A 114160-nucleotide genomic window follows, 5' to 3' on the forward strand; every position below is an offset into this window, starting at 1 on the left:
CGTGAAGCTGACCGTCTCGGGCCACAAGCACAGCGACCCGAAAAAGAAGGTCTTCAAGGCCGAGCGCCTGGTGATCGACGGCAAGACCTACGACCTTTACCCGGACCGCAACTGATGCTGGAGCCCCTGGCCGCCGCACTGCAGGCCACTGGCCTGTCGGAGGTGCTGCGCGCTTCGGTCTGGCTCTACCCGCTGGTCAACACCGGTCATGTGGTCGGCATCGCGCTGCTGTTCGGCGCCATCGTGCCGATGGACCTGCGGCTGATCGGAGCGTTCCGGTCTGTACCGCTGGAACCGCTCGCCGCGGCCCTGGTGCCCACGGCCGTTGCCGGACTGCTGCTGGCGCTGGCCACCGGCGCGCTGCTCTTCGCCACGCGCCCGCTCGACTATGTGGTCGAGCCACTGTTCGGCATCAAGCTGGCGCTGCTGGCCGCGGCGGTGCTCAACGCGCTGTGGCTGCGGCTCGATCCGCACTGGCGGCGGCTGGGCGCCGCGGTCGGCGTGCCGCCGCGCCCGGGCTGGCGCTGGCACGGTGCGCTGTCGGCCCTGCTCTGGCTGGGGGTGATCACCGCCGGGCGGTTGATCGGTTACCGGTAGGCGCCGGCCCATCGGCACGAGCGCGCAGCAAGGCCTGCTCACGCTCATTGCCGGCGGATGCCGCCGCTTGCAGGAACGCCGCCCTGGCCTCGTCGTGCCGTCCGAGTTTCTCCAGCAGGTCACCTTGCACCGCGGGCAGCCAGTGGTAGCGCGCCAGCGCCTTGTCCTGCAGCAGGGTCTCGACGATGGCCAGGCCCGCGGCCGGCCCCTCGGCCATGCCCACCGCCACCGCGCGGTTGAGCTCCACCACCGGAGAGGGCGCGACGCGCATCAGTTCGGCGTAGATCGCGGCGATCTGCTTCCAGTCGGTGTCAACGGCGCGCGGCGCACGCGCGTGGCAGGCCGCGATCTGCGCCTGCAGGCGGTAGCGGCCGACCGGCTGACCGAGCGCCTGCGCACGGTCCAGCGCGGTCAGGCCGCGGCGGATCAGCAGCCGGTCCCAGCGCCGGCGGTCCTGGTCGGCCAGCAGGATGGGCTGGCCCTCGCGGTCGGTGCGCGCCGCGGTGCGGGAGGCCTGGATCTCCATCAGCGCGAGCAGGCCCAGCACCTCGGCCTCCTGCGACGCGAGTTCGGCCAGCATGCGCCCCAGGCGCAGGGCCTCGTCACACAGCGCGGGGCGCATCCAGTCGGCGCCGCTGGTGGCGGTGTAGCCCTCGTTGAAGACGAGGTAGACCACTTCGAGCACCGAGGCCAGGCGCTCGCCCAGCAGCTCGGGCGGCGGCAGCTCGAACGGAACGTTGGCATCGGCCAGCGTGCGCTTGGCGCGCACCAGGCGCTGCGCGAGCGTGGCCTCGGGCACCAGGTAGGCGCGGGCGATTTCGGCGGTGGAGAGGCCGCCCAGCAGCTTGAGCGTGAGGGCCACGCGCGCCTCGGGCGGCAGCACCGGGTGGCAGGCGGTGAAGATCAGCCGCAGCAGGTCGTCGCCCAGCACGGCCTCTTCGCGCTGGCGGTCGAGGCTGTCGCTGAAATCAGGCACCACGTGGGCCTCCATCGCTTCGAGGTCGCTGGCGATGTCGCCATGCCGGGCGTCGGCCATCTGGCGGTGGCGCAGGTGGTCGAGCGCGCGGTGGATCGCCGTGGTCATCAGCCAGGCCGCAGGCCGGTCGGGCATGCCATCGAGCGGCCAGCGCTCCAGGGCCGCGACCAGGGCGTCCTGCGCCAGCTCCTCGGCCACGCCCACGTCGCGCACGCGCCGCGCCACGGCCGCCACGATGCGGGCGGACTCGAGGCGCCAGACGGTGGCGATGGTGTCGTGGACCGCGGAGTGCACGCGCGCAGATTACATCTGCGCGGGCGCGGCCGCTTCGTCCATCCAGAACACCTCCCACTGGTGGCCATCGAGGTCGGCGAAACCGTCCTGGAACATGAAGCCGTAGTCCTTGGGCTCCGGTATGCGGGTCGCCCCGGCGGCCACGGCCTTGCGCACCACCTCCTCCACCTCGGCGCGGCTGTCCACCGACAGGGCCAGGATGACTTCGGTGCTCTGGTGGGCGTCGCTGATCGGCTTCTGGACAAAGCCCTGGAAGAAGGGCTTGACCAGCAGCATGGCGTAGAAGTTCTCGCCGATCTCCAGGCAGGCGCCCTGCTCGTTGGTGAAGCGCGGATTGAACGTGAGGCCCAGGGCCTTGAAGAAGGCCTGGGAGCGGGCCATGTCCTGGATGGGCAGGTTGACAAAGATCTGGCGAAACATGGGGGTTCTCCTTCAGGGTTGTGGGGCGATGCCGTCGATGGCTTTCATCTGGTCGAGCGCGGCGCTCGGCGGAAACTCGTCGAGCTCGATCAGCTGGCGCAGCTCGATCACCGCGGGCCTGCCCTTGCCGGCGGGGTTCGGAAAGCGCCGGCTCCACTCCATCGCCTCTTCGCGCGAGCGCACCTGGATCAGGGTGTAGCCGGCGATCAGCTCCTTGGCCTCGGCGAACGGGCCATCCACCACGCGGCGGCCACCGGCTTCGTCGTAGTGGATGCGCCAGCCGGTGCGGCTGGGGTGCAGGCCGCTGCCGTCGAGCAGCACGCCGGCGCGTGCCAGTTCCTCGTGGTAGGCGGCCATCTCGGCCATGAGTTCCTCGGGCGCCTCGGGCATGAGCTCGGCCTCGAACTCGGGGCAGCTTTTGACAATGATCATGAATCGCATGGTGGGTCTCCGGTGGTCAGGTCTTGCAGGCCGGTGGCTCCATGTTCGGCTGGAGCATGCTGTTGTGGTTGCCCTCGGTGTCGCGGAACGCCACGTACTCGCCCACGCCGGGAATGGTCATGGGCTCGCCGATCACCTCGCCGCCCGCGTCGCGCACCCGCTGCATGGCGGCGCGGATGTCGGGCACGCCGATCACCACCGAAGGATGCTGCATCGGCCAGTCGGCGTTGAAGGGAAACAGGCCGCCGTTGATCGAGCCCAGTGCGGCCTCGGGCGGCACAGGCGGGCGGGCGCCGGCCGGCGCGGTGTTGACCAGCATGTAGTCGCCCATCTCCGGACCGAGGAACTGGTGGGTCCAGCCGAAGGCGGCGGCGTAGAAGCGCGCGGCGCGCTCGCGGTCCTTGTAGGGCATTTCAAAGTGCACGACGGCGCACATGGGCACGGTGGTGGTGGTCATGGGACTCTCCTCAGGTGGGGGTTTCACAGATGTTCTTGAGCGCATGCAGCGCCTTGGGCCAGGTCTGGTTCATCCAGTCCTCGTAGCTGCCGAACACGTCGCAGTCGACGCGCAGGCGCGTGCCGCCGGCCTCGTCGGTGAAGCTGTAGTTCTCGAAGCACGGCGCCCAGGCGCGCACCGCCTCGCTGGTGGTGTCTTCCACGCCGTTGCTGATCGTGCCGAGGTGGCGGATGGAGACAAAGTCGGCCGGCCGGTGTTCGGCGATCTCCGCCACCATGCCGTCTCCGTTGGGGCCCAGGAAGCGGATGGGCGTTCCGGCCTCCCAGCTGCCGTCGTAGCGCGAGCCTTCACAGAAGGTCGCGGTCCAGCGCTCGTAGGTGGGCGTGTACAGCATGGTGCGCCAGACGCGTTCGCGCGGCGCGGCGATGTGGATGTCGAAATGCAGGGTGGGCATGGCAGGACTCCTTGGTGGCGACAACACCACGACGAAGCAGCCTGCGCGATTTCGACAGGCCCGATCTACGGGATTACCCGGATCAGGCGTGGCTTTCGTCGAAACAGGGCGCCAGCGCCCGCACCTCCACCGTGCACCACTGCGCGGCCGGGCATTCGTGGGCCAGCGCGATGGCCTGCTCGCGATTCACGTTCTGCAGCAGGAAGAAGCCGCCGATCATTTCCTTGGCCTCGGCGAAGGGCCCGTCCAGGGCCCGGGCCTGCCCGCTGGCGTGGCTCACGCGCACCGCTCCGTCCAGACCCGCCAGCGACTCCACCGCCTTGAGCCGCCCCTCGGCCGCCAGCCGCTCGCCGAATGCGACCATGGCGGCGTAGGCGGCGCGGCCTTCGGCCTCGGTGCGGGTGGCGCGCTGGCCGACGGGTTCGTGGATCAGGAGCATGTAGGACATGGCGGGCCTTTCGGATGTCGGGACGCAGGACCGACGATGCTACACAGACCCGGTGGGCGGCAAACCCCTACCCCCGCAAGGCCCACACGGCCGTGCTGCAATGGTGAGCAGCGCGCAGACAGGAGAACGCCATGCCCAAGACCTTTGAAACATTCAAGAGCGTCGCCCTGGCCGAAGGCTTCGACGAGGTGCTGGAGCGGGTGTGGGCACCGGACACGGTGCTGGAAGAACACACGCACCCCTTCGCGGTGAAGGCCCTGGTGGTGCAGGGCGAGATGTGGCTCACCGTGGGCGGCGAGACCCGGCACCTGGTGCCGGGCGAGTTGTTCGAACTGGAACACGGGGCGCCGCACTCGGAGCGCTACGGCGCCGAAGGCGCGACCTACTGGGTGGCGCGACTGAACTGAAGCCCCCGCGCTCCACCGCTGCGCGGGTCACTGCCCCCCGAGGGCTGATTCGCCTTGGGGCTGCCCGGCGGCGAACCGCCTGATCAGAGCTTCGAGAAGTCCGGCTTGCGGCGTTCCATGAACGCGCCGAAAGCCTCTTTCGCGGCCGGCTCGCCGAGCATGCGGCCGAAGCTCGCGCCCTCTTCGGCCATGGTGGCCATCACCAGCGCGGCGTTGCCCTTCTTCATCAGGCGCTTGGTCTCGACCAGCGAGGCCAGCGGCTTGGCGGCCAGCTTGCGCGCCACCGACTGCGCGTAGCCGGTGACCTCGCTCGGCGGCAGCACGCGGTTGACCAGACCCACGTCCAGCGCGGCCTCGGCCATGAAGGGTTCGCCCAGCAGCAGCGCCTCGGCGGCGCGGTGGTAGCCCAGCATCTGCGGCACCAGCAGGCTGGACGCGGCCTCGGGGCACAGGCCCAGGTTCACGAAGGGCATGGAGAACGCGGCGTTGTCGCCTGCGTAGACCAGGTCGCAGTGGAACAGCAGCGTGGTGCCGATGCCGACGGCCGGGCCACACACCGCGGCCAGCAGCGGCTTGGGAAATTGGGCGATGCCGCGCAGGAAACGGAACACCGGCGAGTCTTCGGTCGCGGGCGGGTTGTTGAGGAAGTCGCCGATGTCGTTGCCGGCGCTGAAGGTGGTTTCGTTGCCCTGGAACACCACCACGCGCACGGCCGGGTCGGCGGCTGCGGCGGCGATCGCGTCGGCCAGCGCGCCGTACATGGCGGCGGTGATGGAGTTCTTCTTGTCGGGGCGGTTGAAGGTCAGCGTGGTGATGCCGGCTTCGGTGTGGACGAGGATGTCGGACATGGTGGGGTGCTCGCTCTGGGGTGGCAAAAAGTCGGCGCAAGGTAACACGAAAGCGCCGCGCGGCGTGGGGTGGCCTGCCCAATCGGCGACAACCCGGCACCACGCTTCTACACTCGGCCGCATCCCGCTGTCCGAGAGCACACCGATGCCCCACATGTCCCCGTTTCCCTGGCTGCGCGCCCTGCTGGCCGCGCTGTGGCTGCTGTCGGCCACTGCCGCGAACGCGCAGACCCCGGCACCGACCGCGCCTCCGCCCGCCGTGCAGAAACCCAAGGTCGCCCTGGTGCTCTCGGGCGGTGGCGCGCGCGGGCTCACGCACGTGGGCGTGCTCAAGGTGCTGGAAGAAATGAAGGTGCCGGTGGACATGATCGTCGGCACCTCGATGGGCGCGATCATCGGCGGCCTGTACGCCGCCGGCATGAGCGCCGACGACCTCGAACGCGAGCTGCTCAAGGTCGACTGGGGCGACATGTTCGAGCGCCGCGTGCCGCGCCAGCTGCTCTCGCAGCGCCGCAAGGAAGAGGACTTCGAGCTCTCGCCGGTGCTGGAGATCGGCTTCCGCGACGGCGAGTTCCGCCTGCCCACGGGCGCGGTGTCGACGCGTTCGCTGGAGCTGCTGCTGCGCCGCTACACGCTGTCCACGCGCCTGCTGGCCACCTTCGACGGGCTGCCCACCCCGTTCCGTGCCGTGGCCACCGACATGGAGACCGGCAAGGCCGTGGTGCTGGACCACGGCGACCTGGCCGCGGCCATGCGCGCGAGCATGTCGGTGCCCGGCGTGTTCGCGCCGCTGGAGATGGACGGCCAGATCCTGGGCGATGGCGGCCTGGTGAACAACCTGCCGGTGGACGTGGCGCGCCGCATGGGCGCGGACGTGATCATCGCGGTCAACATCGGCACGCCGCTGGCCGGGCGCGAGACCCTGGGCAGCCTGCTGGGCATCACCACGCAGATGGTCAACATCCTGACCGAGCAGAACGTGCAGGCCAGCATCGCCACGCTCACGCCCGCCGACCTGCTGATCCAGCCCTCGCTGGGCAAGCTGACCTCGGCCGACTTCGAGAAGGCGCCCGAGCTTGTGAAGATCGGCCTGGACCACGCGCGCAGCGTGGCCGAGGCGCTCAGGCGCTTCTCAGCGGACCCGGCCGGCTACGCGCAGTGGCAGGCCAGCCGCGGCATGAACGCACAGGCCTACGCCGAGCGCATGGGCCAGATCAAGGCGGTGCGCTTCGAGGGCGTGCCCGGGAGCCGGGTCGAGCCGCTGGCGCTGGCGCTGGACACCGCGCCCGGGCAGCGGGTCAACGTGCCGCAGATCGAGGCCGACCTGCAGAAGCTCTCGGCCACGGGCGACTACGACCGCGTCGACTACCGGCTGGAGCGGGTGCGCGACAACACCGACGAGACGCTGGTGATCGGCCTGCGCGAGAACGACTGGGGCCCCAACTACCTGCGCCTGGGCCTGGACCTGCGCACCGACTTCGACGGGCGTGGCGACTTCAACCTGCTGATCGGCCACAACCGCCACTGGTTCAACGACAGCGGCGCCGAATGGCGCAACCGGCTGCAGATCGGCGCCTCGCTGGCCGCCTTCTCGGAGCTCTACCAGCCGCTGGGCCGGGCCAACGACAGCTTCGTCGCGGGCTATGTCGACGCCAGCCTCAAACGGCTGGAGGTCTACGGCGCCGACGGTCAGGCGCTGGGCACCGGCACGCGGCAGGGTCTGAAGCTGGGCGCCGACTACGGCTGGCCGATCGGCCTGCTGGGACGCTACGGCGACCTGCGCCTGGGCGTGCAGCTGGGTCTGCACAAGGCCACGCCCGAGCTGGTCTCGCGCGAGGTCGACGACAGCGAACTCATCGCCACACAGAAATGGCGCGACGTCGGTGTGCGCGCCGCGCTGATCTCCGACCAGCTGGACTACGCCAACTTCCCGTCGTCCGGCTACCGCTTCCAGAGCGAGCTGGCGGCGGGCCGGCGGCGCCTGGTCTCGGGGGGCAATGACGTCTCGTTCAACCGGCTGGAAATGAACGGCAGCACGGTGCACTCCTGGGGCGCACACACGCTGAACGTCGGCGCCCGCTTCGCCCGCGCCACGCGGGTGCCGGTGGGCGCCATCGACGAGTTCTCTCTGGGTGGCTTCCAGCAGCTCTCGGGCTACCGCGTGGGCCAGGTCGCGGGCAACTACCTGCTGTTCGGCCGCCTCACCTATTACCAACGCCTGCCCTGGAACGTGGGCGTGGCGCGCGCGCTGTTTGCGGGCGGTTCACTGGAGGCCGGCAACGCCTGGGCCAGCCGGCGCGACATCAGCATCCACGGCCTGCGCTGGGGCACCAGCCTGTTCATCGGCGCGGACACGGGCATGGGTCCGCTGTACCTGAGCGTGGTGAGCGCGCCCAAAGGCTACACGGGGCTGTACCTGTTCCTGGGCCGCCCCTGAACAGAACGCACCCCACGCCCCTCCGCTACTCCTTGTAGTAGACGACCTGGTGGCTGGAGCACAGCAGGTGCCCGACCTCGCTCCAGAGCAGCGCCGTCTGGTCGAAGAAACCGTTGCGGAAGGCCTGCGCGCGGGCCTGGCCCAGCACCCAGCCGTGGCCGACCTCGGCCAGCTGAGCCGCGCCGGCGTGAAAGTACACCGTCATCGACACCGTGCCGGCCGGCACATAGGTCGCACGGCGCAGCCAGATGCGCGGGAAAAACACATCGGCCAGCGCGGCCAGGCCGCACAGGTCCAACGCACGCGGCACGGCCTCGCGCATCCACAGGCGCGAGCGGCTGTCGCTGCCAGTGCCGTCCCAGGTGCGCGGGATGGCGCCCTCGATGGGTCGCATCTCGTAGCGCCGGATCCATTCCACCGGCGAGGGCACGGTATAGGGCTTGACCTCGTCGGGCCTGCGCACCGCGGGCATGGGCTCGTCGTCCACGCTCCAGGTCTCGCGCCGGGCCGCGGTGACCACCGTCGCGGTGGCCACGGTCTCGGCCTCGCCCGAAGCACCGGCCTGGGTGACCAACACCACCCAGTGCTGGGTGGAGCGGTTGGTGCGCACCGGCTGAGCTGAGACCTCGAATGCCCCGTCGGCCAGCGCCGCGCAGTAGTTCACCGTCAGCGACAGCGGCTCGCCCAGCAGGGACGGGTGCAACATCACGGCGTTGAGCATCGTCGCGGCCGTGATGCCACCGAACGGCCCCACCATGTTGGCGTAGGCGGGTGAGGTGGCGCCGGTGTAGAGCCCGTTACCCGTGGAGGTCAGCGCAATCGCTTGATCAAATACGTGAGCGCTCATACAGACGTGTCTCCTTCAAGGGCACCGCGGAACCGGCTTTGCCGGGTCGCCAGTGCCGCCCCCCTCTGGGGGGTGACGCGAAGCGGCGCGGGGGGCGCGTGGTCACACGCGTTCAAATACTCCGGCGGCGCCCTGCCCCATGCCCACGCACATCGTCACCATGCCGTACTTCTTGTTGTGTCGCTTGAGCGCGTGCACCACGGTGGCGGAACGGATGGCACCGGTCGCGCCCAGCGGGTGGCCCAGCGCGATGGCGCCGCCCATGGGGTTGACCTTGGCCGGGTCCAGGCCCAGTGTGTTCATCACGGCCAGCGACTGCGCAGCGAAGGCTTCGTTGAGTTCGAACCAGTCGATGTCGTCCTGCTTCAGGCCGGCGTACTTCAGCGCAGCGGGGATCGCCTCGACCGGGCCGATGCCCATGATGTGCGGCGGCACACCGCGGCTGGCGTAGCTGACAAAGCGCGCCAGCGGCGTGAGGTTGTAGCGCTTGAGAGCGGCCTCACTCACCAGGATCAGCGCGCCCGCGCCATCGCTGGTCTGCGAGCTGTTGCCGGCGGTGACGGAGCCACGCGCGGCGAACACGGTGCGCAGCTTGGCCAGGCCTTCGAGCGAGGTATCGGGGCGCGCACCTTCATCCAGGCTCACCACACGTTCGGTGACCGACACCTCGGCCGACTCGAGGTCCACGCTGCGCTCCTGCACCGTCACCGGGGTGATCTCGTCCGTGAACTCGCCGTTGTTCATGGCGATCACGGCGCGCTGGTGCGACTGCACGGCGAAGGCATCCTGCGCGTCGCGGCTCACCTTCCACTGCTGCGCCACCTTCTCGGCCGTCAGGCCCATGCCGTAGGCGATGCCGTAGCTCTCGATGTCGTCGGTGTTGCGGAAGATGGTCGGCGAGAGGCTGGGGCTGTTGCCCATCATGGGCACCATGCTCATGCTCTCGGTGCCGGCGGCGATCATCACGTCGGCTTCACCGACGCGGATGCGGTCGGCCGCCATGGCCACGGCCGACAGGCCGGAGGCGCAGAAGCGGTTGACCGTGATGCCGCCCACCGAGTTGGGCAGGCCGGCCAGGATGGCGCCGATGCGCGCCACGTTCAGGCCCTGCTGGGCTTCGGGGATCGCGCAACCGGCGATCACGTCTTCCACCGCCTTCGGGTCCAGGCTGGGCACCTGGGCCATGGCGGCGCGCAGCGCGTGGGCCAGCAGGTCGTCCGGCCGCAGGTGCTTGAAGGAGCCCTTGTGTGAACGGCCGATGGGCGTACGGGTGGCGGCGACGATGTAGGCGTCTTGAACTTGTTTCATGTCGCTTCCTCAGTTGCGGACGGGCTTGCCGGTGTTGAGCATGCCCAGAATGCGCTCTTGCGTTTTTGGGTGGACGATCAGCGAGCAGAAGGCCTGGCGCTCCAGCGTCATCAGGTATTCCTCGCTCACCAGCGTGCCGGCTTCGACGTCGCCGCCGGTGACCACGTTCGCAATCAGCGAGGCGATGTGGAAGTCGTGCTGGCTGATGAAGCCGCCGTCGCGCATGTTGACCAGGCTGCCCAGGATGGTGGCCTTGCCGTCGCGGCCGGCGACCGGGAACAGGCGCTTGTGCGGCGCGCGATAGCCGCCCGCGAACAGGGCCTTGGCTTCGTTGATGGCGACAAACAGCAGCTCGTCCTTGTGGGGCACGATCAGGTCGGAGTGCAGCACGTAGCCGAGCTTGCGCGACTCGATGGCGCTGGTGCCGACCTTGGCCATGGCCGCGGCAGTGAAGCCTTCGGTCAGGAAGGGCAGCAGATCTTTGCCCGTCGAGGTCTCGGCGTTCTCGGCCGCACGGCGTGCGATGTAGGTCAGGCCGCCGGCGCCCGGCACCAGGCCCACGCCCACCTCGACCAGACCGACGTAGCTTTCCATGTGCAGCACGCGGCGCGCGCTGTGCACCGCCAGTTCGCATCCTCCCCCCAGGGCCAGGCCGCGCACGGCGCTGACCACCGGCACGTTGGCGTAGCGCAGGCGCAGCATCATCTGCTGCATGAAGCCTTCGGCGTCTTCGATGGCGGCCACGCCCACGGCCATGAAGGCGGGCAGCATGGCCTGCAGGTCGGCGCCAGCGCTGAAGGGCTCGTCACCCGACCAGATCACCAGGCCCTGGTATTCCTGTTCGGCCAGGTCGATGGCGGCCATCAGGCCTTCGCACACCTCGGGACTGATGGCGTGCATCTTGGTCTTGATGCTGGCGATCAGCACCTCGCCGTCCAGCGTCCAGACGCGGATCGAATCATTTTCTTCGATGGTGGTGCCGGCCGTCTCGAACTTCGGCCCGGCTTCGCCCAGCAGCAGCTCGGGGAAGTGCTGACGCTCATACACCGGCAGGCTGCGGCGGGCTTCGAAAACGCCCCTGGACGGGTTCCACGACCCCTGGGCGGTGTGCACGCCACCGGCCTCGGCCACGGGGCCTTTGAAGACCCAGTCGGGCAGCGGCGTCTTGCACAGTGCCTTGCCGGCGTCGATGTCCTCCTGGACCATCTTCGCGACTTCGAGCCAGCCGGCTTCCTGCCACAGCTCGAAGGGGCCCTGCTTCATGCCGAAGCCCCAGCGCATGGCCTGGTCCACGTCGCGTGCGGTCTCGGCAATGGCCGCCAGGTGCACGGCGGCGTAGTGGAAGCCGTTGCGCAGGATGGCCCAGAGGAACTGGCCCTGCGGTCCTTCGGCATTGCGCAGCAGCTTCAGGCGCTCGGCGGCCGGGCGCTTGAGCATGCGGCCATACACCTCGTCGGCCTTCTCGCCGGCGGGCACGTAGTCCTCGCTGTCCAGGTCGAAGCGCAGGATGTCGCGGCCCACCTTCTTGAAGAAGCCGGCCTTGGCCTTCTGGCCCAGGTTGCCGAGCTCAATCAGCTTGGCCAGCACGGGCGGCGTGCCGAAGCTGCCGTAGAACGGGTCGGTCTGCTCGTTCAGGTTGTCCTGCAGCGTCTTGATGACGTGCGCCATGGTGTCCAGGCCCACCACGTCGGCGGTGCGGAAGGTGCCGCTGCTGGCGCGCCCCAGGCGCTTGCCGGTCAGGTCGTCGACCACGTCATACGTCAGGCCGAAGTTCTCCACCTCTTTCATCGTCGCCAGCATGCCGGCGATGCCGATGCGGTTGGCCACGAAGTTGGGTGTGTCCTTGGCGCGCACCACACCCTTGCCCAGACCGCTGGTGACGAAGGCTTCGAGGTCGTCGAGAATCTTCGCTTCGGTGGTCGGGGTGTTGATCAGTTCCACCAGCGTCATGTAGCGCGGAGGGTTGAAGAAGTGGATGCCGCAGAAGCGCGGCTTGATCGCCTCGGGCAGGCCTTCGCTCAGTTTCGTGATCGACAGGCCCGAGGTGTTGGAAGCGACGATGGCGTGTTCGGCGACGAAGGGCGCGATCTTCTTGTACAGATCGAGCTTCCAGTCCATGCGCTCGGCGATCGCCTCGATGATGAGGTCGCAGCCACGCAGCTGCTCCATGTGCTCCTCGTAGTTGGCCTGGCCGATCAGGTCGGCGTCCGCGGCCACGCCCAGCGGCGAGGGCTTGAGCTTCTTGAGGTTCTCGATGGCGCGCGTGACGATGCCGTTCTTGGCGCCCTCCTTGGCCGGCAGGTCGAACAGGACGACCGGCACTTTGACGTTGACCAGGTGCGCCGCAATCTGCGCGCCCATCACGCCCGCGCCGAGTACGGCGACTTTTTTCACTTGGAATCGTTTCATGTTGGGTCCTGTTGGGAAGACAGATCGTTTCACTCGACGCGGTGCCACACCTGGGTCCGGTAGAACGGCCCGATGTAGCCGCGCATCTCCAGCTTCTTGCCACCATCCACCGGCTTGAGGCGGGCGCGGTAGACCTTGCCGTTGTTCGGGTCGGTGATGTCACCGCCGTCGTACACGGCCTTGTCGTCGGCGTTCTGCTTGAGGTTGCGCAGGATGGTCATGCCCAGCACCGGCTTGTCCTTTCGTTCGTCGGTGCACTTTTCGCAGACCGCATCGGGCTTGGTGTCGGGGTCGAGCAGCTTCTCGATCCGACCGGAGAAGACGCCATTGCTCTCTGTGATCCGCACCAGCGACTTCTCTTTTTTGGAGTCGTCGTCGATGGTTTTCCACAGACCGGCCGGCGTTGCCTGCGCGAAGGCAGACACGGCGGCGAGGCCCAGCAAGGTGGCAACGGCGGTCTTCTTCATGTCTGTCTCCGGTGTTGTTGAATGGCGTGAATCAGGCCAATGCTTCTTCGGTGTCCATCAGCACCTTGCTGCCCGCGCGCGCGGTGCGCATCAGCGTCGCGGTCTCCGGGAACAGCTTGGCGAAGTAGAAGCGAGCGGTCTGCAGCTTGGCGGTGTAGAACGGGTCGGTGCTGCCTTCGGCGATCTTCTGCAGCGACACCTGCGCCATGCGGGCCCAGAAGTAGCCGAACACCAGGTGGCCAGCGACGCGCAGGTAGTCCACCGCGGCGGCACCCACCTCGTCAGGGTTCTGCAGGCCCTTGAAGCCGATCTCCATGGTGAACTTGGTGATCTGCTCGCCCAGCACCGCCAGCGGGTTGATGAACTCGGCCATCTTCTCGTTGACGCCCTCTTCCATCACCAGCGCGGTCACCAGCTTGCCGAACTTCTTGAGCGTCGCGCCGTTGTTGCCCAGCACCTTGCGGCCCAGCAGGTCCAGCGACTGGATGGTGTTGGTGCCTTCGTAGATCATGTTGATGCGGGCGTCGCGCACGAACTGCTCCATGCCCCATTCCTTGATGTAGCCGTGGCCGCCGAAGACCTGCTGGCACATGGTGGCGGCCTGGTAGCCGTTGTCGGTCAGGAAGGCCTTCACGATGGGCGTGAGCAGCGACAGCATTTCGTCGCTGTCCTTGCGCACCTTCTCGTCGGGGTGGTGGTGCACCTTCTCCAGCAGCACCGAGCTGAACATAGCCAGCGCGCGGCCGCCTTCGGCGTAGGCCTTGGCGGTCAGCAGCATCTTGCGCACGTCGGGGTGCACGATGATCGGGTCGGCCGGCTTGTCCTTGGCCTTGGCGCCGGAGAGGCTGCGCATCTGGATGCGGTCCTTGGCGTAGGCCAGGGCGTTCTGGTAGGCCACCTCGGTCAGACCCAGCGACTGGTTGCCCACGCCCAGGCGCGCGGCGTTCATCATCACGAACATGGCCTGCATGCCCTTGTGCGGCTGGCCCACCAGGGTGCCGATGGCGCCGTCGATGACGATCTGCGCCGTGGCGTTGCCGTGGATGCCCATCTTGTGCTCCAGGCCACCACAGTAGATGCCATTGCGCGCGCCGAGCGTGCCGTCGGCGCTGGCCAGGAACTTGGGCACCACGAACAGGCTGATGCCCTTGATGCCCGGAGGCGCGTCGGGCAGGCGGGCCAGCACCAGGTGCACGATGTTGGCGGCCATGTCGTGTTCACCGGCGCTGATGAAGATCTTGTTGCCGGTGATCTTGTAGGTGCCGTCGGCCTGCGGTTCGGCCTTGGTGCGCATCAGGCCCAGGTCGGTGCCGCAATGGGGTTCGGTCAGGCACATGGTGCCGGTCCACTCGCCGCTGACCAGCTTGGGCAGGTACAGGGCCTTCTGCTCAGGCGTGCCGTGCTCGTGCAGCGCGGCGTAGGCGCCGTGGCTCAGGCCGGGGTACATGGTCCAGGCCTGGTTGGCCGAGTTCATCATCTCGTACAGGCACTGGTTCACCACCAGGGGCAGGCCCTGGCCGCCGTACTCGGGGTCGCACGACAGCGCCGACCAGCCACCGTCGGTGTAGGTCTTGTAGGCTTCCTTGAAGCCGGCGGGCGTCTTGACCTCGTGTGTGGCCTTGTCCAGCGTGCAGCCCTCGGTGTCGCCGCTGATGTTCAGCGGGAAGATCACCTGCGAGGCGAACTTTCCGGCCTCTTCGAGCACGGCGTTGATGGTGTCGGCATCCATCTCGGCGTGCTGGGGCATGGACTGGAAGTCGGCGCTGACGTTCAGCACCTCGTGCATCACAAACTGCATGTCGCGCAGGGGCGGGTTGTAGACGGGCATGTGTGAACTCCTGTGGAGGGTTTGTGAAGAAAGGGAAGGTCAGGCGACGCGCGGTTTGCGAGCCGTCTTGCGAGCGGGGACGAGTTCGGTGGCATCGCCCGCGCTGTAGCGCTGCACGATGCCCTCGAAGGCCGTCACCGCGCGCTGCAGCGAGTCGGGCGCGCGCAGGAAGCGGGCCTCGTAATGCAGCGCGAGGATGAGTGAATGGATCTCGAAGCGCATCTGGTCGGCGTCGGTGTCGGCGCGCAGGTGGCCCTCTTCGATGGAAAGCTCAATGGCGCGTTTCATGGCCGCCAGCCAGGTGCTGACCGAGCTGGCCAGCGCGTCGCGCACCGGCCCTGGCCGGTCGTCGAACTCCACTGCGCCACTGATGTAGAGGCAGCCCGAGTCGATTTCCACCGAGGTGCGCTTCATCCAGTTGTCGAACAGCGCGCGCAGGCGTGGAAGGCCGCGCGGCACCGACATGGCCGGGTAGAAGACCTCTTCCTCGAAACGGTGGTGGTACTCGCGCACCACCGAAATCTGCAGCTCCTCGCGCGAACCGAAGTGCGCAAACACGCCCGACTTGCTCATCTGCATGACCTCGGCCAGCGCGCCAATGGACAGGCCTTCCAGGCCGATCTGCGTCGCCAGACCGAGCGCCGCATCGACGATGGCGGCCTTGGTCTGCTGGCCTTTTTGCAGCGACCGCGTGAGGGCGGCGTCGCTGCGCGGGCGTTTGGAGGAAGTGGTGGCGCTCATGCGGTGATAAAAAAAGAAGACCGCCCACAAATCGAACGGTCGTGCTATTTTTACCGCAAAAGAATGACCCCAGGCGCAACCTGCGGCGTGCAACGGGAATTTTGTCTAGGGGCTGCGCCCTAATGCGCGGCGCCCAGCGCCGGCATCTGCGGGTTTACCCGCACACTCGGACCCGGGAGGTCACAGGCGCCCGTCGGGCAGCAGCAGGCGCAGGCCGTGGTCAAGGTTCTCGCTGGGCGGGCGCTTGAAGCCGCTGCGGGCAAAACGCTGCAGCCGCCCCATGCAGAAGGCCGTGATGACCGAGGCATCGGCCTGGGCATCGACGGTGGGGGTGGTCGCCGACGAGAGCACGGCGATCTCGCGCAGGTTCTGGCGCAGCGCCGACTCGATCTTGTCGAAGAACAGGTTCATGCGCTGCTGCAGGCGCTCGTTCTCGTACACCAGGGCATCGCCCACCATGACGCGCGCCATGCCGGGGTTCTTCTCGCCAAACTGCAGCAGCAGCGTGACCAGCTTGCGCGAACGCAGCACCGGATCGGGCTCGCGCTCGCCCAGCTGGTTGACCAGACCGAACACGGACTGTTCGATGAACTCGATGAGGCCCTCGAACATCTGGGCCTTGCTGGCGAAATGGCGGTAGAGAGCAGCTTCACTCACATCCAGCCGGGCGGCCAGCGCGGCGGTGGTCACGCGCTCGGCGCCGGGCTGTTCCAGCATGGTCGCCAGCGCCTGCAGGATCTGCACCCGGCGCTCACCGGGCTTGGGCCGCTTGCGGCCACCGGACTCGGTGCTCTCAGCGCCTTCACTGGCGGCATCGGGAGAGGCGGCGGCCGTGGACGAGGAAGCGCTGGAGCTCATGGGTGGTCGGGTCCGTTGGTGTTCAGCAGTCGGGCTGGCCATGCGTCCGGCCCGTGGTGTGTCATCCCTCCGGTGATTCTCGCACAGGCCTCCCGCCGGCCCGGACCGCCTCGAACACCACGCGCACGCGCAATCCCCGCCCGTTTCCGCCGGTCAGCAGCTGCAGCTGGGTGTGGTGGGATCGGGCGATTTCGTCGGCAATGGCCAGCCCCAGCCCGTTGCCATCGGTCTGGGTGCCGGGCAGGCGGTAGAAGCGCTCCAGCACCCGCTGCCGCTCGTCCTCCGCAATGCCGGGCCCATCGTCCTCCACCTCGATCCACGCTTGTGGCGGTTCGGCCGCGAGGTCCTGCCCGCAGCGCAGCGTGATGCGCCCGCCCGGCGGGGTGTACTTGACCGCGTTGTCCACGATGTTGATCAGCAGCTCGCGCAGCAGCCATGTGTGGCCGCGGGTCTGGGCCGGCGCGGCCTCCAGCCCAAGGTCCATCTGCTTGTCGGCCGCGGCATCCAGATGGAGTGCCAGGATGTTCTCGCACAGCTCCTGCAGGTCGACCTGCTCCATCGGGTGGGTGCTGGCGCTCACGCTGTCGGCGCGCGAGAGCGCCAGCAGCTGGTTGGCCAGCTGCGAGGTCCGGCGCGTCGCGTCGCGCAGGCGGTGCACCTGCTCCACCCGAAGGCTGAGCGTTTCTGCGCCCCCCATCGAGCGTGCCGCCTGCGACCAGGCCTCGACCTGCGCCTGCAGGCCGGCCAGCGGCGTGCGCAGCTGGTGCGCAGCGTCGGCCACGAAGCGGCGCTGCGCCTGCGTCTGGTCGTTCACCAGCGAGAACAGGCGGTTGAGCGAGGACACCAGCGGCCGCACCTCGGCCGGGGCGCTCTCGGCGTCGATGGGGCTGAGATCGCGGGGCGAGCGGCGTTCGACCGCTTCCTTTAGGTCGATCAGCGGGCGCAGGGCCCGCGCCACCGCCCAGGTCACCGCCACCGCGGCCACCACCATGAGCAGCAGGTTGGGCAGCAACACCCGCAGCAGCACCGTGTCCAGCCACTGCTGGCGCCCATCGGAACCGTCGGCCAGCATGATGATGAGCTCGCCCGCCGCGGTCGGGCTGCGCTGCGCCACCACCCGGTAGGTGATGCCGCCGTCGACCACGCTGAGGAACTCGGCGTCTTCGGTGGAAGGCAACACGGTCGGCAGCCAGTGGTCCCCGAGCAGCAGACGGCCGTTGGCATCCATCACCCCGTAGCCGGCATAGCCCTCGCGCTCCTTGAGGAACACGTCCACCGGCGGCGCCAGCAGCAGGGCCAGCCCAGGGTCGGCGTCGATGTCGATCGGTCGGGGGGCGTCGCGGGGCAAGGTCACCACCACCGAGTCGGCCAGCATCGGCACCAGCCGCAGCAGTTGCTGGTCCTGCTGCAAGGCCGCGGTGCCTGCGCTCTGGTAGTGGAAATAGACACTCACCAGCCCGACCAGCCCCAATGGGAGAAACAGCAGCACCAGCAGGCGCCGCTGCAGCCCCCAGATCAGGCCTTCGGCCGACCGGTGTTCAGGGCTCGCGCGCATGGGCGGACGGCGGCAGCAGTTCGAGCCGGTAGCCGAAGCCGCGGATCGAGCGCAGCGCCACCCCGGCCGGCTCCAGCTTGGCGCGCAGGCGCGAGACGTAGACCTCGATGGCGTTGGGCGTGATTTCCTTGTCCCAGCCGGTCAGCGCCGCCAGCAGCTTGTCCTTGGCGGCCGGCTTCGGGGCCTGCAGCAGCAGGTACTCGAGCACGGTCCACTCGCGCGGCCCCAGCTCCATGGTCTGACCGGCCAGGTTGACGCGGCGCAGTGCGGTGTCCATCTCCAGCGGTCCCAGGCTGAGCACCGCGGTGGTCGCGGCCTGCGAGCGCCGCAGCAGCGCACGCAGGCGTGCCAGCAGCTCGGGCAGCTCGAAGGGCTTGAGCATGTAGTCGTCGGCGCCGAGGTCCAGCCCCTGCACCCGGTCGTGCAGCGCGTCGCGCGCGGTCAGGATCAGCACCGGCATGGCCCAGCCCCGCGCGCGCAGCCGCTGGGTCAGCTCCAGACCGTTGATGCCGGGCAGTCCGATGTCGACGATGGCCAGGTCGAAGCTGTCGTTCTCCACCGCCTGCTCGGCCCGCTCGGCGCTGCCGACCCAGTCCACCGTGTAGCCGGCGTTGCTCAGCCCCAGCTTGATGCCGCTGGCGACCATCACGTCGTCTTCAACCAGCAGCAGCCTCATGGTCAGTGGCTTTTGATCATCGTGCCGAACGGCTGGTCACCCAGAACCTCCAGCAGCAGCGCATGCGGCACGCGGCCGTCGATGATGTGCACCGCGTTCACGCCGCTCTTGGACGCGTCCAGCGCGCCGGCGATCTTGGGGATCATGCCGCCGCTGATGGTGCCGTCCTCGCACAGTTCGTCGATGCGGCGCGGCGTCAGCTCGGTCATCAGGTTGCCGGCCTTGTCCAGCACGCCGCGGATGTTGGTGAGCATCAGCAGCTTCTCGGCCTGCAGCACGGTGGCGAGCTTGGCGGCCACCACGTCGGCGTTGATGTTGTAGCTCTCGTTCTTCTCGCCGAAGCCGATCGGGCTGACCACGGGAATGAACTGGTCATCCTGCAGTGCCTTCACCACCGAGGGATCAATGGACACGATGTCGCCGACCTGGCCCACGTCGTGTTCGCGGCTCGGATCCTGCGTGTCGGCCAGGCGCAGCTTCTGGGCGCGGATCATGGCGCCGTCGCGGCCCGTCAGACCCACGGCCTTGCCGCCAGCGGCGTTGATCAGGCCCACGATGTCCTGCTGCACCTCGCCGCCCAGCACCCACTCGACCACCTCCATGGTCTCGGCGTCGGTCACGCGCATGCCCTGGATGAACTCGCCCTTCTTGCCCAGGCGCTGCAGCAGGGTCTCGATCTGCGGGCCGCCGCCGTGCACCACCACCGGGTTGATGCCGACCAGCTTGAGCAACACCACGTCTTCGGCAAAGTCCTGCTGCAGGGCCGGGTCGGTCATGGCGTTGCCGCCGTACTTGATGACCATGGTCTTGCCGTGGTACTTGCGGATGTACGGCAGGGCCTGCGCGAGCAGCTCGGCCTTCTCGCGCGGCTGGATGTGGGACAGATCGACGGGGGTGTGGTTGGGGCTGGTCATGGCGGGTGGGTGGAGAGAACGGGAACCCCGAAATTCTAGGTCCCCACCCGCCCGATCCCCAAGGTCAGAAATGAATGCCGCGCATCATCTGCTGCATCGCGATGGCTTCCGGCGACAGCTGGGGCTTCGCCCCCTTCTCTCCCTTGGCGGCCGAGGAGTCGGGGAACATGCGGAAGCTGGTGTTCATCACGATCTGCGCGATGCGCGGCACGAAGGCGTGCAGCACCTGACCGGTCACCCCCAGGCGCGTGGCGATGCGCACCGGCTTGAAGATGCAGGCCTGCGCGATCATGTCGGCCGCCTCTTCGGGCGAGAGCGTGGGCACGTTCTTGTAGATCTGCGTCGGTGCGATCATGGGCGTGCGCACCAGCGGCATGTTGATGGTCGTGAACGAGATGCCCTGGTCGGCGAACTCGGACGATGCGCAGCGGGTCCACGCATCCAGCGCCGCCTTGCTGGCCACATAGGCCGAGAAGCGCGGCGCGTTGGTCAGCACGCCGATGGAGCTGATGTTCACGATGTGACCCTTGCGCTTGGCCACCATGCCCGGCAGCAGGCCCATGGTCACGCGCAGGCAACCGAAGTAATTGAGCTGCATCGTGCGCTCGAAATCGTGGAAGCGGTCGTAGCTGCTTTCGATGGCGCGGCGGATCGAACGGCCGGCGTTGTTGATCAGGAAGTCCACGCCCCCGTGGTTCTGGATCAGCAGCTGCACGAAACGGTCGCAGTCGGCCATGTCGGCGATGTCGGCCGGGTAGGCGATGAACTGGTAGCCCTTGGCCGTGGCTTCGGCGCAGGCCTCGTCGAGCTTGTCCTGGTCGCGGCCGCAGATGATGGTCACCGCCCCTGCCTCGGCGAACTTGTGCGCCGCCGCCAGGCCGATGCCGGAGCTGCCGCCAGTGACCAGCACCACCTTGCCCGCCACGGTGCCACGCAGGCTGCGGTCGATGTGCAGGTCGGGGTCTAGATGGCGTTCCCAGTAATCCCACAGGCGCCAGGCGTAGTCCTTGAGGTCCGGGCAGGCGATGCCGCTGCCCTTGAGCGCGGCCGTGGTCTCGCGGCAATCGAAGCGCGTGGGGTAGTTGACGAAGGTCATCATGTCCTCGGGCAGCCCGAGGTCCTGCATCACCGCACGGTAGACGCGGCGCACCGGTGCCAGCGCCATCAGCCCCTTCTTCACGCTCTTGGGAATGAAGCCCAGCAGCGCCGCGTTGACGAACAGGTTCATCTTGGGTGCGTGCGCCGCCTTGCTCAGGATGTCGAGAACGTCACCGACGCGGTAGCCCATCGGGTCGACCAGGTGGAAGCAGCCACCGCTGCCGCGCTTCTGGTGGCTGATGTGGTCCAGCGCGTTGACCACGAAGTCCACCGGCACGATGTTGATGCGCCCGCCTTCGAGGCCGACGCTGGGCATCCAGGGCGGCAGGATCTGGCGCATGCGCTGGATCAGCTTGAAGAAGTAGTAGGGGCCGTCGATCTTGTCCATCTCGCCGGTGCGGCTGTCGCCCACCACAGCCGCCGGCCGGTACACCGTCCAGGGCACCTTGCATTCCTGGCGCACGATCTTCTCGCTCTCGTGCTTGGTCATGAAGTACGGGTGGTCCAGGCCCTCGGCCTCGTCGAACATGTCCTCGCGGAACACGCCTTCGTAGAGGCCCGCCGCGGCGATCGACGACACATGGTGGAAGTGCCCGGCACCGATCGCCTTGGCGAACTCGACGGTGTTGCGCGTGCCGTCCACATTGACGGCGATCTGGCTCTCGGCGTCGGCCTCCAGGTCGTACACCGCGGCCAGGTGGTGGAAGTGGTCGATCTGGCCCTTGAGCGCCTTGATGTCCTCGGCGCTCACGCCCAGCTTTTTCGCCGTCAGGTCACCGAACACCGGGATGGCCCGGGTCGCGCCCACGCCCCAGAACTCGCGCAACCCTGCCACCTTGCCCGCACTTTCCTTGCGCAGCAGGAAGTGCACCACCGCGCCCTTGCGCTCCAGCAGTTTCTTGACGAGCCGTTTGCCGATGAAGCCGGTGGCGCCGGTGACGAAATAGTGCATCGAGGTACTCCTGGATTTGTGGGTATCGGGAACAACCGTTCATTGTTCACCACTAGCCGATGGCGCCGGTTCAGCACAAACCCGTGGCGCGCACCCCAGTTTTTAGTCGCTGGCCCCTACACAGGCATGGCGCCACAGCCGTACAGTTCCCATCACCCTGAGGCATTGCCACGCCTCCATCCCGATCCACCCCGTTCACGGAGCTTCCATGGTCACCAAGACTCGCAAATCCGGCACCGCCAGCACCGGTGCATCCGCCGCCGCCTCGCCGCTGTCCGGCGCGATCAAGGATTCCGCCCAGCAGATCTGGCTGGCCGGCCTCGGCGCTTTCTCCAAGGCCCAGGCCGAAGGCGGCAAGGCCTTCGAGACCCTGGTCAAGGAAGGCCTGTCGATCCAGCGCAAGACCCAGGCTGTCGCCGAAGAACGCCTCAACGAGGCCACGCAGCGCATGACCAACATGGCCAGCGATATCGGCAGCAAGGCCGCGGGCCAGTGGGACAAGCTGGAGAACATCTTTGAAGACCGCGTGGCCAAGGCCCTGAACAAGCTGGGCGTGCCCTCGGCGCGCGACATCGAGGCGCTGATCGAGCGCATCGACGCCCTCAGCGCCGCCGTGGCCGGCGAGGGCGGCAAGACCGTGAAGGCCGCCGCACCGCGCAAGGCCGCCGCACCGAAGGCCGCGGCCAAAGCTGCCACGAAGACCAGTCCGAAAACCGCCAGCGCCAAGCCCGCCCGCAAGGCACCTGCGCGCGCCAAGAAGGCGGCCTGAGCGGCCGGGGCCATGCGCCGCTCGGCTGAGCAGGAAGGGGCGCCCGGCGCCCCTTTTTTTCGTCCGCGCGGACTGCTGCAACGCAACACCTGCCGCCTTCGTGGCGGTCTACACTCGACCGCATGACGCCTTCCCGCCCCCGTTCGACACGGCGTTCCCGCCCCACCCCCCGCATCGCGCTGGCCTTTGCCGGCGGCGGGCCTCTGGGTGCGATCTACGAGATCGGTGCCCTGTGCGCCCTGGAAGACAGCCTGCACGGACTGGACTTCAACGGTTGCGACCACTACATCGGCGTGTCGGCCGGCGGCTTCATCGCCGCGGGACTGGTCAACGGCATCACACCGCGCCAGCTGTGCGATTCCTTCATCGAGGACCGGCTGGGCGACGACCACTTCGATCCCGCCTGGCTGATGCGCCCGGCCTGGCGCGAGTTCATCGAACGGGCGCAGCGGGTTCCGGCGCTGATGGGCGGTGCGCTGTGGGCCTGGGCCGCCCAGGGCAAGCGCTTCACCAACGCCTTCGAGCGCATGGGCGCCGCGCTGCCCACCGGCGTGCTGGACAACGAAGGCATCCACGAACAGATCCAGCGCCTGTTCAGCAAACCCGGCCGCAGCAACGACTTCCGCCAGCTGCGCGCCCGCCTGACCCTGGTGGCCACCGAGCTCGACACCGGCGAGGCCACACCCTTCGGACGCCCGGGCTGGGACCATGTGCCGATTTCGCGCGCCATCCAGGCCAGCGCCGCCCTGCCCGGCCTGTTCCCGCCGGTGGTCATCGACGGCCGGCACTACGTGGACGGCGCGCTGAAAAAGACCGTGCACGCCACGGTGGCTCTGGACGAGGGAGTGGACCTGCTGCTGTGCCTGAACCCGCTGGTGCCGTTCCACGCCGGCGCCGCCAGCGAACACATTCCGTCCCTGGTCGAAGGCGGGCTGCCCGCGGTAATGAGTCAGACCTTCCGCTCAATGATCCATTCCCGCCTGGCGCTGGGCTTCAGACACTACGAGCGCAGCTACCCGGGCACCGACATCGTGCTGATCGAACCCGACCAGCGCGACGCCGAGCTGTTCTTCGCCAACACCTTCAGCTACCGCCAGCGCCGCGAACTGGCCGAGCACGCCTTCCAGCAGACCCGGCAACTGCTGCGCGACCGGGCCGGTCACCTGGGCCCCGTGCTGGCGCGGCACGGCATCGCGCTGGACGAGGCCATCCTGCACGACCCGCAGCGGCGCCTGCTGCCCGCAGAACCGGTGCGGCGCGACACGGCCCTGGAGCGGCTGGGCAGCGCCCTCGACACCCTCGAACAACGGCTGCAGACGCAGCGCGCCTGACATGACCCGCAAAGCCCCCCGACGCACGGCCGAACGCATCCTGGAAGTCACCCTCGCGCTGTTCAACCGCTTCGGCGAGCCCAATGTCTCCACCACGCTGATCTCCTCCGAGCTGGGCATCAGCCCGGGCAACCTGTACTACCACTACCCGGCCAAGGACGAGCTGATCAACTCGCTGTTCGAGCGCTACGAGAAGGCGCTCAACGAACTGCTGCAGGCCAGCGACGGCGTGCGCAATGTGGAGGACGCCTGGTTCTTCCTGCACTCGCTGTTCGAAATCGTCTGGGAATACCGCTTCCTCTACCGCGACCTCAACGACCTGCTGTCCAAGAACCGGCTGCTGGAGACGCGCTTCCAGGCCGTGCTCAAGAACAAGATCCGTTCGGTGCGCAGCCTGCTCAGCGGCATGTCGCGCGCCGGCGCCATCGACCTCGATGCGCGGGAACTCGAACCCACGGCGAACTGCATGGTGGTGCTGCTGACCTACTGGCTCAGCTTCGAATACGTGCGCGACCCGCGCCATGCGCTGGAACCGGACAACGCGCAGGCTGCGCTGCTGCGCGGTGCGCAGCACGTGCTCAATGTGCTGGCGCCGTACCTCGAATCCGGCCAGCGCCAGCACCTGCTGCAACTCACGGGCGCCTACCGCACGGCGCCCTGAGCCCGGGGCCGCCGCCTGGGCCTATTGGGGCGGGCTGCGGCGCAGCCCGTCCACCGCCTGGAACAGGGCCTGGCGGGCCTGGGACACCACCTGGGCGCGCCAGTCGTCGGTGTCGACATAGAACGCGTCCCGCGTCCGCTTCTGGATCACGGTCCGCAGGCCGGCCGGCGCGTCCGGGTGCAGGCGCATCCACTGGTCGCCGCGCAGGGCGTTGAGGACATCCAGCAGCGGCAGGGTGCCGTATTCCAGCGCGATCCCGGTGTATTGGGCCTGCGGGCACTCTTCGTAGACCGCGTTCCACATCAGGCCGGTCAGGCGGGCCGAGGCAGAGCTGCCGTCGTAGATCGAGGTCACGGGCGTCTGGCCGTCGCCACCCCACCAGGCGCGGGCGCGCTGCAGGGCCGCGTCGTCGTCGCGGCAGGCGAAGATGCGCTCGCCCAGGCCGCTCGGGCCCAGCCCGGTGTGCAGGTCGATCCAGGCGATGTGGCGCGCGCTGCGCCCATGTTCGCGCAACACCTCGCGCAGCGTGCGGTGGCTCCAGGTCGGCGCCGTGCCGCCGAAGAACAGACCATCGGGGTGGCTGTGCTGGCCCTGGGAGACCGCGCTCTGGTACGCGCCCAGCCCCTTGCGCCCGATGAAGTGGGCGATGACCGCCTCGTTCTCGGCCACGGGCGGCCAGACCGTCGGCAGCAGGAACGGGTGCAGTTCGTCATAGGCCGGGTTCGCCGGCAGGGGTTGAGAGAAGTCCTGGAAGTTGCGGTTGAGATCGACGTTGTCCTCGGTCACCCGGCGCAGGTGCGAGAACCCGTAGGGATTGAGCGCGTGGATGTACAGCACCGCCACACCGGCGGCGCGGGCGTGCGCGCGCCAGTCGGCGTCGTGGGTGGCAAACACCTGGATGCCCGAGCCACAGAACCCTTCCACGCCGTGGCAGGCGCTGCTGACGATCAGGAGTCGCTCGGCATCCGGCGGTCCGTCCAGGGCCACGTCCATGGCCAGGGTTTCCTGGTCGCGCCCGGGCAGCGGGTGGTTGTGGCTGCGAATGGCCATGCCGGCGGCGGCCGCCCCCTCCAGGAACTGCACGCGCGCCCGGGCGTAGGACTGCGCGAAGGCAGACTGGGGATTGATCATGCGGCGTCCTTGCGCGGTTGCGACAGCCACTGCTCGGCCAACCGCACCCAGTAGGTCGCGCCCAGCGGGATCAGGTCGTCGTTGAAGTCGTAGCTCGGGTTGTGCAGTGTGCAGGGCCCGCCGCCGTGGCCGATCTCGCGGTGCGCGCCCTCGCCGTTGGCGATGAAGATGTAGCAGCCTGGCCGCGCCTGCAGCATGTAGGCGAAGTCTTCGGCCCCCATGGTCGGCTCCTGCACCAGCACCTGGTCGGCGCCGACGATGCCGGCCAGCACCTCGCGCACGAACGCGGTCTCGGCCGGGTGGTTGACGGTCGGCGGGTAGTTGCGGCGGAACTGGAACTCGCAGCTGGCGCCGAAGGCGGCGCAGGTGTGCTCGGCGATCTCCTGCATGCGCCGCTCGATCAGGTCCAGCACCTCGTAGGTGAAGGTGCGCACCGTGCCCTGGATCTCGCAGCTGTCGGGCACCACATTGGTCGCTTCGCCGGTGTGGATCATGGTCACGCTGATCACGCCGGCGTCCACCGGCTTCTTGTTGCGCGAGATGATGGTCTGGAAGGCCTGCACCATCTGGCAGGCCACGGGCACCGGGTCGATGCCGTTGTGCGGCAGCGCGGCGTGCGAGCCCTTGCCGCGGATGACGATGTGGAACTCGTTGCTCGACGCCATCACCGGGCCGGCGCTGGCGGCAAAACTGCCCACCGGCAGGCCCGGCCAGTTGTGCATGCCGAACACGGCCTCGACCGGAAACTGTTCGAACAGGCCGTCCTTGATCATCTCGCGGGCACCGCCGCCGCCCTCTTCGGCCGGCTGGAAGATCAGGTAGACCGTGCCGTCGAAGTTCCGGTGTTTCGAGAAGTGCTGCGCCGCCGCCAGCAGCATGGCGGTGTGGCCGTCGTGGCCGCAGGCGTGCATCTTGCCGGCGTGCTGGCTGGCGTGCGCGAAGTGGTTGTGCTCCTGCATGGGCAGCGCGTCCATGTCGGCGCGCAGGCCGATGGCCCGGCCGCTGGCGCCACCGTCGCGCCCGTGCACGATGCCCACCACGCCGGTCGTGCCCATGCCCCGGTGCACCGGGATGCCCCACTCGGTCAGTTTGGCGGCGACCACCTCGGCGGTGCGCACCTCTTCAAAACAGAGCTCGGGATGGGCGTGGATGTCGCGGCGCACGGCGGCGATGGCCGCGGACTGGGTCAGGATGGAGTCGATCAGCTGCATGGTGTCCTCATCTGCAAACGGCCATGGTAGCCATGCACGGCCCTGGAGACAGGTCCGTTCGCGACAACCCGGACCGGACCGGGGATGTCGGCCCTGACTGCGTCAGCGGCGCACCCGGCCGTCTTCGGTCAGCAGGGTCAGTTCGACGAAGCGGGAGCCGGCGTGCTTCTGCGGCCCGAAGTCCAGCGGAAATCCACCGATGCTCACATCCTTCATGCCCCCGATGGCATCGATGAAGGCCTCCCGGCCGGCGCCTCGGGCGCGCTTGAGCCCCTCCACCAGCACCTTCGCGGCCACAAAGCCTTCGATGCCGGAGTAGTTGGGCGCCACACCGCGCTGGTCCTTGAGCGCGGCCAGGTACTCACCCGAGATAGGCGTTGCAGGCGAATAGGGAAAAGGCATCACCTGGCTGACCGCCACACCCTTGGCCACCGCCCCCAGTTCGTCCAGCAGCGCCTGCGTGCCGACGAAGGAGACGTTGTAGAAGTTGCCAGGGTAGCCCTGCTGGCGCGCCAGCCGGATGAAGGTGGCACAGGCCTTGTACGAACCGATCTGCACGATGGCCTCGGGCTTGACGGCCATGATGTCCTTGAGCGCCGGCGCCACCTCGTTGCTGTTGCGCTCCACCGTTCCCACCGCCGCCGGCTCCATGTTGAGCGCCTTCAGGGCGCGCTCGACACCTTCGAGCCCGGCCTTTCCGTAGGCGTCGTTCTGGTAGAACACCGCCACCCGCTTGACGCCGATCGAGGTGACCTGCTTGACGATGGCGGCGGTTTCGTCAAAGTACGAGGCCCGCACATGAATGGCGTAGCGGTTGAACGGCTCGCGCAGGGCCTGCGCCCCGGTGAAGGGCGCAAAGAAGGGCAGCTTGGCTTCAGTGGCCAGCGGCAGGGCGGCGAGGCTGGTGGGGGTACCGACGTAGCCGAACAGGGCGAATACGCCGTCGGCGATGAACTGCCTGGTGTTGGCCACGCAGCGCTCCGGATCGTAGCCATCGTCCAGCCGCTTGAGTTCGATGCGGCGCCCGTTGACGCCCCCGGAGGCATTGACCTGGTCAAAGTACAGCTGGGCCCCCAGGTTGAACTGCAGCCCCAGCTGCGCGGACGGCCCGGTGAACGGCGCCGACTGTCCCAGCACGATGGCCCCCGATCCGCCAGCCGCCTGGGCCCACGCGGAACCGGCCACGCCGGCCAGGGTAGAAGCGCCCAGACAGGCACCCAAGGAAGAAAGAACCCGACGACGTTGCATCCAGTGACTCCTGATATGCTTTTTTGAGCTGGTCGGATGTCACCTCGTTCGTTACAGGGCGTCACCAGACTTGCGAAGCCTACTACATAGGCCCCGCCCCGCCTATACGCCATTCACCGCATTTCATGGCCCACAACCCCAACGAATTCACGGTCCGGGGCGCTTGCCCCCACGACTGCCCCGACACCTGTGCCCTGGTCACCACCGTGGTGGACGGCAAAGCCGTGCGCGTGGCCGGCAACCCGGCACACCGCCACACCGACGGCGCGCTGTGCACCAAGGTATCGCGCTACCCCGAACGCACCCACCACCCCGAACGCATCCTCGCGCCGCTGCGCCGCACCGGCCCCAAGGGCAGCGGGCGGTTCGAGCCCATCGGATGGGACGAGGCACTGGATGACATCGCCGCGAGGCTGAAAGACATCGCCGCGCGCAACCCGCAGGCCATCGTGCCCTACAGCTACGCCGGCACCATGGGTCAGGTGCAGAGCGAGGGCATGGCGGCGCGCTTCTTCAACAGGCTCGGCGCCTCCTTCCTGGACCGCACGATCTGCGCGGCCGCCGGCGGCGAGGCCCTGGTGCACACCCTGGGCGGCAAGCTGGGCATGAAGGTCGAGCACTTCGCCGAGGCCAAGCTGATCCTGATCTGGGGCAGCAACTCCATTGCCAGCAATCTGCATTTCTGGCGCCTGGCGCAGCAGGCCAAGCGTGACGGCGCGCGCCTGGTATGCATCGACCCGCGCCGCAGCGAAACCGCCGACAAGTGCCACGAGCACATCGCGCTGCGCCCCGGCACCGACGCTGCACTGGCGCTGGCGCTGATGCACGAACTCATCAGGAACGACTGGCTGGATCACGACTACATCGCCCGCCACACCCTGGGGTGGGAGCAGCTGCGCGAACGCGCCCTGCAGTGGCCGCCCGAGCGTGCGGCCGAGGTTTGCGGCATCCCGGTCGAACAGATCGAACGGCTGGCGCGCGACTACGGCACCACGAAGCCGGCCGCCATCCGCCTGAACTACGGCATGCAGCGCGTGCGCGGCGGCGGCAACGCGGTGCGCGCCATCGCCTGCCTGCCGGCGCTGACCGGCGCCTGGCGCCACCGCGCGGGCGGTCTGCTGCTCTCGGCCTCGGGCCACTTTCCTGTCGACCGCGCCGCGCTGCACCGCCCCGACCTGCTGGCCGGCCGCACGCCACGCACCATCAACATGGTCACCATCGGCGACGATCTGCTGCGCGAATCCTCGCCCTCATTCGGTCCGAAGATCGAGGCCCTGATCGTCTACAACAGCAACCCGGTGGCGGTCGCGCCCGAGTCGCCCAAGGTGGTGGCGGGCTTCGCGCGCGAGGACCTGTTCACCGTGGTGCTCGAACACTTCATGACCGACACCGCGGACCACGCCGACATCGTGCTGCCCGCCACCACCCAGCTCGAGCACTGGGACATCCACACCAGCTACGGCCACACCGACGTGTTGCTCAACCGGCCCGCCATCGCGCCGCTCGGGCAGGCGCGACCCAACACCGAGGTGTTCCGCCAGCTGGCTCAGCGCATGGGCTTCGACGACCCCTGCTTCGCCGACGACGATGAAACCTTGTGCCGCCAGACCTTCGGCGACCGGGTGGACTTCCAGCAACTGCTCGACCAGGGCTTTGCCACGCTGCCGGTGCCCGAGGCCCCGTTCGCCGAGGGTGGCTTCCCGACGCCCTCCGGCAAATGCGAGTTCTTCAGCGCACGCCTGGCGGCGCAGGGGCTGGACGGCCTGCCCGACCACGTGCCCAACCACGAGCTGGCCGGCAGCGACCCGCGCCACCCGCTGGCCATGATCTCGCCGCCCGCGCGCAACTTCCTCAACTCCAGCTTCGTGAACGTGAAGAGCCTGCGCGACATCGAAGGCGAACCACTGCTGGAGATCAGCGCGGCCGACGCCGCCCCGCGCGGCATCGCCGACGGTGACCTGGTGCGGGTGTTCAACCAGCGCGGCAGCTACCGCTGCACCGCGCGCCTCTCGACCCGGGCACGCCAGGGCGTGGTCAATGGCCTGGGCATCTGGTGGCGCAAGCTCGGCCTGGACGGCAGCAACGTGAACGAGCTGACCAGCCAGAAGCTCACCGACCTGGGCCGCGCACCGGTGTTCTACGACTGCCTGGTAGAGGTGGAAAAGGGATGACCCCCCCTGCGCCGCTTCGCGTCTTCCCCCCCGGAGGGAGGGACCGCGCCAGAGGCCCGGCGAAGCCGGTTCCTCGGCGCGTGCTGGTGGTGTGTTGCCTGGCGGGTTTGCTGTCCGGCTGCGCCTCGTCCGACGCCGGCCCCGGCTACTACTGGCAATCGGTCACCGGCCACCTGAAGCTGATGCACGCGGCGCGGCCGGTGCAGGACTGGCTGGACGACCCGGCCACACCACCCGCGCTGCAGCACAAGCTGCAGCTCACGCAGCGCATCCGCACCTTTGCGGTCACCGAACTGGGTCTGCCCGACAACGCCAGCTACCGGCGCTATGCCGACCTGCAGCGCAAGGCGGCGGTCTACAACGTGGTCGCCGCGCCCGCGCTGTCGCTGCGGCTGCAGCAGTGGTGCTTCCCGGTGGCCGGCTGCGTCGGCTACCGGGGCTACTACGACGAGGCCGAAGCCCGGGCGTTTGCGGCCGGGATCGGCAGCGACCTGGACGTGGCGGTCTATCCCGTGCCCGCCTACTCCACGCTGGGCTGGATGAACTGGGCCGGTGGCGACCCCCTGCTCAACACCTTCATCGGCTACCCCGAGGGTGAGCTGGCACGGCTGATCTTTCACGAGCTGGCCCACCAGGTGGCCTACGCCTCCGGTGACACCGTGTTCAACGAGTCCTTCGCGACGGCGGTCGAGCGCATCGGCGGCGCGCGCTGGCTGGCCCAGGCCGACGAGACAGCGCGCCAGACCTACGCCGGCTTCGATGAGCGCCGCAAAACCTTTCGTGCGCTGACGCGCGAGACCAGGGAACGGCTGCAGGCACTCTACGACGACGCCACGCTCGACGACACCGCCAAACTGGCCCGCAAGGCCCAGGTGCTGCACGACTTCCGCCAGCGCTACGCCGGCCTGCGCCGAGGCTGGGGCGGCTACAAGGGCTACGACGCCTGGGTCGCCCGGGCCAACAACGCCAGCTTCGGTGCCCAGGCCGCCTACGACCAGTGGGTGCCGGCATTCGAGGCGCTGTTCGAGCGCGAGGGCCGCGACTTTGCGCGGTTCTATGATGCGGTGCGCGCGCTGGCCCGCCAGACCGCGGCCGAGCGCCAGGCCGCCCTCCAGGCCCTCGACCCCGCCGCCCGGCCACCGTCCACCCTCTGAACAACGCGAACACCATGGCGAACATCCACATCCGGCGCAACCACCACCTGGGCATGTCCGGCGCACGCAAGGTGGCCTGGCAATGGGCCGAACAGGCCGAGGCCGAGTTCGACATGCAGTGCGCCTACGAAGAGGGTGCGGATTGCGACGAGGTGCATTTCTCGCGCACCGGTGCCAAGGGCACGCTGCGGGTCACGGCGGATCACTTCGAGCTGGACGCCCAGCTTGGCTTCCTGCTCGGCGCCTTCAGGGACCGCATCGAGAGCGAGATCGTCAAAAACCTGGACGAGCTGCTGGCGGCCAAGAAAAAGCCGGCGGCCAAAACGGCCACCGGCTCGAAGAAAAAGTAAGACAGGCCCCGCGCAGCAGCGGAGCGTGGGAGCTCAGCTCAGCGACGCGATCAGGTCGATGTACTGCTGCTGCGCATCGTCCTGAGACGTGCCCTTCAGGCCGTTCCAGGCGTCCCACTTGGCGCGGCCGACCATGTCACCGAAGCCGGGCTTCTTCTCGGTGTTGTCGCCCACCGTGCCCTGCTTGTACAGGCCGTAGATCTTGAGCAGCGTGGCGTTGTCGGGGCGCTCGCTGAGGTTCTTGGACTGGGCAACGGCGGCATCGAAGCGGGACTTGAGGTCGGACATGAAGGTCTCCGTGAGTGAGGGGGTGGCCCGGACCCGGGCTAGGGGAGGCCCGGTATCTTACGGTTGCGACTGCCCCCAGAATAGACGCCGCCACCCAATCACAACCAGCCCCCAACCCCGGGGCCTCGCAGGAGACACCATGGTCACGCGCATCCGCAAAGGCACGCCGAAATCCCCACCCGAGGGCCGCAGCACCCTGCAGTCGGTGGCCGGCGTCCTGGGCCTGGAGGGCGAGCGCATGAGCAAGGTGGACACCGCCTGGCTGCGCATGGACTCGGACACCAACCTGATGATGATCGTGGGCGTCTGGATCCTGCGACCCGGCATCACGCGCGAGGCGCTGGCTCAGCGGGTGCAGGACAAGCTGCTGGGCTACCGGCGCTTCCGGCAGACCGCCCAGCAGGACGCCGCCGGCGCCCACTGGCGCGACGACCCCGACTTCTCGCTCGACCGCCATGTGGTCACGCACACGCTGACCCGCCGCCGCGGTCAGGAAGCCCAGGCGGCGCTGCAGGCGCGCGCCGGCGCGCTGGCCATGGTGCCGCTGGACCCGGCGCACCCGCTGTGGCAGTTCGAGCTGATCGAGGACTACGAGGGTGGTTCGGCGCTGATCGCGCGCATCCACCACTGCATCGCCGACGGGATCGCGCTGATCAGCGTGATGATGAGCCTGGTCGATGGCGGCACCGAACCGCCCAAGCGAAAGCCCCGGTCGCACAAACAGGGGCTGGAGGCGGCCGAGGACTGGGTGGCCGACACGCTGATCCGCCCCTTCGGTGACATCGCCGCACGGGCGCTGGACGCCGCCGGTGGCGGGGCGGCGAAGTCGCTGTCGATGCTGGCGGCGCCGCAGCAAGGGCTCGGGGAAACACTGGACCAGGCCCTGGAGGTGGCGCGCCTCGGAGGCCAGCTCGCCAGCGATCTGGCGGCACTGGCCCTCATGCCCGACGACTCACCCACGCGGCTCAAGGGCGCACCCAAGGGTGAAAAGCGAGTGGCCTGGTGCCAGCCCATCCCGCTGACCGAGGTCAAGGCCATCGGCAAGGCGCTCAACTGCTCGGTCAACGACGTGCTGCTCAGCTGCGTGGCGGGCGCGATCGCCGGCTACCTGCGCCACCATGGCGACGACCCGGCAGGCAAGGAGATCCGCGCCATGGTGCCGATCAACCTGCGGCCGATGGAGGACGCCTGGAAGCTGGGCAACCGCTTCGGCCTGATCCCGCTGGTGCTGCCCGTGGGCATCGCCAACCCGATCGAGCGCGTGTACGCGGTGCGCGCGCGCATGAACGCGCTCAAGGGCAGTCTGCAGCCGCTGCTGACCTTCGGCCTGCTGTCGGTAGCGGGCCTGCTGATCAAGCCGGCGCAGGACGCGATGCTCAGCCTGTTCGGCCGCAAGACCACCGCCGTGATGACCAATGTGCCCGGTCCCGGCGAGAAGCTGAAGTTCTGCGGCGCAACCCTGGAGCAGACCATGTTCTGGGTGCCGCAGACCGGCACGGTGGGCCTGGGCGTCTCCATCCTGAGCTACGGCGGCGGCGTGCAGTTCGGCGTGATCGCCGACAGCGCGCTCTGCCCCGACCCGCAGCGCATCATCGACGCCTTCGAACCGGAATTTGCGCAACTGCTCGCCGTCACACTCATGCTCCCCTGGGGAGAGGTGGAGTGACCCCCATTCCCTCTGCCGTGCATTCCGGAGAGCGTGCCCCTGTCCAGTGGCCCCGTGGAACGGGCTTTGCCCGGCCACAGGGGCCGTCCCCCCGCGCCGCAGGGGGAAAGCGCCGTCAGGCGCGCAGGGGGGAAAATCGCCTGTCTGCGATTTCGAGCAGGCCGTCGAAAATGAGGCTGTCCACCAGCTCGCAGGGCGTGGACATGCTGGGCGCCATCTTCCAGCCCGCGCCGCCGGTCATGTAGCAGACCGGGTCTTCGCCGCAATGGCCGCGCAGGTTGTCCCACATGCGCTGCACCGCACCGGCAATGGCGAAGGTGCCGCCGCTGGTGAGGGCGTCGCTGGTGTTGGTCGGGAAGTCGCGCACCTCGCCGGTGGGCACGTGCAGCCCGGCGGTGCCGGACTCCAGCGCGCGCAGCATGATGCCGTGGCCGGGCAGGATGATGCCGCCCAGGAAGCGGCCGGCCGAATCGATCGCCTCGACCGTCACCGCGGTACCGACCATGACCACGATGCAAGGCCTGGCCGGCCCCTTCTGCAGCAGGCGCTGGCGCGCGCCGATCATCGCAACCCAGCGGTCGGAACCGAGGCGGGCCGGGTGGTCGTAGCCGTTGCTCAGACCCGCCTCCGACGCGCTGGACACCACCCACTGGGGCGTCACGTCCCACTGTTCGAGCTGTTCCTCGACCCGCCGCTTCACAGCGTCGCCCGCCACGATGCAGCCCAGCACCCGGGTGGGTGCGGACAGGCTGCTCCAGTCGCCCTCGGCCAGTTTCTCGATGTTCTCCAGGAACTGTGCACCATGCGCCAGCAGGCGCCCTCCCACACGGGGGGCGTCGTACAGCGCCCATTTCAATCGCGTGTTGCCAACATCCAGCGCCAGTAAAGTCATGCGGAAGATTATGAACAAGGCCTGGCAGGCACTTTGCGGCGATGCAGCATCCTCATCGCGACCTCACCGGCGTCAGATCAACCCGATCCAGCAGGCCCGTTGCACCGCAGAGAGCTTGTTGTCGGTCTTGAGTTTGGCCATGGCATTGGCCAGGTGGTAGTTGACGGTGCGCTCCGAGCAGTCCATGCGCTGCGCGGTTTCGCGCGCGGTCAGGCCTTCGAAGGCGTAGTTCAGGCTCTCCTGCTCGCGGGGGCTGAGCGTGACCCGCTGCTCGGCGATGGCGCGGCGCAGCATCGGCCAGATGTTGTAGGCCGACCAGGCCAGGGCCGCGGCCTCGGAGCGGTCCGCGAAGGCCCGGGGGCTGAACATGAAGCACTCGAACGCGCGCCCCGCCGGCAGGCTGAAGGCCACCCGCACCAGGGTCTGGTGCCCGTGGGCCAGCCAGAGCCTGCGCCAGCGGCTGGACGGCTCGGCATAGGCCGCCTTGGAAATGTCCTGCCAGGCCACCAGGGGTGCATCGCTGTCGCGCCAGCTGGCGCCAAAGTCGGTGCTGGCGGCCAGGGCCTCCGCGGCACCGAGCAGGCGCGGCGGATGCACGGCCAGCACCTCGCGCTCGTCCCGCCCCCCCATCGGATTGGGCCCCATCACCAGCACCGCCTCGACCCCGGAGTCGCGCAAGGCGCGAACCCAATCGGCCAAAATGGCGTCCACGCCCACGCTGTCAAAGTTGACAGGAAGGGTCATGACGGGCAACGCCCCGTTGCCGGGACAATGGACCCGCCCGCCACAAGACCACGGGCTGGCAACGTCGGTCGACGCTGGAAGGAATACATGTTGCAGTGGGACCGTCTCAGGGTTCACAACGCCAGGCTGAGGTTCTGGCGCTGGGTGGTGGACGAAATTGTCCATGCACCTCTGGAGCCTATTTTGCATCCTTCGACGGCCCGCCTCCAGTGGCTGGGCGTCTTCACCTTCGGCGGCCACTTCATCTTCGGGTGGCTGTGGGGCCAGGCCCTGCCGCAGCCCTACGAGCTGTTTGCGGTGCGCGTGGTGCTGGCCCTGACGGGGCTGCTGCTGCTGCATCCGCGCGTGAACCGGGACCTGCAGTCCAAGACCAGCGTCTGGGTGTACGGGCTGATCTTCTGGCTGCAGCTGCCGCTGTTCTTCGGATGGATGTTCCTGATGAACGAGGGCAACAAGGTCTGGCTGGCCAGTGTGTGCAGCATGATCCTGATCTATTTCCACATCACCGACTGGCGCCTGGCCTCGCTGGGCTGCATCACCGGGTTCGCAGTCGCCGCGGGCCTGTTCCTGCTCACCGGCACGCAGCAGACCTGGGTCGGCATCGAGCCCGAGAACCTCACCCTGATCGGCTTTGCCCTGGGCATGAGCCTGATGCTGGGCATGTCGGGCGCCAACCTGCGCCGGGTCCGGCTGATCAACACGCTCAGCACCATGGGCGTGATGGCGCACGAACTGCGCACGCCACTGGCCACGGTGAACCTGGTCGGCGACGTGCTGCGTGGCCTGGCCCAGCACGACGTGCCCGAACCCAAGCGCAAGAAGCTGGAGGAGCTGGCGCAGCGGCTGCAGAACCTGGTGCGCAGCATGAACCGGCAGATCGACACCCAGATCTCCAACGCGCAGCTGCTGAGGCTGCCCCGGCCCACCGCCCATCTCACCGCGTTCGAACTGGTGCAGGACGTGCTCGGCCAGTACCCGTTCCGCTCACCGCGCGAGCGCGAATGCGTGCAGCTGGCGCTGGAAGAGGACTTCGGCTTCCTGGGGTCTCGTGCCCAGTTTTCACAGGTTCTGGTCAACCTGATCAAAAATGCCATGCATGCGCTGGCCGCATCCGGAGACGCCCCCAAGCCGGGCGACCTGCGCGTGGAGGTGACGGTCAAGGACGGGCTGGGCAGGATCGTGGTGACCGACAAGGGCACCGGCATTCCGCTGCAGAAACAACACCGCATCTTCGAACCCTTTTTCTCACTGCAGAGCAGTGTCGGCAACGGACTGGGGCTGACGTTCTGCAAAAACGTGGTGGAGGCGTCGGACGGTCGGCTGCTCCTCCAGTCCCAACCCGGTCACGGTGCCTCGTTCACGATCGTGCTGCCCCTGCGGGACGAGCGTGCCCCCTTCATACCGCCCACGAGCACACACTGAGCCATGGCCTTCAACTTTCCGCTGTACCACCGTTCGGGAAGCCTGATCTTTCTGGACGACGACATCGACTATCTGGAGATGCTGGGCATGGTCGTGCCCAGCTTTCTGCAGGTCGAACTGTTTTCACGACCGGCGGCCTTCATCGCCCGGATGAACGACGAGCCGGCGCGCTGGGAGGCCGACGCGGGGCACCACCTGCAGATGATCGACCGCTGGCGCCACGGCCACCATCTGCTTCCGCAGGTGCTGCGCTACTGGGGCTCCAACCCGGCGCGCTACCAGCTGGCACAAACCTGTGTGGTGGACTTCGCCATGCCAGGCATCGATGGCCTGAAGGTGCTCGAAACCCTGGTGGACTGGCCGGGCTCGCGCATCCTGCTGACCGGGCAGGCCGATGAGCAGATCGCGATCAAGGCCTTCAACAACGGCCTGATCGACCAGTTCATCCCCAAGCAGACGGCCGACATCGCCGGGCGCCTGATGACCACCCTTATCAAGCTGGCCCGGCGCGCCCATCCGCGGCTGAACACCGTCTGGCGCACGGCCATGCAGTCCCACCACCAGGCCCTGCTGGAAGTGCCATCCATCATGGAGGCGCTGCTGACCCGGGCCCGCTCGCACTGGATCGAGTACGTCGTGCTCGATGAACCCTTTGGCATGCTGGGCCTGACGCCGGAAGGCCTTTGCGAATGGCTGCAGCTGGAGCCCGCCTCCGGCCTGAAGGACGTGGCCGATCTGGCCCGGTCGGCGGGACTGGGGTTCGACGTCGTGCAGGCCATCCAGAAGGGGCTGCTGCTTCCGGCGGTCGAGCTGCACCAGCAGCTGGGCCTGCGCGGGCCGATCCGGACCGAAAAGGCCTTTGCGGTGGGCGACGACGGACAGCTCATCGGCGCCCTGTTCCCGCTGGCGGAGACCGACCTGCCGCTGCCGATCTACCCGTACCGCAACTTCCTGGACATGCAGGGCGTGCGGACCATTCAGGACAGCTGAGCACCACCGCGCTGGCGGCGGGCGGCCGCCCATTCCCAGGGCCGGACCCGGTCGGCGACCAGGCGCGCAGCCGACTCGACGTGTTCGAGCTCCGCCTCGGTCAGCGCCGAGTGCAGGGTCATCCGTGCCAGGGACCGGTTGCGGCTGGTGGCCGGTGCACCAAAGAACGCGGTGTGCACCCCCAGCGCATCCAGCTCGTCGCGCACCTGGATGGTGGCGGGCTCCGGCCCCGCTTCGAGCGCGATGATCTGCTCGGTGCCCTGGTCGATCGGATACCCCATACCGGTCAGCGCGCTGCGGATGCGCCGGGTCACCAGCCGCAGGTTCTCGCGCGCGGCGTCGGCCTGCTGCAGCACGTCCACCGTGGCCGCCAGGCCGGCCGCTTCGTGCGGCAACACGCAGGAGCTGAAGATGTTGGGGAAGCTGGAGGTGAGGATGTGGTAGCGCAGGCGGTCCGGCGCGGTGAAGAAGCCGGCCCGCCCCGCCATGGCCTTGGCCAGGCTCGCGGAGATGAAATGCACCCGGTCCGTCACCCCCAGCTGGGCGCACAGGCCGGCGCCCGATGGACCGTGGGTGCCCAGCGAGTGCGACTCGTCGACCAGGATCATCGAGCCGTGCCGCTCCACCACGTCGAGCATCTCCAGCAGCGGGCACACCGCGCCGGTGGTGCTGTAGACCGAGTCCACCGCCACCAGTCCCGGGCCGTGCCGGCTCATGAGCTTGTCCAGGTGCTGGGGGTCGTTGTGCCGGAACACCTGCGAGGGTGCGCGGGCCGCGTGGGCACCTTCCCACAGCGAGGCGTGGGCCTGCCCGTCCAGGTACACCGGCGTCTCCGGATTGGCCACCGACTGGATCAGGCCGACATTGGCCGCGTAGCCGGACTGGCACACGAACCCGTCCTCCTTGCCCACCCAGCGCGCGAGCTTCAGTTCGAGGTTGCGGGTCGGGTGTTCGTCGTGCATGAACACCCCGGACTGCACGGCGAAACTGCCGCTGCGGGTCAGCGCCTCCACCTGGGCCCGCACGATGTCCGGATGGCCAGACACCGACAGGTAGTCGTTGCCGTCCAGGCGCACCGAGTTGGGGCCGGGGCGTGCGCCCTGCACCGCAAATCGACCCTGCCACAGGTCGTTCCAGCGGGGCACGAAATCCTTCTGGATCCGCGCCTCCAGCGCGGCCGTCAGGCGGGGAGAAGGACGTTGCGCTTCAAGGGTGTGGTCCAGCAGTTCCATGGGGTGCTCCTGTTAAAGAAGAACCCATTGAAAAAACTTGTAGGATGAAAATCGCCCCCTCCCTGTCAGCATTAGCAGGGGTGGTTACGCTTTCTTCTCAAGTCTGACGCTGTTTATCCGATAAGCGGCGCGCCAGCGGATGGCAGCGGTCTCTCTGCTCTCAGTTCTGGCGCCAGGGCAGCCCGTGGTACCGCCAGCCGCCCTTGCGCCCGCGCTGGCCGTGGCCATCGGGATCACCCTCGAAGCCTTCGAGGATGTTGTAGGCCTCCAGGCCCAGTTCCGTGGCACGCCGCGCGGCCGCGACCGAGCGCACACCGCTGCGGCACAGCAGCACCAGCTTGCGTCCGCCGTCGGCGGCGGCGCGCACCGCCTCGTCGAACCCGGTGTTCATGGCCATGCCCGGCCACTGCTTCCAGGCCACCGGCAGCGCGCCGGGCACAAAGCCCACCCATTCGCGCTCGGCGTCGGTGCGCACATCCACCAGCACCGCCTCGCCCTGCTGCACCCACTGCCAGGCCAGCTGGGGCGACACATCGCCCGCGTAGCCGCCCTGCCCGGTGCGCGGCTGCATCAGCTGCACCCCGTCGGCGTCGTGGCGCAGCCCGGACGTGAGGTTGGCCGGCACGGCTTCGTCGATGCGGCGCGGCCGGGGCAGGTTCAGGCTGTCCATGATGGCCACGAATTCGGCCTCGGTCTTGCCGGCCACGCGCGGGTTGCTGGTCTTCTCGTCGCCGATGGTGGACGAGGTGCGGCCCTGGTAGTCGTGCCCGGGCCATACGGTGGTGTCATCGGGCAGCGCAAACAGCACTTGTGTGAGGCTGCGGTAGAGGTCGACCGCGCTGCCCGACTGGAAATCGGTGCGGCCACAGCCGCCGATCAGCAGCGCGTCGCCGGTGAACACATGGTCGCGCCAGAGGTAGCTCATGCTGCCGGCCGTGTGGCCCGGCGTGTGCAGGGCGCGCAGGCGCTCGGCACCGAACTCAAGCTCGTCGCCATCCTGCAGCTGCCGGCCCGCCGTGCCGATGCCGCAGCCCGCCGGCGCCGCCGTCCTGGCGCCCGCCAGCTCGGCCAGCTTGCCGGCGCTGGTGATGTGGTCGGCATGGGCATGGGTCTCCAGGGTCCAGACCAGGCGCAACCCGTATTCGCGCAGCACCGCCAGGTCGCGCTCGATCTGCTCGTCCACCGGGTCGATGATCACCGCCTCGCGCGTGGCCTGGTCGAACAGCAGGTAGGTGTAGGTGCTAGACGCCGGGTCGAACAGCTGGATGGGTTTCATGGCAGGACCTGAAGGGCGGTGGGTCAGGAAAAACGGGCCAGCATGTCGGCCACGTCGTCGGGCGGCACGTCGCCCTGGGCGATCACGCAGCCGACCATGGCAAAGAAGCTCTTGTCCAGGGCCTTGCGGGCGGCGGACAGCTGCTGGGCCACCGTCTCGCAGTCGGCGTCGGACTCCAGCAGCTTCTGGATGCCGCGCAACTGCCCTTCGACGCGCTTGAGGCGCAGCACCAGGGCACGTTTGCGTTCGGGGTCGTGGACGGTGGGCATCGGTTTCTTTCTCTCTGGGCGACGGCCGAAAGATTCTAGGCTTCCAGGCCTGGGCGGGCTTCCCCCATGGTGCATCCGGGCGGCCTGCGTTAACATTCGAATTTACGTTTACGTAAACGTCAATCAACCATACGGACACCTTCATGAACACCCGGAACGGCAAAGACCAGGCGCTTTTTCAGGCGCTGCGCGCACCGGTGGACAGCCCCTGGGCCCGGTGGCAGGTCGGGCCGGGCCGGCGCCAGGTTCGGCTGAAGGACTTTGACCCTGGGGACAAGCCCTTCTCGAAGGGCAGCAAGGCCGAGGACCAGGCACGGGTGCTGGCCCTGGCGCGCGAGATCGACGAGCTGCAGAACCTGTTCTACGCCGATGGCCGGCACAAGCTGCTGGTGATCCTGCAGGGCACCGACACCTCGGGCAAGGACGGCACCATCCGCGGCGTGTTCGGCCAGACCAGCCCGCTGGGCGTGCACACCGTGGGCTGGAAAGCGCCCACCGAGCCCGAGCGCGCGCACGACTACCTCTGGCGCATCCACCAGCAGGTGCCGGCCGCGGGCCACATCACCGTGTTCAACCGCAGCCACTACGAGGACGTGCTGGTGCCGGTGGTCAACGGCTGGATCACGCCGGAGCAGACCAAGCAGCGCTACCAGCACATCAACGACTTCGAGCGCCTGCTGGCCGAGACCGGCACCGTGGTGCTGAAGTTCATGCTGCACATCGGCTTCGACGAACAGCGCGAGCGCCTGCAGGAGCGGGTGGACGACGTCACCAAACACTGGAAATTCAGCCTGGGTGATCTGGAGGTCCGCAAGCAGTGGACCGACTACCAGAAGGCCTACGAGGACCTGCTCGAAGCCACCTCGACCGCTTGGGCGCCCTGGACCGTGGTGCCCGCCAACAGCAAGACGCACCGCAACCTGATGATCGCGACCATCGTGCGCGACACGCTGCAGGCGCTGGACCTGCGCTTTCCTCCCGAAGACCCGGCCCTCAAGGGGCTGCGGGTCGAATGACCGCTCATCCCGACAAGACCACCCGAGAGAGACCCCACCATGACCGACCTGTCCGCCGACTTCAAGGCCCTGGCCAGCTACCGCCCCACGAACAAGGTGCGCTTTGTCACCGCCGCGAGCCTGTTCGATGGCCACGACGCCGCCATCAACATCATGCGGCGCATCCTGCAGGGCATGGGCGCCGAGGTGATCCACCTGGGCCACAACCGCTCGGTGGACGACGTGGTCACGGCCGCGCTGCAGGAAGACGTGCAGGGCATCGCCATCAGTTCGTACCAGGGCGGCCACGTCGAGTACTTCAAGTACATGGTGGACCTGCTCAAGCAGCGCGGCGGTGAGCACATCCAGGTGTTCGGTGGCGGTGGCGGCGTGATCGTGCCGGCCGAGATCCGCGAGCTGCACGCCTACGGCGTGGGCCGGATCTACAGCCCCGAAGACGGCCAGCGCATGGGCCTGCAGGGAATGATCGGCGAGATGGTGATGCGCTGCGACCGCGACATCAGCGCCTACGCACCCAAGGCCATCGACGCGATCCAGGGCCACGGCGAGATGAACTGGCGCGCCCTGGCGCAGCTGATCACGGCACTGGAGAACGGCCAGGCCGATGCGGCCATGGTTGAGGCGGTGCGCGCCGCAGCGGCCAGCAAAACCGTGCCCGTGCTCGGCATCACCGGCACCGGCGGCGCCGGCAAGTCATCGCTCACCGACGAGCTGATCCGCCGCATCCGCCTGGACCAGGACGACGCACTGCGCGTGGCCGTGATCTCCATCGACCCCAGCCGCCGCAAGAGCGGTGGCGCCCTGCTGGGCGACCGCATCCGCATGAACGCCATCACGCCCTGGCAGAAGGGCCCGCGCATCTACATGCGCAGCCTGGCCACGCGCGACACCAGCAGCGAGATCAGCGCCGCCCTGCCCGACGTGGTGGCGGCCTGCAAGGTGGCAGGCTTCGACCTGATCGTGGTCGAGACCTCGGGTATCGGTCAGGGCGACGCAGCCATCGTGCCGCACGTAGACATTCCGATGTACGTGATGACGCCCGAGTTCGGTGCCGCCAGCCAGCTGGAAAAGATCGACATGCTGGACTTCGCCGAGTTCGTGGCGATCAACAAGTTCGACCGCAAGGGCGCGGCCGACGCGCTGCGCGATGTGGCCAAACAGGTGCAGCGCAACCGCGAAGCCTTCACCGTCATGCCCGACCAGATGCCGGTGTTCGGCACCATGGCCGCGCGCTTCAACGACGACGGCGTGACCGCGCTCTACCAGGCGCTCAAGGCCCGGCTGATCGAGAAGGGGCTGCAGCTGTCCGACGGCAAGCTGCCGCTGGTGAACGTGCGCCACAGCACCAACCAGACGCCCATCGTGCCGCCCGCGCGCACCCGCTACCTGGCCGAGATTTCCGACACCGTGCGCGGATACAAGAAGAAGGCACGGGAACAGGCCAGGCTGGCGCGCGAGATCCAGCAACTGCGCGCCGCCGCCCGCATGCTGACCGAGACCAAACCCGACAAGCCGAAGGCCGCCGAAGCCGCCATCGACCTGGCCCAGACGCGTGAACTGACGCAGGACCCGGCTGCGCGCAAGCTGCTGGCCCAGTGGCCCGACATGCAGAAGGCCTACGCGGGCGACGAGTACGTGGTGAAGATCCGCGACAAGGAAATCCGCACCGCGCTGACCACCAAGTCGCTCAGTGGCACCACCATCCGCAAGGTCGCGCTGCCGCAGTACGAGGACCACGGCGAGATCCTCAAGTGGCTGATGCTGGACAACGTGCCCGGCAGCTTCCCCTACACCTCGGGCACCTTCGCCTTCAAGCGCGAGGGCGAGGACCCGACCCGCATGTTCGCCGGCGAAGGCGACCCCTTCCGCACCAACCGCCGCTTCAAGCTGGTGAGCGAGGGCATGCCGGCCAAACGCCTGTCCACCGCCTTCGACTCGGTCACGCTCTACGGCAACGACCCCGACCTGCGGCCCGACATCTACGGCAAGGTGGGCAACAGCGGTGTGAACGTGGCGACGCTGGACGACATGAAGGTGCTGTATTCGGGCTTTGACCTGTGCAACCCGACCACCAGCGTGTCGATGACCATCAACGGTCCGGCGCCGTCGATCCTGGCGATGTTCATGAACACCGCCATCGACCAGAACCTGGAGAAGTTCAAGGCCGAGAACGGCCGCGAGCCGACCGACACCGAGGCCGCCAAGATCCGCGAATGGGTGCTGGCCAATGTGCGCGGCACGGTGCAGGCCGACATCCTCAAGGAAGACCAGGGCCAGAACACCTGCATCTTCTCGACCGAGTTTTCATTGAAGGTGATGGGCGACATCGCCGAATACTTCGTGCACCACGACGTGCGCAACTTCTACTCGGTGTCGATCTCGGGATACCACATCGCCGAAGCGGGGGCCAACCCGATCAGCCAGCTGGCCTTCACGCTGTCCAACGGCTTCACCTTCGTGGAGGCGTACCTGGCGCGCGGCATGCACATCGACGACTTCGCGCCCAACCTTAGCTTCTTCTTCAGCAACGGCATGGACCCGGAGTACACGGTGCTGGGCCGCGTCGCCCGCCGCATCTGGGCAGTGGCGATGAAGGAGAAGTACGGCGCCAACGAGCGCAGTCAGAAGCTCAAGTACCACATCCAGACCTCCGGCCGCAGCCTGCACGCGCAGGAAATCCAGTTCAACGACATCCGCACCACGCTGCAGGCGCTGATCGCGATCTACGACAACTGCAACTCGCTGCACACCAACGCCTTCGACGAAGCGATCACCACGCCGACCGAAGACTCGGTGCGCCGCGCGATGGCGATCCAGCTCATCATCAACCGCGAGTGGGGACTGGCCAAGAACGAGAACCCGAACCAGGGCAGCTTCATCATCGACGAGCTGACCGAGCTGGTGGAAGAAGCCGTGCTGGCCGAGTTCGAGAAGATCGCCGAACGCGGCGGCGTGCTGGGCGCGATGGAGACCGGCTACCAGCGCAGCAAGATCCAGGAAGAGAGCATGCACTACGAGATGCTCAAGCACACCGGCGAGTACCCCATCATCGGCGTCAACACCTTCCGCAACCCCAAGGGCGATCCGGTGCCCGAGTCCATCGAGCTGGCGCGTTCGACCGAGGAAGAAAAGCAGAGCCAGCTGCAGCGCCTGGCCGACTTTCACGCGCGCCACGCCCACGAGGCCCCGGTCCAGCTGGCGCGGCTGAAGCAGGCGGTGATCGAGAACCGCAACGTGTTCGAGGTGCTGATGGACGCGGTGCGCTGCTGCAGCCTGGGCCAGATCACCAGCGCGCTGTTCGAGGTGGGTGGACAGTACCGCCGGAACATGTGATCGCCCGCCCGGGTCCGGGTTGCTAGACTCCCTGTGACCCATCTGGGTCCACGCACAGCAACCCACCCTTTCATGGCCTCACCCAGCGAGCCGACCACCCCCCCGTTCCGCAGCGATTCCCGACCCTGGGGGCTGGTGGCGCTGGTGCTCGTGTCCATTGGCCTGCTGGTCGCGCTGGTCACCGTCCTGCTGCTGGCCCAGCGGGACGCGGCCCTGGATCTCGCCCAGGCGCGGGCGCAGCGGGAGGTCCGGCGCCTGGCCGCAGAACTCGACCAGTCCCTCCGGATGGGTCGTGCCGCCATCGAGGTCAGCCGCCCCTCGTCTGGGCTGCAGCCGCGCAATCTGCTGGGAGGCCACCGCCCCCTGGTGGACTCTCTGAGCCTGCCGTTCGAACTGCACCGCCGCCCCCCCGGCGACCGGGCCGCCCCCGCCATTCCCGAACGGGCGTGGGTGCCGGAGCTGGCCCGCCAGGAAGGCGGGCGCTGGGTGCTGCCCTTCCTGTGGCGCCAGCCGGGGGCCGGTGCCCCCGAGACCTACGAGCTGTGGTTGCCACGAGACGCTCTTCTGGGGCGCTTCGAATCCGAAGGCCTGCCCAAGGGCGGCAGCATGAGCCTGTTCCGGCTGGAGCCCGACGGGGCCACCACGCTGCTGGTGCGCCATCCCATGGTGGCCGAGGAGCAGGGTCGCAGCTTCCGCGGCCATGTGGCCACCGCGCTCGACCACCAGCCCGGCGGTGTGTTCCGGGCCGCGGCCATGCTCGACGGCGTGGAACGCATCGTCGGCTACCAGCGCCTCGGCGGCGAGGCCGACCGCGTGGTCTTGGTGTACGCCCTGTCGGTCGACAGCGTGCTGACCGGCTGGCGGACCATCCTGCCGCTGGCCTGGGGCCTCACCCTGCTGGTGGCCGCAGCCATGGCCTACGGCGCGTGGCGCCTGCACCGCTCGATGCGCGCACTGGCCCGCAGCGAGCACCATCTGCAGACCCTGACCGACCACATGCCCGATGTGGTCGTGCGCTACGACAGCGCCTGTCGCGTGCTGTATGCCAACCCGGCCATCGAAGTGGCGACCGGGCTGAACCCCGGTGCACTGATCGGCCGCCCCATCAGCGCCCTGGGCGGCTCCCCCGACAACGAAGCGCTGTGGACCGCCTGCCTGCAAAGGGTGTTGGCCAGCGGGGAGGCCGAGACACTCTACTTCAGCCACCCGGGACCCGGCGGCATGAGGCACTGGGAGTCCCAGGCCCGCCGGGAGCCTGCGCCGGCCGGCGAAGCCCCCACCGTCCTGGTCATCACGCGCGACATCACCGAGCGCCATGAAGCGGAAGCCTTGCGGCACTCCGCGCAACAGCTCTTCGAGACCGCCTTCCAGGCCGCCCCCGAGGCCATGTCGCTCAGCGAGTGGCACAGCGGCCGACTGCTGCTGGTCAACGACACCTTCTGCGAACTGTTCGGGCGATCACGCGAACAGCTGATCGGTCAGCCCTCGGCCGGTCTGGGGCTCTGGAACTCCGCCATCCGCCACCAGAGCCTGATCGATGCCCTGGAGCATGGCGAGAAGGTGCGCGATGTCGAGGGCAGCAGCCACCGGGCCGACGGCCAGTTGATCCATGTGCGCTACAGCGCCGAACGGGTGCAGCGGGACGGCGGTGACTGCCTGTTGCTGATGTTCCGCGACGTCACCCAGCTGGAGCGGGACCAGCGGGCGCTCAAGCGCAACGAGCAGCGATTCCGGCTGGCCGCCTCACATGGGCAGGTCTGGGAACGCGACTTCCTGCGCGACCTCATCCTGCCCAGCGACGAGTTCTTCCTGAACCTGGGGTATCAGCCTCCTGCGCAAGAGCAGATGGAGAAGGTCGTCGTGGGGCTGATCCATCCGGAGGACCGCCGACGCGTGCGCGAGACCCTGCTCCGTTTCCTCCGGGGCGAGGCCGATTTCCGCATCGAGTTCCGTGCCGTCGACTCCCAGGGCCGGGTGCGCTGGCTCGACACCCGGGGCAGCGGCCTGCGCAACGCCATGGGCCGGGTGACCTACATGGCGGGCACCACCTTCGAGATCACCGACCGCAAGGCACTGGAAGAAGCGCAGCGTCAAACCCTCAAACACCTGGACACGGTGGCCAATGCCTCGGCCGGTCTGGCCTGGACCGTGGACGACCAGAAACACCCGGACTGGCTCAACCAGGCTTGGCTCGACTTCACCGGCCGCGACCTGGCCACCGAATGCGAGACCTTCTGGCTGGAGGACCTGCATCCGCAGGACCGGGACCGCTGCGAGAAGATCTTCGACGAGAGCTTTGATGCGCGCCGGCCCTACAGCATGGAATACCGCCTGCGCCGCCACGACGGCGTGTACCGCTGGGTGCACGAACAGGCCAGGCCCCGCTACGACGCCGACCAGCGCTTCATCGGCTACGTCGGCTCCTGCCTGGACGTGACCGATCTGCGGGAGGCCGAGGCCACCGCACGCGAACGCGACGCCACCCTCAAGCAGGTCTTCGACGTGCTCCGGGACATGCTGTTTGTGGTGGACGCCCAGGAGCGCTTCGTGTTCTACCAGGCAGGCGCCGACCAGCTCTATCGCCGGCCCGAGGAGTTCCTGGGCCGCACCATCCGCGAGATCATGCCCGCGCCGCTCGCAGCCACCATGCATGCAGCCATGACCAGGGCGCGCACCGACGGGCTGCAGGAGCTGGACTACAGCATCGAGATGGCCGATGGCGCCCACTACTTCAACGCCCGCCTGGCCTGGCTGCCGGGTGGCAACCAGTGTATGTTCCTGGTCCGCGACACCACCGAGCAGCAGCAGGTTCAACGCGAGCGGGAGCACCTGAACGACTTTGTGCTGCTGCTGTTCCGCCTGGCCAGCCGCTTCATCAACCTGCCGCTGCAGCAGATGGACCAGGCGATTCTGGAAGCGCTGGGCGATCTGGGCAGCTTCGTGGCCGCAGACCGCGCCTACCTGTTCGCCTACGACTTCCAGACCCGCACCAGTTCCAACACGCACGAGTGGTGCGCCGAGGGCATTGCCTCCGGGCAGGCCTTTCTGCAGAACCTGCCGATGGGCCGGGCCCAGGACTGGGAGGCGGCCCACCAGCGGGGCGAGATGGTCTATGTGCCCGATGTGCAGGCCCTGCCCGAAAGCCCGCTCAAGGACCTCATCATGGCCCAGGGCATCCGAAGTCTCATGACCTTGCCCCTGACAGGGCAGGACGGCTGCCTCGGCTACGTGGGCCTGGACTCGGTCCGCAGCACGCACGAGTACGACGAGGAAAAGATCACGCTGCTCAAGCTGTTCGCACAGATGCTGGTCAACCTGCAGGAACGCAGCCGCGCCCAGGCCCGGCTGCGCGAGCTGGCCGAGCAGCTCGAACAGAAGGTGCAGGAGCGCACCCAACAGTTGCACGACAGCGTGCAGCGGCTGCAGGTCGTCAACCGCGAGCTGGAATCCTTCACCTACTCGGCCTCGCACGACCTGCGCACGCCGCTGCGCGGCATCGAAGGGTTCAGCGCCCTGCTGCTGGAAGAGCACGCGCAGCAGCTGGACGAGCAGGGCCGCGACTACCTGCGCCGCATCCAGCGCGCGACGCTGCACATGTCGCGCCTGGTCAGCGACCTGCTGGCCTACTCCCGGCTGCAGCAGATGACGGAGCAGATCGGGCCGGTGGGTCTGGCCGCGTGCGTGCGGGACGTGGTGACGCCGTTCCGCGACGAGCTCGAAACCCGCCAGGGCGTGCTGGAGACGCCGGTGCCCGACAACCTCCAGGTGCAGGCCGACCCCAAGGGCCTGGCCATCGTGCTGCGCAACCTGATCGACAACGCACTCAAATTCACGCCCGCGGGCCAGGCGCCGCACATCCGCATCGAGGCGCAAATCCGCGGCGACCGGGTGTTGCTGAGCGTGACCGACCAGGGCATCGGCTTCGACATGAAGCACCACGACCGCATCTTCGGCATGTTCCAGCGCCTGCACCGGCAGGACCAGATCCCGGGCACCGGCATCGGCCTGGCCCTGGTGCTCAAGGCCGTGGAGCGCATGGGCGGGACGATCCGCGCCGAGAGCGCCCCCGGCCAGGGTGCGCGCTTCGAAATCGAACTGCCCCTGGCCTGAGTGCGGGAAAGCCTGCTTGAACGTCCCGCCGCCGTTCCTACACTGACCCGTCTTCCACCAACGAACCGACCATGAACCTACCCGTCAGCCTCATTGGCGTTCCCACCGACATCGGCGCCGGCGCGCGCGGCGCCTCCATGGGGCCCGAGGCCCTGCGCGTGGCCGGCCTGCAAGCGGTGCTGGAGAGCCACGGCCTGCAGGTGATCGACCGTGGCAACCTGGGCGGCCCGTCCAACCCCTGGCAACCGCCGGTCGACGGTTACCGCCACCTGCCCGAAGTGGTGGCATGGAACACCACACTGCACGACGCGGTGCACACCGAACTCGCCCAGGGCCGACTGCCCATCGTGCTGGGGGGCGACCACTGCCTGGGCATGGGGTCCATCAGCGCGGTGGCCCGCCACTGCCGCGAAACCGGCAAGCAGCTCCGCGTGCTGTGGCTGGACGCGCACGCCGACTTCAACACCGCCGAACTCACCCCCAGCGGCAACGTCCACGGCATGCCGGTGGCCTGCCTGTGCGGCCACGGGCCGGCCGAGCTCACCGGCATCGGCGGCCACACGCCGGCCATCACGCCCGACGTGGTGCGCCAGATCGGCATCCGCAGTGTGGACCCGGGCGAAAAGCGCTTCGTGCACGAAGTGGGTCTGGAAGTGTTCGACATGCGCTACATCGACGAGATGGGCATGCGCCACACCATGGAGCAGGCGCTGATGGGGATGGACGAGAACACCCACCTGCACGTGAGCTTCGACGTGGACTTCCTCGACCCGGAGATCGCGCCCGGCGTGGGCACCACGGTGCCCGGTGGCCCGACCTACCGCGAGGCCCAGCTGTGCATGGAGATGATCGCCGACACCGGGCGGCTCGCCTCGCTGGACGTGATGGAGCTCAACCCGGCGCTCGATGTGCGCAACCGCACCGCCGAGCTGGCGGTGGACCTGATCGAGAGCCTGTTCGGCAAGTCGACGCTGATGCGGAAGAAATAGGCTCCCCCCGCGCCGCCTTCGGCGTCACCCCCCCGGGGGGGCGATGCGAGCGGCCCGGCGAAGCCGGTTCCTCCGCATCACTGGAGCAGGCACGCGCTCCGTATGCGTTGTCTTTCAGCTCTTGCCTACGAGTTCGAGGTGCTCGACCACAGGCGGCTGCAGGAAGAACGGGCCGACGATGCTGCGCCACTCGGCGAAGGCCGGCGACTGGCGGAAACCCACCGTGTGGTCTTCCAGCGTGTCCCAGTAGATGTTCAGGATGTAGCGGCCCGGGCTTTCGATGCTGCGGTTGACCTTGAAGCCCTGAAAGCCTTTGGCCTGGGCAATCACGGTGCTGGCCCCGCGCAGGATCGCGGCTTCAAAGTCGGCCGCCTTGGCGGGGTCGATGCGGATGTCGGCGTGTTCAAGAATCATGTTCGCTCCTGCGGGTTCAGGCCACGGCGGCCCGGCGGTCGTCGCGAATCATATCCACGGCCTTCTCAGCCATCATGATCACCGGCGCATTGGTGTTGCCGCCGACCACGCTGGGCATCGCCGACGCATCGACCACGCGCAGCCCGTCCACGCCGTGCACCTTCAGCCGAGCGTCGACCACGGCACCCGCCGCCGGGTCCGGCCCCATGCGGCAGGTGCCGACCGGGTGGTAGATGGTGTCGGCGTGGTGGCGAACGAACTGCTCGATCTGGGCATCGCTCTGCGCGTCGCGCGAGGCGGCCGATTCGATGCCGCCATGGCGCGCCAGTGCCGGCTGCTGCAGCAATGCGCGCATGCGCTTGAAGCCCAGCACCAGCCGCGCGACGTCGTCCGGATCCTGCAGGAAGGCCGGGTCGATCAGCGGCGCCACCTGCGGGTCGGTGCTGGCGAGGCGCAGCGTGCCGCGGCTCCGGGGGCGCAACAGGCAGACGTGGCAGGAGTAGCCATGGCCGAGCACGGTCTTGCGACCATGGTCCACCAGCTTGCCGACCACGAAGTGCAGTTGCAGGTCGGGAATTGCCTCCTCGGGTGAGCTCTTGATGAAGCCGCCGGCCTCGGCGAAGTTGGTGGTCAGCATGCCGCTGCGGCGGCTGCGCCACTCGAAGACGCCCTTGACCATGTCGGCGATGCCGCTCGGGGAGATGCCGAACAGTGAAGTCAAACGAGGGGCGTTCACCACCATCACCACGTCCGGGTGGTCGTGCAGGTTGCCGCCCACGCCGGGCAGTTCGTGCACCGCGGCCACGCCATGTTCCGACAGGTGCGCGGTCGGCCCGATGCCCGAGAGCATCAGCAGCTGCGGCGAACCGAAGGCGCCGGCGCTCAGCAGCACCTCGCCACCCGGGTTCAGGGCCAGGGTCTGCGGCGCGCCGCGGCCGCCATCGGGCCGGTATTCGACGCCCACCGCCACGGGGCGCCCACCCCGCTGTTCCGTCACCACGCGCGTGGTGAGCGCGCTGGTGATCACCCGCAGGTTGCTGCGCCCCAGGTGCGGCGTGAGGTAGGCCTTGGCGGCGCTGAAGCGCTCGCCATTCTTGTGCGTGACCTGGTAGACGCCCACGCCCTCCTGCTCGGCGCCGTTGAAGTCCGCGTTGACTGGGTAGCCCGCCTGACGCCCCGCCTCGACGAAGTCCGGCAGCACCGGGTTGGGCGAGCGCAGGTCCATCACGTTCAGCGGGCCGCCGCTGCCGTGCCAGTCGTCGGCCCCGCGCTCGTTGTGCTCGGCGCGCTTGAAGTACGGCAGCACCTCGCTGAACGACCAGCCAGGGTTGCCTTCGGCGGCCCAGGCGTCGTAGTCTTGCGCGTGGCCGCGCGCATAGATCATGGCGTTGATGGAGCTGGAGCCGCCCAGCACCTTGCCGCGCGGCTGGTAACCCCGGCGGCCGTGCAGGCCTGGCTGCGGCACGGTGGAATAGTCCCAGCCGTTGAGCTGGTACTTGGCCATCACCGCCAGCCCCCCGGGGCAGTGGATCAGCACGCTGCGGTCCTGCGGCCCGGCTTCGAGCAGCGCCACGCGCACGGCCGGGTCTTCGCTCAGGCGGCCGGCCAGCACGCTGCCGGCGGACCCACCGCCCACGACGATGTAATCGAACATGTTGACTCCTGGCGTCGCGCGCCTGTCATGCCGTTGCAGGACGCTGCGCGACAATGCGGGGCAAGGTAGCACAGGGCCTTTCGCCGCAGTAGGCTGGCCCGCCTAGAGCGCCTCCGTCTTTACCCTCATCTTCCAGGAGTGATTCCCACATGAGCAGCATCCAGACCGTCGGCATCATCGGCGCCGGCACCATGGGCAACGGCATCGCGCAGGCCTGCGCCGTCAGTGGCATCCGCGTGGTCATGGTCGACGTGGCCCAGGCCGCGGTGGACAAGGGCCTGGCCACGGTGGCCGGCAGCCTGGACCGCCTGATCAAGAAAGAGAAGCTGACCGCCGAGGGCAAGGCCACCGCGCTGGCGCTGATCAAAGGTTCGACCAGCTACGACGACCTCAAGGGCGCGCAACTGGTCATCGAGGCCGCGACCGAGAACGAGGGTCTGAAGGTCAAGATCCTGCAGCAGCTCGACGGCATCCTGGCGCCCGAGGTGATCGTCGCCACCAACACCAGTTCGATCAGCATCACCAAGCTCGCCGCCGCGACCCAGCGCGCCGACAAGTTCATCGGCATGCACTTCTTCAACCCGGTGCCCATGATGGCGCTGGTGGAGATCATCCGCGGCCTGCAGACCAGCGACGCCACGCACGACGCCGTCAAGGCCCTGGCCGAAGCCCTGGGCAAGACGCCGATCACGGTGAAGAACGCGCCCGGTTTCGTGGTCAACCGCATCCTGGTGCCCATGATCAACGAGGCCTTCTTCGTGCTGGCCGAGGGCATCGCCACGCCCGAGGACATCGACGCCGGCATGAAGCTGGGCACCAACCAGCCCATCGGTCCGCTGGCCCTGGCCGACATGATCGGCCTGGACGTCTGCCTGGCGGTGATGAACGTCTACATGGCCGAGTTCAACGACAGCAAGTACCGCCCGGCCCCGCTGCTCAAGGAGATGGTGGCGGCCGGCTGGCTGGGCCGCAAGACGGGGCGCGGGGTGTATACGTACTGAGGCACCCACGACAGAAGGGTAGTTGATCCAGTGGCACCGCGGAACCGGCTTCGCCGGGCCGCCAGTGCCGCCCCCCGGGGGTGACGCCGAAGGCGGCGCGGGGGGAGCCATTTCTTGAGGCAGATCAATGGGCGGCGGCGCCGCGTCTCCAGAATGGCCTGAACGCCATCAAGGAGTCCCCCATGAGCGCAGCCCCCGTCTCCATTGCCATCTTCGAGTTTCTCGACAGCACCCACCAGGACATCCAGGACCATGTGCGGCAGCTGCACGGGCTGGTGGACGCCATCGAGTCCGACGGGCTGAACGCGGCCACCCGGGCGCTGGCCCGCCGCGTGTTGAACTACTTCAACACCGAGGCGCGCCAGCACCACCTGGACGAAGAAAAGCACATCTTCCCGGCGCTGCTGGCCAGCCAGGACGCCGAGGTCGCGCAGGCGGCCGAGCACCTGATCCAGGACCACGGCTGGCTGGAAGAGAACTGGATCCAGATCGCCCCTTCTCTGGAAGCGGCCACCAACGGCAACCTCTGGTTCGACCCAGCCGAGCTGCGGCATGCGCTGAAGGTGTTCGAGGCGCTGTACCTGGACCACATCCTGCTGGAAGAGTCGCTCGCCTACCCGGAGGCGAAGAAGCGCATGAAGGGCATCGACACCATCGGTATGGGCCGTGAGATGGCGCGGCGGCGCGTGATGGCCCAGGACGAGGTGCGCGCCCTCGCCTGAGAGCCCCTGCTCGGAAGGAGCCAAGAGGTGCCCTCGTACACTGACCGGCTTCCTGTCCTGCACCTGAAGCCATGAGTTCTTTCGACTTCGACCTCTTTGTCATCGGCGGCGGCAGCGGCGGTGTGCGTGCCGCCCGCATGGCCGCCGGGCGCGGCGCCCGCGTGGCGCTGGCCGAAACCCTGGGCACCGACGGCCTGGGCGGCACCTGCGTCAACGTGGGCTGCATCCCCAAGAAGCTCTACAGCTACGCGGCGCACTACCACGACGCCTTCGAGGAGTCGCGCGGTTTTGGCTGGGAACTGGACGCCGCCCCCACCTTCAACTGGTCCACCCTCAAGGCCAACCGGGCCAAGGAAATCTCGCGCCTGAACGGCGTCTACGCCAACCTGCTGCGCGGCTCGGGCGTCACCGTCATCAACGGCTTTGCGCGCATCGACGGACCGCACGCCATCACCGTGGCGACGCTCAACGCCGATGGCTCGCCGGGCCACCAGTCCTGCACCGCCGCGAACATCCTCATTGCCACCGGTGGCACGCCTTTCGTGCCGCACTTCACCGGGCGCGAGCACGTCATCACCTCCAACGAGGTGTTTGACCTCGACCCCTTCCCGCAGCGCCTGCTGGTGGTGGGTGGTGGCTACATCGCCTGCGAGTTCGCGTCCATCTTCAACGGCCTCGGCGCCAAGGTCACCCAGCTCTACCGGGGCGAACAGGTGCTGCGCGGCTTCGATGACGAGATCCGCCACTTCGTGGCCGGCGAGATGCAGAAGTCGGGTGTGGACCTGCGCCTGAACGCCGGCGTGGTGGACATCCGCAAAACCGCGGACGGTCTGCGCGCCGAGCTGGAAGACGGCAATGTCGTCATGGCCGACGCCGTGCTCTACGCCACCGGCCGAAAGCCCAATGTGCAGGGACTGGGCCTGGAGGCCTTGGGCGTGGCCCAGGGCGCGCAAGGTGAGGTCATCGTGAACGAACACTACCGCACCAACGTGCCCAGCATCTGGGCCGTGGGTGACGTGACCAACCGGGTGCAGCTCACGCCGGTGGCGCTGGGCGAGGCCATGGTGGTGGTGGACCAGCTGTTCGGCCCGGCCCCCGGCAAGGCGCCGCGCAGCATGGGCTACGAGTTCATCCCCACCGCGGTGTTCACCCACCCCAGCATCGGGACCGTGGGCTACAGTGAGGCGCAGGCGCGCGAGAAGTTCGGCGCGGTCACCGTGTTCCGCAGCGAGTTCAAGGCGCTGCGGCACACGCTCTCGGGCAGCAGCGAACGCACGCTGATGAAGCTGATCGTGGACACCGCCAGCGACCGCGTGGTGGGCCTGCACATGGTGGGCGCCGAGGCCGGCGAGATCGTGCAGGGCTTCGCCGTGGCCATGAAGGCCGGCGCCACCAAGGCGGTGTTCGACAGCACCATCGGCATCCACCCGACGGCGGCCGAAGAGTTCGTGACCATGCGCGACCCCGTCAAGAGCTGAACCACACCAATCCGGCCGCCACCAGCCCGGTGTGCAGCCAAAGGCCGGGCGCCAGCCAGCGCAGGTAGGCCATGCGCCCGGTGAGCCCGGCGGTGATGCTCTTGCTCGCCGCGTGCACCAGCAAGGCCAGCGCCACCGCCCACACGCCGGCCGGCCGCGACACCGGCGTGGTGGCCGAGAACACCGCCGCCAGCGCCGAATGCAGGTCGGCCAGCGCGGCCACCAGCGCACCCGCCACCAAGCCCGCATCGCCCAGCCAGCGCTGCAGGGCGTGCACCACCAGCTGCACGCTGCTGAGCAGCACGGCCACGGCCGCGGCGCCGCGCAGGCTGAACATGCGGTCGTCGCCGCGCACGGACAGTCCCTCGATGCGCGGCGACGACACCACCAGCCCGTCGCCATCGGTCGGCGCACCGCGCATCAGCACCCAGCCCCACAGCGCCACCACCCCGGCCCCCACCAACGCCGGCAGCCACAGCCGCGCCAGCCAGGCCGGCTGCATGGCCGCGGCCACCAGCAGCAGCTGCACCTGGGTGGACACGCAGGACAGCAGGCCGCCGCCGGCCATCAGGCGGGGCTGGGCGCCCTGCTCGCGCACAGCCAGCCCCAGGGTGGCGATGGTGGCGGTGCTGGACACGAAGCCCGAGGCCAGCGCCGACACCGCCACCGCGTGGTGCGCCGCGAGCAGCCGCGCCGCCAGGTGTGCCACCGACTGCACGCCCAGCAGCAGCACCAGCAGTTGCACCACCTTGTGCGGGTTCAGCGGCGTGCCCCACAGCGGCTGGTCGGGCACCAGGGGCAGCGCCATCAGCACCAGCGCGGCCAGCACGATGCCATCGCGCACCTCGCCCGGGCGCAGCCAGTGCAGGGCGAACCGGTGCAGGCGCTCGCGCCCGGCCAGCAATGCGGTCAACCCGACAGCCAGGCCCGCCGCCAGCGGCGGGCTCCACACACAGAGCACACCGGTCAGGTAGGTCAGCAGCAGCGCGATCTCGGTCGTCGCGCCGGGGTCGTCGGAGCGGTCGCGCTGGTAGGCCAGCAAGGTGAGGCCGATCACCAGCAGGGCACCGGCCACCACCAGCCCACTGATCTGCGTCAGCGCCGCCGCGGCGCCGGCCACGCTGGTCACCGCGAAGGTGCGCAGACCGGCGAACGCCCGGTTCGGGCCACTGCCCTTGCGCCGCTCGCGCTCGATGCCCACCAGCAGGCCGCAGCCGAGGGCGACCGCCAGCACGGCGGCGGCAGGTGTATCGGGCACAAAGCCCCAGGAATCGGTCATGGACATGGCGCAGCGGAAGGACCCAGGCTGCCGCCACTGTAGCGTCAGCGTCTCAGGGCGTGACCAGCCCGTCCATGCGCACCACCTCGAAGTCCCGCCCCCGGACCTGGCGCAGCTCGCTGTTGAGCCGGTCGTTGTTCCACCGCGGATCGGGTGCGCCGCTGACATACCAGTTGCTGCCGTTGTCGGCCACGAACATGCCGTGCGTCTTCATGGCCGTGAGCAACGCCCGGGTCTCGGTGCTGAAGGTCGGTGGAATGATGTAGCTGGCCTTCAGCCGCACGCGCATGCCCATGGGCGGCAGGTTCGCGCTGGTGTTCGACGACGCCCAGTGCGTGGCCGGTGGCACGTAAGCGCGCCGGCTGCGTTGCACCGTGAAGCGCAGCGCGTGGGCAATGCCGCCAGGGCCGAGCGCGGCTTCCTCGTAGCGCGCCAGACCGGGGAAGATCGGCAGCCCCGCCGCGTCGGCGCTGGTCCAGCCAGGCTGGCCGCCCGGCCGCACGTTGTTGCTGTCCAGGTGGAACAGCGCGCCAACGTCTGCAAACCACGCCCCACCGGTCTGCGGGAACGCCCGGCCGATCTCGTAGAGGCGCTGGTTGTCCCGGTCGATCACGATCACATGGCGGTCGCCGTTGCTGGCACGCCCGCCCTCGACGGGGGCGTCCACCGGCACCGGGTACGGCCCCGGATCGCTCTCGTCCCCGTACGCGGTCCAGACCATGGGCACCCGGGCCTGCGCGCCCGAGACCACCACATAGGGAATGCCGATGGGCGCCCCCTCCCAGAAGCCGGACCCGAAGTCCGGGTGCAGGCCGGTGTCCAGTCCGATGCTGGCGATCAGCGCGTCCGAGTTCGGGTCCACCGGCAGGGCCGACACGTCCTGGTTCCAGGGGTTGTCGGCCGGGAAGGACAGCGCCCCGTACAGCGGCGCCCCGGGGCCCAGCGCCGCCCGTGCAAAGCTGCCGTAGCTGCGGATGGTGGCCGGCTCGGAGCCGAAGACGTGGTAGCCCGTGCCTTCGTAGGCGTACTGCGGCAGGTAGGCCACCTCGGTCGGGGTGACGGTATAGAAGTGGTAGCCCTTGCCCGCCAGGTAGAAGCGGCTGAGGGGCCGCAGCCCCGGCCCGGCCACCGTGCTCGCGTAGTAGGCGATACCCTCGTAGAGGAACTGCGGCAGGTTCGCCTGCACCTGCGCCCGTTCCGCTTCGCTGATGGTGTAGAAGTGCACGCCGGTCTGGCGGTTGTAGAAGCGGTGCACCGGGCTGAGTCCTGCGGCGGCCACGGGGCTGGCCTCGAACGCCGGCCCGTCGTAGGACATGACGGGCAGCGTGGCACGGATGCGGTCCCGCTCGCTGGCACTGGCCGTGTAGAAGTGCGCGCCCGTGGCCCGGTTGTAGAACCGGTAGACCGGCACCGTGCCCTGGGCCTTGGGCCCATCGGACGCGTCCAGCGCGGCCGACTTGCTGCGAGCCGGTGCCGGGCCGTCGGCACCGTCGGAAGCGCCGCCGCAGGCCGCCAGCAAGAACAGGAGCGCCCCGCAAACGCCCGCCAGGGACAGGCGCGAGATGGCAGAAAACGGTGTCCGGATCGGATTCATCGGGAGGCCCCACTAGAACGGCACAGTGTGCCACCGGCCCCTGAACGCGCCTGTAACAAGACCTGGCCACACAATAGCCCCATGCACAAATCCCCCACCTTCATCGCCCCCCAGCTGTTCGACGACCCGGCCGCCGCGCTGGCCCAGGTGCAGCACATCTACGACAGCAGCGTCGCCTTCCTGCGCGAAGCCATGCACGACTTCGTGGCGGGTGCCGAGCCCGGTGGCGCCCGCATCCGCGCCTGCTACCCCTTCGTGCGGCTGCACTCGCGCAGCGTCTCGCGCCAGGAGGCCGGGCTGCAGAGCCGGCTGAGCTACGGTTTCGTCGCCGGCCCGGGCCGCTTCGAAACCACGCTGACCCGCCCCGACCTGTACGCCGACTACTACCTGGAGCAGTTCCGCCTGCTGCTGTCCAACCACGACGGCAAGCTGGAGGTGGGCACCAGCACGCAGCCGATCCCGATCCACTTCTCCTTCGCCGAACACGAGCATGTGGAAGGCGAGATGGGCCCCGAGCGCCGCGCCCTGATGCGCGATGTGTTCGACCTGCCCGACCTGACCGTGATGGACGACGGCATCGCCAACGGCACGCACGAGCCCCGGCCGGGCGAGCCGCACCCGCTGTCCCTGTTCACCGGCCCGCGGGTGGACTATTCGCTCCAGCGCCTGCGCCACTACAGCGGCACCTCGCCCGACTGGTTCCAGAACTTCGTGCTGTTCACCAACTACCAGTTCTACATCGACGAGTTCATCAAGCTCGGACATGCCGAGATGGCCGACCCGCGCAGCGACTACATCGCCTTCGTCGAACCGGGCAACCTGGTCACGCGCCGCGCCGGCCTGTCGGCCCAGGCCATCGACGCGCTGGGCAAGGCCCTGCCCCGCCTGCCGCAGATGCCGGCCTACCACCTGCTGCGCGAAGACCGCTCGGGCATCACCATGGTCAACATTGGCGTGGGGCCCGCGAATGCCAAGACCATCACCGACCACATCGCCGTGCTGCGCCCGCACGCCTGGCTGATGCTGGGCCACTGCGCCGGCCTGCGCAACGGCCAGCAGCTGGGCGACTATGTGCTGGCCCACGCCTACGTGCGCGAAGACCACGTGCTCGACGAGGAACTGCCGCTGTGGGTGCCGATCCCCGCGCTGGCCGAGATCCAGGTCGCGCTGGAACAGGCCGTGGCCGACGTGACCGGCGTGCCGCCGCAGGAGCTCAAGCGCATCATGCGCACCGGCACCGTCGCCAGCACCGACAACCGCAACTGGGAACTGCTGCCCGACAACACGCCACAGCGCCGCTTCTCGCAATCGCGTGCCGTCGCACTGGACATGGAAAGCGCCACCATCGCCGCCAACGGATTCCGCTTCCGCGTGCCCTACGGCACCCTGCTGTGCGTGAGCGACAAGCCGCTGCACGGCGAGATCAAACTGCCCGGCATGGCCAACCACTTCTACCGCGAGCGGGTCGACCAGCACCTGCGCATCGGCATCCGCGCGGTGGAACTGTTGCGCGCCGGCGGGGTCGACCAGCTGCACAGCCGCAAGCTGCGCAGTTTTGCGGAAGTGGCTTTTCAGTAAGGCGCAGTGCGCCACCCCATACCCCTCATGCTCACGGAACAACTGCAAACCCTCATCGGCGTCGAACTCTGGCTGGCCTCGGCGCTGGTCATTCTTTTCATCACCCTGCTGGTGGACCAGGCCCTGCGCCTGGTGCTGCGCCGCATCGAGCGCTGGACCCACGCGTCCAGCACCCCCTGGGACGAATCGCTGCTGCGCGCCGCACGCCGGCCCTTGCAGGCCATGGTCTGGCTGGTGGGCCTCAGCCTGGTGGCGCGGGCGGTGCATGCGCGCTGGCCCGAACACGACTGGCTGGGCACCGTGCTGCTGTGGCGCGACATCGGCTTCATGGTCTGCGTGGCCTGGTTCCTCTGGAAGTTCATCGGCGAGGTGACGCAGACCAGCATCCGCCGCCGCACCGAAGCCGGAGAAGACTTCGACCTGACCACCGCGCTGGCGCTGAGCAAGCTGCTGCGCCTGGTGGTGGTGGTGGTCACCGTCATGACGGCCGCACACGGCCTTGGTTTCCAGATCGGCGGGCTGCTGGCGCTCGGCGGCGTGGGCGGTATCGCGGTCGGCCTGGCCGCCAGGGACCTGCTGGCCAACTTCTTCGGCGGCCTGACCATCTACCTGGACCGCCCCTTCAGCGTCGGCGACTGGATCCGCTCGCCCGACAAGAGCATCGAAGGCACGGTGGAGTACATCAGCTGGCGCCACACCCGCATCCGCGCCTTCAACAAGAACCCGATCTACGTGCCCAACTCGGTGTTCACCAGCATCGTGGTGGAAAACCCGTCGCGCATGAGCCACCGGCGCCTGAACGAAGTCATCGGCCTGCGCTACGACGACTTCGCGCAGGTGCAGGCGGTGTGCGACGACATCCGCGCCTACCTGCAACAGCACCCGGCCATCGACCCCACGCAGACGCTGATCGTCAACTTCACCCGCTTCGGCGCCAGTTCGCTGGACATCATGGTCTACGCCTTCACGCTCACCCGCGCCTGGGTCGACTACCAGACGCTCAAGCAGGAGCTGCTGCTGGCGATGGGCCGCATCGTCCAGCGCCATGGCGCGCAGATCGCCCTTCCCACGCAGACCCTGCACCTGGCCACGGGCGCTGGCGAGGCTGATCCGCCCCTCGCACACGGCTGTTGAGCCGCTGCACCGATGCCGGCTTTACCTCGGCTTGACATTTCTGCGGTGCGGCAGAAGCACGGGCCGCACACAATGCCTCCGACATGAACAACAGAATTCCCTTCCCTGTTGCGGCCCGCCAGCCACCGCTGCGCCGTGTGAGTCTGGCGGCTGTGCTGGCGTTGAGCCTGTCGGCCTGCGCCCACCTGTCGTCCCCGCCAGATCAAGCCGGCAGCAACGGCATGCTGCCGGTGGCACCGACCCAGTGGACCGCGGCGCCCGCCACCGAAGGGATGGCGGCCACCACGCTGACCCAGTGGTGGCAACGCTTCAACGACCCCTCGCTCACCACCCTGGTCACCCAGGCGCTGCAGGCCAACCCCGGCGTGCGCAGCGCACAGGCCGCGCTGCAGCAGGCGCGCGCCCAGCGCGACGTGCAGCAGGCGAACAACGGCCCCTCGCTCAGCGCCTCGGGCTCGGCCCAGCGCAGCCGCTCGGGCTCGGCCGACGCCAGCAGCCGCTTCCAGGCCGGCTTTGACGCCAGCTGGGAGCCCGACATCTTCGGCGGCAACCGCGCCCGCCTGGACGCCAGCGAGGCCGAGGCCCGCGCCTCCGAAACCAGCCTGGCCGATGTGCAGGTGTCGCTCGCGGCCGAGGTCGCCGCCTCGCTGATCGAGCTGCGCGGCCTGCAGTCGCGGCTGGACATCGCGCAGCGCAACCTGGCCGCCCAGTCCGAAACGCTGCAGATCACGCGCTGGCGGGTGCAGGCCGGCCTCGCATCTTCGCTGGACCTGGAACAGGCCATTGCGGCGCAGGCGCAGACCCAGGCCCAGATTCCTGCGCTGCAGACCAGCCTGGCCCAGTCCCGGAACGCGCTGTCGGTGCTGACCGGACAGGCGCCCGGCGCGCTGGACGCCACGCTGGGCGCGGTCGCGCCGGTGCCGCAGCCGCCCGCCGACATCGCGCTCTCGCTGCCGGCCGAGACCCTGCGCCAGCGCCCCGACGTGCGCACCGCCGAGCACCGCATCAGCGCCGCGCTGGCGCGAGTGACCGCCGCCGACGCCGCGCGCTACCCGAGCTTCCGGCTCGGCGGCTCGCTCGGCCTGTCCGCGCTCACGCTGGGCACCCTGACCGACGGCGCCTCCGTGGTGCGGTCCCTGCTGGCCAGCGTGTCGGCGCCGCTGCTGGACGGAGGCGCCGCGAAGGCCCAGGTGCGCGCGCAGGAGGCGGCGCTGGAACAGGCGCGCGCCAGCTACGCCAGCACCGTGCTGACCGCGCTGCAGGACGTGGAGGACGCGCTGGTCGCCATCCAGGGCGACCGCGAGCGCCTGGCCCGCCTGCAGACCGCCGCCGAGGCCGCCGTCAACGCCGAGCTGCTGGCGCGCCAGCGATACCAGAGCGGCCTGATCGATTTCCGCACCGTGCTCGACACCCAGCGCACCCTGCTGTCCGCGCAGGACAGCGTGGCCAGCGCCCAGGCCTCGCTCGCCACCGGCCATGTGCGCCTCTACAAGGCCCTGGGCGGTGGCTGGACCCCGGACACCGCCGCGCCGAGCGCCGCCCGCTGACCGATTTCTCCCGATGACCATGAACGCCAAGAAGACCTCCACCCCCGCCGACGTCCAGAACCTGCTGGGCGATGACCGTCCGCCCCGCTGGTGGCAGCGCGCCTCGACCTGGATCGCGGTCGCGGCGCTGGCGCTGGCCGGCGGCGGCCTCTACGTCTGGCAGTCGCAGAAGAGCGCCAAGGCCGCCCCGGTCTACGTGACCGAGCCGCTCAAGGCCGGCGACATCACGCTCACGGTCTCGGCCAACGGGACGCTGCAGCCGACCCGCTCGGTCAACGTGGGCAGCGAGCTCTCGGGCACGGTCAAACGCGTGCTGGTCGACGTGAACGACCGCGTCAAGGCCGGCCAGGTGCTGGTGGAGCTGGACACCGCCAAGCTGCAGGACCAGGTGACGCAGGCGCGCGCCGGCCTGGCCTCGGCCCAGGCTCAGCTGGCCCAGGCGGTCGCCACGGCCCGCGAGGCCCGCGCCGCGCTCGCCCGCTACGAGGAGGTGGCACGCCTGTCGGGCGGCAAGGTGCCCTCGGCCACCGAGCTGGACGGTGCCAAGGCCGCCGTGGACCGTGCCGTGGCCGCCGAGGCCGCCGCCCAGGCTTCCGTCAACGAGGCCCGCGCCGCGCTGTCCACCAACGAGACCAACCTGTCCAAAGCTTCGATCCGCTCCCCCATCAGCGGCGTGGTGCTTTCGCGCTCGGTCGACCCGGGCAACGCGGTGGCCGCCTCGCTGCAGGCGGTCACCCTGTTCACCCTGGCCGAGGACCTGGCCCAGCTCAAACTGGATGTGGCGGTGGACGAGGCCGACGTGGGCAATGTCAAGGTCGACCAGAAGGCCACGTTCACCGTCAGCGCCTTTCCTGCGCGGCGCTACCCGGCCACCATCCAGCGCGTGGCCTTCGGATCGACCAAGACCGACAACGTCGTCACCTACACCACCACGCTCAATGTCGACAACGCCGACCTGAGCCTGCGCCCCGGCATGACCGCGGCCGCGACCATCGTGGCCAAGGAAGCCAAGGGCGTGCTGCTGGTGCCCAACACCGCGCTGCGCTTCTCGCCCGCGTCTTCCAACGGCGCCGCCCCGGCCAGCGGCGGCAGCATCCTCTCGAAGATGATGCCGCGCCCCCCGAACACGCGCCCCAAGACCGCCGGCATGGACCGCCGTGGTGGTGGCCCGCGCCAGATCTGGGTGCTGGAGAACGGCGAGCCCGTGGCCAAGCCGGTCAAAACCGGCATCAGCGACGGCCGCAACACCGAGGTCAGCGGCGAAGGCCTGACCGAAGGCATGGCGGTGATCACGGAACAACGCAGTGGGGCTACGCCGTGAGCCCCCACGCTCCACCGCTGCGCGGGTCGCTGCCCCCCGGGGGGGCTGATCCGGCTTGGGGCGGCCCGGCGCCGGATCGCCCGGTCAACGACAACCCGCTGATCCGCCTGCGCGGCATCACCAAGACCTACGGCGAGGGCAACACCGCCTTCCAGGCGCTCAAGGGGGTCGACCTCGACATCCAGCAGGGCGACTTCGTGGCGATCATGGGCCCCAGCGGTTCGGGCAAGTCGACCGCGATGAACACCCTGGGCTGCCTGGACGTGCCCACCACGGGCGAGTACCTGTTCCGCGGCGTGCACGTGGAGTCGCTCTCGCGCGACCAGCGTGCGCGCCTGCGCCGGCGCTACTTCGGCTTCGTGTTCCAGGGCTTCCACCTGCTGGCGCGCACCTCGGCGCAGGAGAACGTCGAGCTGCCCCTGGTCTACCGCGGCGAACCCGCGGCCCTGCGGCACTCGGCGGCGCTCGCGGCGCTGGAGAAGGTCGGTCTCAAGGGCTGGGAGCACCACACGCCGGGCGAACTCTCCGGTGGCCAGCAGCAGCGCGTGGCGATCGCGCGCGCCATCGTCACCGAGCCGCAGGTGCTGCTGGCCGACGAGCCGACCGGCAACCTCGACACGCAACGCAGCCACGAAATCATGGAACTGCTCTGGCGCCTGAACACTGAGCAGGGCATCACCGTGCTGATGGTCACGCACGAGCCCGACATGGCCGAGTACGCGCGCCGCATGGTGCGCTTCGTCGACGGCGTGGTTGCCAGCGACGTGCGCAACCCGGTGCCGCACCTGCTGCGCGAACGCCAGCCGGAAGGGGACAGCCATGTGGCTTAACACCCTGGTCCTGGCGCTGCGCTCGATCCGGCGCAACCTGCTGCGCTCCTTCCTCACCATCCTGGGCATCGTGATCGGCGTCAGCGCCGTGATCACCATGGTCACCGTGGGCAACGGCGCCACCGCGGCGGTGCAGAACCAGATCGCCGGCCTGGGCACCAACCTGCTGCAGGTGCGCCCCGGCCAGCGCATGGGGCCGGGCGGTGGCGGCGGCGGTGCGCCCGCATTCAAGGAAAGCGACGGCGAGGCCATCATGGGCCAGGTCAGCGGCATCCTGGCGGTGGCGCCCGAAGCCCGCACCGGCACCACCCTGGTGGCCAATGGCCGCAACTGGAATTCCAGCGTGATCGGCAGCACCAACGACTGGCTGGTCACCGGCAACTGGAAGATCGCCGACGGCCGCAACTTCAGCGACGACGAGCTTCGCGCCGGCGGCGCGGTCTGCCTGATCGGCCAGACGGTGCAGCGCGAGCTGTTCGGCAACACCAGCGCCGTGGGCGGCCAGCTGCGGGTCAAGGCCATGAGCTGCGAGGTCGTCGGCACGCTCGAATCCAAGGGCCAGGGCGCCTTCGGCAACGACCAGGACGACATGGTGCTGATGCCGATCAAGACACTGCAGCGCCGCATCGTCGGCCACACCCGCGTCAACACCCTGCTGGTGTCGATGAGCGATGGCGCCGACGCCGCGCGCGTGACCGCCTCGATCACGCAGCTGCTGCGCGAGCGCCGCAAGCTGGCCGAGACCGACGAGGACAACTTCAACGTGCTCGACACCAAGCAGCTGGCCGAAACCCTCTCGGGCACGACCAGGATCATGACCATGCTGCTGGGCGCGGTGGCCGCCGTCAGCCTGCTGGTGGGCGGCATCGGCATCATGAACATCATGCTGGTGAGCGTGACCGAACGCACCCGCGAGATCGGCCTGCGCCTGGCCATCGGCGCGCTGGAGCGCGAGGTGCTGCTGCAGTTCCTGATCGAGGCCGTGGTGCTGGCCGCGCTCGGCGGCCTGGTGGGCATCGTGCTGGCCACCGGCGCCTCGGTGGCGCTGTCGGCGGTGATGGACGTGCCCTACCAGTTCAACCTGGGCGTGAACCTGCTGAGCTTCCTGTTCTCGGCCGCCATCGGCGTGCTGTTCGGCTACTTCCCGGCGCGGCGCGCGGCGCGGCTCAATCCGATTGACGCATTACGTCATGAGTGAAGTCAGACCTCGCGGGGCCTGACCTTGCTCGCGGCCAGCTTGGCGTTGGCGCGCGCCGTGTCGGTGTCCGTCGCCCGGGCCAGCGCGACGCCCATGCGGCGCTTGGTGAAGCTCTCGGGTTTGCCGAACAGGCGCAGGTCGGTGCCGGGCACACGCAGCGCCTCATCGACGCCGTCGAACACGATGCCCTGGGCCTCGACACCGCCGTAGATCACGGCACTGGCGCCCGGGTTGCGCAGGGACGTGTCCACCGGCAGGCCGAGGATGGCGCGGGCGTGCAGTTCGAACTCGCTCTGGTGCTGCGTGCACAGGGTCACCAGGCCGGTGTCGTGCGGGCGCGGGCTGACTTCGCTGAACCAGACCTGCTCGCCCTTGACGAACAGCTCCACGCCGAACAGGCCAAGGCCGCCGAGGTTGTCGGTGACGGCCTTGGCGATCTGGCGCGACTTTTCAATGGCGGCCGGCGTCATCGCCATGGGCTGCCAGCTCTCAACGTAGTCGCCGCTCACCTGCACATGGCCAATGGGTTCGCAGAAATGCGTCTCGACCTCGCCACTGGCGCCCCTGGCGCGCACGGTCAGCTGGGTGATCTCGTAGTCGAAGTCGATGAAGCCTTCGACGATCACGCGGCCATGGCTCACGCGGCCGCCGGCCATCGCGTAGTCCCAGGCTTTCTGCACATCGGCCGGGCCGTCGATCTTGCTCTGGCCCTTGCCGCTGGAACTCATCACCGGTTTGACGATGCAGGGGTAACCGATGCCGGCGTCAATGGCCGCCTGCAGCTCGGCCAGCGAGTCGCAGAACTGGTAGGGGCTGGTCGGCAGGCCCAGGGTCTCGGCCGCCAGGCGACGGATGCCCTCGCGGTCCATGGTCAGGCGCGCGGCGCGCGCGGTCGGGATCACCGTTACCGTGCCGGCGGCTTCGAGCTGCTCCAGCATGGGCGTGGCAATGGCCTCGATCTCGGGCACCACCAGGTGCGGGCGCTCGGCCTCGATCAGCGCCTTCAGCTGGGCCGGGTCGCTCATGGTGATGGTGCGCGCGTGGTGCGCCACCTGCTGGCCCGGCGCGTTCTCATAGCGGTCGACCGCGATGGTCTCCACGCCCAGGCGCTGCAGCGCGATCAGCACTTCCTTGCCGAGTTCGCCGCTGCCCAGCAGCATGACGCGGGTGGCGGAGGGCGAGAGGGGTGTACCAAGCGTCGTCATGAGGGTCCTCGAAAAACGTCAGGGGGCGGCAAGGCCCATGGCCTCACCCATGCGCACCGGCCGGCCGGCCGCCCAGCGCGGGTTGAAATCGATGGTGTCCTTGGGCCAGAGCATCACGACCGTGGAACCCAGCAGGAAGCAGCCCATCTCCTCGCCACGCTGCAGCAGGCAGGGCTCGTTGTCGTAGGTCCATTCGCGCACGTTGCGGGTGCGCGGCGGATTGACCACACCGTGCCAGACCGTGGCCATGCTGCCGACGATGGTGGCGCCCACCAGCACCAGCGCAAACGGACGGGTCTCGCCGTTGACACCGTGCGGCACGTCGAACACGCAGACCACGCGCTCGTTGCGTGCGAACAGGCCGGGCACGTGCGCCGCCGTCACCGGGTTCACCGAGAACAACTCGCCGGGCACGTAGATCATGCGCCGCAGCCGCGCGTTGCTGGGCATGTGGATGCGGTGGTAGTCCTTGGGGCTGAGGTAGATCGTGGCGAAGGAGCCGCCGCGGAACTGCGCGGCCAGGCCGGCGCTGCCCCCCACGAGCGCGCGGGTGCTGTAGCGGTGGCCCTTGGCCTGGTAGATCTGGTCGTCCTTGATGGCACCGAGCTGGCTGATCGCGCCATCGACCGGGCAGACAAATCCGTCGCGCGCGAGCGGGCGCACGCCGGCGCGCAGCGGCCGGGTGAAGAACTCGTTGAAGGTGGCGTAGCTGCGCGGATCGGGGTTGACCGCCTCGTCCATGTTGACGCCGTAGCGCTTGATGAACCAGGGAATCACGTTGTGCGTCCACCAGGTGGCGCGCGAGTGGGCGCACCAGCCGGCAAACCGCGTGATCGCGGTCTTGGGCAGCAGGTATTGCAGGGCGACGGCGGGGGGAAGGGACACTTTGGAGCGAGCCGGACGCGGCGTCAGACGACCGTTCGGCCGGGAAGCCGGCATTGTAGGACGGCCGTTTTCACCCGCCATTTCCGCCCGCAGGGGCACGGCGGGCACGGCACAATCGGCCGCCATGAGTGAACTGCTGTTCAAGTGCCGGGACCTGGTCAAGCGCTACGGCGGCCAGACGGTGGTCGACCGCCTCTCGTTCGGCATCGCTCCGGGCGAGTGCCTGGGCGTGATCGGCCCCAACGGCGCCGGCAAGACCACCACCATCCGCATGTGCCTGGGCCTGACGGCACCGGACGCCGGTGCGGTGACCGCCTTCGGCCTGCCCATGCCGCAGGAGGCGCTGGCGGTCAAGCAGCGCCTGGGCGTGGTCAGCCAGATGGACACGCTGGACCCGGATTTTTCCTGTGCCGAGAACCTGCTGGTGTACGGCCGCTACTTCGGCCTGAAGGACGCGTCCATCCGCGCGCGCATTCCGCAGCTGCTGGAGTTCGCCGCCCTGTCGCACAAGGCCGATGCCAAACCCGGCGAGCTCTCGGGCGGCATGAAGCGGCGGCTGTCGCTGGCGCGCGCCCTGGTCAACGACCCGCAACTGCTGCTGCTCGACGAGCCCACCACCGGGCTGGACCCGCAGGCGCGGCACCTGATGTGGGAGCGCCTGCAGCTGCTGTTGCAACAGGGCAAGAGCATCCTGCTGACCACCCACTTCATGGACGAGGCCGAGCGCCTGTGCTCGCGCCTGCTGGTGCTGGACCACGGCCGCAAGATCGCCGAGGGCCGGCCGCGCGAGCTGATCGCGCAGCACCTGGAGCCCGAGGTGGTGGAGGTCTACGGTGCCGGCGCGCTGGCGCTGCACAACGCACCGGCACACGCCGCCCTGCGCCAGCTGGCCGGGCGGGTCGAGGTGAGCGGCGAGACGGTGTTCTTCTACACACATGACGCCCGGTCGCTGCTGCAGGCGCTGGCGCCGATGCACGACCTGCGCACCCTGCACCGGCCGGCGAATCTGGAGGACCTGTTTCTGAAGCTCACGGGACGACAGATCCGGGAGGATGGCTGATGAGCACCCCGTCCCATTGGTCCGCCCCACGTCTCTCGATGCGCTGGTGGCCCGTGTTCCAGCGCAACCTGCTGGTCTGGAAGAAGCTGGCGCTGCCCAGCCTGGTCGGCAACATCGCCGAGCCGCTGATGTGGCTGGTGGCCTTCGGCTACGGCATGGGTGCGCTGGTGGGCCAGGTGAGCCTGTCCACGCCGCAGGGGCAGCAGGCCGTGCCCTACATCCTGTTCCTGGCCAGCGGCAGCATCTGCATGAGCGCGATGAACGCGGCCAGCTTCGAGGCGCTGTACTCCGCCTTCTCGCGCATGCATGTACAGAAGACCTGGGACGGCATCATGAATGCGCCCGTGCGGCTGGACGACGTGGTGCTGGCCGAGATGCTGTGGGCGGCCTTCAAGGCCCTGTTCACGGTGCTGGCCATCCTGGGCGTGATGCTCGCGCTGGGCATCAGCCACTCACCGAAACTGCTGCTGGTGCTGCCGGTCCTGCTGGTGGCGGGCATCACCTTCTCGTGCATCGCCCTGGTGTTCAACGCGCTGGCCCAGGGCTACGACTTCTTCACCTACTACTTCACGCTGTTCCTGACACCGATGATGTTCCTCTCGGGTGTCTTCTTTCCCCGGGAACAGCTGCCGGGTCTGGTGCGCGCCATCTCCGAATGGCTGCCGCTGACCAATGCCGTCGCGCTGGTGCGCCCCCTGTTCATGGACCAGTGGCCCGATCGGCCCCTGGTGCACCTGGCGGTGCTGGCGGTCTACGCGGTCGGCGCGTTCTGGGTCGCGCTGGCGCTGACCCGCAAACGCTTTGCGAAGTGATCAGTGCACGGCAAGCTGCAGGGCCGGCTGGGCTGCGGCGTAGAACTCGACGCCCGAGTCCATGAAGGCCTCGTTGTCGATCGCTGCGTCGTAAGCACGGAGGGCCTTGCGCTGCGTGAGGGTGCGGTGGGTGATCGGGATCAGGGGCTTGTCCAGCGGGCGGCACACGCGGTGGCGCAGGCCGCGCAGGTCGCGGCTGCTTTCCATGGCCGTGATCACGGCTTCCGGATCGAGCATGAGGACGAAGGGGTTGAGGCTGTCGGTGGAGTTCATGGCGGTGTCCTGGAGAAAACGGGGTGAAAACAAGGCGTTTGTCGATGTCACAAACTGTATTCATCCTGTTTCAAGACGTTAAGTCGGCGCCTTGCCATTCGCGTTGTAGGAAATTGCCTGACAAGCTGCGAGATAAGCGGTAATCACCTGTCAGTTTTCCGGCGAGCGGGGCCCGGCCCGCCCCACCTCGCGGCCCCATCAGGCGCGCAGAGCGTCCACCGCCGCCGCCACCACCCCCTGCACGCTGCCGCTCTCGGCGTAACACTTGCGGAGCCAGGTGGCGTGGTTGCCGTCGCGCGCCGCGGTGCGTTCGACCTCGTCCAGCGCGGCCTGCGCCTCCAGCACATCGGCGTGGTGGCCGAGCTTGCGCAGCGTGGCCAGGATGTCCTCTCGGATGCTGATCTGCTCGCGCGTCTTGGGGTTGACCATCATGCCGTCGAGACCAAAACGGCAGGCCTGGAAGCGGTTGTAGGTGTAGACGAGGTAGTCGTCCTCGACCGGCGGCGGTTCGTCGCGCTGCAACAGGTGGCGGCACAGGCACTGCAGGTAACAGGCCAGCGCCGCGGCGCGTTCCACCGTCAGCGGCGTGTCGCAGACCCGCAGCTCGATGGTGCCGTACTCGGGCTTGGGCCGGATGTCCCAGTAGAAGTCCTTCATGGACTTGACCACGCCCGTGCTCTCCATCTTGGTGAAGTACACGTTGGCGAACTCGTCCCAGCTGAGCGTGAAGGGAGCGCGCCCCGAGAGCGGGAAGGCGAACACCGAGTTCAGGCGCGCCGAGTCGAACAGCGTGTCCACACCCTGGAAGAACGGCGAGGACGCCGACAGCGCGATGAAGTGCGGCACATAGCGGTTGAGCGAGTGCAGCAGGAACAGCGCCTCGTCGGGCGAGCTGCAGCCCACGTGCACGTGCTGCCCGAACACGGTGAACTGCTTGGCGAGATAGCCGTACAGCCCCGAGAGCTCCTGAAAGCGCGGCTTGGAAAAGATGCGCTGCTCGAACCAGCGCTGGAACGGGTGGGTGCCGCCCCCGGCGAGCGCGATGTTGAGGCGGTCACCCGCATTCACCAGGGTGTCGCGGATCTCGCGCAGCTGCGCCAGCAGCGGGCCGTGCAGGTGCTGCACGTCGGTGGCGATCTCGATCATGCTCTGCGTCATCTCAGGCGTGACCACGCCCGGGAAGGGCTTGCGCCGCAGCAACTCCAGCAGGTCGTTGGCGCTGCTGGAGAGGTCCATGTCGTAGGTGTTGACGAGCTGCAGTTCGAGCTCGACGCCCAGCGTGAGGGATTCGGAGGCCTTGAAAGTTTCCAGCGGCATGTCTGCGTCACTCCCGGGTCACATGCGTTTCGCTCGCCGCCTGCAGGGCGCGCTGCGTCACCAGAGGACCGAACAGCTCCTGCAGCACCATCATGAACGCCAGGACCATCAGCACCTGGCGGGCGGGTTCGAAGCCGTAGAGGCGGCTCTGTTCCAGCAGCAGGATGGCGAAGGCCGACATCGGCGTGAGCGCCAGGCCGGTCAGCAGACCCTTGCGCTCGGTGCTGCCCGACAGGCGCGCCGCGGCCACGTTGCACACCACCTTGGTGGCGATGCGCACGACGATCAGCACCAGCCCCAGCAGCACGCCGCCACCGATCTCGCTCCAGTCCAGCAGGGCCGCGATGTAGACGAACAGGAACAGCGTCAGCATGTCGCCCGCGGTGCCGAAGCCGCGCTGGGCGTTGGTGAGGTGCACGCGGCGTTCGCGCGCCACGATGCCGAAGGTCAGCGCGGCCAGCAGCGGCGAGAGCTTGAGGCCGTAGGCCATGGTGGTCAGCAGCACCACCGCGAGCGCGAACACCAGGGTCACGTCGCGCTCCTGGATGCGCTGCGAGCGCAGCAGTGCGGGCATGCCCACGCCCAGCAGCGCCCCCACGGCGACCGAGGTGACCAGCACGTGCACGCTGCCGAAAGCCGCCAGCACCAGGTCGCCCGAGGTCGAGAGGTGCCAGTAGCCGATGACCAGTTTGAGCGCCAGTACGGCCACCAGGCAGTTGATTGCGCACAGGTGCAGCACGCGCTCGGTCACCTGGCCGGCGCTGCGCATCTCGTTGGCCACCCGCACGATGCCGGCGGGCGAGGCGGACACCGACAGCGCCGCGATGATCAGCCGGGTGTCTGTGGGCAGCGTGAACAGCCCCGACACCCAGTACACCGTGGCGAAGGTCAGCACCGACTCCACCAGCCCCAGCGCCAGCACCCAGGGGTTGTGGCGGAACCAGCGCAGGTGGATGCGGTAGCCCAGCTCGAACAGGATCAGCGACAGCGCCACGTTGGCCAGGAAGGGCAGGCCCGGCACGGCGTCGGTCAGCCCCGGCAGGTTGATCAGGCTGGCCACCAGGCCCACCGCCACATAGCTGGTCACCCGCGGCAGGTTGGCCCATTCGTGCAGCCGCTCGCCCAGATACCAGGCCACCAGCAGCACCAGGGGCCAGGCCATGGACTGAAGAAGAAAGGGAAAGTCGGTCACCATGCAGAAAAAGAATGGTTGGAGGGCGGCGCCCCGGCCCCCGGGTGTACCACCCCGGGAAGGTGCTGTCATGTAACAGGACGAAACCCCTCAGGGGGCGGCGGCCTCTTGACGCCAGTGAAAACGCTGTTCCAGCAGGCGCGGTTCGTCGAAATGGCGGCGGCCGACAAAGGCCGTCGGGTGCCGCCCCCACTGCCGCATCGCGCCGGGGCTCTCGATGCCCATGGGCCAGAACAGGACCCGTTCGCCGCGCTCGGTACCCGGCATGATGCCATGGGACCCGAATGCACTGCGATGGCCGCCGTCCGCCGTGGGCAGGCTGCGCAGCGCGTCTTCGTGTTCCTGCGGGTAGACCACCCCCGTCGCCGCCCCCTCGTCGGCGGCCACACCGACCAGCTGGTGGTCCGATGCGCTCAGATGCACCCGCAGGCGCTGGCCCGGTGCGAGCTCGGGCAGCGTGGCCGGCACGAACGCCCATTCGATGCGCGCCGACGGCGGCGGGCGCAGGTCCATGCTGCGCGCCGGCACGAACACGTGGTAGCAGCCGCAGCCGTGGATGCTGTCGAGCATCAGCGGCCGACCGCGTTCGTCCAGGGTCAGGCGCAGCACCACCGCATCCACCCGACCGGCCAGCAGGTCCAGCCCGTGGCGCGCCGGCCGCTCGGGAAACCACAGGCTGTAGACCAGCTGCAGCAGCACCCGGTCGCCGTAGCGCGTGTGGGCGATGCGCTGGTAGAGCAGCGGCTGCGCGGTCTGGACCTCCGGCGCAGGGTCCTCGCCCCAGCGCAGCCGGCCCGGCTGGTCGGCGTCGGAACGGGTCTCGATGTGCACCACCGGCGCGTAGGCCTGCAGCAGGCGGCGGGCGGTGTCGGCGTCGGGCGCCGGAATACCGAGAGCGTCCACCGGCAGCGGCGTCCACGGCACCGTCGCTGCGGCCCCGGTCGCGGGCCGGTAGCGGGCCCAGCCCGGTGCGTCCGCGGGCGGCGAGGCCATCCAGCGGCTTTGCCATTGCCGCAGCTCGCGCTCCACGCCCGAGAAAAACGGCCACTGGCTCAGCGGGTAGAGACCCAGCGTGCGCAGCGCAACGCTGTAGTCGTCGGGCACCAACGCGGCGTCGCGCAGCCGGCGCCGGGCGGTCTCGTCGGCCGACAGCGCCTGCCAGAGCAGCGGGCCGCAGGCCTTTGCGCGCGCCTGGAGGTCCTCGCGGTCCACGACGCCCAGCGCGTCAACGGCGGCGCGCGGCAGGTTGCGGATCTCGGCCCAGCGCGCCGCCTGGTCCAGCGCCATCAGGCGGTCGCCCCAGGCCTGCCAGCGCGCAGCGTCCTGCAAGGCCTCGTCGCGGAAGGACGCCAGCAGGCGGTCGACGCGGACGAAGGGCACCCCGTCGATGCGGGCCGCGCCGCCGTCGCGCACCGCATGCGCATCGGTCTGTTCGTCGAGCTGCTGCAACCACCGCTGGCAGGCGGCCACCGGTTCGCCCTCGTCTGCACCGCGGGGCACCTGCGACGCACACCCCGCCAGCACCACCACGGCGGTGGCGAGCAGGCGCGAAATCACGGACTTGCAGACCATCGCACGATGGTAGCGGCCGGATTCGCCGGCGCCGAAGGTCTGGTTACACGCCCTCGAAAGCGCAGGGTTACCATGCCGCATGACCCCAAACCAACGCCTTTCCCTCGCCCGTACCGTGGGCCTGCCGCTGCTGCTGTCGCTGACCGCCCTCGCGTCCCATGCCCAGTCCACCCCCTCCGCCGCCCCTGCGGCCGCCGCGGCGTCCAGCCCGGCCAAGAAGGAGCTGATCCAGCGCGTGCTCAAGCTGCAGCAAGGCGGCATCGAGCGGCTGGCCACGGCCATGACCGAAGAGCCCGCTGTGCTGCTCGCCGACCGGGCCTCCGAGATCATCGCCGCCAAGGTGCCCAAGGACCGGCAGGAGACGGTCGCCAAGGAGGTCCAGTCCGAGCTGCAGAAGTACCTCAAGGACACCGTACCCCTGGTGCGGCGCAGTGCCCAGCAACTGGCGCCGGCCACCATCGGCGCGGTGCTGGAGAGCAAGTTCAACGAGGACGAGCTGCGCGAGATCGTGGCGATGCTGGAGTCCCCGGCCTACGGCAAGTACCAGCAGCTCAGCGGTGAGATGCAGCAGTCGCTGCAGGCCAGGCTGGTGTCCGACACCCGGGCCACCGTCGAGCCCCGCGTGCAGGCGCTGGAGAAGACCCTGGGCGAGCGTCTGAAAGCAGCCACCTCCGCAGCCGCCGCTACACCCGCCAAGCCCGTGGCCAAGCCGGCCGCCAAGTAAGCCCTTGACCTGAGCCCGCACGCCGCACACGCGGCGCGGGCCTCAGACCGCGAAGCGCTCGCGCAGCGGCTGCAGGCCGAGTTCGTCGACGATCTGCAGCAGGCGTTCGCGGGCGCGCTGCCGCTGGCCCTGCGGCCCGTCGTGGCGGCGCGCCAGGATCAGCTCGTTCTTCATCGAGTGCTCCCAGCCCACCAGTTCGGTCACCGTGACCTGGTAGCCGTGGGCTTCGAGCTGAAGGCAGCGCAGCACGTTGGTGATCTGGCTGCCGAACTCGCGCGTGTGCAGCGGGTGCCGCCAGAGCTCGGCCAGCGGTGTTCGGGCGAGTGACAGCGCCTTGTGCTGGCGCATCACCGAGGCCACCTCGGCCTGGCAGCAGGGCACCAGCACCATGAAGCGGGCCTGCTTCGCCAGGCCGAAGGCGATGGCGTCGTCGGTGGCCGTGTCGCAGGCGTGCAGCGCGGTCACCACGTCGATCTGCGCCGGCAGATCGGGGTGGTCCAGCGCCTGCTGCACCGTGGTCGCCAGGAAGCCCATGCGCGCGAAGCCCAGCCGCTGCGCCAGCGCGCGCGACTTCTCCACCAGCTCGGCGCGCGTCTCGACCCCGTACACCCAGCCGACCGGCTTCGACTTGAAGAACAGGTCGTAGAGGATGAAGCCGAGGTAGGACTTGCCCGCGCCGTGGTCGGCCAGGGTCACGTCTCCGCGGTCCTTGAGCACCTCGGCCAGCAGCGGCTCGATGAACTGCACCAGGTGGTAGACCTGCTTGAGCTTGCGGCGGGTGTCCTGGTTGAGCTTGCCCTCTCGCGTGAGGATGTGCAGCTCCTTGAGCAGTTCGACGGACTGGCCCTCGCGCAGTTCGGGCAACTGGGCCTGCAGGCTGGGGGCTTCGGGGGTGCGGCGGGCGGCTTTGGGCATGCCTGGATTGTCGCAGGCGGTCACAATCGGCGCATGCACGCCACCGACCCGCGACACCCCTACGAAACGCTCACACCCGACGTGGTGCAGGACGCGCTGGCCAGCCTCGGCCTGTGGGGCGACGGGCGCCTGTCCGCGCTGAGCAGCTACGAGAACCGGGTCTACCAGGCGGCGCTGGAGACGCCTCTGGACGGGCACGCGCAGGTGGTCCTCAAGTTCTACCGGCCGGGCCGCTGGAGCGAGGCACAGATCCTCGAAGAGCACGCCTTCGCGGCCGAGCTGGCCGCCGCCGATGTGCCGGTGGTGGCACCGCTGTCCATCGACGGCCACACGCTGCACCGCCACGGCGGCTTCCTGTTCAGCGTGAGCCCGCGGCGCGGCGGACGCCGGCCCGAGCTGGAGGACTTCGACGTGCTGGAGTGGACCGGCCGCTTCCTCGCGCGGCTGCACACCGTGGGCGCCGCCCGGCCCTTCGCGCACCGCCCGGCGCTGGACGCTGCCAGCTTCGGCCACGAGCCGCGCGACTGGCTGCTGACGCACGAGGCCGTGGCGCCCGAGGTGCGCACCGCCTGGCGCCAGGCGCTGGACGAAGCGCTGCAGATCATCGAATCGCACCCCGCCCTGCGCCCGGTCCGGGCTTCGGCCACCGAGGACCGCGTGGCCCTCATCCGCCTGCACGGCGACTGCCACCCGGGCAACATCCTGTGGACGCCCGAGGGCGCGCCTGGCGCCGGCCCGCACTTCGTCGACCTGGACGACGCACGCACGGGACCTGCCGTGCAAGACCTGTGGATGCTGCTCTCGGGCGAGCGGCGCCAGCAGACGCAGCAGCTGGGCGCCCTGCTCGATGGCTACGAACAGATGCGCGACTTCGACCGGCGGGAGCTGGCCCTGATCGAGCCACTGCGCACGCTGCGGCTGGTGCACTACAGCGCCTGGATCGCACGGCGCTGGCAAGACCCGGCCTTCCCTATCAACTTCCCCTGGTTCGGCAGCCGCGACTACTGGCAGGGCCAGGTGGACATGCTGGTCGAGCAGATCGAGGAAATGCAGAAGCCGCCGCTGGTGGTTTGACCCTTTCTTCATAAAGGTTTCTGGCAATTAAATTGTGTGCAATTAAATTGCCAGCTACAGTTCACGCCATGCCATCCACAACACCCCTCGACGAACGCGCCCTGCTGCTGGACAACCAGCTGTGTTTCGCGCTCTATTCGGCCTCGCTGGCCATGACCAAGCTGTACAAGCCGCTGCTGGAGTCGATGGGCCTGACCTATCCCCAGTACCTGGTCATGCTGGCGCTGTGGGAGCGCGACGGCGAAACCGTCTCGGCACTGGGCGAACGACTGCACCTCGACTCGGGCACCCTGACCCCGCTGCTCAAGCGACTGGAGGCGGCCGACCTGGTCTCGCGCCTGCGGGACACCACCGACGAACGCCGCGTGCTGATCCGCCTGACCGCGGCCGGTCGACGGCTCAAGGCCCGGGCGGCGCGCCTGCCCGCCTGCGTGATGCAGGCCGCGCAGTGCAACCTAGACGAGGTCACTGCCCTGACCCGACAGATCCAGACGCTGCGCGACCGGCTCAGCGCCTGACCCCTCCACCCCCCCGCTTGCTGCGCAAGCTTTTCATGAAAGACCCGACCATGGCCTCTCTCGACAAAGTTCTCTACACCGCCCGCACCCACACCACCGGCGGCCGCGACGGCGCCTCGCGTTCCGACGACGGCCGTCTGGACGTCAAGCACACGCCGCCCGGCGCACCTGGCAACGGCACCAACCCCGAGCAGCTGTTTGCGGCCGGCTATTCGGCCTGTTTCATCGGCGCCATCAAGGCCGTGGCCGGCAAGATGAAGCTGACGGTGCCGGCCGATGTGGCGGTGGACGCCGAGGTGGACCTGGGCCCCGTGGGCCAGGCCTATGGCATCGCGGCGCGCCTGACGGTGCACCTGCCAGGCATGGACCGCGCGCAGGCCCAGGCCCTGGTCGACGCCGCCCACCAGGTCTGCCCGTACTCGAACGCGACCCGCGGCAACATCGACGTGACCCTCACGCTGGCCTGATCAGCCGCGCTTCTGGATCGTTCCGGCCAGGTGCCGCTCGCGGAAGCGGCGCATGGCCCGGAACAGCACCGGCGGCATGTAGTCCTGCGACACGCGCCAGCGCAGGCCGCCGATGCGCTCGTTCGGGCGCTCGGCAAAGATGGTCGTGTGCGCACCGTTCTTCTCTTCGTCGGGCCGTCCGTTCGTGTAATAGAACAGCGCCAGCGACTTGCGCGAGTCGCCTTCCGGGCAGGTCAGCGGGTCCGGGTGGCCGTGGAAGGTGTTGCTGGTCGGCGAGAAGATGGCGAGGCGGTTGAACACCGGCAGGATCTTGGCGCCGCAGTACGTCACCTCGCGGTCCCACAGCTCCAGGCTGCCGCCGTACTCTTCCTTCCAGTTCTTGTTCATGTAGAAGATGACGTTGATCCGGCGGTCCAGGAAGTTCTGGTCGTGCTTGTTGAAGTCGGCGTGCAGCTTGAGCAGGCCGCCGCGCGGCGTCTGGTGCAGACCGCCGCCCCGCATCGAAGGATCGGCAATCATGTTGTCGATGCCGGTGACCTTTTCAAGGAAGCGCAGGAACGGCGCCGAGTTGAACTGGTAGAGCATCTGGCGCGTCACCGGCCCGAACTTGGTCTCGTCCACACACACCAGCTTGCGCTCGGCCGGGCGGTTGTAGTTGTGCCACTCGATGTCCTGCGCCTTGGGGAACTCCTGCCACATCGCCTCGGCGATGTCCTCGGGCAGGAAGTTGTCGAACGCCATGTGGTTGAACGGCGTGCCGAGCTTGTACTGGGCCTCGCCCTCGATGGCGAGTTGTTCGTAGCGGGGGTCGTCGAAGACGAAACGGTTGGACAGTTCGGGGCGGGACACGGAGGACTCCTGAGGGTGCCGGGACGGTGGTCCCGTGAAACATCCCTTCAGCGACCGGCCCCCCCCCTTTTCAGGGCGTGGCGGCAGGCGTCTTGTGCGCTTGCATGCGGCGTCCGAGCACGCCGAGCAACACGGTCAGGGCATCTCCAAGCAGAGTGGTCAGGCGCATGCTCACGGCCAGCCCGGCGGCCACCGCAGCTCCGGTCAACGGAGTGAAGAGCACCACCATCATCGCCTCGCGCACCCCGAGACCACCGGGAGAGCCTGGCACCACATAGCCCACCACCCAGGCGCTGCTGTAGAGCAGCGCGATGCTGAACCAGTCAATGTCGGGACTTGCGAATAAGTATTCCGACTGCAATTTCACTACATAGCCCTGCTGCATGAAGTTGATCAAGATCAACAGGGACACGAACAGCGCGGTGCGCAGTTGCGGCAGGCGCAACAGCCGGCCGCCGCCAATCTTCATGCTCAGCCTGGGCAGCAGGGTGTTGAGCACCTTGATGCCCAGCCAGGGCGCCACCAGGGCCAGCGGCAGGATCCAGACCAGCTTGGAAGCGAAGGCGGGTGCTGCCGCCCCGTCGGCGGTGTGCAGGTCCCACAGCACCACGGTGCCCAGCAGGGCGAGCATGCAGCTGATCACCAGGTTCCAGATGCCCTCGAACACCGCCGTGCCCACCGCGACACCCACGGGAATGCCGGTGGACTTGGCCAGCACGCCGCGGCCGATGAACTGACCCACATTGCCCGGCAGGTACTTGCCCAGCTGGGAAATGAAGAACACCTGCACCGCCAGCCGCGTGGGCACGCGGTGGCCCTGGTCGGACATCAGCAGGCGCCACACGTGGGTGCCGAAGAAGTGGGCCAGCACCACGCTCATCATGCTGAGCAGGCCGACGGCCACGGTGGCCAGGTTGAGGGGAATCGGCGGCAGCTTCTCCATGTGGATCATGAAGGCGCGCACGAAGAACACGATCGACGCCACGACGGCCGCATACATCAGCCACTTGAAAACGGTCTTGGCGTATTTCATGGAAACCCGTGGGAAACAAAGCGAAGCGGCGCTACAAGGCGCCGCACAACCCCACAAGTGTAGTCGCCGGGTGGTGGCCAGCCACCACCCGGACCCTGACGCAGATCAAGCCAGGCTGCCCAGGCGCTCCATCGCGTCGGCCAGCCAGTCCTTGGGCAGGGGCTCGTCCTTGGCCGGCGCAACCACCCAGCCTTCACCAGCCGAATGGAGGCCGAAACGCCCCTGGGTCCAGAGTTGCCAGGCCAGCCAGGCGCAGTCGTGGGCCGAGGCCGAGCCACCGGCGGGTGCGGTCAGCAGGGCCGTGCAGGGCTCGGTGCGGGCGAGATGCAGCACACCGTCCCGGACCTCTGCGCCCAGGACGGCCGCCAGCTGCGCCAGCGCATGCGCATCGTCCTGCCGGGCGCCGAACCGTTCCAGCCAGGAGCGGACCTGCAGCACCACCCCGGCGCCCCGGCGCGCCTCGGCCTGCTGCAGGTCGGCGTGGTCCCATCGGTGCCAGTCCACCGCCGGCTCCTGCGCACCCACCCACAGGGCCGCCTGCGCAAAGCGGAACAGCGCGCGCTCGTACGCCGCCGGGTCGGCACCGGCGCCGATCACGAGCAGGGACGACAGACGGCCCGACACCAGGCGAGACTGCTGGGCCAGCATCTTGTCGCGCACCAGTTCGTCGCGCTCGCTGCGCAGGGCCGACAGCTCCAGCGCGTTCTTCAGGTCGGAGCGCAGGCTCTCCAGCTCCCAGGGCTTGGCGATGTAGCGGTAGATCTCGCCGGTGTTGATCGCATCGATGGCCTCGCCGATCTCGGAATAGGCTGTGGTGAGCATGCGCACGATGTGCGGGTAGTGGGTGCGGGCGTGGCGCAGCAGCTCGTTGCCGCGCTCGCCGGGCATGCGCTGGTCGCACACCAGCACGGCAATGTCGGCGCCGTGCACGCTGAGCACCGCCCGCCCCTCGTCGACCGAGTTGGCGGTCAGCACCGGGGCCAGCGGCCCCACCAGCCGCTCAAAGTACTTGAGGGCGATCGCCTCGTCATCGACGTACAGGATCTTCTCGGGTTTCATCTGGATACCTCATGGTGTTGTTCTGTGTCCGTGGCACCAAAGTGCAGGCGGACCGCGGTGCCGCCAGCGGGCGGTGACCGGACCTCGACCGTCCCGCCCACGGATGCCATCACCCGCTGGCAGAAGACCAGGCCCATGCCGCTGCCGCCACTGGCCGACCGGGTGGTGACGGGCTCCCGGGTCAGCCGGGCCAGCACCTCCGGCGCAATGCCCGGACCGTTGTCACTGATTTCAATGACCGCCCGGTCCGGCGTTCCTGCGACCACGATGCGGATGCGGGGTTCGGCCGGCGGTGCCGAATGCAGGGCCAGCAGGGCATTCTTGACCACGGTGCACAGCACCAGGTACAGCAGGTCGCGCTGGCCGGGCAGGACGAAGTCCTGCAGCAGATCGCAGACCAGCCAGCCGGCCTCATCGCCATCGAAAGGATAGCCCTCGCGCACCGATCGCACCAGATCACTGGCCAGTTCGCTGGCGCTGCCGTCGGCGTGATAGGCGTCGCGCGCGGTGCGCACGAAGGTCGCCACCAGGGACTGCGCATAGTCGGTGCGGCGCAGGGCCGCGTCCAGCATCGCGCCGATTTCGCCGGGACGGCGCTGGGTGAGACAGACCAGGTCGGTGTTGCCGCACAGAGGGGCCTGCTGGCGTTCGCGCATGGCGTGCAGGTAGCCGCTGACCGTGGCCAGCGGCGTGCCCACCTCGTGCGCCAGGAATCCGAGCGTCTCTCGCATGGCCTCGTCCCGCCGCTGCAGCAGGGTCTGCTCGCGCAGCCGCTGCTGGCAGGCCGCCAGAGCCTCGCGCAAGGCCCGCCGGGTCACCGGTTCGTCCAGCGGCTTCTCCAGGATCCGCCCCACATGGCCCAGGTTGACCGCCGCCATCGCCACGTCCTTGTCGGCATAGGCCGACATCAGCAACCGCGACACCAGGGGGTGCCGCTGCCGGACCTCGGCCAGCAGGGCCACACCGTCGCGTTCGGGCATGCGGTAGTCGGTCAGCAGGACGGCGACCTCGTGCCCCTGCCGGTCCATCAGGTCCAGTGCCTGCCGCACGCTGGCGGCGGTCCGCACGTCGAACTCGTCGCCGTAGGAGCGCGCAAACCACTTGAGCGCCTGCGGTTCGTCGTCGACCAGCAGCACGGCACGGGCCAGCGGGGGAGCGGAGCCGGAACCCGGCAGGTCGGATTTCATTGGGGCGGCCTCGGCAGGTCGAACGAAAACTCGGTCCATTCGCCGAACACGCTGTCGACGGACAGGATGCCGCCGTGCCGCTGCACGATGCCGTAGCTCACGCTGAGCCCTAGCCCGAGGCCGGCCCCCACGTCGCGGGTGGTGAAGAAGGGCTCGAACACCCGGCCGATGTTGGCCGGATCGATGCCGTGCCCGTTGTCCCGCACCGAGATCCGCAGCCGCTCACCCTCCGGCGCCACCCGCACGTCGATGCGCGGCTGCGCCCGCTGCACGGACTGCATGGCGTGGGCGGCGTTGCTCAGCAGGTTGATCAGCACCCCGATGATGGCCGGCTCGTCACCCATCACATGGGTGTCCTGGGGCAGGTCGAGCACCAGCTCGATGCCCTTGAGTTCGTAGCCGGCCAGGCGAATGGCCGAACGCACCGCGTGTTCGAGCAGGAAGGGCCGCTGGCTGTCGTCCCCGGGCTTCTGGTAGGCAAAGGTCTTGAGGTCGGAGACGATGTTCTGCACCCGGGTCAGCCCCTCGCGCGCGTCCTCCAGGCTTTCCTTGAGCATCGGGTCGGTCTTGGCAGACGGCACGCTCAGGCCCATGTTCACCGCCATCAGGGCGTAGTTCACCGGGTTGTTGAGCTCGTGCAGCAGCCCGGCCGAGAGGGTGCCGATGGCGGCCATCTTCTCGCGCTGGATCAGCTGGCCCTTGACCTCGGCCAGGGTGCGGTTGGTCTCCTGCAGCTTGTCGTTGTTCATGGCCACCTCGTGCTGCAGCTGGAACAGGCGCAGCCGCGCCCGCTCGTTGAACCAGGTGCAGACCGCGCTGGCAATGGCCGAGAACAGGATGAACAGGCTGTTGGTGTAGAGCTTGCCGGGTTCGGCCACGCCGTCGGGGTGGAGCGTGCAGGCCATCAGGTAGAGCACCAGCGTGAGCACACCGAAGCCGATGCCCTCGAACAGCGTGATCGGCAGGATGATGCCCACCGCGTACATCGCCAGGTGCAGGCCAACAAAGTAGATCGAATCGACCCCGCTGGTCAGCCAGATCATCCAGGCGATCATCACCTGCGGCAGCACCAGCCAGGTCATGGTGAGCACCCGCACCTGCTGCGCCCCCACCCGGGTGTAGAGCAGCATCAGGATGCCCAGGGTCAGGCAGGCCACCAGCAGACGCAACAGGAAGAACTCGGTCAACCACTCCGGATAGGAGAAATAGTCCAGACCCACCCCCGCGAGCACCAGGCCGATGGAGGTGATGCTGCCGGCCTTGCTGTAGGCGAGCCGGAACGCCGACAGCTGACGCTCGTAGGACGCGGTGTCCCTGGCGATCATGCAGTGTCCAGGGGGCCGCGCCCCGGCAGCGTGGTTTCCGCGAACACGTTGACCCCGGTCTGGTCGGTGTACAGGTCGATCGCCGCCCCGACCTCGGACATCACGGACATCATCTGCGCCTCGTCGCGGTAGATCAGGTGCCACTCCAGCAGGTGCTCCATGCCATGGCGCTCGGGGTTGCTCGAGTGCACATTGGTCAGCAGCATGCGCGCGCCCGGGGCGGAGCGGGACATGAAATAGCGGATCAGCCGGGTGCAGACCTTGTCGGACAGGTAGTCGAACAGGCCCGCGCAGTAGATGAAATCAAAACCCCGGCCACCCTCCAGCGCCTGCGACTGCGCCGGGCGCTTGAGCAGGTCGTGCACCGACTCCTGGACATAGTTCACCTCGACCCGCCGGCCGGTCTCGGCCATCACCGCGTCGATGCGCTCGCGCGTGTAGTCCAGGGTCTCGCGGCTGAAATCGAGCAGGGTGAAGCTCAGGCGGCTGAGGTCCGCGCCGGAGGCGATCAGCCGCTGCAGCTCGACCGCCGGGCCGCAGCCGACGTTGAGGATGCGCACCTGGCGCCCTTCCTGCTCGCCCAGGGCCACGGCACGCCGGAGGTAGTCGACCAGGATGTTGATGCGGTTGCGGTGCGCCTCGGCCACCGCCGCCCTCAGGAAGGTCGCGTTGACCAGCTGGATGTAGGTGCTGCTGCCCTGCCGCGGGTCGCCCAGCAGCTGGTTGACCATCTCGTAGTCGCCGGCATAGCCCAGCGGCTTGGCAAAGGTGCGGTAGACGAAAGGCGCCCGCAGCACCAGCGGGTGCAGCGCCGCCTGGGCGTAGCTGCGGTGCAGCAAGGCATCGTCCGCGGGCACGCTGGCGGCCTCGCTTTCCAGCCGCACCAGGAAGCTCTTGCCCTTGGTCATCAAGGGTTCGGCCATGGCCCAGAAGACGGCATCGGTCAGCCGGCCGTCCTCGCCCTTGGGCAGCGAGTCCAGCATGTCGGCCTGGTCGATCCAGCGCGCGGTCTCGGACAGGAAGGCCCGGAACTCGCTGACCGCCACCTGGTAACTTTCCTTGACCCGGAAGCGCTGCTCCCAGTCCTCGACAAAACGGGCAGCCTCCATGCCAACCTCCCGCACATTGCCACGGGCCAGATTGAGGTCCGACCACTCGTCAATCAGGGCCAGCGAGACCACCGCCATCAGGCCGGTGTTGAGCAGGCTCACCACCACCGCCTTGCCCTGGTAGATGGCGCGCTCGCCGGAGCGGATCACCAGGTCGCTGAGCACCTCGCTGACCTGGACGATGGAATAGGGGTTGTAGATCTCCATCACCAGCGAGCGGCGCTGGAGACTGGTCAGCGTGCCGCGCGCGGCTTCGCCTTGGCTGTTTCGGAAGGTGACAACAGGATCAAAGGGGCGCTGGGGTTGCACGGTGGTTGGATGTCAACGGTGGTGGGGCGAATCGCCCCGATCGGAAGCTCCCAATCTGCCAGTGTAGTCATCTGCGACCTGTTTCACGGGCGCAACTGTCGTCCAAACGCCGTTCGGGCGCAAAAAAACCCGGGCCGGATACCGGACCGGGTTTCAGACCTTATGCACTCGATTTCCGTAGCGCTCAGGCCAGCAGCGCGTTGACCCGCCGGACGTAGGCGGCCGGGTCGTCGGGCAGGCCGCCCTCGGCCAGCAGCGCCTGGTCGAACAGGATGTGCGCCAGGTCGTCGAAATGGGCCGAGCCGTCGAGCTTGCGCACCAGCGGGTGCGACGGGTTGACCTCCAGCGTGGGTTTGGCTTCCGGGGCCTTCTGGCCCGCGGCCTTGAGCATGCGGGCCAGCTGGCTGGAGAGCTCGCCCTCGCCCACCACCAGGCAGGCGGCCGAATCCACCAGCCGGGTGGTCACGCGCACGTCGCTGGCCTTGTCCTTGAGGGTTTCCTTGAGCTTGTCGAGCACCGGCTTGAAGCTCTCGGCCGCCTGCTCGGCCGCCTTCTTCTCTTCTTCGTCCTGCAGTTCGCCCAGGTCCACCGCGCCCTTGGCCACGCTCTGCAGCGGCGTGCCGTCGAAATCGGGCAGGAAGGACAGCGCCCACTCGTCGACCCGGTCGGTCATCAGCAGCACCTCGATGCCCTTCTTGCGGAAGAGTTCGAGCTGAGGGCTGTTTTTGGCGGCGGCCAACGTGTCGGCGGTGATGTAGTAGATGGCCTTCTGGCCCTCCTTCATGCGCGCCTTGTAGTCGGCCAGCGACACCGCCACTGAGTCGCTGGTGGTGCTGGCAAAGCGCAGCAGCTTGGCCAGCTTGTCGCGATTGGAGAAGTCCTCGCCCAGGCCTTCCTTGAGCACGGCGCCGAACTCGGCGTAGAAGGCGGCGTACTTGTCGGCGTCCTTGGACAGGTCGTCCAGCATGGTCAGCACTCGGCGGGTGTTGCCCTCGCGGATCGCCTTGACGTCGCGGCTTTCCTGCAGCAGTTCGCGGCTCACGTTCAGCGGCAGGTCCGCGGAGTCGACCACGCCCTTGACCCAGCGCAGGTAGGCGGGCATGAGGCTCTCGGCCTCGTCCATGATAAAGACGCGGCGCACATAGAGCTTGATGCCGGCCTTGCGGTCGCGGTTCCACAGGTCCATCGGCGCCTTGGACGGGATGTAGAGCAGCTGCGTGTATTCGGTGCTGCCCTCGACGCGGTTGTGGCTCCAGGCCAGCGGGTCGGCCTGGTCGTAGCTGATGTTCTTGTAGAACTCGGCGTACTGCTCGTCGCTGATGTCCTTCTTGCTGCGCGCCCACAGGGCGTTGGCGGAGTTGGCGGGCTCCCACTCGTCGCGGGTGATGTACTCGCTCTTCTCGGCGTCCCACTCTTCCTTCTGCATCAGGATGGGCAGGCTGATGTGGTCGGAGTACTTGGTGATGAGCGACTTGAGCTTCCAGTGGCTCAGGAACTCGGTCTTGTCCTCGCGGATGTGCAGGGTGATGGTGGTGCCGCGCGCGGCGCGCTCGATGGTCTCGACCTCGAAGTCGCCCGTGCCGCCGCTGGTCCAGCGCACGCCTTCGGCGGCCGGCAGACCGGCGCGGCGCGACTCGACCACGATCCTGTCGGCCACGATGAAGCCCGAATAGAAGCCCACGCCGAACTGGCCGATCAGCTGGGCGTCCTTCTTCTGGTCGCCGCTGAGGTGGCTCATGAAGTCGCGCGTGCCGCTCTTGGCGATGGTGCCCAGGTGTTCGACCGCCTCGGCCTGGCTCATGCCGATGCCGTTGTCGGTGATGGTGATGGTTTTCGCGTCCTTGTCGAAGGCCACCCGCACGTCCAGGTTGGGCGCGTCCTCGAACAGCGCGGCGTTGTTCAGGGCCTCGAAGCGCAGCTTGTCGCAGGCGTCCGAGGCGTTGGAGACCAGCTCGCGCAGGAAGATCTCGGGGTTGGAATACAGCGAATGGGTGACCAGGTGCAGCAGCTGGGCCACCTCGGCCTGGAAGGAGAGGGTCTGTTTGCTCATGTTCTTTGAAAATCGTCAGAAGGTATGAGGGCCATGCCACCCGCTCCGGACCGGCCGGGTGGCACTCGCGAGGGCGCAATTATGGGCAGGCCGCGCGATTTCAAGCCGGGGTGTCAAGCCGGCGCGGCCAGCCAGGTCTGCAGCTGGGCCGCCACCTTCGGGCTGGACAGCAGGTCCAGGTGCCCGGTCCGGAACACCGTGCACTGGTGCTCGGGCGCCAGCGCCAGCCGCATCGACGGGTCTTCGTGGCGGCCCAGCGCGCTGTCCAGCGGCACCAGGCCGTCGCCGGTGAGGCGCTCGGCCAGCCGGCTGCGTTGCCCGGCCAGCGTGGCCGCCACCGCATAGCAGGCCACGCCCTCGGGCAGCGGCAAGGGCTGGCGGTGGTCGGCGCCCGAGGCAAAGCGGTCGCGGCCCTGCCAGTCGGCGTCCTGCACATGGCCGTGGCGCAGGTCGGTGATGCCCGCGCTGCGCAACTGGCCCAGCCGCGCGAACGGTGCGGTGAAGGGGTTGGCGGCCAGCAGCCAGTCGGCCCCGTGGCCGGCGCGCTCCAGCGGCGCGCCGTGGTGCGGCGTGCCCAGGAAGACCAGTTCGCGCAACAGCTGCGTCCACGACAGGCCCGCCGCCTGGCCCGCCGCCACCGCCGAACGGGCCACCAGCCCGCCCATGCTGTGCCCCACGACCGTGATGCGCGTCGGTGGCGCGGGCCACGCGGCCACCAGTTGTTCCAGCAGCAGCGCCAGCGCGCGCCCATTGACCGAAATGTGCAGGCCGCTGTTGTAGCGCAGGTAGATGGGCGTGGCGCCCAGCGCCTGCGCCAGGAACGCCCCATGGTCGTGCCCGCTGCGGCGCCATTGCGCGTCGTTCATGCACAGGCCATGAACGAGCAGCAGGATGTGCGGACCGGCGCTGGGCAGCTCTTCTTTCAGCGAACCAGGCGACAACGACAGCGGCACGCCGCCGGCGCGCAGCTCCATGGCCTGCGCCAGCGGATTGCCCAGGGCCTGCAGCCGGTCGCCCAGCACGCCGTTGAGTGCGGCCAGCACCGCCTCGCGCTGCGGCGAAGCCTCGGGGTGGGTCGCCGGGTCGTCCAGCAGCGGCAGCAGCACGCCCAGCGCCGCGTTCGTGCCCCAACCCGCCAGCCGGGCCACGCCGCGCACGGCCTGGTAGATCTGTCCCGTCAGGCCGCCGGTTTGATCACCCGTGGCGCCACCGGACAACCCCAGCCGCCGGTGCACCGCCTGGTGCACGCCTTCGGCGATGTTGATCACGCTGTGGGTGCCCTGCACCGCCAGCTGGGCCGCTGCCCGCAGGTCGGTCGGACGCACGTGGCGCAGCAGGGCCTGGCGCAGCGGTCCGGTGGGAGTGGCCTTGGTCATGCGATGGTGGGCGCCGGGCTCAGAACCGCTCGTCACCGCCCAGGTAGCGCCACTGCCCCACCGGCAGATTGCCGAGCATCACGCGGCCGATGCGGATGCGCTTGAGACCGACCACATGAAGGCCGACCTGCTCGCACATGCGGCGGATCTGGCGCTTCTTGCCTTCCCTGAGCACGAAGCGCAGCTGCTCGGGGTTCTGCCAGTCGACCTGCGCTGGCTTGAGGGGCTGATCGTCGAGGCTCAGGCCGTGGCGCAGCAGGGCCAGGCGCTCGGCCGGGAAGACGGCCTGCACGTCCTGCGTCACCACGCCCGCGCCCTTGGGGCCGTTCGGCGCCCAGTGCACGCGCACCAGGTACTCCTTCTCGACGCCCGAGTCCTCGCCGATCAGCGTGCGCGCGACGCGCCCGTCCTGCGTGAGCACCAGCAGGCCGGTGGAGTCGATGTCCAGCCGGCCGGCCGGCGCCAGCCCGCGCGTGTGCACCGCCTCGAAGCGGCGGCCGCTGCGGTCATCGCGCCAGTGGCTCTGGGGCTTGATGAGCACGGCGGCGCTCTCGTGGCCGTCTTCGGGCAGGCCGCTCACATAGCCCACCGGCTTGTGCAGCAGGATGGTGACCTGCCCGGCCTGCTGGTGGCGCGCCTGCGGCAGCACCTCGACCTGCGCGTCGGGCGGCACCGGCTGGCCCATGACGGCGGGCTGGCCGTTGACCAGCACCCAGCCGCGCGCAATCCATTCGTCGGCCTCGCGGCGCGAGCACAGGCCCAGTTCGGCCATGCGCTTGTTCAGGCGGATCTCGCCACGCACGTTGCCCACGCGGGCCAGGTCGGGCCGGGTGTCGCGCGGCGGGCGGGACGGCCGGGGTGCCTCCGATGGGCGGCGGGGTGCGGTGTCGCCCTGCGGGTTCTGCGCCGCCCAGGCGGCCTCACGCGCCGCACGTTCGGCCTTCACTTCAGAGAGGGGTCGGGCCCGGGCCGGGCCGCGCGGGCGCACGGGTGCGCGCGGGGCCGCTGGCTTCTCGGCCGGGGCTTTGGCCTTGAGCTGCAAGGTCTTGGGTTTGTCGGTCATGCCCCGATGATCCCATGGCCATGCCGGCCCGCTACAGCTCCCCGGACCGCAGCGACGAAAGGTCCAGCACCCGCAAGCCCCCGTACTCCACCCGGATCCAGCCCTTGTCGGCCAGCGCCGTCAGCGCCTCGTTCACCCGCTGGCGCGACAGGCCCACGAGGTAGGCCAGCTCCTGCTGGGTGATGCGCAGCACCCCGCCGACGTTGGGTGAGAGCAGCGGGTGGAACAGCGCCGCCAGGTTGCGCGCCACCCGCAGGTCGGGGCTGGAGATGCGGTCGATCTCGCGCGCGGCGATGAACTGGCCCAGCCGCTCGTTGAGCTGGTTCATCACGAAGCGGTTGAAGCCGATCGAGTGGTCCAGCAGCCAGTGGAAGGTGTCCACAGGCAGGCCGGCCACCCGGCTCCTGCGCAGGGCCTGGATGTTGTAGCGGTAGGCCTCGCGCTTGAGCACCGTGCCCTCGCCGAACCAGCCGCCGGGCGCGACGCCGGTGAAGGTGATCACCGCGCCCTGCGAGTCGTCGTTGCTCATCTTGAGCAGGCCGTCGAGCAGGCCGAACCAGTAGGTCGCGGGCCGCCCGATACGGCAGATCAGCTCACCCACCTGCACCTCGTTGACCACCAGGGCGTCCAGCGCGCGCTGGCGCTCGGCCGGGGTGAGGCTGTTCAGCCAGGGGATTTCGCCCAGCTCGTCCAGCGACGGCGGGCGGGCGGTGGCGCGCAGTGTCGCGCCGGAGCGCAGAGGGGTGGTGGACGGCATGACGAGGGCCTCTCACAGGGGACATCGGGGCCGGACGGCAAGGACTCACACCAGCAGCAGCGATGTGACCATCGCCAGCCCGATGCCCGCATACAGCACACGATAGCGCACTTGCAGGCGCCGTACGCTGACATGGGGCAGGCCCTCGCGCAAGGCCTGCCAGGTCCAGAAGGCGTGCACGGGATACGCCAGGGCGACCACCGCGACCAGCGCGTCGGGCACCCTCCCCTGCAGGGCCAGCGCCACCAACAGGGCGTTGGCCAGCGTGAACAGCCCGAAGGCCACCAGGAAGCAGGCACGCCGACCAAAGCAGACGGCGTTGGTCCGGATGCCGTTGCGCGCATCGGCCTCGGCGTCGCGGACTTCCTGCGTCAGGTGCCCGGCACTGAACACCACCGCAAAGAACAGCCCGATCACGGCCCCGCCGGCGTCGATTTCCCGGAACACGGCGTACCCCATCAGGAAGTGCAGCACCCCGGTGACGAAGTGCAGCAGGGAATTGGCCAGCGGCACGCCTTTGACCGACACCTGTGGCAGCGAATACAGGGCGCTCGCCATCATCAGCAGCAGCCCCAGCAGCAGCGGCGTGCGGCCCAGCCAGGCCAGCCCGGCCATGCTGAGCACGAGCGTGAGCAGCACCAGGACACCGATCTCCCGGCGGCTGATCCCGCGCTGCAGGAACACCCGCGACGCCCGGGCAGGGTCCCGGCTGTCGTGCTCGATGCCGGCCCAGTCGTTGAGCAGGAACACATGGGCCACCAGCGCCGCATTGGCCAGCACCAGCAACATCAGGAGGCCCACACGGGCGGTGTCCAGCGCCCCGATGGCAAAGACCGCGCCCAGCACCGGCGCACCCTGAAGCACCACGATCTCGTCGTACCGGATGCAGGCGAGCAGGGCCCGGCACCGGCGCGTGCCGGTCAAGCGGATGGTCATGGTCAACCCCCGGTGCCCAGGAAGATCCGCAGCCACATCGCGTAGCCGACGTCTTCCGACCAGTACCTGCGGGACACCGAGGCGCTGAGGTCGTTGTGATAGAGCATGGGCGGGTTGTTGCGCACCGCGGCGAACCGGTCGGCGGCCAGGGCCTCCAGCAGCGGCCGCGCTTCATCGGCGGTCGGCCGGTTGGTCGACCCCGGCCCCATCCGGGCGATCAGGCGCGCAGCATCGAGCCAGACCTGCTGCTCCGGGAACTCGGCCCGCACCCTGTCGGCGGGCAGCGCCAGGTCGCAGCCATGCGCCCGCAGGTCGGGCTGGCGCATCACCGGCACCAGCGGCGCCCGGCTGTAGTAGACCCAGAGCCGGTCCTGATCGACGCTGCGGCGCAGCGCCTGGCACAGTTCGCGGGCCGCGGGCGGGTCGTCCTGCGCCAGCCACATCAGCACGTGCATCTGGATGCCGATGTCCGCGGGGTTCGGGTCGGCGCCGGGGTTGAGGCACTGGTAGCCGCTTTCAGGCGACAGCCAGGTGCGGTAGAGGCCCTCTGCGGTGCGGTAGGCCTGAACGCCCGCCAGCGCCCGGGGACGCAGCGAGTGGCCGCCCGGCGCGATGCGCCAGACCAGCGCGGTGTCGTCGGCATCGGGCGTGATGGTGCACATGCCGGTCTCGCTCGTGGCCCGCCCGCCGGGTCTGCCGTGATAGCGCACCAGGCCACCGGGCTCGATCTGGTCGTTCAGATGCGCACGCGCCCGGTCCAGACCGGCCGACAGGCCCTCGGGGGTGCCCTCGGCCGCCAGCAGATCGATCATCAGGGCGGTGAGGTAGGTGTTCATTTCCTCCACCGGCCGCTCGTAGGTGGTGCCCCAGGTGTGCGCCGTGAACCAGTAGCCGTCGCCCTGCTGCCGGCGGTTGATCAGCCCCACCGCCAGGCGCGCACTGCGGGCGAGCCCGTCCTCGCCCGCCACGGGCCTCTCCATTGAAGCGGCGGGCGCCGCTGCCGGTTCGACGCGGATCGCCCGCAGCCCCACCACCAGCCCCCGCGGATCGCCGTTGGGCAGGGGCACGACCGTCGCACGGTCCAGTGCCAGCAGGCTCAGGAGATTGCGCCCGGCGTGCAGGCGGACACGGACCACGGCCGATGTCACGCCCTCGAAGCGGCGCTCGCCGCCCACCGGCAGGTCGTTGTGGAGCAGCATGAACCGCCGCCCCGGGACGGTCATGCCGGGGCCGGGCTCCATGTCGAACCGGAGGTCGACCTCGAGCGCCCGCCGGGACCAGAGGGCAAAACCGATCCCCTGGGCATACCCTTGTCCCAGCCACAGGAAGCCGCGCTCGTCGCCGCCGAGGTCGTTGACGGGCCAGGGGGTCTGCAGGGCCGATTCGTCCACCCCCACCTGCTCCTGCAACGCGCCCGAAACACCGATCAGGGGCGCCTCGGCCGGGGCCTCGAAGCTGCGCAAGGGTGCGTCGTTGCCTCCGGCGGCGCCGGTCACCTCGTACAGCCGTTGGCCAGCCGATCGCAGCAAGACCGGCTTCAGATCTTCCTGGGCATTGAGCCAGCGCACCATCCCGCGCGTGTCGACCGGGGGAAACCAGCGGAACAGCGCGCGTGCATCGTCCTGGATCAGCACATGGGTCACCCGCTCCGAAACGATCAGGCGGCGCATCCGCTCCTCGTCAAACGGCGCCGTTCCCCAGGGGACCACGGCGTTCGAATACCCGGTGCCAGGCGAGAACAGCGGGTAGTCGCGCACATCCTGGTGGCCCACCAGCAGCACCCGCGAACCCGGCGGCATGGCCGAACGCAGCACCTCGTCGAAGGGCTCGTTGACGTCGATGCCTGGCAGCGGATCGGTCATTGCCTGGCGCACCTCCTTTGCGAGACTCCGGACCGGCGGGTACACCGCATACACCAGCAGCAGGGCCAGCAGCCCCTGGACCAGGCGCCTGCGGGCCAGGCCGGCGGTCAGGCGCGGTGCGACTATCGCAAGCCCCAGCGGCAGCGCCAGGGCAAAAGGGCCGCAGAGAAACCGCGCGGGCACCTCGGAGTGGGCCATCCAGCGCGCGCCGAACAGCACCGCCCCCAGCAACGGAATGGCCAGCAGCGCCAGCGCGGCCACCCCGTCGAGCCGTCGGCGCGCCCTCAGGTGCCCGGCCAGCCGCCAGGCGGCGGCACCCAGCACCGGCAGCCACAGCAGCCCCCACAACGAGAACCGCGTGGCCTGTTCGGGCAGGGCGTACACGTACCGCCCCGGCCATGGACCCTCCGCCTCACCCGCCAGAGGCTGCCCGGCTCCGACCGCCGAAATGAGCCGGTTGGCGGTGGCGCTGAAGCCGGCCCGAACCTCGGGCGACCCCGGCGCGGCCGGCAACTCCAGCAGCAAGGACACGAACCGGATGGCATGGGTGTAGGCCACCTGCGGCGTGGTTTCGGCCTGCACCACCCGACGCACCTCCGGGGGCCCCATGGGGTGGTGGTAGCGGACCGTGTTGAAGGCCAGGGGAATGAGCAGGGTGCTCAGCACCCCCGCCCCCAGCAGGCCTGCACCGAAGGCCTTGAGCCGCGCCCCGACGCCGGCCGCCCCGGGGGCCCACCACAGGATCAGCAGCAGGCCAGGCAGCAGCGCCGCAGGAAACGACCGCACGTTGGTGCTCAGCGCGACAAACACCCCGAGGAAGAAACAGCGCAGTCCCGGCCTGTCTGCCCCGTCGCAAAGCGTCACCGCCCAGTAGGCCAGGCCCAGCAGCGAGAGCACCGACCAGACCTCCGGCTTCAGACCCGAAGCACTGGAGACGATCAGCGGCGTCGAGACCAGGATCAGCACCCCGGCCAGCGCGGCCGTCTGCCCCAACCGGAATGCCCGCAGCAGCAGGTACTGCCCGATGGCCGCCAGCGGCAACGCCAGACCGAACACCAGCCGCCCGGCGACCTCGGACTTGGTCAGCAGCACCGGCCACAGGAAGAACAGCTCGCTGCCGAAAGGCACCAGGTTCTGCCGGATGTTGTGGGTCTCGAAGGGAAACACCGTCGCGTGCTGGATCCAGTAGAGGACCCGCGAGGCGTGGTACATCCGGTCATCAAAGTGGTAGATCGGTTCCAGCGCCTGCCGCACCAGCGCCAGCAGGAGCACGCCGACGATGGCGCAAAGCAGCAGCAGGCCCCAGGCCGTGAGTCCGGTGAAGCGGGTGACCAAGGCAGCGCGCAGCCCTGGCCCGCCCGGCAGCGGCCCGGCCACGCCGCTGCGGCGCCAGCCGCCGGTGAGCGGAACCGTGGCCGCGGCCATGAGCACCTGCATCACGAGCCAGCCCGCAGGGGTCAGCTGGTGCGCCAGCGAGCTCAGACCGGTGATCGCGCCGACCTGAAGCAGGGCGGTGCCGACGAAGATCCAGTAGCGGTCGGCCGGCGTGTCGCAGAGGTGGCGGGCCCAGCGCAGGGACACCCAGGCCAGCAGGAGCAGGGAAACAGCAAAAGACATGAGGCAGGCAAGGTCCGGCGGCCGGTTCGCGTGGCGCAGCGCCGTGTTGATTCACTCCCTGGATTCCATTTGCCACGGCCACTGCAGCGACCACGCCGCACCAGAACGCCCAGACTTGCGGGCACCTGACAAACACCAGCGCACCATGCCGGAATTCCCTAGGGAAAGTCCTAGCAGGGTTGACCCCTCAATTGTCGTCGCACCGACAACATAACGTCAAACATCGGCCTACTATCCGCCCCATCGAATCAGGCGGTCACCGTCTTCCTGCCCGCCCGGCGGAAGACCCAAGGAGTCAAGCACATGCAAACCACCTTCCCCCGGCTGCTGCTGGACCACGCAACCCGGCGCCCCGACGCGCCGGCCATGCGTGAGAAGGAATACGGCATCTGGCAGACCACCAGCTGGTCTGCCATGGCACAGCTGGTCGAGGCCATTGCCTGCGGCCTGCACCAGGCTGGTCTCACCCGCGGCGAGCACCTGGTGGTGATCGGCGCCAACCGCCCCCGCCTCTACGCCACCATGCTGGCCGCGCAGTCGCTGGGAGCGATCCCGGTGCCGCTGTACCAGGACGCCGTGGCCAACGAGTGCGTGTTTCCGATCAACAACGCCGAGGTGCGCTTCGCGGTGGTGGAGGACCAGGAGCAGGTCGACAAGATGCTGGAAATCCAGCCCCAGTGCCCGCAGCTCGCGCACATCTTCTACGACGACCCGCGCGGCCTGCGCAAATACGACCAGCCCGGCCTGGGCGGGCTGGAAGAGCTGGTCGGCGCGGGCCAGGCCTTTGCCAAGGCACACCCCGGCTTCTTCCGCGAGGAGGTCGAGAAGGCGCAGCCTGGCGACGTCGCCGCCATGTTCTTCACCTCGGGCACCACCGGCAACCCCAAGGGCGTGGTCCACACCCACAGCACCCTGATCGACCGCGCGGCCGTCGGCGCGCGCTTTGACAAGCTGACCGAAAAAGACGAGGTGCTGGCCTACCTGCCGCCGGCCTGGATCGGGCAGAACATCTTCAGCTACGCCCAGTGGCTGGTGGCCGGCTACGTGGTGAACTGCCCCGAGTCGGGCGCCACCGTCACCATCGACCTCAAGGAGGTCGGCCCCACCTATTACTTCGCCCCTCCGCGCGTGTTCGAAGGCCTGCTCACCACGGTGATGATCCGCATGGAAGACGCTGGCGCGCTCAAGCGCAAGATGTTCCACGCCTTCATGGACGTGGCGCGCCGCGTCGGCCCCGCCAGGATGGACGGCAAGTCCGTGGGCTTCATGGACAACCTGAAATACGCACTGGGCAACCTGTTCGTCTACGGCCCGCTGCGCAACAGCCTGGGCATGAGCCGGGTGCGCGTGGCCTACACCGCGGGCGAGGCCATCGGCCCCGACCTGTTCAGCTTCTACCGCAGCATCGGCATCAACCTCAAGCAGCTCTACGGCTCCACCGAAACCGCCGTGTTCGTCTGCCTGCAGCCCGACCACGAGGCGCGCGCCGACACCGTGGGCGTGCCCTGTGAGGGCGTGGAGATCAAGCTCAGCGAGACCGGCGAGATCCTGGTGAAGTCGCCCGGCCTGCTCAAGGAGTACTACAAGAACCCCAAGGCCACCGAAGAGGTGCTGACCGCCGACGGCTGGTACCACACCAGCGACGCCGGCTTCATCGACGCCTCGGGCCACCTCAAGATCATCGACCGCGTGAAAGACGTGGGCCGCATCAAGGGCGGCAGCAACGACGGCGCCATGTTCGCGCCCAAGTACGTCGAGAACAAGCTCAAGTTCTTCTCGCAGATCAAGGAGGTGGTGGCCTACGGCGACCAGCGCGAGAAGGTCTGCGTGATGGTCAACATCGACTTCGAGGCCGTGGGAAACTGGGCCGAGCGCCGCAACCTGCCCTACGCCGGCTACACCGACCTGGCGCAGAAGCCCGAGGTCTATGAGCTGATCCGCGAGTGCGTGGAGAAGGTCAACGCCGACCTCAGCCGCGACACCCTGCTGGCCGGCAGCCAGATCAGCCGCTTCCTGGTGCTGCACAAGGAGCTGGACGCCGACGACGGCGAACTCACCCGCACCAACAAGGTCCGCCGCGGCTTCATCGCCGAGAAGTACAGCGTGCTCGTGGACGCGCTCTACGGCGGCAAGGCCGAGCAGTACATCGAAACCCAGGTCAAGTTCGAGGACGGTCGCACCGGCAGCGTGAGCGCCACACTGAAGATCAGCGACGCCAAGACGTTTGCACCTGTGAAAGCCGCAGCATGAGCCAGAAAACAATCGGCGACGTCATCCTCGACGTCCAGAACATCAGCCTGCGCTTCGGTGGCGTCAAGGCGCTCACCGACATCTCGTTCAACGTCAAGGAGCACGAGATCCGCGCCATCATCGGCCCCAACGGCGCGGGCAAGAGCTCCATGCTCAACTGCATCAACGGCGTCTACCAGCCGCAGGAAGGTCAGATCACCTTCCGCGGCCAGCACTTCAAGCACATGAACAGCCGCCAGGTGGCCGAGATGGGCATCGCGCGCACCTTCCAGAACCTGGCGCTGTTCAAGGGCATGAGCGTGATCGACAACATCATGACCGGCCGCAACCTGCGCATGAAGAGCAACCTGTTCCTGCAGGCGCTTCGCATCGGCCCGGCCCAGCGCGAAGAAGAGCAGCACCGCGAGTTCGTCGAGCACATCATCGACTTCCTCGAAATCCAGGCCTTCCGCAAGACCCCTGTGGGCCAGTTGCCCTACGGCCTGCAAAAGCGCGTGGACCTGGGCCGCGCCCTGGCGATGGAGCCGCAGGTGCTGCTGCTGGACGAACCCATGGCCGGCATGAACCTGGAAGAGAAGCAGGACATGAGCCGTTTCATCCTCGACGTGAACGACGAGTTCGGCACCACCATCGTGCTGATCGAGCACGACATGGGCGTGGTGATGGACATCAGCGACCGCGTGGTGGTGCTGGACTACGGCAAGAAGATCGGTGACGGCACGCCCGAGGAAGTGCGCACCAACGAAGAAGTCATCAGCGCGTACCTCGGTACGAGCCACTGAACCCGGAGACGACACCATGGGATTCTTTCTCGAAACCCTCTTCGGCGGCCTGATGGCCGGCATGCTCTATTCGCTGGTGGCGCTGGGCTTCGTGCTGATCTTCAAGGCCTCGGGCGTCTTCAACTTCGCGCAGGGCGCGATGGTGCTGTTCGCCGCGCTGGCCATGGCCCGCTTCTCCCAGTGGATTCCGCAGTGGCTGGGCATCGAAAGCAAGCTGCTGGGCAATGTGCTGGCCTTCATCGTGGCGGCCGGCTGCATGTTCATCCTGGCCTGGCTGATCGAACGCCTGGTGCTGCGCCACCTGGTCAACCAGGAAGGCGTGACGCTGCTGATGGCCACGCTGGGCATCACCTACTTCCTCGATGGCCTGGGCCAGACCATCTTCGGCTCGGACATCTACCCGATCGACGTCGGCATGCCCAAGGATCCGGTGTTCCTGTTCGAGAACGTGTTCGAGGGCGGCGTGCTGGTGAACCAGGAGGACATCATCGCGGCCGTCATCGCGGCCTGCCTGGTCGCCGCGCTGTCGCTGTTCTTCCAGAAGACCAGCACCGGCCGCGCGCTGCGTGCGGTGGCCGACGACCACCAGGCGGCGCAGTCCATCGGCATCCCGCTCAATCGCATCTGGGTCATCGTCTGGTGCGTGGCCGGCATCACCGCCCTGGTGGCCGGCGTGATCTGGGGCTCCAAGCTGGGCGTTCAGTTCTCGCTCACCACCGTCGCCCTGCGCGCGCTGCCCGTGATCATCCTGGGCGGCCTGACCTCGGTGCCCGGCGCCATCATCGGCGGCCTGATCATCGGCGTGGGCGAGAAGCTCTCGGAGGTCTACCTCGGCCCCATGGTCGGCGGCGGCATCGAGATCTGGTTTGCCTATGTGCTGGCGCTGGTGTTCCTGCTGTTCCGTCCGCAAGGGCTGTTCGGCGAAAAGATCATCGACCGCGTGTAAGGAGACAAGAACATGTTCTATCGCGAAAACGGCCAGTTCAAGACCTCCTACCGCGCCGACCAGCAGATCTTCCCGATCGCACAGGACCGCTGGGCCATCCTCGCCCTCATCGCGTTCGCCTTCGTCGGCGTGCCGATGCTGGCCGACGAATACCTGTTCCGCGCCATCTTCATCCCGTTCCTGATCCTGTCGCTGGCCGCCCTGGGCGTGAACATCCTGGTGGGGTATTGCGGCCAGATCTCGCTGGGGTCGGGGGCCTTCATGGCCGTGGGCGCCTACATGGCCTACAACACCTACATCCGCATCGAAGGCATGCCACTGATCCTGGCGCTGCTGTCCGGCGGCTTCTTCGCCACGCTGGTGGGCATCTTCTTCGGCTTCCCCAGCCTGCGCGTCAAGGGGCTGTACCTGGCTGTGGCCACGCTGGCGGCGCAGTTCTTCTGCGACTGGGCCTTCCTGCGCGTGGGCTGGTTCACCAACAACAACGCGTCCGGGTCGGTGTCGGTGTCGAACCTGCAGGTGCTGGGCATGCCCATCGAGACCCCGTTGCAGAAGTACCTGTTCTGCCTGGCCTTCCTGGTGGTGTTTGCCCTGCTGGCCAAGAACCTGGTGCGCAGCTCGATCGGCCGCGAATGGATGGCCATCCGCGACATGGACGTGGCCGCCGCTGTGATCGGCATCCGCCCCAAGTACGCCAAGCTGTCGGCCTTCGCGGTGAGCTCCTTCATCGTCGGCGTGGCTGGCGCGCTCTGGGGCTTCGTGCACCTCGGGTCCTGGGAACCGGCGGCCTTCTCGATCGACCGCTCTTTCCAGCTGCTGTTCATGGTGATCATCGGCGGCATGGGGTCGATCATGGGCAGCTTTTTCGGCGCCGCCTTCATCGTGCTGCTGCCGATCTTCATCGAACGCATCAGCCTGCTGGTCGGCCTCTCGACCGCAGCCGCCGCCCACATGACCTTCATGGTGTTCGGCGCGCTCATCGTCTGGTTCCTGATCGTGGAACCCCACGGCCTGGCCAAGCTGTGGAGCATTGGCAAGCAGAAGCTTCGCCTCTGGCCTTTCCCCCATTGATTGCCTTTTCTTTCTGTGTGTGCCTGACCTGTCCTTAAGGAGACAAAGCGATGAAAGTACGTAACCTGGTTCTCTCCGTGTCGCTGGCCTGTGCCGCCCTCTCGGGCGCGGTGGTCCCGACGGCTGCCATGGCCCAGGCCAAGGAGCAGTTCTTCCCGGTGCTGGTCTACCGCACCGGTGCCTACGCCCCCAACGGGGTGCCATGGGCCAACGGCTATGTGGACTACCTCAAGCTGGTCAATGCCCGCGGTGGCATCAACGGCGTGAAGCTCAGCTTCGAAGAGTGCGAGACCGGCTATGCCACCGACAAGAGCGTGGAGTGCTATGAGCGCCTGAAAGGCAAAGGCGCCACCGTGTTCCAGCCCCTGTCCACCGGCGCCACCTTTGCCCTGACCGAGAAGGCACCGATCGACAAGATCCCGCTGATCACGGCTGGCTATGGCCGCAGTGAATCGGCCGATGGCGGTGTGTTCAAGTGGAACTTCCCGCTGGCCGGCACCTACTGGGTGGCCGCAGACGCCATCATCCAGCAGCTGGGCAAGAAGGAAGGTGGCCTCGCCAGCCTCAAAGGCAAGAAGATCGCGCTGGTCTACCACGACAGCCCCTTCGGCAAGGAACCCATTCCGCTGCTGCAGGAACGCGCTTCGCAACTGGGCTTCCAGCTGAGCCTGCTGCCCGTGACCGCCCCTGGCGTCGAGCAGAAGGCCACCTGGCTGCAGGTGCGCCAGCAGCGCCCCGACTACGTGGTGCTGTGGGGCTGGGGCGTGATGAACTCCACCGCGCTGAAGGAAGCCCAGGCCACCGGCTACCCGCGCGAGAAGATGTACGGCGTGTGGTGGGCAGGTGCCGAGCCGGACGTCAAGGACGTCGGCCAGGGCGCCAAGGGCTACAACGCCGTCACGATGCAGCACGGCACGGAAAAGGGCGCCGATGTGGTCAAGGAAATCCTGTCCAAACTGCACGACAAGGGCCAGGGCACCGGACCGAAGGAAGAAGTGGGCGACGTGCTCTACATGCGCGGTCTGATGAGCGCCATGTTTGCAGTCGAAGGCGTGCGCCAGGCTCAGGAAAAGTACGGAAAGGGCAAGGTCGTGACCGCCGAGCAGGCCCGCTGGGGTTACGAGAACCTCAACCTGACACAGGCCAAGCTCGACGCCCTGGGTTTCAAGGGCGTGATGCGCCCGGTGTCCACCAGCTGCCAGGACCACATGGGCGCGAACTGGGCCCGCGTGCACACCTGGGACGGCAGCAAGTGGCAATTCACCAGCGACTGGCTGCAGGCCGATGAACAGATCATCAAGCCAATGGTCAAAGCCGCCGCCGACAAGTACGCCGCCGAGAAGAAGCTGACCCGTCGCGCCGCGTCGGACTGCGGAAGCTGATCGGTGTCACCCCTGGTCGCTGGTTCGCCAGCGACCATCTGCAAGGCCGGTGCGCCGAGCCTTGCAAATGGTCCAGAAGGAAACACCATGAGCACCAATCCCAACATCGTTCTCAACGTCAACGGCATCGAGGTCATCTACAACCACGTGATCCTCGTGCTCAAGGGCGTTTCCCTGAACGTGCCCGAAGGCAAGATCGCGGCCATCCTGGGCGGCAACGGCGCGGGCAAGACGACCACGCTGCGCGCCATCTCCAACCTGCTCAAGGGCGAGCGTGGCGAGGTCACCAAGGGCAGCATCGAGCTGCGCGGCGAGCGCATCGAGAACCTGTCGCCCGCCGACCTGGTCAACCGCGGCGTGGTGCAGGTGATGGAGGGGCGCCACTGCTTCGCGCACCTGACCATCGAGGAAAACCTGATGACGGGGTCCTACACGCGCACCGACAAGGCCGAGGTCGCGCGCAACCTGGAGAAGGTCTACAACTACTTCCCGCGCCTCAAGACGCGCCGCACCTCGCAGGCGGCCTACACGTCTGGTGGCGAGCAGCAGATGTGCGCCATCGGCCGCGCGCTCATGGCTAACCCCAGCGTGGTGCTGCTGGACGAGCCCTCGATGGGCCTGGCACCGCAGATCGTGGAGGAGGTGTTCGAGATCGTGAAGGACCTGAACACCAAGGAGAAGGTCACCTTCCTGATCGCCGAACAGAACACCAACATGGCCCTGAAGTACGCCGACTACGGCTACATCATGGAAAGCGGTCGCATCGTGATGGACGGCGCCGCCGGCGACCTGCGCAACAACGAGGACGTCAAGGAGTTCTACCTGGGCATGGGCGGCGGTGAGCGCAAGTCGTTCAAGGACGTCAAGAGCTACAAGCGCCGCAAGCGCTGGCTGGCCTGATCCCGCATCCCATCAACCCGAGGCTTCCTACACCATGAGCGAACACTTCGACGCCCTGGAAACCCGCTCCCCTGCCGAGCGCGAGGCGGCGCAGATGGCCGCGCTGCCGGGGCAGCTGGCCCACGCCAAACAGAACAGCGCGGCATTTGCCGACATCCTGCGCGACATCGACGTGTCGGGCATCAACAACCGCACCGCCCTGACGCGCATCCCGGTCACGCGCAAGAGCGAGCTGCTGGAGCGCCAGAAGGCCAAGCGGCAGCACGACGCCTTCGGCGGTTTCTCGGCCCTGGTGCGCGGCCCGGCCATGTCGCGCATCTTCGCCAGCCCGGGTCCCATCTACGAACCCGAGGGCGCGGGCAAGGACTACTGGCGCGCCGGCCGCGCGCTGTTCGCCGCAGGCTTCCGCGCCGGCGACCTGGTGCACAACAGCTTCAGCTACCACATGACCCCGGGCGCCTTCATCCTGGAATCGGGCGCACATGCGGTGGGCTGCACCGTGTTCCCCGGCGGTGTCGGGCAGACCGAGCAGCAGCTCGAAGCCATGGTCGACCTCAAGCCCAATGCCTACACCGGCACGCCCAGCTTCCTGCGCATCCTGCTGGAGAAGGCGGCCGAGGCCGGCATCGCCCTGCCGAGTCTGACCAAGGCCTCGGTGGGCGGCGAGGCCTGCCCGCCCAGCCTGACGGCCTGGTTCAAGGAGCGCGGCGTCGACGTCTACCAGACCTACGCCACCGCCGACCTGGGCCTGGTGGCCTACGAGACGCCCTCGCGCGAAGGGCTGGTGCTGGACGAGAGCGTGATCGTCGAGATCGTGCGCCCCGGCACCGGCACACCGGTGGACGAAGGCGAGGTGGGCGAACTGGTGGTGACCACGCTCAACACCGCCTACCCGCTGGTCCGCTTCGGCACCGGCGACCTCTCGGCCATCCTGCCGGGCCAGTGCCCCACCGGCCGCACCGCACCACGCATCAAAGGATGGATGGGCCGCGCCGACCAGACCACCAAGATCAAGGGCATGTTCGTACACCCCTCGCAGGTGGCCGAAATCACCCGTCGCTTCCCCGAGGTGAAGAAGGCCCGGCTGGTGGTGAGCGGCGAGATGGCCAGCGATGCCATGTGCCTCCAGGTGGAAGCCACCGAAGTCGGCGACGGCCTTCGCGAGCGCATCGAGACCGCAATCCGGGAGGTGACCAAGCTGCGCGGCGACGTGCAGGTGGTGCGCCCCGGCAGCCTGCCCAACGACGGCAAGGTGATCGAAGACGCACGCAGCTACAAGTGAGCGCAGGCGCCTCAGTCAAAGGGTTTCCACCGAGGCCTGGCTAAGTAATTTCCGCCATGACCGGCGCTGTGTGGCGCACTACCATGCGATTCTGAACATCCCATAGGAGCACCCACATGAAGAAGATCCTGGCCTTTGCCCTGACCGCCGCCGTTTCGGCCGGCGCATTTGCCCAAGGCTTCCCCAGCAAGCCCATCACCCTGGTGGTGCCCTTTGCCGCTGGTGGCCCCACCGACCTGGTGGCCCGCCAGCTCGCCGAAGCCATGCGCAAGCCGCTGGGCGGCGCTTCGGTCGTGGTCGAGAACGCCGCCGGCGCCGGCGGCACCATCGGTGCCGCCAAGGTGGCCCGCGCCGCGCCGGACGGCCACACCCTGCTGGTCTGGCACATCGGCATGGCCGCCACCGCCAGCCTCTACCGCAAGCTGCCCTACAAGCCGCTGGAGGACTTCGAGTACCTGGGCATGATCAACGACGTGCCGATGACGCTGCTGGGCTCGCCCAAGCTGCCCGCCGCCACCTACCGCGACTTCGAGAACTACATCCGCGCCAACGGTGGCAAGCTGAACCTGGCCCACGCCGGTCTGGGTTCCGCCTCGCACCTGTGCGGCCTGATGTGGCAGTCCGCGGTCAAGCTGGACAAGGCCATGACCACCATCGCCTACCGCGGCACGGGCCCGGCCATGAACGACCTGATCGGCGGGCAGGTGGACGTGATGTGCGACCAGACCACCAACACCACCGCGCAGATCGAAGGCGGTCGTGTCAAGGCTTTCGCTGTCACCACGGCCAAGCCGCTGTCCGGCCACAAGCTGCTCAAGGACTACCCGTCGCTGCAGGAAATGGGCCTCAAGGGCTTCAACCTGACCATCTGGCACGCCATGTACGCACCGAAGGGCACGCCGGCGGATGTGCAGAAGAAGCTCAACGACGCTCTGCAGGTCGCGCTGAAGGACCCGGACTTCGTCAAGAAGCAGGCCGAGCTGGGCGCTCTGGTGGTCACCGACAACCGCGTGACCCAGGCTGGTCACAAGGCCTTCGTTGCCAGCGAAATCACCAAGCTCAAGACCGCAATCGACGCTGCCGGCGAATTCGCCGACTGACCATCCGGGACCGGGCCGCCAGCCCGGCCAACGAACGACAGCCCGCTGATGCGGGCTGTTTCGTTTCCGGGGCCCGGGGGGCTTGGAGGCGTCAAACGCCCCAGACGATCTCCACCTCGGCCTTGGCGCAGCGCTGGAGCATCTCGATGAACGGCGCACTGCGCATGCGCAGGCTGACCGCCTCGAACTGCGGCTCTGGCTCACCCTTGGCCAGCGCCTCTTCCTTCATCTGCTGCTGCGCCGCCTCTTCGGCCTGCACCGCGGCGCGCAGGGCGGCGATGGCGCCAGGCATTTCCTCGGGCCGGATGATGCCGGAGGACGAAGCATCCTTGCCCAGGATGTCCAGGATGTGCTTGCCGCTGGGCGCCAGCATCACCAGATCGCCGGTTTCGCGGGACTTGAATCGGTACAGGGACATTCGGGACTCCTCCACTGAGAACACTGCACAGCATTCTTGCACCGTTCGGCGGGAAGCCCGTCCGCCCCTTCCCCCCTGCGGGTTAACCCGGTTGTTCGCATTTAGTTCAAGCCTAAACTAATCAGGCATGAACACACCCACTCCAGCGCTGAGGCGCATCCTGTGCATCGGTGGCGGTCCGGCGGGCCTCTATTTCGGCCTGCTCATGAAGCGGCGCTTCCCGGCGCTGGAGGTGACCGTGGTCGAGCGCAACCGGCCCTACGACACCTTCGGCTGGGGCGTCGTGTTCTCCGACCAGACCCTGGTCAACCTGCGCCGGGCCGACCCCGAGACCGCGCAGGCCATGCAGGACGCCTTCAACCACTGGGACGACATCGAGGTGTTCTACAAGGGCGCCAGCGTGCGCTCCGGTGGCCACGGCTTCATCGGCATCGGCCGCAAGCGCCTGCTCAACATCCTGCAGGAACGCTGCGAGGCCCTGGGCGTGAAGCTGGTGTTCGAGACCGATGTCACAGACGACCAGGCGCTCGCGCAACAGTACGGCGCCGACCTGGTGATCGCCAGCGACGGCCTGAACAGCCGCATCCGCACGCGCTACGAAAGCACCTTCCAGCCCGACATCGACACCCGGCTGTGCCGCTTCGTCTGGCTGGGCACGAAGAAGACCTTCGACGCCTTCACCTTCGCCTTCGAACAGACCGAACACGGCTGGTTCCAGGCACACGCCTACAAGTTCGACGACGAGACCTCGACCTTCATCGTCGAAACGCCGGAGCACGTGTGGAAGGCGCACGGCATCGAGGACATGAGCCAGGAAGACGGCGTCGCGTTCTGCGAGAAGCTGTTCGCGAAATACCTGGACGGCAACGCCCTGATCAGCAACGCCAAGCACCTGCGCGGCTCGGCCAACTGGATCCGCTTCCCGCGCGTGATCTGCAACACCTGGGTCCACCACCAAGACATTGCGGGCAAACAGACCCCCATCGTGCTGATGGGCGACGCCGCGCACACCGCGCACTTCTCCATCGGCAGCGGCACCAAGCTGGCGCTGGAAGACGCGATCGACCTGGCCGACGAGTTCACAGACAACGCCGGCGCCGACATGGCCACCGTGCTGCAGGGCTACGAGGCCCGACGCAGCGTCGAGGTGCTCAAGATCCAGAACGCCGCACGCAACTCCACCGAGTGGTTCGAACATGTGGACCGCTACACCGGCATGGAGATCCAGCAGTTCGCCTACTCGCTGCTCACGCGCAGCCAGCGCATCAGCCACGAGAACCTGCGCCTGCGCGACGCGAAGTGGCTCGAAGGCTACGAAGACTGGTTGCAGTCCCGCGCCGGCGGCCGCAGCGCCGGTGGCAAGCCCACTCCGCCCATGCTGCTGCCGCTCAAAGTGCGCGGCGTTGAACTCAAGAACCGCATCGTCGTCTCCCCGATGGCGCAGTACAAGGCGCAGGACGGCGTGGTCGGCGACTGGCACCTGATGCACCTGGGCGCGCGCGCCGTGGGCGGCGCTGCGCTGGTGATGGTCGAGATGACCAGCCCGACGCCGGAGGGCCGCATCACCCCCGGCTGCCCCGGCCTGTGGAACGACGCGCAGCAGGCCGCGCTGGCCCGCATCGTGGACTTTGCGCGCCAGAACGGTGGCGCCAGGATGGGTCTGCAGCTCGGTCACAGCGGCCCCAAAGGCTCGACACAGCTCGGCTGGGAGGCGATGGACGAGCCACTGGCCACGGGCAACTGGCCGCTGCTGTCGGCCAGCGCCCTGCCCTATGGTCAGCAGAACCAGGTCCCCAAGGCCATGACCCGCGCCGACATGGACGCGATGACCGCAGCCTTCGTCGAGTCCACACAACGCGCCGCAGCGGCCGGCTTCGACTGGCTGGAGCTGCACTGCGCGCACGGCTACCTGCTCTCGGCCTTCATCTGCCCGCTGACCAACCAGCGCAGCGACGGGTACGGCGGTTCACTGGAGAACCGCTGCCGCTACCCGCTCGAAGTTTTTGCGGCGATGCGCGCCGCCTGGCCCGCCGACAAACCCATGAGCGTGCGCATCTCGGCGCACGACTGGGCACCCGGCGGCAACACACCCGACGACGCGGTCGCCATCGCGCGACTGTTCAAGGCCGCCGGCTGCGACGTGATCGACGTGTCCTCGGGCCAGACCACGCGGCAGGCCAAGCCGGTCTACGGCCGCATGTACCAGACACCGTTTGCCGACCGCATCCGCAACGAGGTCAACATCCTCACCATGGCCGTCGGAGCGATCAGCGAGGCCGACCACGCCAACAGCATCATCGGCGCCGGACGCGCCGACCTCTGCGCCGTGGCCCGCCCGCACCTGGCCGACCCGGCCTGGACGCTGCACGAAGCGGCGAAGCTGCAGACCCGCGCCATCGACTGGCCCTTGCCCTACCTGAGCGGCCGCGACCAGCTCTACCGCGAAGTCGCGCGCCAGCAGGCCCTTCAGGGCGCGGTCGTGACACAAGACCCGGCCGAAACCTCATGACCACCATCGACACCCTCGACCTCGAAGCCCGCGCCCACAGCGAACACGCGCAGGAGCTGCGCCTGTGGCTGCGCCTGCTGGCCTGCTCGCAGCTGATCGAAAAGCGCGTGCGCACCGGCCTGCGCGAGCAGTTCGACACCACGCTGCCGCGCTTCGACCTCATGGCCCAGCTCGAACGCCACCCCGAGGGCCTGAAGATGAAGGAGCTGTCGCAGCGCCTCATGGTCACCGGCGGCAACGTCACCGGCATCACCGACCAGCTGGTGGCCGAAGGGCTGGTGGAGCGCGCGGGCGTCGAGGGCGACCGCCGCGCCTTTCTCGTGCGCCTCACGCCCGAAGGCCGCAACGCCTTCGAACGCATGGCGGTGCAGCACGAGCAATGGATCGTGCAGGCCTTCGAAGGCCTGAGCCCCAAGGACCTGGACCATCTCCACAAGCTGCTCGGCAAGGTGAAGCAGCACCAACTGGACCTCGAATGAAACACCCCATCCCCGACCACAACCCCATGCGCGGCCAGTTCCGCGCCGTCGCCACCGAGCAGCCCAGCCACTTCGCGCTCAGCGTGGCCAACGGCGTGGCCACCGTCACGCTCAACCGGCCCGAGCGCAAGAACCCGCTGACCTTCGACTCCTACGCCGAGCTGCGCGACTGGTTCCTGGGCCTGCAGCGCGCCACCGACATCAAGGCGGTGGTGGTCACTGGCGCGGGTGGCAACTTCTGCTCCGGCGGCGACGTGCACGAGATCATCGGCCCGCTCACCAAGATGACCATGCCCGAGCTGCTGGCCTTCACCCGCATGACGGGCGCGCTGGTCAGCGCCATGCGCGCCTGCCCGCAGCCCATCGTGGCCGCGCTGGATGGTGTCTGTGCCGGCGCCGGCGCGATGATGGCGCTGGCCTCCGACCTGCGCCTCGGCACGCCCGCCGCCACGGTGGCCTTCCTGTTCACCCGCGTCGGCCTGGCCGGCGCCGACATGGGCGCCTGCGCCCTGCTGCCGCGCATGATCGGCCAGGGCCGCGCGAGCGAACTGCTGTTCACCGGCCGAGCCATGAGCGCGCAAGAAGGCCACGCCTGGGGCTTCTTCAACGCGCTGCACGAAAGCGAAGTCCTGCTGCCGGCTGCGCACAAGCTGGCGTCGCAGCTGGCGCAAGGCCCGACCTTCGCCCACGGCATGACCAAGACCATGCTGCACCAGGAATGGGCCATGACGCTGGACCAGGCCATCGAGGCCGAAGCGCAGGCCCAGGCCATCTGCATGCAGACGCAGGACTTCCGCCGGGCGTACGAAGCGTTCGCAGCGAAACAAAGACCCGTCTTTGAAGGGGACTGAAATGGTCGCCTTCGAACACCCCCATCCGCACGGCGCGCTGGCCCCCACCGCGCACCTGGAGCTGCCCTTCTTCGAGGATGCGCACCGGGCGCTGGCCAACGGCCTGGTGGCCTGGGCGCGCGAACAGCGCGTCGATGAAACCGACGACCGCGCCGCCTGCAAGGACTGGGTGCGGCGCCTGGGCGCGGCAGGCTGGCTGCGCTACTGCGTGCCCGAAGCGCATGGCGGCGCCCTGCCCGCGCTCGATTCGCGCGCGCTGGTCATCCTGCGCGAGACGCTCGCGTTCCACTCGCCACTGGCCGACTTTGCATTCGCCATGCAAGGGCTGGGCAGCGGCGCCATCACGCTGGCCGGCACGCCCGCACAGAAGGCCGCCTACCTGCCCGCCGTCGCCGCAGGCGAGAAGATCGCCGCCTTCGCCCTGAGCGAGCCCGAGGCCGGCTCCGACGTGGCCGCCATGGCGCTGCGTGCCACGCCTTCTGCCACCGGCTGGGAATTGAACGGCCAGAAGACCTGGATCAGCAACGGTGGCATGGCCGACTTTTATGTCACCTTCGCCAAGACAGAGCCCGATGCCGGCGCGCGCGGCATCAGCGCCTTCATCGTCGACGCCGACACTGCGGGCCTGGACAGCAGCGCCCACATCCAGGTGATGGCACCGCACCCGCTGGCCACGCTCACCTTCAGTGGCTGCACCGTTGCGCAGGAAGCGTTGCTGGGCAACGCCAACGGAGGTTTCAAGCTCGCCATGCAGACGCTCGACATCTTCCGCGCCTCAGTTGCCGCTGCTGCCCTGGGCATGGCGCGCCGCGCCTTCGCCGAAGCGGTGGCGCACGCCAAGCAACGCAAGATGTTCGGCCAGACCCTGGGGGACTTCCAGCTCACGCAGGCACGGCTGGGCGAGATGGGCGCGCTCATCGACGCTGCCGCGATGCTCACCTATCGCGCCGCCTGGCTGCGCGACCGCAGCTCCTCCTGCGGCGCCGGCACACCGGCTTACACCGCGGCGGCGGCGGCGGCCAAGCTCACGGCCACCGAGAACGCGCAGAAGGTCATCGACATGGCATTGCAGATGTTCGGCGGCCGCGGCGTGCAGGTGGGCACCGTGGTGGAACACCTGTACCGCGACATCCGCTCGCTGCGCATCTACGAGGGTGCGAGCGAAGTGCAACTGCTCATCCTCGGCAAACACGCCCTGAAGGCCTGAACCGGAGACCCGCATGGCCCAACACCCTTCCGCCCAGACCGACCGGTTCGTGCACGACCGCCTGCCACCACCGGACCATTGGCCCGAGTTGCGCTACGACCTGCCAGAACTGCAGGCGCTGCCCCAACAGCTCAACGTGGTGCAGGCGCTGTTCGACCGCGCCTTCGCCGCCGGCCACGCGGACCGACCGCTGTTCCGCAGCGACGAACGCACCCTGAGCTACGCCCAGGCCCGTGCCGAGGTGAACCGGTTCGCCAACGTGCTCGCCGGCCTGGGCCTGCAGCCGGGCAACCGCGTGCTGCTGCGCGGCGGCAACTCCATCGCCATGGCGCTGGCCTGGCTGGCCGTGGTGCAGAGCGGCCTGATCGCGGTGGCCACCATGCCGCTGCTGCGCGCCACCGAGCTCAAGAGCATCATCGACAAGGCCCAACCATCGGCCGCGCTGTGCGACGTGAAGCTGCAGGACGAGCTCAAGGCTGCGCTGGCGCAAGGCCCGGACACGGCCACCATGCCGCTGTGTCTGTTCAATACCGGCGACGCCGCGGTGGTGCTGGACCATTCTCTTGAAGCGCTGGCCCGCCACGCCAGCGACCAGGCCGCGCCCTGCCCCACCAGCGCCGACGACATCGCGCTGCTGGCCTTCACCTCTGGCACCACCGGCAGCCCGAAAGCGGCGGTGCACACCCACCGCGACGTGCTGGCCGCCTGCGAAACCTGGCCGCGCCATGTGCTGCGCGCCACCCCCGACGACATCGTCATCGGCTCGCCGCCACTGGCTTTCACCTTTGGTCTGGGCGGCCTGCTGGTGTTCCCCATGTGGGCCGGCGCCTCGGTGTACTTCCCGAGCATCCCGTACACCCCCGAGGCCATGGTGAAGCTGATCGGCCAGGTCGGCGCCACCATCTGCTATACCGCGCCTACTTTCTATCGGCAGATGGCGGCGTTCGCGAAGCAGCACGGCATTGGCCGATTGCGTCTCAGCGTCAGCGCCGGCGAGGGCCTGCCCGACGCGACACGCCAGCTGTGGAAGGAGGCGAGTGGGCTGGAGATGCTGGACGGCATCGGCGCCACCGAGATGTTCCACATCTTCATCTCGGCCGCGCCTGAGGATGTGAAGCGGGGCGCCATCGGGCGTGTGGTGCCGGGCTACGAAGCCAAGATCGTCGACGAACAGGGCAACGACCTGCCACGCGGCCAGGTCGGCCGGCTGGCCATCAAAGGGCCGACGGGCTGCAAGTACCTGGACGACGCCCGCCAGGCGAACTACGTGGAAGGCGGCTGGAATTTCCCCGGCGACGCCTTCCTGCAGGACGAAGATGGGTATTTCATCTACCAGGCGCGCACCGACGACATGATCATCACCGCCGGCTACAACGTGGCTGGGCCCGAGGTAGAGGCCGCGCTGCTGCAGCACCCGGCGGTGGCCGAATGCGGCGTGGTCGGCAAGGCCGACGATGAGCGCGGCATGATCATCCTCGCCTACGTGGTGCTCAAGCCCGGTCAGGCGGCCGACGCCGACCAGGTGAAGACCCTGCAGGATCACGTCAAGCACACGCTGGCGCCCTACAAATACCCGCGCGAGGTGCGCTTCGTCAGTTCGTTGCCTCGCACCGAAACCGGCAAGCTGCAGCGCTTCGCGCTGCGCAAGATGGCCTCCGAGGCCGTGACCTGAACTTCAAGAAAGACCCGTCCCCATGCAATTCCTGCAACCGCCCGGCTGGGCCATCCCCAAGGGCTACGCGAACGGCGTGGCCACCCGAGGCACCCTCGTCTTCGTTGGAGGCCAGATCGGCTGGAACGGTGAACAGCAGTTCGAAAGCGACGACTTCATCGACCAGACCAGGCAGGCCCTGCAGAACGTTCACGCGGTGCTGTCCTGTGCAGGCGCCGGCCCCGAGCACATGGTTCGTATGACCTGGTACATCACCGACCGCGACGAGTACAACAGCCGCCTGCGCGAGTTGGGGACCGCATACCGCGAAGTGATGGGCAAGTGCTTCCCGGCCATGACCTGCGTGGAGGTCAGTCGGCTGGTGGAAGCGCGTGCCAGGGTCGAGATCGAGGTCACTGCGGTGGTGCCGGACTAAACCAGGAACCGCAAAAGAGCCACGAACAAAAAAGCCCGCAACTGCGGGCTTTTTGAGGAACTCTGGTTAGTTCCGGATTGGTTGCGGAGGCAAGATGGTTATGAGGCTACGCCTTTTACAGACATGTAATACGTTCTAGATCGGCGTAGAAAAGCATAAATCTTTGAATTCAGGTGATTTTTGGGGCTAGACTGACTGTCAAGCGAGGCAGCGTGAGCACCAAATGAAACCGTTCGAAGTCACCGAGATCGACACCACTCGATCAAACAGCCCCCGCGATTCTTCAGCGGATGGGACCTTTGGGCTTTCTCAAACGCTGTCACAGTTGGCGACGTGGGCGATTCGACATGACGTGATCAGCCCACTCCTGCAGGTCCTCGAAGCCAGCGACTGCGGGGATACACACGCTGTCTACGCAGGCACCGTTCTTTCTTACTTGCGACATCCCGGTGTCTTCACCTGCCTGCAAGACTGGACGGCAGAGCGCCCATTCATATATGACATCAAGCGGCTGGTCGACGCCTGCTCCGTCTCCCCCGAGGTCTTCAGGCGGTTCCCGCCAATGCCACGCGAACAGGCCGCCTCACGCCAGCTGATTGGCCGACTTTCCAAGGTACCTGTGGTTGCACTAGTAGCCAGACCTGTCGACTCCACACTGAAGGACCAAGGTGCCTGGCTTGAAATCATCCGTGCCTGGTGCTTCGTCCAGCACCTCGATGCTGTGTACGCGGGCAGGACCGTGGACAAGTACCTCGCCATGGTCACCGACAAAATCCGCCTGGCAGTGGACCGTGGAGTTGACTGGCAGGAATTCGTCTATCGGCTCGAGGGTCCAAAAGACACATTTCATGGGCTGACTCAGCACCTAGCCGTCAAATCCGTCAGCCTTTTGGAAAGCCGGGAAGAAAAGACCGGCATGTCGCCCATTCAACGTGAATTTCTGGGCCACCTCAGAGATCTCTGCACAAAAAGAAGCGCCACGGATACGGAAACCTCGCCTGGAGGAAGACTGGGCTTGTTCCAGCGATACCTTCGGGATGCCACCCGTGGAGGGCTCTTGTCTCGTTCGTGGGAGCCAGACCGGGCCTCCTCGGATATCGATAGTGAGTCAAGGGATGTCAGCCAACCGCTGGGCGTGGTGAACTTTGATCCGGTGGGTGATGAATCGATCATCACCGTGATCGAGGTTGATGACATTGACCCGCCGCCTGTTCAGTCCAGAAAATCCCGCGGTGTGCTTCTGGCCAGTGTCGAGGATCAGCAGTTCTTGCGCTACGCCTGGAATCGCCCCAGTCCGCCAGAGAGGGCCGCACTCGAACGGTGGATCGAGTCCGAATGGACTGGGTCGGATCATCCAGATCGTGGTATTGCGCTCGCCTGCTGGCTGGCCATCAATACCGGGCACTCGCTGCGTACTGTCCTGACACTCGAGATCTCTCCTGACCTCAAGGATGACTGGTCACTTAGTCCAGCGGACTGGTCGCTCATGCGCCGACCGCCCAAGCGATACAACTCATGGAGTGCCACTGCCAACCATCAGCGGTGGCTACGCCATCGCGCCGACGTTATTCAGATCCACCCGCCCCAGCCCGCCAGGGAAATTCTTGCGAGCCTCGCGGAAAGGGTCCAAGGTCAGATCGAGACGCTTGCTGACCTTCTACCCGACGCCGAACGGATCGAAGGCCGCTTCAAGGAGATCTGCAAAGCAAAACCTGGCCTGGAGCGTTTGCTCAGCGGGATGCTCAAGCACCAACTGGTCCAGCGCGCATTCGATCAGTCGAAGGACGCGACCTTGGCACAGTTGCTGGCCAGCCATCCGCGCTCAGGACTGCCGGGCAGCTGTGCCTACGCAGCCTTCAGTGCCGTAGAAGTCAAACGCACTCTACAGGGTTCGGTGCGAGTGAATGCCGCCGGTGACAGCGATCAACCTGCCGAAGAGAGCAACGCGGCAGGCACTGAGCTTGACCCAATCGACCAACTGCTGTGCGGCGCATTCCGTTCAGCGTGGAACAAGGTCCAGAACTGCGAGGGAGATCCGGTCAAATGGATCGAACACCACAACACACTTGTCAGCTACTGCATTGCTGCGCTTCTATCAGCCACCGGGGCGAGGCCCGTATCCTCACCCTTCGAGTCACTACGACAATTTGACTTCGACCTGAATCTGATTTTCGTGGATGACAAGCACACGAATGCTCAGCATCAAGGCAGAGTGATTTCGCTGGTAGCCGCTGCTTCCAACCTCGTCAAGAACATCTACCTGCCCCACCTCCATCGCCTGGCCGACATCATTGAACGCCAGCACCCCACACTGTCCAAGCGTATCCGACAGCTGTCACAGAGCGATACGCGACAGGAGATGCCTCTGTTCTTTTTCCTTGCTAGCGTGCCTGCGCTGGCATGGGTAGAGGTATCAGAAACGTCGCTGAACGCTACCGAGGTGTTCGATTGGCCCTTGCCCTGGAACATGATGCGCCATCGGTTGTCCACTCGGCTGCGACGCCTCGGGGCACCCCAGGAGATTGTGGACGGCATCCTCGGTCACAGCGAGCAGGGCACCGCTTCCTACGGCTTTTTCTCATCTCGCCACTTCGGAGAAGACGTTCAGAAGGTCAGGCCGCTCCTGGATTCGCTCTACGGAGAGCTTGGCATCGAGATGCCGAAACAGCCGACATGGCGAATCGAACTGGCCGACCCCGTGGTGGTCGAGATCAACAAAGAGACATCCGAGAGATCCAGCAGCTACGGATCCCAAGGCCGTCGAGAACGACGTCAGCACGACCATGCGCAAGTCCGACGCGCCGCCATCTTTGAGATCGAAGAATTCGTCAATACGAAACCTCTGGATGCCATCAGCAGAAGCGACTGGGATCTGCTTTCCCAGTCGCTTCTGGTTCAGCGCAACGGCATGCCCC

General features: G+C 68.2%; 98 protein-coding genes and 1 pseudogene (2 of these 99 only partly in view). 47 read left to right on the forward strand and 52 right to left on the reverse strand.

Annotation, left to right across the window (positions count from 1 at the left end; genetic code table 11):
- On the forward strand, positions 1 to 115 hold the 3' portion of the coding sequence (locus HPS01S_RS08120) for a DUF6152 family protein (protein WP_066153716.1). Its footprint begins 278 nt before the window's first position; 115 of the gene's 393 nt are visible here — the last part of the coding sequence; its start codon lies off the left edge, out of view; it ends in the stop codon at positions 113 to 115.
- Entirely contained in the window at positions 115 to 597 is a 483-nt protein-coding gene (locus tag HPS01S_RS08125; RefSeq protein WP_255284183.1) for a hypothetical protein, read from the forward strand. Before HPS01S_RS08120 ends, HPS01S_RS08125 begins: the two co-directional genes overlap by 1 nt.
- Here the strand turns inward: HPS01S_RS08125 and HPS01S_RS08130 are convergent.
- From HPS01S_RS08130 to HPS01S_RS08155, 6 genes are all read right to left on the reverse strand, one after another.
- Positions 566 to 1867 carry an RNA polymerase sigma factor gene (locus tag HPS01S_RS08130; protein WP_066153719.1) on the reverse strand — a complete coding sequence of 434 codons (1302 nt, stop codon included), beginning with the start codon at positions 1865 to 1867 and terminating at the stop codon, positions 566 to 568. The genes HPS01S_RS08125 and HPS01S_RS08130 overlap by 32 nt on opposite strands.
- A gap of 9 nt (positions 1868 to 1876) precedes the next feature.
- Complete coding sequence (locus HPS01S_RS08135; protein WP_066153723.1) at positions 1877 to 2287, reverse strand: VOC family protein; 411 nt, start codon at positions 2285 to 2287, stop codon at positions 1877 to 1879.
- A 12-nt stretch (positions 2288 to 2299) separates the two neighbouring features.
- Positions 2300 to 2728, reverse strand: a complete 429-nt coding sequence (locus HPS01S_RS08140; RefSeq protein WP_066153726.1) for a YciI family protein — start codon at positions 2726 to 2728, stop codon at positions 2300 to 2302.
- Positions 2729 to 2744: 16 nt separating this feature from the next.
- Positions 2745 to 3185 carry a VOC family protein gene (locus tag HPS01S_RS08145; RefSeq protein ID WP_218016592.1) on the reverse strand — a complete coding sequence of 147 codons (441 nt, stop codon included), beginning with the start codon at positions 3183 to 3185 and terminating at the stop codon, positions 2745 to 2747.
- A gap of 10 nt (positions 3186 to 3195) precedes the next feature.
- Positions 3196 to 3639, reverse strand: coding sequence for an SRPBCC family protein (locus tag HPS01S_RS08150; protein ID WP_066153730.1), 444 nt, complete (start codon positions 3637 to 3639; stop codon positions 3196 to 3198).
- 82 nt (positions 3640 to 3721) lie between these two features.
- Positions 3722 to 4087, reverse strand: coding sequence for a YciI family protein (locus HPS01S_RS08155; protein ID WP_066153732.1), 366 nt, complete (start codon positions 4085 to 4087; stop codon positions 3722 to 3724).
- Between the two features lie 131 nt (positions 4088 to 4218).
- On the opposite strand from HPS01S_RS08155, the gene HPS01S_RS08160 reads away from it, so the two are divergent.
- Positions 4219 to 4494: a cupin domain-containing protein gene (locus HPS01S_RS08160; RefSeq protein ID WP_066153735.1), complete on the forward strand. Its 276-nt coding sequence runs from the start codon at positions 4219 to 4221 to the stop codon at positions 4492 to 4494.
- Between the two features lie 83 nt (positions 4495 to 4577).
- Here the strand turns inward: HPS01S_RS08160 and HPS01S_RS08165 are convergent, their stop codons facing one another.
- Entirely contained in the window at positions 4578 to 5342 is a 765-nt protein-coding gene (locus HPS01S_RS08165; RefSeq protein WP_066153738.1) for an enoyl-CoA hydratase, read from the reverse strand.
- Between the two features lie 154 nt (positions 5343 to 5496).
- Between HPS01S_RS08165 and HPS01S_RS08170 the strand changes: the two genes are divergently transcribed.
- Positions 5497 to 7779, forward strand: a complete 2283-nt coding sequence (locus HPS01S_RS08170) for a patatin-like phospholipase family protein (protein WP_066154049.1) — start codon at positions 5497 to 5499, stop codon at positions 7777 to 7779.
- 25 nt (positions 7780 to 7804) lie between these two features.
- Here the strand turns inward: HPS01S_RS08170 and HPS01S_RS08175 are convergent, their stop codons facing one another.
- From HPS01S_RS08175 to HPS01S_RS08225, 11 genes are all read right to left on the reverse strand, one after another.
- Complete coding sequence (locus tag HPS01S_RS08175) at positions 7805 to 8626, reverse strand: acyl-CoA thioesterase (protein ID WP_066153739.1); 822 nt, start codon at positions 8624 to 8626, stop codon at positions 7805 to 7807.
- Positions 8627 to 8728: 102 nt separating this feature from the next.
- Complete coding sequence (locus HPS01S_RS08180; RefSeq protein WP_066153741.1) at positions 8729 to 9934, reverse strand: acetyl-CoA C-acyltransferase; 1206 nt, start codon at positions 9932 to 9934, stop codon at positions 8729 to 8731.
- A gap of 9 nt (positions 9935 to 9943) precedes the next feature.
- Positions 9944 to 12343 carry a 3-hydroxyacyl-CoA dehydrogenase/enoyl-CoA hydratase family protein gene (locus HPS01S_RS08185; RefSeq protein WP_066153743.1) on the reverse strand — a complete coding sequence of 800 codons (2400 nt, stop codon included), beginning with the start codon at positions 12341 to 12343 and terminating at the stop codon, positions 9944 to 9946.
- A 29-nt stretch (positions 12344 to 12372) separates the two neighbouring features.
- Positions 12373 to 12810, reverse strand: coding sequence for a DUF2147 domain-containing protein (locus HPS01S_RS08190; RefSeq protein ID WP_066153745.1), 438 nt, complete (start codon positions 12808 to 12810; stop codon positions 12373 to 12375).
- A gap of 31 nt (positions 12811 to 12841) precedes the next feature.
- Positions 12842 to 14638, reverse strand: coding sequence for an acyl-CoA dehydrogenase C-terminal domain-containing protein (locus HPS01S_RS08195; RefSeq protein WP_066153748.1), 1797 nt, complete (start codon positions 14636 to 14638; stop codon positions 12842 to 12844).
- Positions 14639 to 14677: 39 nt separating this feature from the next.
- Positions 14678 to 15379, reverse strand: coding sequence for a TetR/AcrR family transcriptional regulator (locus tag HPS01S_RS08200; RefSeq protein ID WP_066154053.1), 702 nt, complete (start codon positions 15377 to 15379; stop codon positions 14678 to 14680).
- Positions 15380 to 15559: 180 nt separating this feature from the next.
- Positions 15560 to 16237 carry a nucleoid occlusion factor SlmA gene (gene slmA, locus HPS01S_RS08205; RefSeq protein ID WP_066153750.1) on the reverse strand — a complete coding sequence of 226 codons (678 nt, stop codon included), beginning with the start codon at positions 16235 to 16237 and terminating at the stop codon, positions 15560 to 15562.
- Positions 16238 to 16298: 61 nt separating this feature from the next.
- Positions 16299 to 17792, reverse strand: coding sequence for an ATP-binding protein (locus HPS01S_RS08210; RefSeq protein ID WP_066153753.1), 1494 nt, complete (start codon positions 17790 to 17792; stop codon positions 16299 to 16301).
- Entirely contained in the window at positions 17776 to 18468 is a 693-nt protein-coding gene (locus HPS01S_RS08215) for a response regulator (protein ID WP_066153755.1), read from the reverse strand. Before HPS01S_RS08215 ends, HPS01S_RS08210 begins: the two co-directional genes overlap by 17 nt.
- Positions 18469 to 18470: 2 nt before the next feature.
- Positions 18471 to 19382 carry an acetylglutamate kinase gene (argB, locus tag HPS01S_RS08220; protein ID WP_066153758.1) on the reverse strand — a complete coding sequence of 304 codons (912 nt, stop codon included), beginning with the start codon at positions 19380 to 19382 and terminating at the stop codon, positions 18471 to 18473.
- Between the two features lie 64 nt (positions 19383 to 19446).
- Entirely contained in the window at positions 19447 to 21432 is a 1986-nt protein-coding gene (locus tag HPS01S_RS08225; protein ID WP_066153760.1) for an SDR family oxidoreductase, read from the reverse strand.
- Positions 21433 to 21640: 208 nt separating this feature from the next.
- On the opposite strand from HPS01S_RS08225, the gene HPS01S_RS08230 reads away from it, so the two are divergent.
- The 3 genes from HPS01S_RS08230 (at position 21641) to HPS01S_RS08240 (ending at position 24193) form a co-directional block, all read left to right on the forward strand.
- Positions 21641 to 22201: a phasin family protein gene (locus HPS01S_RS08230; protein WP_066153763.1), complete on the forward strand. Its 561-nt coding sequence runs from the start codon at positions 21641 to 21643 to the stop codon at positions 22199 to 22201.
- A gap of 122 nt (positions 22202 to 22323) precedes the next feature.
- Positions 22324 to 23532 (forward strand): patatin-like phospholipase family protein, encoded by a 1209-nt coding sequence (locus tag HPS01S_RS08235; protein WP_066153765.1) that lies wholly within the window; start codon positions 22324 to 22326, stop codon positions 23530 to 23532.
- Position 23533: 1 nt separating this feature from the next.
- Complete coding sequence (locus tag HPS01S_RS08240) at positions 23534 to 24193, forward strand: TetR/AcrR family transcriptional regulator (protein WP_066153768.1); 660 nt, start codon at positions 23534 to 23536, stop codon at positions 24191 to 24193.
- Between the two features lie 21 nt (positions 24194 to 24214).
- Here HPS01S_RS08240 and HPS01S_RS08245 read toward each other — a convergent pair whose 3' ends face one another.
- The 3 genes from HPS01S_RS08245 to HPS01S_RS08255 all read right to left on the reverse strand — a co-directional run bounded on the left by HPS01S_RS08245 (position 24215) and on the right by HPS01S_RS08255 (position 27783).
- Positions 24215 to 25324 carry a M14 family metallopeptidase gene (locus HPS01S_RS08245; protein WP_066153771.1) on the reverse strand — a complete coding sequence of 370 codons (1110 nt, stop codon included), beginning with the start codon at positions 25322 to 25324 and terminating at the stop codon, positions 24215 to 24217.
- A complete protein-coding gene (locus HPS01S_RS08250; RefSeq protein WP_066153772.1) occupies positions 25321 to 26535 on the reverse strand; it encodes a M20 aminoacylase family protein in 1215 nt (404 codons plus the stop codon). The genes HPS01S_RS08245 and HPS01S_RS08250 overlap by 4 nt, the downstream gene beginning before the upstream one ends.
- Positions 26536 to 26637: 102 nt before the next feature.
- Positions 26638 to 27783 carry an ABC transporter substrate-binding protein gene (locus tag HPS01S_RS08255; protein WP_066153775.1) on the reverse strand — a complete coding sequence of 382 codons (1146 nt, stop codon included), beginning with the start codon at positions 27781 to 27783 and terminating at the stop codon, positions 26638 to 26640.
- A 125-nt stretch (positions 27784 to 27908) separates the two neighbouring features.
- Between HPS01S_RS08255 and HPS01S_RS08260 the strand changes: the two genes are divergently transcribed.
- The 3 genes from HPS01S_RS08260 to HPS01S_RS08270 all read left to right on the forward strand — a co-directional run bounded on the left by HPS01S_RS08260 (position 27909) and on the right by HPS01S_RS08270 (position 31458).
- Entirely contained in the window at positions 27909 to 29954 is a 2046-nt protein-coding gene (locus HPS01S_RS08260; protein WP_066153779.1) for a molybdopterin-containing oxidoreductase family protein, read from the forward strand.
- Between the two features lie 80 nt (positions 29955 to 30034).
- Entirely contained in the window at positions 30035 to 31108 is a 1074-nt protein-coding gene (locus HPS01S_RS08265) for an aminopeptidase (RefSeq protein WP_371836592.1), read from the forward strand.
- 14 nt (positions 31109 to 31122) lie between these two features.
- On the forward strand, positions 31123 to 31458 hold the full coding sequence (locus HPS01S_RS08270) for a polyhydroxyalkanoic acid system family protein (protein ID WP_066153782.1): 336 nt from the start codon (positions 31123 to 31125) through the stop codon (positions 31456 to 31458).
- Positions 31459 to 31491: 33 nt separating this feature from the next.
- On the opposite strand, the gene HPS01S_RS08275 is transcribed toward HPS01S_RS08270, so the two are convergent.
- Entirely contained in the window at positions 31492 to 31746 is a 255-nt protein-coding gene (locus HPS01S_RS08275; protein WP_066153785.1) for an acyl-CoA-binding protein, read from the reverse strand.
- A 139-nt stretch (positions 31747 to 31885) separates the two neighbouring features.
- Between HPS01S_RS08275 and HPS01S_RS08280 the strand changes: the two genes are divergently transcribed.
- Positions 31886 to 33412, forward strand: coding sequence for a wax ester/triacylglycerol synthase family O-acyltransferase (locus HPS01S_RS08280; RefSeq protein ID WP_084397169.1), 1527 nt, complete (start codon positions 31886 to 31888; stop codon positions 33410 to 33412).
- A gap of 115 nt (positions 33413 to 33527) precedes the next feature.
- Here the strand turns inward: HPS01S_RS08280 and HPS01S_RS08285 are convergent, their stop codons facing one another.
- Positions 33528 to 34304, reverse strand: coding sequence for a type III pantothenate kinase (locus tag HPS01S_RS08285; RefSeq protein WP_066154062.1), 777 nt, complete (start codon positions 34302 to 34304; stop codon positions 33528 to 33530).
- Between the two features lie 72 nt (positions 34305 to 34376).
- Positions 34377 to 35048, reverse strand: a complete 672-nt coding sequence (locus tag HPS01S_RS08290) for a helix-turn-helix transcriptional regulator (RefSeq protein ID WP_066153788.1) — start codon at positions 35046 to 35048, stop codon at positions 34377 to 34379.
- Positions 35049 to 35231: 183 nt separating this feature from the next.
- Between HPS01S_RS08290 and HPS01S_RS08295 the strand changes: the two genes are divergently transcribed.
- Positions 35232 to 36470 (forward strand): sensor histidine kinase, encoded by a 1239-nt coding sequence (locus tag HPS01S_RS08295; RefSeq protein ID WP_243721671.1) that lies wholly within the window; start codon positions 35232 to 35234, stop codon positions 36468 to 36470.
- A gap of 3 nt (positions 36471 to 36473) precedes the next feature.
- On the forward strand, positions 36474 to 37460 hold the full coding sequence (locus HPS01S_RS08300; protein ID WP_066153791.1) for a response regulator: 987 nt from the start codon (positions 36474 to 36476) through the stop codon (positions 37458 to 37460).
- Here HPS01S_RS08300 and cqsA read toward each other — a convergent pair.
- The 4 genes and pseudogenes from cqsA to HPS01S_RS08315 all read right to left on the reverse strand — a co-directional run bounded on the left by cqsA (position 37448) and on the right by HPS01S_RS08315 (position 40237).
- Positions 37448 to 38692 (reverse strand): alpha-hydroxyketone-type quorum-sensing autoinducer synthase, encoded by a 1245-nt coding sequence (gene cqsA, locus HPS01S_RS08305; protein WP_066153794.1) that lies wholly within the window; start codon positions 38690 to 38692, stop codon positions 37448 to 37450. The two genes, HPS01S_RS08300 and cqsA, sit on opposite strands and share 13 nt — an antisense overlap.
- 160 nt (positions 38693 to 38852) lie before the next feature.
- Positions 38853 to 39263: a rhodanese-like domain-containing protein gene (locus HPS01S_RS22175; protein WP_243721744.1), complete on the reverse strand. Its 411-nt coding sequence runs from the start codon at positions 39261 to 39263 to the stop codon at positions 38853 to 38855.
- A 24-nt stretch (positions 39264 to 39287) separates the two neighbouring features.
- Positions 39288 to 39968 (reverse strand): annotated as a pseudogene (locus HPS01S_RS22180) (MBL fold metallo-hydrolase); the annotation flags it as partial.
- 23 nt (positions 39969 to 39991) lie between these two features.
- Entirely contained in the window at positions 39992 to 40237 is a 246-nt protein-coding gene (locus HPS01S_RS08315) for a metal-sensitive transcriptional regulator (RefSeq protein WP_066153800.1), read from the reverse strand.
- A gap of 143 nt (positions 40238 to 40380) precedes the next feature.
- On the opposite strand from HPS01S_RS08315, the gene HPS01S_RS08320 reads away from it, so the two are divergent.
- The 4 genes from HPS01S_RS08320 (at position 40381) to rocF (ending at position 49685) form a co-directional block, all read left to right on the forward strand.
- Complete coding sequence (locus HPS01S_RS08320) at positions 40381 to 41253, forward strand: PPK2 family polyphosphate kinase (RefSeq protein WP_084397171.1); 873 nt, start codon at positions 40381 to 40383, stop codon at positions 41251 to 41253.
- 39 nt (positions 41254 to 41292) lie between these two features.
- Entirely contained in the window at positions 41293 to 44586 is a 3294-nt protein-coding gene (gene icmF, locus HPS01S_RS08325) for a fused isobutyryl-CoA mutase/GTPase IcmF (protein WP_066153803.1), read from the forward strand.
- Between the two features lie 72 nt (positions 44587 to 44658).
- Positions 44659 to 48696 carry a PAS domain S-box protein gene (locus tag HPS01S_RS08330; protein ID WP_066153806.1) on the forward strand — a complete coding sequence of 1346 codons (4038 nt, stop codon included), beginning with the start codon at positions 44659 to 44661 and terminating at the stop codon, positions 48694 to 48696.
- A gap of 71 nt (positions 48697 to 48767) precedes the next feature.
- Complete coding sequence (rocF, locus tag HPS01S_RS08335) at positions 48768 to 49685, forward strand: arginase (protein ID WP_066153809.1); 918 nt, start codon at positions 48768 to 48770, stop codon at positions 49683 to 49685.
- Between the two features lie 114 nt (positions 49686 to 49799).
- On the opposite strand, the gene HPS01S_RS08340 is transcribed toward rocF, so the two are convergent.
- Together HPS01S_RS08340 and HPS01S_RS08345 are read right to left on the reverse strand one after the other, a co-directional pair.
- A complete protein-coding gene (locus HPS01S_RS08340) occupies positions 49800 to 50099 on the reverse strand; it encodes an antibiotic biosynthesis monooxygenase family protein (protein WP_066153812.1) in 300 nt (99 codons plus the stop codon).
- A 16-nt stretch (positions 50100 to 50115) separates the two neighbouring features.
- The gene (locus HPS01S_RS08345) at positions 50116 to 51753 is read right to left on the reverse strand and encodes a GMC family oxidoreductase (RefSeq protein WP_066153815.1); all 1638 of its coding nucleotides are present in this window, start codon (positions 51751 to 51753) and stop codon (positions 50116 to 50118) included.
- A gap of 149 nt (positions 51754 to 51902) precedes the next feature.
- Here HPS01S_RS08345 and HPS01S_RS08350 point away from each other — a divergent pair, with 149 nt between their 5' ends.
- The 3 genes from HPS01S_RS08350 to gorA all read left to right on the forward strand — a co-directional run bounded on the left by HPS01S_RS08350 (position 51903) and on the right by gorA (position 54954).
- A complete protein-coding gene (locus tag HPS01S_RS08350; RefSeq protein ID WP_066153818.1) occupies positions 51903 to 52754 on the forward strand; it encodes a 3-hydroxybutyryl-CoA dehydrogenase in 852 nt (283 codons plus the stop codon).
- A 182-nt stretch (positions 52755 to 52936) separates the two neighbouring features.
- Entirely contained in the window at positions 52937 to 53476 is a 540-nt protein-coding gene (locus HPS01S_RS08355) for a hemerythrin domain-containing protein (protein ID WP_066153821.1), read from the forward strand.
- Positions 53477 to 53547: 71 nt separating this feature from the next.
- The gene (gorA, locus tag HPS01S_RS08360; RefSeq protein ID WP_066153824.1) at positions 53548 to 54954 is read left to right on the forward strand and encodes a glutathione-disulfide reductase; all 1407 of its coding nucleotides are present in this window, start codon (positions 53548 to 53550) and stop codon (positions 54952 to 54954) included.
- Here the strand turns inward: gorA and HPS01S_RS08365 are convergent.
- Complete coding sequence (locus tag HPS01S_RS08365; protein ID WP_066153827.1) at positions 54944 to 56233, reverse strand: MgtC/SapB family protein; 1290 nt, start codon at positions 56231 to 56233, stop codon at positions 54944 to 54946. The genes gorA and HPS01S_RS08365 overlap by 11 nt on opposite strands.
- A 52-nt stretch (positions 56234 to 56285) precedes the next feature.
- On the reverse strand, positions 56286 to 57827 hold the full coding sequence (locus tag HPS01S_RS22185; RefSeq protein WP_255284184.1) for a hypothetical protein: 1542 nt from the start codon (positions 57825 to 57827) through the stop codon (positions 56286 to 56288).
- Positions 57828 to 57908: 81 nt separating this feature from the next.
- Here HPS01S_RS22185 and HPS01S_RS08375 point away from each other — a divergent pair, with 81 nt between their 5' ends.
- The 6 genes from HPS01S_RS08375 (at position 57909) to HPS01S_RS08400 (ending at position 65435) form a co-directional block, all read left to right on the forward strand.
- Entirely contained in the window at positions 57909 to 59405 is a 1497-nt protein-coding gene (locus HPS01S_RS08375) for an AMP nucleosidase (protein ID WP_066153830.1), read from the forward strand.
- Positions 59406 to 59432: 27 nt separating this feature from the next.
- Positions 59433 to 60539, forward strand: a complete 1107-nt coding sequence (locus HPS01S_RS08380) for a mechanosensitive ion channel family protein (protein WP_066153832.1) — start codon at positions 59433 to 59435, stop codon at positions 60537 to 60539.
- An 83-nt stretch (positions 60540 to 60622) separates the two neighbouring features.
- Entirely contained in the window at positions 60623 to 62086 is a 1464-nt protein-coding gene (locus tag HPS01S_RS08385; protein WP_084397173.1) for an efflux transporter outer membrane subunit, read from the forward strand.
- Between the two features lie 19 nt (positions 62087 to 62105).
- Positions 62106 to 63407 carry an efflux RND transporter periplasmic adaptor subunit gene (locus HPS01S_RS08390; RefSeq protein WP_066154074.1) on the forward strand — a complete coding sequence of 434 codons (1302 nt, stop codon included), beginning with the start codon at positions 62106 to 62108 and terminating at the stop codon, positions 63405 to 63407.
- Between the two features lie 98 nt (positions 63408 to 63505).
- A complete protein-coding gene (locus tag HPS01S_RS08395) occupies positions 63506 to 64237 on the forward strand; it encodes an ABC transporter ATP-binding protein (protein WP_243721743.1) in 732 nt (243 codons plus the stop codon).
- Complete coding sequence (locus HPS01S_RS08400; protein WP_066153835.1) at positions 64227 to 65435, forward strand: ABC transporter permease; 1209 nt, start codon at positions 64227 to 64229, stop codon at positions 65433 to 65435. Before HPS01S_RS08395 ends, HPS01S_RS08400 begins: the two co-directional genes overlap by 11 nt.
- A 2-nt stretch (positions 65436 to 65437) precedes the next feature.
- On the opposite strand, the gene purT is transcribed toward HPS01S_RS08400, so the two are convergent.
- Positions 65438 to 66640 carry a formate-dependent phosphoribosylglycinamide formyltransferase gene (gene purT / locus HPS01S_RS08405; protein WP_066153837.1) on the reverse strand — a complete coding sequence of 401 codons (1203 nt, stop codon included), beginning with the start codon at positions 66638 to 66640 and terminating at the stop codon, positions 65438 to 65440.
- An 18-nt stretch (positions 66641 to 66658) separates the two neighbouring features.
- On the reverse strand, positions 66659 to 67525 hold the full coding sequence (asd, locus tag HPS01S_RS08410) for an archaetidylserine decarboxylase (RefSeq protein ID WP_066153839.1): 867 nt from the start codon (positions 67523 to 67525) through the stop codon (positions 66659 to 66661).
- Between the two features lie 124 nt (positions 67526 to 67649).
- Between asd and HPS01S_RS08415 the strand changes: the two genes are divergently transcribed.
- Together HPS01S_RS08415 and HPS01S_RS08420 are read left to right on the forward strand one after the other, a co-directional pair.
- Positions 67650 to 68585, forward strand: coding sequence for an ATP-binding cassette domain-containing protein (locus HPS01S_RS08415; RefSeq protein WP_066153842.1), 936 nt, complete (start codon positions 67650 to 67652; stop codon positions 68583 to 68585).
- Positions 68585 to 69397, forward strand: coding sequence for an ABC transporter permease (locus HPS01S_RS08420; RefSeq protein ID WP_066153845.1), 813 nt, complete (start codon positions 68585 to 68587; stop codon positions 69395 to 69397). The genes HPS01S_RS08415 and HPS01S_RS08420 overlap by 1 nt, the downstream gene beginning before the upstream one ends.
- On the opposite strand, the gene HPS01S_RS08425 is transcribed toward HPS01S_RS08420, so the two are convergent.
- From HPS01S_RS08425 to HPS01S_RS08440, 4 genes are all read right to left on the reverse strand, one after another.
- Positions 69398 to 69670 carry a hypothetical protein gene (locus HPS01S_RS08425; protein ID WP_066153848.1) on the reverse strand — a complete coding sequence of 91 codons (273 nt, stop codon included), beginning with the start codon at positions 69668 to 69670 and terminating at the stop codon, positions 69398 to 69400. It abuts the gene before it with no gap.
- 198 nt (positions 69671 to 69868) lie between these two features.
- Positions 69869 to 70987 (reverse strand): YbdK family carboxylate-amine ligase, encoded by a 1119-nt coding sequence (locus HPS01S_RS08430; RefSeq protein WP_066153851.1) that lies wholly within the window; start codon positions 70985 to 70987, stop codon positions 69869 to 69871.
- 7 nt (positions 70988 to 70994) lie between these two features.
- Positions 70995 to 72149: a cation:proton antiporter gene (locus HPS01S_RS08435; RefSeq protein ID WP_066153854.1), complete on the reverse strand. Its 1155-nt coding sequence runs from the start codon at positions 72147 to 72149 to the stop codon at positions 70995 to 70997.
- Positions 72150 to 72269: 120 nt separating this feature from the next.
- Complete coding sequence (locus tag HPS01S_RS08440; RefSeq protein WP_066153857.1) at positions 72270 to 73751, reverse strand: hypothetical protein; 1482 nt, start codon at positions 73749 to 73751, stop codon at positions 72270 to 72272.
- A 79-nt stretch (positions 73752 to 73830) separates the two neighbouring features.
- Here HPS01S_RS08440 and HPS01S_RS08445 point away from each other — a divergent pair, with 79 nt between their 5' ends.
- Positions 73831 to 74475, forward strand: a complete 645-nt coding sequence (locus HPS01S_RS08445; RefSeq protein WP_157576143.1) for a hypothetical protein — start codon at positions 73831 to 73833, stop codon at positions 74473 to 74475.
- A gap of 42 nt (positions 74476 to 74517) precedes the next feature.
- On the opposite strand, the gene HPS01S_RS08450 is transcribed toward HPS01S_RS08445, so the two are convergent.
- Positions 74518 to 75390 (reverse strand): class I SAM-dependent methyltransferase, encoded by an 873-nt coding sequence (locus HPS01S_RS08450; RefSeq protein ID WP_066154079.1) that lies wholly within the window; start codon positions 75388 to 75390, stop codon positions 74518 to 74520.
- A 33-nt stretch (positions 75391 to 75423) separates the two neighbouring features.
- Between HPS01S_RS08450 and HPS01S_RS08455 the strand changes: the two genes are divergently transcribed.
- From HPS01S_RS08455 to HPS01S_RS08465, 3 genes are all read left to right on the forward strand, one after another.
- Complete coding sequence (locus HPS01S_RS08455; protein ID WP_066153863.1) at positions 75424 to 76464, forward strand: serine/threonine protein kinase; 1041 nt, start codon at positions 75424 to 75426, stop codon at positions 76462 to 76464.
- A gap of 68 nt (positions 76465 to 76532) precedes the next feature.
- The gene (locus tag HPS01S_RS08460; RefSeq protein ID WP_066153866.1) at positions 76533 to 76982 is read left to right on the forward strand and encodes a MarR family winged helix-turn-helix transcriptional regulator; all 450 of its coding nucleotides are present in this window, start codon (positions 76533 to 76535) and stop codon (positions 76980 to 76982) included.
- A gap of 50 nt (positions 76983 to 77032) precedes the next feature.
- Positions 77033 to 77449 carry an organic hydroperoxide resistance protein gene (locus HPS01S_RS08465; protein ID WP_066154081.1) on the forward strand — a complete coding sequence of 139 codons (417 nt, stop codon included), beginning with the start codon at positions 77033 to 77035 and terminating at the stop codon, positions 77447 to 77449.
- Here the strand turns inward: HPS01S_RS08465 and HPS01S_RS08470 are convergent, their stop codons facing one another.
- The 12 genes from HPS01S_RS08470 to HPS01S_RS22360 form a co-directional block, all read right to left on the reverse strand.
- Positions 77450 to 78298 (reverse strand): 2OG-Fe(II) oxygenase, encoded by an 849-nt coding sequence (locus HPS01S_RS08470; protein WP_066153869.1) that lies wholly within the window; start codon positions 78296 to 78298, stop codon positions 77450 to 77452.
- A 70-nt stretch (positions 78299 to 78368) separates the two neighbouring features.
- The gene (locus HPS01S_RS08475; RefSeq protein ID WP_066153872.1) at positions 78369 to 79331 is read right to left on the reverse strand and encodes a lysylphosphatidylglycerol synthase domain-containing protein; all 963 of its coding nucleotides are present in this window, start codon (positions 79329 to 79331) and stop codon (positions 78369 to 78371) included.
- A gap of 105 nt (positions 79332 to 79436) precedes the next feature.
- Positions 79437 to 80390 carry a response regulator gene (locus HPS01S_RS08480; protein WP_066153874.1) on the reverse strand — a complete coding sequence of 318 codons (954 nt, stop codon included), beginning with the start codon at positions 80388 to 80390 and terminating at the stop codon, positions 79437 to 79439.
- Entirely contained in the window at positions 80387 to 81577 is a 1191-nt protein-coding gene (locus HPS01S_RS08485; protein WP_066153877.1) for a hybrid sensor histidine kinase/response regulator, read from the reverse strand. Before HPS01S_RS08485 ends, HPS01S_RS08480 begins: the two co-directional genes overlap by 4 nt.
- The gene (locus HPS01S_RS08490; RefSeq protein WP_066153880.1) at positions 81574 to 82902 is read right to left on the reverse strand and encodes a sensor histidine kinase; all 1329 of its coding nucleotides are present in this window, start codon (positions 82900 to 82902) and stop codon (positions 81574 to 81576) included. Before HPS01S_RS08490 ends, HPS01S_RS08485 begins: the two co-directional genes overlap by 4 nt.
- Positions 82899 to 84320, reverse strand: coding sequence for a class I SAM-dependent methyltransferase (locus HPS01S_RS08495; protein WP_066153883.1), 1422 nt, complete (start codon positions 84318 to 84320; stop codon positions 82899 to 82901). The genes HPS01S_RS08490 and HPS01S_RS08495 overlap by 4 nt, the downstream gene beginning before the upstream one ends.
- Positions 84321 to 84504: 184 nt before the next feature.
- Positions 84505 to 86370, reverse strand: a complete 1866-nt coding sequence (gene htpG / locus HPS01S_RS08500) for a molecular chaperone HtpG (RefSeq protein WP_066153886.1) — start codon at positions 86368 to 86370, stop codon at positions 84505 to 84507.
- Between the two features lie 113 nt (positions 86371 to 86483).
- Positions 86484 to 87746: a PGAP1-like alpha/beta domain-containing protein gene (locus tag HPS01S_RS08505; protein ID WP_066153889.1), complete on the reverse strand. Its 1263-nt coding sequence runs from the start codon at positions 87744 to 87746 to the stop codon at positions 86484 to 86486.
- Between the two features lie 19 nt (positions 87747 to 87765).
- The gene (locus HPS01S_RS08510; RefSeq protein ID WP_079364738.1) at positions 87766 to 88518 is read right to left on the reverse strand and encodes a pseudouridine synthase; all 753 of its coding nucleotides are present in this window, start codon (positions 88516 to 88518) and stop codon (positions 87766 to 87768) included.
- A 322-nt stretch (positions 88519 to 88840) separates the two neighbouring features.
- Entirely contained in the window at positions 88841 to 89566 is a 726-nt protein-coding gene (locus tag HPS01S_RS08515) for a Crp/Fnr family transcriptional regulator (protein ID WP_066153891.1), read from the reverse strand.
- Between the two features lie 45 nt (positions 89567 to 89611).
- Positions 89612 to 90502: a UbiA family prenyltransferase gene (locus tag HPS01S_RS08520; RefSeq protein ID WP_066153894.1), complete on the reverse strand. Its 891-nt coding sequence runs from the start codon at positions 90500 to 90502 to the stop codon at positions 89612 to 89614.
- A 2-nt stretch (positions 90503 to 90504) separates the two neighbouring features.
- Positions 90505 to 93981: a glycosyltransferase family 39 protein gene (locus HPS01S_RS22360; protein ID WP_066153897.1), complete on the reverse strand. Its 3477-nt coding sequence runs from the start codon at positions 93979 to 93981 to the stop codon at positions 90505 to 90507.
- Between the two features lie 303 nt (positions 93982 to 94284).
- Between HPS01S_RS22360 and HPS01S_RS08530 the strand changes: the two genes are divergently transcribed.
- The 8 genes from HPS01S_RS08530 to HPS01S_RS08565 all read left to right on the forward strand — a co-directional run bounded on the left by HPS01S_RS08530 (position 94285) and on the right by HPS01S_RS08565 (position 103694).
- A complete protein-coding gene (locus tag HPS01S_RS08530; protein ID WP_066153900.1) occupies positions 94285 to 96231 on the forward strand; it encodes an AMP-dependent synthetase/ligase in 1947 nt (648 codons plus the stop codon).
- A complete protein-coding gene (locus HPS01S_RS08535) occupies positions 96228 to 97013 on the forward strand; it encodes an ABC transporter ATP-binding protein (RefSeq protein ID WP_066153903.1) in 786 nt (261 codons plus the stop codon). The genes HPS01S_RS08530 and HPS01S_RS08535 overlap by 4 nt, the downstream gene beginning before the upstream one ends.
- Before the next feature lie 16 nt (positions 97014 to 97029).
- Entirely contained in the window at positions 97030 to 97959 is a 930-nt protein-coding gene (locus HPS01S_RS08540; RefSeq protein ID WP_066153908.1) for a branched-chain amino acid ABC transporter permease, read from the forward strand.
- Between the two features lie 12 nt (positions 97960 to 97971).
- Positions 97972 to 99030, forward strand: coding sequence for a branched-chain amino acid ABC transporter permease (locus HPS01S_RS08545; protein ID WP_066153911.1), 1059 nt, complete (start codon positions 97972 to 97974; stop codon positions 99028 to 99030).
- Between the two features lie 50 nt (positions 99031 to 99080).
- A complete protein-coding gene (locus HPS01S_RS08550) occupies positions 99081 to 100412 on the forward strand; it encodes an ABC transporter substrate-binding protein (RefSeq protein WP_066153915.1) in 1332 nt (443 codons plus the stop codon).
- An 87-nt stretch (positions 100413 to 100499) separates the two neighbouring features.
- Positions 100500 to 101312 carry an ABC transporter ATP-binding protein gene (locus HPS01S_RS08555; protein WP_066153918.1) on the forward strand — a complete coding sequence of 271 codons (813 nt, stop codon included), beginning with the start codon at positions 100500 to 100502 and terminating at the stop codon, positions 101310 to 101312.
- 34 nt (positions 101313 to 101346) lie between these two features.
- Positions 101347 to 102594 carry a phenylacetate--CoA ligase family protein gene (locus HPS01S_RS08560; protein ID WP_066153921.1) on the forward strand — a complete coding sequence of 416 codons (1248 nt, stop codon included), beginning with the start codon at positions 101347 to 101349 and terminating at the stop codon, positions 102592 to 102594.
- A gap of 116 nt (positions 102595 to 102710) precedes the next feature.
- On the forward strand, positions 102711 to 103694 hold the full coding sequence (locus HPS01S_RS08565) for a tripartite tricarboxylate transporter substrate-binding protein (RefSeq protein ID WP_066153924.1): 984 nt from the start codon (positions 102711 to 102713) through the stop codon (positions 103692 to 103694).
- A 91-nt stretch (positions 103695 to 103785) separates the two neighbouring features.
- Here the strand turns inward: HPS01S_RS08565 and HPS01S_RS08570 are convergent, their stop codons facing one another.
- Positions 103786 to 104112: a DUF1840 domain-containing protein gene (locus HPS01S_RS08570; protein ID WP_066153927.1), complete on the reverse strand. Its 327-nt coding sequence runs from the start codon at positions 104110 to 104112 to the stop codon at positions 103786 to 103788.
- Positions 104113 to 104239: 127 nt separating this feature from the next.
- Here HPS01S_RS08570 and HPS01S_RS08575 point away from each other — a divergent pair, with 127 nt between their 5' ends.
- The 7 genes from HPS01S_RS08575 to HPS01S_RS08605 form a co-directional block, all read left to right on the forward strand.
- Positions 104240 to 106621 (forward strand): bifunctional salicylyl-CoA 5-hydroxylase/oxidoreductase, encoded by a 2382-nt coding sequence (locus HPS01S_RS08575; RefSeq protein ID WP_066153931.1) that lies wholly within the window; start codon positions 104240 to 104242, stop codon positions 106619 to 106621.
- Positions 106618 to 107100, forward strand: coding sequence for a MarR family winged helix-turn-helix transcriptional regulator (locus tag HPS01S_RS08580; protein ID WP_066153934.1), 483 nt, complete (start codon positions 106618 to 106620; stop codon positions 107098 to 107100). Before HPS01S_RS08575 ends, HPS01S_RS08580 begins: the two co-directional genes overlap by 4 nt.
- Positions 107097 to 107951, forward strand: a complete 855-nt coding sequence (locus HPS01S_RS08585) for an enoyl-CoA hydratase family protein (RefSeq protein ID WP_066153937.1) — start codon at positions 107097 to 107099, stop codon at positions 107949 to 107951. Before HPS01S_RS08580 ends, HPS01S_RS08585 begins: the two co-directional genes overlap by 4 nt.
- Before the next feature lies 1 nt (position 107952).
- Positions 107953 to 109158 (forward strand): acyl-CoA dehydrogenase family protein, encoded by a 1206-nt coding sequence (locus tag HPS01S_RS08590; RefSeq protein WP_066153940.1) that lies wholly within the window; start codon positions 107953 to 107955, stop codon positions 109156 to 109158.
- 13 nt (positions 109159 to 109171) lie between these two features.
- Positions 109172 to 110830, forward strand: coding sequence for a benzoate-CoA ligase family protein (locus HPS01S_RS08595; protein WP_066153945.1), 1659 nt, complete (start codon positions 109172 to 109174; stop codon positions 110828 to 110830).
- Positions 110831 to 110852: 22 nt separating this feature from the next.
- Positions 110853 to 111245, forward strand: coding sequence for a RidA family protein (locus HPS01S_RS08600; protein ID WP_066153948.1), 393 nt, complete (start codon positions 110853 to 110855; stop codon positions 111243 to 111245).
- A 223-nt stretch (positions 111246 to 111468) separates the two neighbouring features.
- On the forward strand, positions 111469 to 114160 hold the 5' end (the start) of the coding sequence (locus HPS01S_RS08605) for a site-specific integrase (protein ID WP_157576145.1). It continues 3014 nt past the right edge of the window; only the first 2692 of its 5706 coding nucleotides appear in the window; it begins with the start codon at positions 111469 to 111471; its stop codon lies off the right edge, out of view.

This window comes from Hydrogenophaga pseudoflava NBRC 102511 (assembly GCF_001592285.1).
In the GTDB taxonomy this organism is placed as follows: domain Bacteria; phylum Pseudomonadota; class Gammaproteobacteria; order Burkholderiales; family Burkholderiaceae_C; genus Hydrogenophaga; species Hydrogenophaga pseudoflava.

Bases quoted from the DNA above. Each gene is read 5' to 3' on its own strand.
- HPS01S_RS08290 (WP_066153788.1), bottom strand. From the start codon at position 35,048: ATGACCCTTCCTGTCAACTTTGACAGCGTGGGCGTGGACGCCATTTTG.
- HPS01S_RS08460 (WP_066153866.1), top strand. From the start codon at position 76,533: ATGCCATCCACAACACCCCTCGACGAACGCGCCCTGCTGCTGGACAAC.
- HPS01S_RS08320 (WP_084397171.1), top strand. From the start codon at position 40,381: ATGAACACCCGGAACGGCAAAGACCAGGCGCTTTTTCAGGCGCTGCGC.
- HPS01S_RS08430 (WP_066153851.1), bottom strand. From the start codon at position 70,987: ATGCCGCTGGAAACTTTCAAGGCCTCCGAATCCCTCACGCTGGGCGTC.
- HPS01S_RS08315 (WP_066153800.1), bottom strand. From the start codon at position 40,237: ATGCCCACCGTCCACGACCCCGAACGCAAACGTGCCCTGGTGCTGCGC.
- HPS01S_RS08270 (WP_066153782.1), top strand. From the start codon at position 31,123: ATGGCGAACATCCACATCCGGCGCAACCACCACCTGGGCATGTCCGGC.
- HPS01S_RS08490 (WP_066153880.1), bottom strand. From the start codon at position 82,902: ATGATCGCCAGGGACACCGCGTCCTACGAGCGTCAGCTGTCGGCGTTC.
- slmA (WP_066153750.1), bottom strand. From the start codon at position 16,237: ATGAGCTCCAGCGCTTCCTCGTCCACGGCCGCCGCCTCTCCCGATGCC.
- HPS01S_RS08175 (WP_066153739.1), bottom strand. From the start codon at position 8,626: ATGAGCGCTCACGTATTTGATCAAGCGATTGCGCTGACCTCCACGGGT.
- HPS01S_RS08170 (WP_066154049.1), top strand. From the start codon at position 5,497: ATGTCCCCGTTTCCCTGGCTGCGCGCCCTGCTGGCCGCGCTGTGGCTG.
- HPS01S_RS08580 (WP_066153934.1), top strand. From the start codon at position 106,618: ATGACCACCATCGACACCCTCGACCTCGAAGCCCGCGCCCACAGCGAA.
- HPS01S_RS08540 (WP_066153908.1), top strand. From the start codon at position 97,030: ATGGGATTCTTTCTCGAAACCCTCTTCGGCGGCCTGATGGCCGGCATG.
- HPS01S_RS22185 (WP_255284184.1), bottom strand. From the start codon at position 57,827: ATGAATCCGATCCGGACACCGTTTTCTGCCATCTCGCGCCTGTCCCTG.
- HPS01S_RS08285 (WP_066154062.1), bottom strand. From the start codon at position 34,304: ATGACTTTACTGGCGCTGGATGTTGGCAACACGCGATTGAAATGGGCG.
- HPS01S_RS08515 (WP_066153891.1), bottom strand. From the start codon at position 89,566: ATGCCGTCCACCACCCCTCTGCGCTCCGGCGCGACACTGCGCGCCACC.
- HPS01S_RS08385 (WP_084397173.1), top strand. From the start codon at position 60,623: ATGAACAACAGAATTCCCTTCCCTGTTGCGGCCCGCCAGCCACCGCTG.
- HPS01S_RS08570 (WP_066153927.1), bottom strand. From the start codon at position 104,112: ATGTCCCTGTACCGATTCAAGTCCCGCGAAACCGGCGATCTGGTGATG.
- HPS01S_RS08300 (WP_066153791.1), top strand. From the start codon at position 36,474: ATGGCCTTCAACTTTCCGCTGTACCACCGTTCGGGAAGCCTGATCTTT.
- HPS01S_RS08465 (WP_066154081.1), top strand. From the start codon at position 77,033: ATGGCCTCTCTCGACAAAGTTCTCTACACCGCCCGCACCCACACCACC.
- HPS01S_RS08505 (WP_066153889.1), bottom strand. From the start codon at position 87,746: ATGACCAAGGCCACTCCCACCGGACCGCTGCGCCAGGCCCTGCTGCGC.
- HPS01S_RS08455 (WP_066153863.1), top strand. From the start codon at position 75,424: ATGCACGCCACCGACCCGCGACACCCCTACGAAACGCTCACACCCGAC.
- HPS01S_RS08380 (WP_066153832.1), top strand. From the start codon at position 59,433: ATGCTCACGGAACAACTGCAAACCCTCATCGGCGTCGAACTCTGGCTG.
- gorA (WP_066153824.1), top strand. From the start codon at position 53,548: ATGAGTTCTTTCGACTTCGACCTCTTTGTCATCGGCGGCGGCAGCGGC.
- HPS01S_RS08160 (WP_066153735.1), top strand. From the start codon at position 4,219: ATGCCCAAGACCTTTGAAACATTCAAGAGCGTCGCCCTGGCCGAAGGC.
- HPS01S_RS08350 (WP_066153818.1), top strand. From the start codon at position 51,903: ATGAGCAGCATCCAGACCGTCGGCATCATCGGCGCCGGCACCATGGGC.
- HPS01S_RS08390 (WP_066154074.1), top strand. From the start codon at position 62,106: ATGAACGCCAAGAAGACCTCCACCCCCGCCGACGTCCAGAACCTGCTG.
- HPS01S_RS08165 (WP_066153738.1), bottom strand. From the start codon at position 5,342: ATGTCCGACATCCTCGTCCACACCGAAGCCGGCATCACCACGCTGACC.
- HPS01S_RS08225 (WP_066153760.1), bottom strand. From the start codon at position 21,432: ATGCACTATTTCGTCACCGGCGCCACCGGCTTCATCGGCAAACGGCTC.
- HPS01S_RS08485 (WP_066153877.1), bottom strand. From the start codon at position 81,577: ATGAAATCCGACCTGCCGGGTTCCGGCTCCGCTCCCCCGCTGGCCCGT.
- HPS01S_RS08230 (WP_066153763.1), top strand. From the start codon at position 21,641: ATGGTCACCAAGACTCGCAAATCCGGCACCGCCAGCACCGGTGCATCC.
- HPS01S_RS08425 (WP_066153848.1), bottom strand. From the start codon at position 69,670: ATGAACTCCACCGACAGCCTCAACCCCTTCGTCCTCATGCTCGATCCG.
- HPS01S_RS08575 (WP_066153931.1), top strand. From the start codon at position 104,240: ATGAACACACCCACTCCAGCGCTGAGGCGCATCCTGTGCATCGGTGGC.
- HPS01S_RS08440 (WP_066153857.1), bottom strand. From the start codon at position 73,751: ATGGTCTGCAAGTCCGTGATTTCGCGCCTGCTCGCCACCGCCGTGGTG.
- HPS01S_RS08280 (WP_084397169.1), top strand. From the start codon at position 31,886: ATGGTCACGCGCATCCGCAAAGGCACGCCGAAATCCCCACCCGAGGGC.
- HPS01S_RS08250 (WP_066153772.1), bottom strand. From the start codon at position 26,535: ATGCAGCTGATCGACTCCATCCTGACCCAGTCCGCGGCCATCGCCGCC.
- HPS01S_RS08520 (WP_066153894.1), bottom strand. From the start codon at position 90,502: ATGACCATCCGCTTGACCGGCACGCGCCGGTGCCGGGCCCTGCTCGCC.
- HPS01S_RS08365 (WP_066153827.1), bottom strand. From the start codon at position 56,233: ATGACCGATTCCTGGGGCTTTGTGCCCGATACACCTGCCGCCGCCGTG.
- HPS01S_RS08355 (WP_066153821.1), top strand. From the start codon at position 52,937: ATGAGCGCAGCCCCCGTCTCCATTGCCATCTTCGAGTTTCTCGACAGC.
- HPS01S_RS08275 (WP_066153785.1), bottom strand. From the start codon at position 31,746: ATGTCCGACCTCAAGTCCCGCTTCGATGCCGCCGTTGCCCAGTCCAAG.
- HPS01S_RS08535 (WP_066153903.1), top strand. From the start codon at position 96,228: ATGAGCCAGAAAACAATCGGCGACGTCATCCTCGACGTCCAGAACATC.
- HPS01S_RS08150 (WP_066153730.1), bottom strand. From the start codon at position 3,639: ATGCCCACCCTGCATTTCGACATCCACATCGCCGCGCCGCGCGAACGC.
- HPS01S_RS08450 (WP_066154079.1), bottom strand. From the start codon at position 75,390: ATGCCCAAAGCCGCCCGCCGCACCCCCGAAGCCCCCAGCCTGCAGGCC.
- HPS01S_RS08240 (WP_066153768.1), top strand. From the start codon at position 23,534: ATGACCCGCAAAGCCCCCCGACGCACGGCCGAACGCATCCTGGAAGTC.
- HPS01S_RS08400 (WP_066153835.1), top strand. From the start codon at position 64,227: ATGTGGCTTAACACCCTGGTCCTGGCGCTGCGCTCGATCCGGCGCAAC.
- HPS01S_RS08330 (WP_066153806.1), top strand. From the start codon at position 44,659: ATGGCCTCACCCAGCGAGCCGACCACCCCCCCGTTCCGCAGCGATTCC.
- HPS01S_RS08415 (WP_066153842.1), top strand. From the start codon at position 67,650: ATGAGTGAACTGCTGTTCAAGTGCCGGGACCTGGTCAAGCGCTACGGC.
- HPS01S_RS08345 (WP_066153815.1), bottom strand. From the start codon at position 51,753: ATGTTCGATTACATCGTCGTGGGCGGTGGGTCCGCCGGCAGCGTGCTG.
- HPS01S_RS08420 (WP_066153845.1), top strand. From the start codon at position 68,585: ATGAGCACCCCGTCCCATTGGTCCGCCCCACGTCTCTCGATGCGCTGG.
- HPS01S_RS08545 (WP_066153911.1), top strand. From the start codon at position 97,972: ATGTTCTATCGCGAAAACGGCCAGTTCAAGACCTCCTACCGCGCCGAC.
- HPS01S_RS08595 (WP_066153945.1), top strand. From the start codon at position 109,172: ATGGCCCAACACCCTTCCGCCCAGACCGACCGGTTCGTGCACGACCGC.
- cqsA (WP_066153794.1), bottom strand. From the start codon at position 38,692: ATGGAACTGCTGGACCACACCCTTGAAGCGCAACGTCCTTCTCCCCGC.
- HPS01S_RS08445 (WP_157576143.1), top strand. From the start codon at position 73,831: ATGACCCCAAACCAACGCCTTTCCCTCGCCCGTACCGTGGGCCTGCCG.
- HPS01S_RS08135 (WP_066153723.1), bottom strand. From the start codon at position 2,287: ATGTTTCGCCAGATCTTTGTCAACCTGCCCATCCAGGACATGGCCCGC.
- HPS01S_RS08195 (WP_066153748.1), bottom strand. From the start codon at position 14,638: ATGCCCGTCTACAACCCGCCCCTGCGCGACATGCAGTTTGTGATGCAC.
- argB (WP_066153758.1), bottom strand. From the start codon at position 19,382: ATGACCAGCCCCAACCACACCCCCGTCGATCTGTCCCACATCCAGCCG.
- HPS01S_RS08550 (WP_066153915.1), top strand. From the start codon at position 99,081: ATGAAAGTACGTAACCTGGTTCTCTCCGTGTCGCTGGCCTGTGCCGCC.
- HPS01S_RS08560 (WP_066153921.1), top strand. From the start codon at position 101,347: ATGAGCGAACACTTCGACGCCCTGGAAACCCGCTCCCCTGCCGAGCGC.
- HPS01S_RS08585 (WP_066153937.1), top strand. From the start codon at position 107,097: ATGAAACACCCCATCCCCGACCACAACCCCATGCGCGGCCAGTTCCGC.
- HPS01S_RS08555 (WP_066153918.1), top strand. From the start codon at position 100,500: ATGAGCACCAATCCCAACATCGTTCTCAACGTCAACGGCATCGAGGTC.
- htpG (WP_066153886.1), bottom strand. From the start codon at position 86,370: ATGAGCAAACAGACCCTCTCCTTCCAGGCCGAGGTGGCCCAGCTGCTG.
- HPS01S_RS08565 (WP_066153924.1), top strand. From the start codon at position 102,711: ATGAAGAAGATCCTGGCCTTTGCCCTGACCGCCGCCGTTTCGGCCGGC.
- icmF (WP_066153803.1), top strand. From the start codon at position 41,293: ATGACCGACCTGTCCGCCGACTTCAAGGCCCTGGCCAGCTACCGCCCC.
- HPS01S_RS08375 (WP_066153830.1), top strand. From the start codon at position 57,909: ATGCACAAATCCCCCACCTTCATCGCCCCCCAGCTGTTCGACGACCCG.
- HPS01S_RS22175 (WP_243721744.1), bottom strand. From the start codon at position 39,263: ATGCAGCCGCGCACCGGGCAGGGCGGCTACGCGGGCGATGTGTCGCCC.
- HPS01S_RS08480 (WP_066153874.1), bottom strand. From the start codon at position 80,390: ATGAAACCCGAGAAGATCCTGTACGTCGATGACGAGGCGATCGCCCTC.
- HPS01S_RS08590 (WP_066153940.1), top strand. From the start codon at position 107,953: ATGGTCGCCTTCGAACACCCCCATCCGCACGGCGCGCTGGCCCCCACC.
- HPS01S_RS08475 (WP_066153872.1), bottom strand. From the start codon at position 79,331: ATGAAATACGCCAAGACCGTTTTCAAGTGGCTGATGTATGCGGCCGTC.
- rocF (WP_066153809.1), top strand. From the start codon at position 48,768: ATGAACCTACCCGTCAGCCTCATTGGCGTTCCCACCGACATCGGCGCC.
- HPS01S_RS08190 (WP_066153745.1), bottom strand. From the start codon at position 12,810: ATGAAGAAGACCGCCGTTGCCACCTTGCTGGGCCTCGCCGCCGTGTCT.
- HPS01S_RS08600 (WP_066153948.1), top strand. From the start codon at position 110,853: ATGCAATTCCTGCAACCGCCCGGCTGGGCCATCCCCAAGGGCTACGCG.
- HPS01S_RS08155 (WP_066153732.1), bottom strand. From the start codon at position 4,087: ATGTCCTACATGCTCCTGATCCACGAACCCGTCGGCCAGCGCGCCACC.
- HPS01S_RS08340 (WP_066153812.1), bottom strand. From the start codon at position 50,099: ATGATTCTTGAACACGCCGACATCCGCATCGACCCCGCCAAGGCGGCC.
- HPS01S_RS08510 (WP_079364738.1), bottom strand. From the start codon at position 88,518: ATGGCCGAACTGGGCCTGTGCTCGCGCCGCGAGGCCGACGAATGGATT.
- HPS01S_RS08260 (WP_066153779.1), top strand. From the start codon at position 27,909: ATGGCCCACAACCCCAACGAATTCACGGTCCGGGGCGCTTGCCCCCAC.
- HPS01S_RS08180 (WP_066153741.1), bottom strand. From the start codon at position 9,934: ATGAAACAAGTTCAAGACGCCTACATCGTCGCCGCCACCCGTACGCCC.
- HPS01S_RS08235 (WP_066153765.1), top strand. From the start codon at position 22,324: ATGACGCCTTCCCGCCCCCGTTCGACACGGCGTTCCCGCCCCACCCCC.
- HPS01S_RS08185 (WP_066153743.1), bottom strand. From the start codon at position 12,343: ATGAAACGATTCCAAGTGAAAAAAGTCGCCGTACTCGGCGCGGGCGTG.
- HPS01S_RS08245 (WP_066153771.1), bottom strand. From the start codon at position 25,324: ATGATCAATCCCCAGTCTGCCTTCGCGCAGTCCTACGCCCGGGCGCGC.
- HPS01S_RS08530 (WP_066153900.1), top strand. From the start codon at position 94,285: ATGCAAACCACCTTCCCCCGGCTGCTGCTGGACCACGCAACCCGGCGC.
- HPS01S_RS08215 (WP_066153755.1), bottom strand. From the start codon at position 18,468: ATGAGGCTGCTGCTGGTTGAAGACGACGTGATGGTCGCCAGCGGCATC.
- HPS01S_RS08210 (WP_066153753.1), bottom strand. From the start codon at position 17,792: ATGCGCGCGAGCCCTGAACACCGGTCGGCCGAAGGCCTGATCTGGGGG.
- HPS01S_RS08145 (WP_218016592.1), bottom strand. From the start codon at position 3,185: ATGACCACCACCACCGTGCCCATGTGCGCCGTCGTGCACTTTGAAATG.
- HPS01S_RS08125 (WP_255284183.1), top strand. From the start codon at position 115: ATGCTGGAGCCCCTGGCCGCCGCACTGCAGGCCACTGGCCTGTCGGAG.
- HPS01S_RS08435 (WP_066153854.1), bottom strand. From the start codon at position 72,149: ATGGCCTGGCCCCTGGTGCTGCTGGTGGCCTGGTATCTGGGCGAGCGG.
- HPS01S_RS22360 (WP_066153897.1), bottom strand. From the start codon at position 93,981: ATGTCTTTTGCTGTTTCCCTGCTCCTGCTGGCCTGGGTGTCCCTGCGC.
- purT (WP_066153837.1), bottom strand. From the start codon at position 66,640: ATGACGACGCTTGGTACACCCCTCTCGCCCTCCGCCACCCGCGTCATG.
- HPS01S_RS08140 (WP_066153726.1), bottom strand. From the start codon at position 2,728: ATGCGATTCATGATCATTGTCAAAAGCTGCCCCGAGTTCGAGGCCGAG.
- HPS01S_RS08255 (WP_066153775.1), bottom strand. From the start codon at position 27,783: ATGCAACGTCGTCGGGTTCTTTCTTCCTTGGGTGCCTGTCTGGGCGCT.
- HPS01S_RS08200 (WP_066154053.1), bottom strand. From the start codon at position 15,379: ATGAGCGCCACCACTTCCTCCAAACGCCCGCGCAGCGACGCCGCCCTC.